This window comes from Alkalicoccobacillus porphyridii (assembly GCF_007293315.1).
GTDB lineage: Bacteria > Bacillota > Bacilli > Bacillales > Bacillaceae_D > Alkalicoccobacillus > Alkalicoccobacillus porphyridii.
This window is the reverse complement of record NZ_VLXZ01000005.1, coordinates 230,687-312,216: the sequence shown is the minus strand read 5'-3', so window position 1 is coordinate 312,216 and position 81,530 is coordinate 230,687. Positions and strand designations below refer to the sequence as shown.

The 81,530-nt window shown below is 40.6% G+C and carries 90 protein-coding genes, 1 riboswitch and 1 other annotated feature (1 of these 92 cut by a window edge); of the genes, 68 read left to right on the top strand and 22 right to left on the bottom strand.

Going from position 1 to position 81,530, the window contains the following annotated elements:
• Positions 1-326: 326 nt before the first annotated feature.
• The 10 genes from FN960_RS10795 to FN960_RS10750 all read left to right on the top strand — a co-directional run bounded on the left by FN960_RS10795 (position 327) and on the right by FN960_RS10750 (position 9,311).
• A complete protein-coding gene (locus FN960_RS10795) occupies positions 327-1,658 on the top strand; it encodes an L-cystine transporter (RefSeq protein ID WP_143848712.1) in 1,332 nt (443 codons plus the stop codon).
• Positions 1,659-2,239: 581 nt separating this feature from the next.
• Positions 2,240-2,761 carry a ribonuclease H-like YkuK family protein gene (locus tag FN960_RS10790; protein WP_143848711.1) on the top strand — a complete coding sequence of 174 codons (522 nt, stop codon included), beginning with the start codon at positions 2,240-2,242 and terminating at the stop codon, positions 2,759-2,761.
• A 112-nt stretch (positions 2,762-2,873) separates the two neighbouring features.
• Positions 2,874-4,085, top strand: a complete 1,212-nt coding sequence (locus FN960_RS10785; protein ID WP_143848710.1) for a multidrug effflux MFS transporter — start codon at positions 2,874-2,876, stop codon at positions 4,083-4,085.
• Positions 4,086-4,176: 91 nt separating this feature from the next.
• Positions 4,177-4,884 (top strand): histidine phosphatase family protein, encoded by a 708-nt coding sequence (locus tag FN960_RS10780; protein WP_143848709.1) that lies wholly within the window; start codon positions 4,177-4,179, stop codon positions 4,882-4,884.
• 93 nt (positions 4,885-4,977) lie between these two features.
• Positions 4,978-5,652 (top strand): O-methyltransferase, encoded by a 675-nt coding sequence (locus FN960_RS10775; RefSeq protein ID WP_143848708.1) that lies wholly within the window; start codon positions 4,978-4,980, stop codon positions 5,650-5,652.
• 196 nt (positions 5,653-5,848) lie between these two features.
• The gene (sigK, locus tag FN960_RS10770) at positions 5,849-6,556 is read left to right on the top strand and encodes an RNA polymerase sporulation sigma factor SigK (protein WP_143848707.1); all 708 of its coding nucleotides are present in this window, start codon (positions 5,849-5,851) and stop codon (positions 6,554-6,556) included.
• A gap of 253 nt (positions 6,557-6,809) precedes the next feature.
• Entirely contained in the window at positions 6,810-7,121 is a 312-nt protein-coding gene (locus tag FN960_RS10765) for a hypothetical protein (RefSeq protein ID WP_143848706.1), read from the top strand.
• The gene (locus tag FN960_RS10760) at positions 7,121-7,477 is read left to right on the top strand and encodes a YjcZ family sporulation protein (RefSeq protein ID WP_260681982.1); all 357 of its coding nucleotides are present in this window, start codon (positions 7,121-7,123) and stop codon (positions 7,475-7,477) included. The genes FN960_RS10765 and FN960_RS10760 overlap by 1 nt, the downstream gene beginning before the upstream one ends.
• 440 nt (positions 7,478-7,917) lie before the next feature.
• Entirely contained in the window at positions 7,918-8,175 is a 258-nt protein-coding gene (locus FN960_RS10755; protein WP_143848705.1) for a hypothetical protein, read from the top strand.
• Positions 8,176-8,552: 377 nt separating this feature from the next.
• Positions 8,553-9,311: an SGNH/GDSL hydrolase family protein gene (locus FN960_RS10750; RefSeq protein WP_260681986.1), complete on the top strand. Its 759-nt coding sequence runs from the start codon at positions 8,553-8,555 to the stop codon at positions 9,309-9,311.
• Positions 9,312-9,417: 106 nt separating this feature from the next.
• Here the strand turns inward: FN960_RS10750 and FN960_RS10745 are convergent, their stop codons facing one another.
• The 6 genes from FN960_RS10745 to pssA all read right to left on the bottom strand — a co-directional run bounded on the left by FN960_RS10745 (position 9,418) and on the right by pssA (position 13,711).
• On the bottom strand, positions 9,418-9,546 hold the full coding sequence (locus FN960_RS10745; protein WP_438799873.1) for a YjcZ family sporulation protein: 129 nt from the start codon (positions 9,544-9,546) through the stop codon (positions 9,418-9,420).
• A gap of 62 nt (positions 9,547-9,608) precedes the next feature.
• Complete coding sequence (gene tenA / locus FN960_RS10740) at positions 9,609-10,274, bottom strand: thiaminase II (RefSeq protein WP_143848702.1); 666 nt, start codon at positions 10,272-10,274, stop codon at positions 9,609-9,611.
• 21 nt (positions 10,275-10,295) lie between these two features.
• The gene (gene thiD / locus FN960_RS10735; protein ID WP_143848701.1) at positions 10,296-11,105 is read right to left on the bottom strand and encodes a bifunctional hydroxymethylpyrimidine kinase/phosphomethylpyrimidine kinase; all 810 of its coding nucleotides are present in this window, start codon (positions 11,103-11,105) and stop codon (positions 10,296-10,298) included.
• Between the two features lie 7 nt (positions 11,106-11,112).
• Positions 11,113-12,393: an acetylornithine deacetylase gene (locus tag FN960_RS10730; RefSeq protein WP_143848736.1), complete on the bottom strand. Its 1,281-nt coding sequence runs from the start codon at positions 12,391-12,393 to the stop codon at positions 11,113-11,115.
• A 90-nt stretch (positions 12,394-12,483) separates the two neighbouring features.
• A riboswitch (TPP riboswitch) is annotated at positions 12,484-12,583 on the bottom strand.
• Positions 12,584-12,645: 62 nt separating this feature from the next.
• The gene (locus tag FN960_RS10725) at positions 12,646-12,918 is read right to left on the bottom strand and encodes a non-specific DNA-binding protein Hbs (RefSeq protein ID WP_143848700.1); all 273 of its coding nucleotides are present in this window, start codon (positions 12,916-12,918) and stop codon (positions 12,646-12,648) included.
• Positions 12,919-13,171: 253 nt separating this feature from the next.
• Positions 13,172-13,711 carry a CDP-diacylglycerol--serine O-phosphatidyltransferase gene (pssA, locus tag FN960_RS10720; protein ID WP_143848699.1) on the bottom strand — a complete coding sequence of 180 codons (540 nt, stop codon included), beginning with the start codon at positions 13,709-13,711 and terminating at the stop codon, positions 13,172-13,174.
• Between the two features lie 130 nt (positions 13,712-13,841).
• On the opposite strand from pssA, the gene FN960_RS10715 reads away from it, so the two are divergent.
• On the top strand, positions 13,842-14,630 hold the full coding sequence (locus tag FN960_RS10715; protein ID WP_260681981.1) for a phosphatidylserine decarboxylase: 789 nt from the start codon (positions 13,842-13,844) through the stop codon (positions 14,628-14,630).
• Positions 14,631-15,413: 783 nt separating this feature from the next.
• Here the strand turns inward: FN960_RS10715 and mnhG are convergent.
• Genes mnhG through FN960_RS10680 form a run of 7 tightly spaced genes read right to left on the bottom strand, consistent with a single transcriptional unit; the run spans position 15,414 to position 21,161 of the window.
• Entirely contained in the window at positions 15,414-15,755 is a 342-nt protein-coding gene (gene mnhG, locus FN960_RS10710; protein ID WP_143848698.1) for a monovalent cation/H(+) antiporter subunit G, read from the bottom strand.
• Positions 15,742-16,017 carry a Na(+)/H(+) antiporter subunit F1 gene (locus FN960_RS10705; protein WP_143848697.1) on the bottom strand — a complete coding sequence of 92 codons (276 nt, stop codon included), beginning with the start codon at positions 16,015-16,017 and terminating at the stop codon, positions 15,742-15,744. Before FN960_RS10705 ends, mnhG begins: the two co-directional genes overlap by 14 nt.
• The gene (locus FN960_RS10700; RefSeq protein WP_143848696.1) at positions 16,017-16,493 is read right to left on the bottom strand and encodes a Na+/H+ antiporter subunit E; all 477 of its coding nucleotides are present in this window, start codon (positions 16,491-16,493) and stop codon (positions 16,017-16,019) included. Before FN960_RS10700 ends, FN960_RS10705 begins: the two co-directional genes overlap by 1 nt.
• Before the next feature lie 4 nt (positions 16,494-16,497).
• The gene (locus FN960_RS10695) at positions 16,498-17,979 is read right to left on the bottom strand and encodes a Na+/H+ antiporter subunit D (RefSeq protein ID WP_143848695.1); all 1,482 of its coding nucleotides are present in this window, start codon (positions 17,977-17,979) and stop codon (positions 16,498-16,500) included.
• Positions 17,972-18,310 (bottom strand): Na(+)/H(+) antiporter subunit C, encoded by a 339-nt coding sequence (locus FN960_RS10690; protein WP_143848694.1) that lies wholly within the window; start codon positions 18,308-18,310, stop codon positions 17,972-17,974. Before FN960_RS10690 ends, FN960_RS10695 begins: the two co-directional genes overlap by 8 nt.
• Entirely contained in the window at positions 18,310-18,750 is a 441-nt protein-coding gene (locus FN960_RS10685) for a Na(+)/H(+) antiporter subunit B (RefSeq protein WP_143848693.1), read from the bottom strand. The genes FN960_RS10690 and FN960_RS10685 overlap by 1 nt, the downstream gene beginning before the upstream one ends.
• Entirely contained in the window at positions 18,747-21,161 is a 2,415-nt protein-coding gene (locus FN960_RS10680) for a Na+/H+ antiporter subunit A (protein WP_143848692.1), read from the bottom strand. The genes FN960_RS10685 and FN960_RS10680 overlap by 4 nt, the downstream gene beginning before the upstream one ends.
• Before the next feature lie 225 nt (positions 21,162-21,386).
• Between FN960_RS10680 and FN960_RS10675 the strand changes: the two genes are divergently transcribed.
• Positions 21,387-21,602 (top strand): hypothetical protein, encoded by a 216-nt coding sequence (locus FN960_RS10675; RefSeq protein WP_143848691.1) that lies wholly within the window; start codon positions 21,387-21,389, stop codon positions 21,600-21,602.
• A gap of 28 nt (positions 21,603-21,630) precedes the next feature.
• Here FN960_RS10675 and FN960_RS10670 read toward each other — a convergent pair whose 3' ends face one another.
• The gene (locus FN960_RS10670; protein ID WP_143848690.1) at positions 21,631-21,771 is read right to left on the bottom strand and encodes a sporulation histidine kinase inhibitor Sda; all 141 of its coding nucleotides are present in this window, start codon (positions 21,769-21,771) and stop codon (positions 21,631-21,633) included.
• A gap of 403 nt (positions 21,772-22,174) precedes the next feature.
• On the opposite strand from FN960_RS10670, the gene FN960_RS10665 reads away from it, so the two are divergent.
• Genes FN960_RS10665 through FN960_RS10625 form a run of 9 tightly spaced genes read left to right on the top strand, consistent with a single transcriptional unit; the run spans position 22,175 to position 28,100 of the window.
• A complete protein-coding gene (locus tag FN960_RS10665) occupies positions 22,175-22,696 on the top strand; it encodes a YqeG family HAD IIIA-type phosphatase (protein ID WP_143848689.1) in 522 nt (173 codons plus the stop codon).
• Positions 22,678-23,802, top strand: coding sequence for a ribosome biogenesis GTPase YqeH (gene yqeH, locus FN960_RS10660; RefSeq protein ID WP_260681980.1), 1,125 nt, complete (start codon positions 22,678-22,680; stop codon positions 23,800-23,802). The genes FN960_RS10665 and yqeH overlap by 19 nt, the downstream gene beginning before the upstream one ends.
• Positions 23,803-23,812: 10 nt before the next feature.
• A complete protein-coding gene (gene aroE / locus FN960_RS10655) occupies positions 23,813-24,649 on the top strand; it encodes a shikimate dehydrogenase (RefSeq protein ID WP_143848687.1) in 837 nt (278 codons plus the stop codon).
• Positions 24,650-24,681: 32 nt separating this feature from the next.
• Positions 24,682-24,975 carry a ribosome assembly RNA-binding protein YhbY gene (gene yhbY / locus FN960_RS10650; RefSeq protein ID WP_143848686.1) on the top strand — a complete coding sequence of 98 codons (294 nt, stop codon included), beginning with the start codon at positions 24,682-24,684 and terminating at the stop codon, positions 24,973-24,975.
• Positions 24,976-24,996: 21 nt separating this feature from the next.
• Positions 24,997-25,599: a nicotinate-nucleotide adenylyltransferase gene (nadD, locus tag FN960_RS10645; protein WP_143848685.1), complete on the top strand. Its 603-nt coding sequence runs from the start codon at positions 24,997-24,999 to the stop codon at positions 25,597-25,599.
• The gene (yqeK, locus tag FN960_RS10640) at positions 25,568-26,140 is read left to right on the top strand and encodes a bis(5'-nucleosyl)-tetraphosphatase (symmetrical) YqeK (RefSeq protein ID WP_143848684.1); all 573 of its coding nucleotides are present in this window, start codon (positions 25,568-25,570) and stop codon (positions 26,138-26,140) included. Before nadD ends, yqeK begins: the two co-directional genes overlap by 32 nt.
• Before the next feature lie 6 nt (positions 26,141-26,146).
• A complete protein-coding gene (gene rsfS, locus FN960_RS10635) occupies positions 26,147-26,500 on the top strand; it encodes a ribosome silencing factor (RefSeq protein WP_143848683.1) in 354 nt (117 codons plus the stop codon).
• Positions 26,500-27,360, top strand: a complete 861-nt coding sequence (locus FN960_RS10630; RefSeq protein ID WP_143848682.1) for a CvfB family protein — start codon at positions 26,500-26,502, stop codon at positions 27,358-27,360. The genes rsfS and FN960_RS10630 overlap by 1 nt, the downstream gene beginning before the upstream one ends.
• Positions 27,357-28,100, top strand: a complete 744-nt coding sequence (locus tag FN960_RS10625; RefSeq protein WP_143848681.1) for a class I SAM-dependent DNA methyltransferase — start codon at positions 27,357-27,359, stop codon at positions 28,098-28,100. Before FN960_RS10630 ends, FN960_RS10625 begins: the two co-directional genes overlap by 4 nt.
• A gap of 48 nt (positions 28,101-28,148) precedes the next feature.
• Here the strand turns inward: FN960_RS10625 and comER are convergent, their stop codons facing one another.
• A complete protein-coding gene (gene comER, locus FN960_RS10620) occupies positions 28,149-28,988 on the bottom strand; it encodes a late competence protein ComER (RefSeq protein WP_143848680.1) in 840 nt (279 codons plus the stop codon).
• 107 nt (positions 28,989-29,095) lie between these two features.
• Here comER and FN960_RS10615 point away from each other — a divergent pair, with 107 nt between their 5' ends.
• The 3 genes from FN960_RS10615 to FN960_RS10605 all read left to right on the top strand — a co-directional run bounded on the left by FN960_RS10615 (position 29,096) and on the right by FN960_RS10605 (position 32,729).
• A complete protein-coding gene (locus tag FN960_RS10615) occupies positions 29,096-29,734 on the top strand; it encodes a helix-hairpin-helix domain-containing protein (RefSeq protein WP_143848679.1) in 639 nt (212 codons plus the stop codon).
• Positions 29,735-29,821: 87 nt separating this feature from the next.
• A complete protein-coding gene (locus tag FN960_RS10610; protein ID WP_143848678.1) occupies positions 29,822-30,388 on the top strand; it encodes a ComE operon protein 2 in 567 nt (188 codons plus the stop codon).
• Between the two features lie 43 nt (positions 30,389-30,431).
• Complete coding sequence (locus FN960_RS10605) at positions 30,432-32,729, top strand: DNA internalization-related competence protein ComEC/Rec2 (RefSeq protein ID WP_185971005.1); 2,298 nt, start codon at positions 30,432-30,434, stop codon at positions 32,727-32,729.
• Positions 32,730-32,817: 88 nt separating this feature from the next.
• On the opposite strand, the gene FN960_RS10600 is transcribed toward FN960_RS10605, so the two are convergent.
• Positions 32,818-32,955, bottom strand: a complete 138-nt coding sequence (locus FN960_RS10600) for a YqzM family protein (RefSeq protein ID WP_143848676.1) — start codon at positions 32,953-32,955, stop codon at positions 32,818-32,820.
• Positions 32,956-33,288: 333 nt separating this feature from the next.
• Between FN960_RS10600 and holA the strand changes: the two genes are divergently transcribed.
• Positions 33,289-34,332, top strand: a complete 1,044-nt coding sequence (gene holA, locus FN960_RS10595; protein WP_143848675.1) for a DNA polymerase III subunit delta — start codon at positions 33,289-33,291, stop codon at positions 34,330-34,332.
• 513 nt (positions 34,333-34,845) lie between these two features.
• Here holA and rpsT read toward each other — a convergent pair.
• The gene (gene rpsT / locus FN960_RS10590; protein WP_143848674.1) at positions 34,846-35,112 is read right to left on the bottom strand and encodes a 30S ribosomal protein S20; all 267 of its coding nucleotides are present in this window, start codon (positions 35,110-35,112) and stop codon (positions 34,846-34,848) included.
• 238 nt (positions 35,113-35,350) lie between these two features.
• Between rpsT and gpr the strand changes: the two genes are divergently transcribed.
• The 13 genes from gpr (at position 35,351) to deoC (ending at position 50,033) form a co-directional block, all read left to right on the top strand.
• A complete protein-coding gene (gpr, locus tag FN960_RS10585) occupies positions 35,351-36,451 on the top strand; it encodes a GPR endopeptidase (protein ID WP_143848673.1) in 1,101 nt (366 codons plus the stop codon).
• Between the two features lie 151 nt (positions 36,452-36,602).
• A complete protein-coding gene (locus FN960_RS10580) occupies positions 36,603-37,784 on the top strand; it encodes a stage II sporulation protein P (RefSeq protein ID WP_143848672.1) in 1,182 nt (393 codons plus the stop codon).
• A complete protein-coding gene (locus FN960_RS10575; protein WP_143848671.1) occupies positions 37,784-38,116 on the top strand; it encodes a hypothetical protein in 333 nt (110 codons plus the stop codon). The genes FN960_RS10580 and FN960_RS10575 overlap by 1 nt, the downstream gene beginning before the upstream one ends.
• 116 nt (positions 38,117-38,232) lie before the next feature.
• A complete protein-coding gene (gene lepA / locus FN960_RS10570; protein WP_143848670.1) occupies positions 38,233-40,053 on the top strand; it encodes a translation elongation factor 4 in 1,821 nt (606 codons plus the stop codon).
• A 63-nt stretch (positions 40,054-40,116) separates the two neighbouring features.
• Positions 40,117-41,283 carry a radical SAM family heme chaperone HemW gene (gene hemW / locus FN960_RS10565; protein WP_143848669.1) on the top strand — a complete coding sequence of 389 codons (1,167 nt, stop codon included), beginning with the start codon at positions 40,117-40,119 and terminating at the stop codon, positions 41,281-41,283.
• A gap of 107 nt (positions 41,284-41,390) precedes the next feature.
• Complete coding sequence (gene hrcA, locus FN960_RS10560) at positions 41,391-42,416, top strand: heat-inducible transcriptional repressor HrcA (RefSeq protein ID WP_143848668.1); 1,026 nt, start codon at positions 41,391-41,393, stop codon at positions 42,414-42,416.
• 88 nt (positions 42,417-42,504) lie between these two features.
• Entirely contained in the window at positions 42,505-43,086 is a 582-nt protein-coding gene (gene grpE / locus FN960_RS10555) for a nucleotide exchange factor GrpE (protein WP_143848667.1), read from the top strand.
• Positions 43,087-43,125: 39 nt separating this feature from the next.
• On the top strand, positions 43,126-44,973 hold the full coding sequence (gene dnaK, locus FN960_RS10550; RefSeq protein WP_143848666.1) for a molecular chaperone DnaK: 1,848 nt from the start codon (positions 43,126-43,128) through the stop codon (positions 44,971-44,973).
• Between the two features lie 156 nt (positions 44,974-45,129).
• A complete protein-coding gene (gene dnaJ, locus FN960_RS10545; RefSeq protein ID WP_143848665.1) occupies positions 45,130-46,248 on the top strand; it encodes a molecular chaperone DnaJ in 1,119 nt (372 codons plus the stop codon).
• Positions 46,249-46,281: 33 nt separating this feature from the next.
• On the top strand, positions 46,282-47,232 hold the full coding sequence (gene prmA / locus FN960_RS10540; RefSeq protein ID WP_143848664.1) for a 50S ribosomal protein L11 methyltransferase: 951 nt from the start codon (positions 46,282-46,284) through the stop codon (positions 47,230-47,232).
• Complete coding sequence (locus FN960_RS10535; protein WP_143848663.1) at positions 47,232-47,984, top strand: 16S rRNA (uracil(1498)-N(3))-methyltransferase; 753 nt, start codon at positions 47,232-47,234, stop codon at positions 47,982-47,984. The genes prmA and FN960_RS10535 overlap by 1 nt, the downstream gene beginning before the upstream one ends.
• Positions 47,985-47,989: 5 nt before the next feature.
• Positions 47,990-49,336 (top strand): tRNA (N(6)-L-threonylcarbamoyladenosine(37)-C(2))-methylthiotransferase MtaB, encoded by a 1,347-nt coding sequence (gene mtaB / locus FN960_RS10530; RefSeq protein WP_143848662.1) that lies wholly within the window; start codon positions 47,990-47,992, stop codon positions 49,334-49,336.
• A gap of 19 nt (positions 49,337-49,355) precedes the next feature.
• The gene (gene deoC, locus FN960_RS10525; RefSeq protein WP_143848661.1) at positions 49,356-50,033 is read left to right on the top strand and encodes a deoxyribose-phosphate aldolase; all 678 of its coding nucleotides are present in this window, start codon (positions 49,356-49,358) and stop codon (positions 50,031-50,033) included.
• Positions 50,034-50,161: 128 nt separating this feature from the next.
• Here deoC and FN960_RS10520 read toward each other — a convergent pair whose 3' ends face one another.
• A complete protein-coding gene (locus FN960_RS10520; RefSeq protein ID WP_143848660.1) occupies positions 50,162-51,100 on the bottom strand; it encodes a Na/Pi symporter in 939 nt (312 codons plus the stop codon).
• 203 nt (positions 51,101-51,303) lie between these two features.
• Here FN960_RS10520 and rpsU point away from each other — a divergent pair, with 203 nt between their 5' ends.
• The 26 genes from rpsU to FN960_RS10390 all read left to right on the top strand — a co-directional run bounded on the left by rpsU (position 51,304) and on the right by FN960_RS10390 (position 74,947).
• Positions 51,304-51,477 (top strand): 30S ribosomal protein S21, encoded by a 174-nt coding sequence (rpsU, locus tag FN960_RS10515; RefSeq protein WP_071312078.1) that lies wholly within the window; start codon positions 51,304-51,306, stop codon positions 51,475-51,477.
• A 26-nt stretch (positions 51,478-51,503) separates the two neighbouring features.
• Complete coding sequence (locus tag FN960_RS10510) at positions 51,504-51,947, top strand: GatB/YqeY domain-containing protein (protein WP_143848659.1); 444 nt, start codon at positions 51,504-51,506, stop codon at positions 51,945-51,947.
• 286 nt (positions 51,948-52,233) lie between these two features.
• The gene (locus FN960_RS10505) at positions 52,234-53,535 is read left to right on the top strand and encodes an NfeD family protein (protein ID WP_438799872.1); all 1,302 of its coding nucleotides are present in this window, start codon (positions 52,234-52,236) and stop codon (positions 53,533-53,535) included.
• Positions 53,536-53,538: 3 nt separating this feature from the next.
• Positions 53,539-54,540: a flotillin-like protein FloA gene (gene floA / locus FN960_RS10500; RefSeq protein ID WP_143848658.1), complete on the top strand. Its 1,002-nt coding sequence runs from the start codon at positions 53,539-53,541 to the stop codon at positions 54,538-54,540.
• A 32-nt stretch (positions 54,541-54,572) separates the two neighbouring features.
• The gene (locus FN960_RS10495) at positions 54,573-55,103 is read left to right on the top strand and encodes a YqfB family membrane protein (protein ID WP_143848657.1); all 531 of its coding nucleotides are present in this window, start codon (positions 54,573-54,575) and stop codon (positions 55,101-55,103) included.
• A 116-nt stretch (positions 55,104-55,219) separates the two neighbouring features.
• On the top strand, positions 55,220-55,501 hold the full coding sequence (yqfC, locus tag FN960_RS10490; RefSeq protein ID WP_143848656.1) for a sporulation protein YqfC: 282 nt from the start codon (positions 55,220-55,222) through the stop codon (positions 55,499-55,501).
• Positions 55,502-55,547: 46 nt separating this feature from the next.
• Positions 55,548-56,738, top strand: a complete 1,191-nt coding sequence (yqfD, locus tag FN960_RS10485; RefSeq protein ID WP_143848655.1) for a sporulation protein YqfD — start codon at positions 55,548-55,550, stop codon at positions 56,736-56,738.
• A gap of 6 nt (positions 56,739-56,744) precedes the next feature.
• Complete coding sequence (locus FN960_RS10480) at positions 56,745-57,707, top strand: PhoH family protein (RefSeq protein WP_143848654.1); 963 nt, start codon at positions 56,745-56,747, stop codon at positions 57,705-57,707.
• A 160-nt stretch (positions 57,708-57,867) separates the two neighbouring features.
• Positions 57,868-60,018, top strand: coding sequence for an HD family phosphohydrolase (locus tag FN960_RS10475; RefSeq protein WP_306461611.1), 2,151 nt, complete (start codon positions 57,868-57,870; stop codon positions 60,016-60,018).
• Positions 59,990-60,457 (top strand): rRNA maturation RNase YbeY, encoded by a 468-nt coding sequence (ybeY, locus tag FN960_RS10470; protein WP_143848653.1) that lies wholly within the window; start codon positions 59,990-59,992, stop codon positions 60,455-60,457. Before FN960_RS10475 ends, ybeY begins: the two co-directional genes overlap by 29 nt.
• On the top strand, positions 60,441-60,833 hold the full coding sequence (locus FN960_RS10465; protein WP_143848652.1) for a diacylglycerol kinase family protein: 393 nt from the start codon (positions 60,441-60,443) through the stop codon (positions 60,831-60,833). Before ybeY ends, FN960_RS10465 begins: the two co-directional genes overlap by 17 nt.
• A 15-nt stretch (positions 60,834-60,848) precedes the next feature.
• On the top strand, positions 60,849-61,247 hold the full coding sequence (locus tag FN960_RS10460) for a cytidine deaminase (RefSeq protein ID WP_143848651.1): 399 nt from the start codon (positions 60,849-60,851) through the stop codon (positions 61,245-61,247).
• A complete protein-coding gene (era, locus tag FN960_RS10455; RefSeq protein ID WP_143848650.1) occupies positions 61,240-62,157 on the top strand; it encodes a GTPase Era in 918 nt (305 codons plus the stop codon). Before FN960_RS10460 ends, era begins: the two co-directional genes overlap by 8 nt.
• Before the next feature lie 223 nt (positions 62,158-62,380).
• Complete coding sequence (locus tag FN960_RS10450; RefSeq protein WP_143848649.1) at positions 62,381-62,533, top strand: YqzL family protein; 153 nt, start codon at positions 62,381-62,383, stop codon at positions 62,531-62,533.
• Positions 62,534-62,554: 21 nt separating this feature from the next.
• Positions 62,555-63,319, top strand: coding sequence for a DNA repair protein RecO (recO, locus tag FN960_RS10445; RefSeq protein ID WP_143848648.1), 765 nt, complete (start codon positions 62,555-62,557; stop codon positions 63,317-63,319).
• A 29-nt stretch (positions 63,320-63,348) separates the two neighbouring features.
• Positions 63,349-63,525: a binding site (T-box leader), on the top strand.
• A 69-nt stretch (positions 63,526-63,594) separates the two neighbouring features.
• Positions 63,595-64,485 carry a glycine--tRNA ligase subunit alpha gene (gene glyQ / locus FN960_RS10440; protein ID WP_143848647.1) on the top strand — a complete coding sequence of 297 codons (891 nt, stop codon included), beginning with the start codon at positions 63,595-63,597 and terminating at the stop codon, positions 64,483-64,485.
• Positions 64,478-66,559, top strand: a complete 2,082-nt coding sequence (gene glyS, locus FN960_RS10435) for a glycine--tRNA ligase subunit beta (RefSeq protein ID WP_143848646.1) — start codon at positions 64,478-64,480, stop codon at positions 66,557-66,559. Before glyQ ends, glyS begins: the two co-directional genes overlap by 8 nt.
• Before the next feature lie 36 nt (positions 66,560-66,595).
• Positions 66,596-67,231: a transcriptional regulator CcpN gene (ccpN, locus tag FN960_RS10430; protein ID WP_143848645.1), complete on the top strand. Its 636-nt coding sequence runs from the start codon at positions 66,596-66,598 to the stop codon at positions 67,229-67,231.
• A 41-nt stretch (positions 67,232-67,272) separates the two neighbouring features.
• The gene (locus tag FN960_RS10425; RefSeq protein ID WP_143848644.1) at positions 67,273-68,088 is read left to right on the top strand and encodes a pyruvate, water dikinase regulatory protein; all 816 of its coding nucleotides are present in this window, start codon (positions 67,273-67,275) and stop codon (positions 68,086-68,088) included.
• Positions 68,089-68,409: 321 nt separating this feature from the next.
• The gene (locus FN960_RS10420; RefSeq protein ID WP_143848643.1) at positions 68,410-68,862 is read left to right on the top strand and encodes a YaiI/YqxD family protein; all 453 of its coding nucleotides are present in this window, start codon (positions 68,410-68,412) and stop codon (positions 68,860-68,862) included.
• 66 nt (positions 68,863-68,928) lie between these two features.
• Positions 68,929-70,734: a DNA primase gene (gene dnaG, locus FN960_RS10415; protein WP_143848642.1), complete on the top strand. Its 1,806-nt coding sequence runs from the start codon at positions 68,929-68,931 to the stop codon at positions 70,732-70,734.
• 48 nt (positions 70,735-70,782) lie between these two features.
• Positions 70,783-71,898, top strand: a complete 1,116-nt coding sequence (rpoD, locus tag FN960_RS10410; protein ID WP_143848641.1) for an RNA polymerase sigma factor RpoD — start codon at positions 70,783-70,785, stop codon at positions 71,896-71,898.
• 58 nt (positions 71,899-71,956) lie between these two features.
• A complete protein-coding gene (locus FN960_RS10405; RefSeq protein WP_143848640.1) occupies positions 71,957-72,481 on the top strand; it encodes a hypothetical protein in 525 nt (174 codons plus the stop codon).
• A gap of 128 nt (positions 72,482-72,609) precedes the next feature.
• Positions 72,610-72,987, top strand: a complete 378-nt coding sequence (locus tag FN960_RS10400; RefSeq protein ID WP_143848639.1) for a c-type cytochrome — start codon at positions 72,610-72,612, stop codon at positions 72,985-72,987.
• 132 nt (positions 72,988-73,119) lie between these two features.
• Positions 73,120-73,857: a tRNA (adenine(22)-N(1))-methyltransferase gene (locus FN960_RS10395; RefSeq protein WP_143848638.1), complete on the top strand. Its 738-nt coding sequence runs from the start codon at positions 73,120-73,122 to the stop codon at positions 73,855-73,857.
• Positions 73,826-74,947: a Nif3-like dinuclear metal center hexameric protein gene (locus FN960_RS10390; protein ID WP_143848637.1), complete on the top strand. Its 1,122-nt coding sequence runs from the start codon at positions 73,826-73,828 to the stop codon at positions 74,945-74,947. The genes FN960_RS10395 and FN960_RS10390 overlap by 32 nt, the downstream gene beginning before the upstream one ends.
• 70 nt (positions 74,948-75,017) lie before the next feature.
• Here the strand turns inward: FN960_RS10390 and FN960_RS10385 are convergent, their stop codons facing one another.
• The 3 genes from FN960_RS10385 to vrrA all read right to left on the bottom strand — a co-directional run bounded on the left by FN960_RS10385 (position 75,018) and on the right by vrrA (position 77,257).
• The gene (locus FN960_RS10385; protein WP_143848636.1) at positions 75,018-75,959 is read right to left on the bottom strand and encodes a 4-hydroxy-3-methylbut-2-enyl diphosphate reductase; all 942 of its coding nucleotides are present in this window, start codon (positions 75,957-75,959) and stop codon (positions 75,018-75,020) included.
• 104 nt (positions 75,960-76,063) lie between these two features.
• Positions 76,064-76,552, bottom strand: a complete 489-nt coding sequence (locus FN960_RS10380; RefSeq protein ID WP_143848635.1) for a CarD family transcriptional regulator — start codon at positions 76,550-76,552, stop codon at positions 76,064-76,066.
• A gap of 129 nt (positions 76,553-76,681) precedes the next feature.
• Complete coding sequence (gene vrrA / locus FN960_RS10375; protein ID WP_143848634.1) at positions 76,682-77,257, bottom strand: VrrA/YqfQ family protein; 576 nt, start codon at positions 77,255-77,257, stop codon at positions 76,682-76,684.
• Positions 77,258-77,422: 165 nt separating this feature from the next.
• Between vrrA and FN960_RS10370 the strand changes: the two genes are divergently transcribed.
• Positions 77,423-78,736 carry a DEAD/DEAH box helicase gene (locus tag FN960_RS10370; RefSeq protein WP_143848732.1) on the top strand — a complete coding sequence of 438 codons (1,314 nt, stop codon included), beginning with the start codon at positions 77,423-77,425 and terminating at the stop codon, positions 78,734-78,736.
• Between the two features lie 35 nt (positions 78,737-78,771).
• Positions 78,772-79,665 (top strand): deoxyribonuclease IV, encoded by an 894-nt coding sequence (locus FN960_RS10365; RefSeq protein WP_143848633.1) that lies wholly within the window; start codon positions 78,772-78,774, stop codon positions 79,663-79,665.
• 9 nt (positions 79,666-79,674) lie between these two features.
• Here the strand turns inward: FN960_RS10365 and FN960_RS10360 are convergent, their stop codons facing one another.
• Positions 79,675-79,941: a DUF2624 family protein gene (locus FN960_RS10360; RefSeq protein WP_143848632.1), complete on the bottom strand. Its 267-nt coding sequence runs from the start codon at positions 79,939-79,941 to the stop codon at positions 79,675-79,677.
• A 178-nt stretch (positions 79,942-80,119) separates the two neighbouring features.
• On the opposite strand from FN960_RS10360, the gene FN960_RS10355 reads away from it, so the two are divergent.
• Complete coding sequence (locus tag FN960_RS10355; RefSeq protein ID WP_260681979.1) at positions 80,120-81,256, top strand: two-component system sensor histidine kinase NtrB; 1,137 nt, start codon at positions 80,120-80,122, stop codon at positions 81,254-81,256.
• A gap of 170 nt (positions 81,257-81,426) precedes the next feature.
• Positions 81,427-81,530: the 5' end (the start) of a lytic transglycosylase domain-containing protein gene (locus tag FN960_RS10350; protein ID WP_143848631.1), read on the top strand. 589 nt of this gene lie beyond the right edge of the window; only the first 104 of its 693 coding nucleotides appear in the window; the start codon lies at positions 81,427-81,429; the stop codon falls past the right edge of the window.

The window sequence follows — 81,530 nt, the reverse complement described above, 5'->3', positions numbered from 1 at the left end:
AGCGAAGTTTTCTCCTGTAGCGGTGCATAAGCTCATTTCTTGATGACTTTTTCAGTAGCCTCTTTTTATCAGAAAGATATAGTTCTTTGTAGTTCTTAGTATGTTTATTGTTTATAAAGAAAGTAGATTGTTTGACTAAATCAAATAATAACTCATAAACTAAGCAAGTCTGAATAAAATCCATTATCCCTACTTGACAGATACGATTAACGGGATTAAGATAACAAAGCCTATTGAAATTATTTAAGGAGTGAACTGCACTGGATATTTTATTTGTACTTATTATTTTAGCTATCTTATTAGGATTTGTTGGACTTTTGTTCTACATGCAGAAGAAGCATATATCATTCTCAAAGCGTGTATTTACTGGTCTTGGATTAGGTATTCTTTTTGGACTTGCACTACAATTTCTTTTTGAACCAGATTCTTTTGTGATTGAAACAGCTACGGATTGGATGAGCATTATTGGTTCCGGTTATGTACGCTTTTTGCAAATGATTGTTATGCCCCTTGTATTTATTTCTATTTTGTCAGCTTTTACACGTTTGACGCTTACAAGCAATCTTGGAAAAGTTAGTGCACTTATTATTGGAACGTTAGTGGCTACTACAGCCATTGCAGCCATTATTGGCATAGCTTCAGCATCTGTTTTTAACTTAAATGCAGAGCAAATTATACAAGGAGACGCTGAGATAGCTCGAGGTACTTCACTTGAAGAAACATCTCAAGGAATTGAAGCAGACACATTGCCACAGCAAATTATTGCACTCATTCCTTCGAATCCTTTTCTTGATTTTACTGGTCAGCGTGCAACATCAACCATTGCTGTCGTAATCTTTGCTGCATTTTTAGGTTTAGCTTATCTTGGTATCAAAAGAAAGCAACCTGAACAAGCCGAGCATTTTGCCAAAATAACTGAAACGCTTCATGCGATTGTGATGAGAATTGTTACATTAATTCTTCGTTTAACTCCATTTGGAGTGCTAGCCATTATGACTCGTACGGTGGCAACTAGTGATTTAAATGCAATTGCCACGTTAGGAGAATTTGTGGCAGCCTCTTATGTAGCACTAATTATCATGTTTTTGGTTCACTTATTGATTTTGGTTGTGATTGGATTAAATCCACTTACCTATTTGAAAAAAGCATTCCCGGTTTTGGCATTTGCGTTTACCTCAAGAACAAGTGCCGGAGCATTGCCGATGAACATCCAAACACAAAAGCAATTAGGTGTACCTGAAGGGATCGCTAACTTTGCTGGTTCGTTTGGACTTTCTATCGGTCAAAATGGATGTGCAGGTATTTACCCTGCGATGCTTGCGGTTATGATCGCACCGACAGTTGGTATCAATCCATTAGCTCCAGATTTCTTATTCTTTTTAATTTTTGTTGTAGCCATTAGCTCATTTGGAGTTGCAGGTGTTGGTGGAGGAGCAACCTTTGCAGCAATCCTTGTATTGTCTGCTCTTGACCTTCCAATTGCTTTAGCAGGTGTGTTAATCTCTGTTGAGCCTCTTATTGATATGGGACGTACAGCAGTGAATGTTAGTGGTAGTATGGTATCAGGCTTGTTTACCAGTAAGGTTACAAAACAAATTGATACGTCAGTATACCAAGATCCAACAAAACGATTGGACACACAAGAGTTAGAAGCGTAAAAGATATAAAAGTACCAATGTTTTTAATGTGTTGATTAAAGAAAGCAATTAACAATTGTATAATGACATCTTCTGCTTCGGATGCAGAGTACTTTGCTTCTATGGTTACAGTCATAATGGAAAAGTTCCCGACGTAATTAAGAGACTGAGGCTAGAACAGAATTATTAAAATTGATAGAAAAGCTGAACAATCATTGTTCAGCTTTTTTTATTGTATGAAAAAAAACAAGGATAGATGTCGCTCCAGAAAAAGTACATGGAGGAATTGGAGGGAATCTAATATGAGTTCTTCGGCTGCCGCTCCCGAAAATGGGGGCACGCTTACCGCGGGAGTACCTGAGCTAACTCGACTACGTCGATTTATCTCAATGAACCTTTATATCCCGCAGGTGTTGGCCCCCATTTTCGTCCGCTTGATGTAGTGGCAGGCATCAAGTGTATAAGAGTGTTAGTAGGTTTAAAATAGCCTCAAGTTGTCTTCACTTTTTCTTAATTATTGATAAAACTCGTTTTGCGTCATGAATTCTTGAAAGTGCATATACTAACATATCATGGATTAGAGGATAAGGAGCGACAAGTGGATGGAGCTTAGACACTTCTATAACCTGCAGGAAAAAGGTATGTTATTTGAACAGGTATTTGACCATATCATAAGCTTTATGAACCAGCAGCCACAGGCGCAGTATAAATTAATGCTCGGAACAGACTCGCAGGTTCATCCGCGATTCACTCGTTTTATCTCTGGAATTGTTATACAAAGGCTGGGTTATGGGGTTTGGGCTTGCGCAAGTAAAACGGTTGTGAATCGTAAAATGAATAACTTGCATGAGCGAATATCCTATGAAACCACACTTACAGAGGAAGTGGCAGCTATGTTTACAGAGTCACATAAAACAGAATTAATAAATATTATCCTTCCTCACATTTATGAGGGAGCAACATTTACTATTGAAGGTCATATTGACATTGGTGCGGGAAAGAGGAATCGTACTCGCGAATTTGTCAGGGAGATGAGAGGCAGAATTGAGTCTTCAGGGCTTGAAGCAAAGATCAAACCCGACTCATTTGTTGCTAGCTGCTATGCAAATCGCTACACAAAATAAAGTGTCTGGCATCAAGCACTCTACTGGACAGCTACGCCTTCCTCACGTAGACTAACACTGATTTATAAAAAGAGAAAAAGAAAAGATTGTTGGTAGAGGGAGAGGTAGGTTCATGGTACACAACCCTAAAGGGAAAGAAAGGTTGGCACTAGCCTTTTTATTAAGCATGTTGGCTGTGCTCGGTCCGTTAAATATTGATATGTATTTGCCTAGTTTCCCAGAGATTGCATCAGATCTTGGAGCTAGAGAGTCACTCGTTCAATTAAGTCTAACAGCGTGCTTGTTTGGGTTAGCAGTTGGTCAGGTTTTTATTGGTCCTATCAGTGACTCAAAAGGAAGGCTTACCCCCTTATACATATCTGTAATATTGTTTGCCGTTGCTTCAATTATTTGTGCACTTGCTCCGAACATAAGTTGGTTTATAGCTGGGCGATTTATGCAGGGGTTCACGGCAGCGGGGGGCATAGTTATCTCTCGGGCAATTGTGAGAGACGTTTTTAGTGGTAAGCATTTAACAAAGTTTTTTGCATTATTAATGGTTATTAATGCCGTAGCACCACTCGTTGCACCAATCCTTGGTGGGGCGATTTTGTTATTACCTTACACGGGCTGGAGTGAGATTTTTTATTTTCTTTCACTAATAGGTATCATTATTGTTATCATGGTTTTTTGGAAACTCAAAGAAAGTCACCCCCCAGAAAAAAGAACACCAAGCTCGTTCAAATTTACGCTCAAATCATATGGTGAGTTATTTAGAGATCGTTCATTTATCGGCTATGCCTTAACCTTAGGATTTGCTCATGGGGGGAGTTTCGCATACGTATCAGGTACCCCATTTGTTTATCAAGGAATTTATGGAGTATCACCGCAAACCTTTAGTCTATTATTCGGCATTAATGGACTAGCTATCATTATGGGAACTTGGATGGTTGGCAGGTTTGCAGATGTTATTGAAGAGAGAGTCTTTTTAAGATTGGCTGTCATTATGGCGACTGTAGCAACTGCCTTTTTATTAATTATGACGCTGATAGAACCACCACTTGCGTTTATTGTTATTCCGATTTTTATTTACATGACCTGTATGGGCATGATTTTGACCACATCGTACACCCTAGGAATAAAGGAGCAAGGACACCGAGCGGGGACTGCAAGTGCACTGCTTGGACTATTTCCATTGCTGATAGGGGGGCTTGTAGCACCACTTGCGGGATTCTCCGTGGCTACCGCTATACCTATGGGACTCATTTTGTTTAGCACTTGTTTTATTGCACTAGGGTGCTTTTTCTTCCTTACGCAAAACAAAAGAGTGGGAGAACAAGTTTAAGAGACTTCTTTCTCATTTGCTGTTGGTGGACTTCGGGTGTATCATTTATTTAAGAAGAATTAAAAAGGTTTTATATTAGGAGGCACTTCTTATGGAAACAGAACATGATCTTACACTACACTTAATACGACATGGGCAAACCATTTTTAACTTTCAAGATAAGGTACAAGGCTGGAGCGATACCCCTTTAACAGAAGAAGGACGGACCGTTGCAGCACGTTTAGGTAAAGGCCTAAAAAGCCGTAGAATTGATGCCATTTATTCTAGTGATAGTGGACGAGCCATTGAGACAGCGACTCTAATACGTGAACATAGTGAGAAAACAGATCTAGAGCTTATCACATCAAAAGGGTTGCGTGAAATGTATTTTGGCACATTTGAGGGAGGACCTAACCCAATATTATGGAATAAGGTTCGTGAAGAATTAGGCCAGAAGGATAGAGAGGGCATTTCCAGAGCAGAAGCTGAAATCGATGAAATCTGTCAAACCGTATCTATCCTAGATCCGGAAGCAGAAGATTGGAAGGCCTATACAGAAAGGTTATTTGCCGCTCTGCAAGCCATTGTTGATGATGCCTTAGAGAAAGGACATCAAGATGTATATATTGTCTCACACGGACTAAGTATTCGTGTTATCCTTCATGTACTTAAATATAGAGAAGGGTATTTAAAGATTGAGAATACCAGTATCTCTGAATTGCTATATAAAGCAGGTACTTTTTCTTCCTTTGGCTCCATTAATAATACGGAATTATTGGTTGTAGACGAAGAGGCACAGCTGCAAGATACACAGAAATAAGAGTGAAGACGGACAGGTTGATTGTCCATTTTTTTCAAATTGGGATTCTTGTTTGTTCGGATAGTGTATAGAATATTTCGAGGAGGGATTCAAATGAATAGACGGACATGGTCAGAGGTAGATCATTATTTTCAGGAAAAGCTATTAACAAGCGATTCATTCTTGGATACGGTTCTCACTAGAAATCGACAGGCAGGATTACCAGAGATTGATGTGTCAGCTACACAAGGGAAGCTGCTGCACCTTCTTGTAAAGATGAGTAAGCCAAAACGTGTTTTAGAAATCGGTACGTTGGGTGGATACAGTACAATCTGGATGGGTCGTGGTTTGCCGGAAGATGGGAATATTGTGTCGTTAGAATTAAGTGAGCATCATGCTCAAACAGCTAGGCAAAACATTCAGGAGGCGGAGCTTGAGCACAAGGTAGAAATCCTTAATGGTCCGGCACTCGAAATACTTCCTACGTTAGAAGATAAGGGCTACGGTCCATTTGATTTTATTTTTATTGATGCTGACAAACCTAATAACCCGCACTATTTAAAATGGGCACTTAAACTAGCCGCAGATGGTGCTGTCATTATTGGAGATAACGTGGTCCGGAATGGAGAAGTGACAGACCACAGAAGTAACGATGAGCGAATTCATGGTGTTCGTCAATTTATAGACCTACTTAACGAATCAGAAGACATAGATTCCACAGCTATTCAAACTGTAGGAAGCAAAGGCTATGATGGCTTTACCTTAGGTGTTGTACAAAAGAAGAATTGATAGTGGAATTCGAATCCTCCTGTAATAAGGGGGTTTTTTTATGGCTTTTATATTTTTTAGTAAATGTACTGCGTCTGCGTGAAAAGCCTAGTTTAAAGCTCATGGTCATGACTCATCAATGTAATTTAATAAGTACAGACACGAGCAAGCCCACTTCTGCATATGAATAAGAGACAGATATGAGGGAGGTGGGCTGGTGTCAGGAATCTTAGCGGCAATCTCTTTTTTTGTTAAAGAAGTGGTTGTGTTTGTATCCTATGTAAAAAATAACGCGTTTCCCCAGCCGTTAAAAAAAGAGGATGAGCGTAAATACTTAGCCAGAATGGCAGAAGGGGATCCCGAGGCACGTAATTTACTTATTGAACACAACTTACGCTTAGTTGCACATATTGTCAAAAAATTTGAGAACACTCGAGAGGATACGGAAGACCTCATCTCAATTGGAACGATTGGTCTCATCAAAGCAATTGAAAGCTATTCGGACGGAAAGGGCACAAAGCTTGCCACATACGCGGCGCGGTGTATTGAAAATGAAATTCTGATGCATTTAAGAGCATTAAAAAAGGTGCGGAAAGATGTTTCCTTGCACGATCCAATTGGAACGGACAAAGAAGGAAACGAAATCACTCTTATCGATGTACTCCAAGAGGATGCCGATGATATCGTGGACGTTATCCAAACAAAAATGGAAAAAAAACAAATCTACGAATTCATTCATGTATTAGACGAACGGGAAAAAGAAGTGATCGTTGGGCGATTTGGTCTAAGTCTAGAGGAAGAGCGTACGCAACGTGAGATTGCGAAAGAGCTTGGGATTTCCAGAAGCTATGTGTCGCGAATTGAGAAAAGAGCATTAATGAAGTTATTTCATGAGTTTTATAAGCAGAGCAAGGGAAAAGGCTGAGACATGCAAATTGTATAGAGACATTAATCGTATCATCCGAACAGTGGCGGTTAGATCTAATCGCTATTGTTTGGATTTTTTCTTTGGCTGAAATAAATGGGTTTGTCCCCTTAGCATATCTAGTAAACTACTTTTAGAAAATGCATAAGAAAAACAAATGTGTTTTTAAATCAGAAAGTCCCCCCATGCATTAATTTTATTTGTTCATAGAATGTACAGTAACAAAAAATTAAAATGTAAAGGGGAATTTAGTATGAGCTGGGATAATGTTATGCATGGTAGAAGTGGGGAAGAGAGAGGGAAGCATGATAGAGATGATCACAAGAGAGATTGCAAACGTGATGATCATAAGAAAAAGAAACATGATAAAAAAGGGGTCGAATCAATTCTTGAGAAATTACTACCAGGATATTTTGTAGATTATCTCTTTTTGAAAAATGGAAATGTCTATGAGGATATCTGGTTTTCTAGTTATGACGAAGATAATGGTCTTGTTTATTTCACACAGGATGAAGGATATACGCTAATTCTTGAAGTTGATAGAATCGAAGGACTGCAACTATAATGAGTATGCTAAAGAAGTTCGAAAAGCGAGTAAAAAGAGATCCTCGTTTCCAAAAAAAAATAGATGAACTAAGGAGTCCTAGCGCACCTGCTGAAAATAATACTCCTGAATCAGAGAAGACCGAAGAGACTGAGGAGACTGAAGAAACAGAGACGACGGAGGATTCCCCAACAGAAGAAGTAGATACACCTATAATTGAAAACCCTGTGGAGGAGGCACCCGCGCCTGAGAAATCCTTAGATGATGTGCCATTAAATGATAACAAAGCTAGAAACAATTACACCTTAATTATCATTTTGTTCATCCTTTTAATTATTGTTGGAACAGGATTTTCATACTATAAGTATCAAGATTAGCAAAGGACAACATCAACTAAATTGAGTGACCTTACTGCACTGGATTAGTAGCAGTTATGATAATATTAGGCAAAAGCTACATGGTTAAACGTATCTTTTATTACTCAATTTAACGTATGCTAGCCTTTAATGAGTTGTGACAAATTAATCAAATATTTTTTATAATATTCAACTAAACCATATAAATAAATGTGTAGACAAGAGGTAAGAATTTGAGCCTCTTGTCTTTTTAATGTAAAAAACTATAAATAAAAACAACAGAATTATTATAGGTATATAGATTCATTAATTTAATAATCAAAAAGAACCTACACTATCTAAAGTTGTGTTTTATTTGTATGTCTTTTTTCCTATTTATTTTGTTATTTCTCTTGTATATTTTATGGATAATCGTTAAAATACATAATATAGAAATAAAATAGTCGAAAAGGAGTAGTCTAATGCAGTACAATGCAGAAGCGTATAAATATATACTAATAATTCATAAGGGCATCGTAAAAAACTACTCAATTCCACCACATGTACAAGAGTCATTACGGGCAATGGTGGCCTTTTGTAAGGATTCGGTTGATAGCGCTATGCATCGAAAAATGGTGCATGTAGCAGATATACATAGTGATGTATGTAAATTTAGAAAAGTAACAAAACAGAATGTTGTGTTTTTAGATAAATTCTCCAAAGAATTTATACGTTCATAAATGAACACTAAAAAGGGTTTACGCTTGGTTCAATTCGGTTATAACATAGTGAAGGCTAAAAGGGGCCATGTGTATGCTGGATAAAGTTGAAGTTCAAATTATGAAACGTGAATTGTCACGTTTGATAAAAGAGCGATCAAGTAATGCTTGCGTAAGAAGAGAACTAATAACACAAATTGAACTACTACGTTCAGTGTTACCTTCAAACGAACGTTAAAAAGTAGGTCGCTTAACGTTCATAGAAAAAGCCATAAGAGGGGAAGCCCGTTCTCTTATGGCTTTTTATTTGTTACGGTCATTATTTTTGAAAGGATTGATTCATTATTAAAGCTTCTAAACGTACAAAGATATGGTTTGGTTTAGGTATTGCAAGCTTGATGATTCTTCTACTTGTAACAGGGCTTTTGACAAGAGAGGATAATCAAAATACACAGAGTGATGAAGGGGCGATTCCTGATAGTAACCCTTTATTTAGTAAAGCGGATAGCGGAATGACTATTGAAGAGGAACTTATGGAGAGGGCTGGGGACGCGGGGGAGTTAGACATCGCAGTGACTGGAAGCAGTGTATCTGAAGGTCAAGGTGCGAGTGCTTATGAGTTCACTTGGCCGGCCCTTCTTGAAAAAGAATTAAATGCTTCAGGGGATTTGTCAAATGTAGAGGTCCATAATTATGGAGTAAGTGGATTTAAAGTAGCGGATTTGCTACAAGAGAACGTTGTTGCAGACGTAATTGATTTAGAACCAGAGGTCATAATCTTTGAAACAAGTGTGATTAATAGCTATTTCCATGAGGAACCGTTTGATGTGACAAAGCAATCCATAGAAGAGGTCGTTTCAATGGTCGAACAAGATCTACCTGATACGTTAGTTATTTGGGTTTCACCAAACCCTATTAGTGAGTCTACATTCTCATCGGTATTAAATAATAAAGAGTATGAGACGTATGTGGAGCAATCGCGAGAATTTATTATTGAGTCAGGCTGGAACTATTTTGATAGTTATAGTGCATGGGTGAATGAACTTGACGGTAGAGAAGAAAGCACTGACGATTTTTTAATTGATGGGGTTCATCCAAATGATGAAGGCTATAGGCTATGGTTTGAATTGATGAACGAACACGTTCTAAAAGCCTAACGCTAAACACAGAGGTCAATCATCACAAATAAAAAGCTTGTCGACAGTAAATGTCAACAAGCTAATAGAGTCTCAAAAAGAGACTCTTTTTTTTAATGGACTAGTACTAGTATACGTAACTTGCTCCAATAATTACAAGCAAGATGAACAATACAATGATAAACGCAAAGCCACCGCCGTAGCCGCCTTTTCCACCTTCGAACTCACCCATGTTGACACCACCTTTCACAAGCATAGGATAGCTTATGCAGGTAGGGCAAAAGGGGAACACATTTTCAGGAATACGAAAAGAAATAACTAGGTCCAGGATCTTTGCTGATAAGACATTTCCCAAAAGAGATATTCAAACTGACTGGAACGAATAAAGATTGCCTCAAGTTGCTCTTTTTCTTTTTCGTTAACAGATGCTGTTAGGGAGTCGAGTTGCTGCTTTAGCCAGTTAGCTATTTCCGCAAATTCCTCTGATTGATACATTTGAACCCATTCGCCATAATTAGGGTGGTCCATGGCTCCTGGAATGGTAGCTAATGTTTGACCAATCTCTGCATAGCTCCAGGCACATGGAAGAATTGCAGCAATCAAATGAGCGAGGGAGCCTTTTTGGGCTTCACTAATCATATAGCTGCTATAAGAGAGTGTTGTAGCGGCTGGCTCTTCATTTTCTAATTCTTCTTCAGAGATTCCTAATCGCTTCGCATAGGATCGGTGCAGGGCCATCTCTTCATTTAACGTTGATTGCAGGTAGTTGGAGAATATGGCCATTGTTTCTAAATCCGGTGCTTTCACAGCACCAAGAGCAAATACACGAGAGTACTCAATAAGGTATAGGTAGTCTTGTTTCATATAGTATTTGAAGGCCTCTATGTCTAATGTCCCAGATCCAATTTCTTGAACAAAAGGGTGCTTGTGATTAGCTTGCCAGATGGAATCTGCTTTTTCCCGAAGATATTGTGTAAATGACATGTGCTCACTCCTACTAGTAAATTATGATTTTGGTAATCCTTTTAAACGGTAGCCCCAATGGTTTGTTGGCCCGTTTCCTTTTCCAAGTTCTAACGTATAGGAGATTGCATCGCTGATAAATGATTTACCAGTGGAGACGGCTTGTTCAAGTGAATAACCTTTAGCGAGTTCAGCGGTTATTGCTGCTGAGAATGTACAGCCTGTACCGTGTAGATGAATCGTATTCGTCCGTTGTGCATGCAAGTGGGTAATCTGATTATTTGCATAAAGAACATCAGTAGAGTGCTCATGTAGATACCCAGCTTTCACAACGGCTGCTTTTGCTCCAAATTCGGTTACGATCATTTTTGCTGCACGCTCCATATCAGCAATAGATTGTATTGTCAGTCCAGTTAAATCCTGCGCTTCAGGAATGTTTGGCGTAACGATCGTTGCGTGAGGAATGAGTGTCCGTTGCATTGATTGACGTGAATGCTCATCCATTAATGGATCTCCGCTTTTGGCTATCATCACGGGATCACAAATATAGGGTACATTTAAATCTTTTACATAGTCTGCTAACAGTTCCATCATGGCAGGTGTTGCTATCATACCAGTCTTTACCGCTGACGGGGATATATCAGTTATAACGGCTTGAAGCTGGGCTTCAATGAGTTCAAGTGACATATGCTCAATCTTCTTGACACCGGTTGTATTTTGAGCGAGAACCGATGTAATCACGCTCATGCCAAAGACTTCTCTTTCTTGAAATGTTTTTAAATCGGCTTGGATTCCTGCACCGCCAGTTGGGTCGGTTCCAGCTATGGTTAGAGCTGTGTGAATAGTCATGATTTTCGCCTCACTTCTTCTCCCGTTTGGTGTTACACCAGGAGGTAATAAACGTTAAGATGGTTTTTGTGTACTGTACCAGTTCATCAATGGAAATGCGCTCATTCACGGCATGTGCATGTGCTAATTGTCCTGGACCATAGATGGCTGTCGGAATTCCAGCATCTCCAAGCCAACCACCATCATTTACAGATGGAGACATTGAAATAAGTGCTTCTGTCTTTAAGATGTGGTGATGGGCACGCTTTAACATGTTGATAGCTAAAGACTCTTCATCAATTGAAAGAGAGGGGAAAACCTCACCACGTTCTTCAATCATAGAGTTCCCGCCCCAAAGAAAAGTTGGCGGATGCTCTTTCATCCAAGGGTCTGCAGCGGCCGTTGCAAGCACATGCTCCTCGATTTCTTTAGCGACAGTATCATAGCTCTCATTAGGGTAAAAATGTACTGTGATCCAAAGAGAGCACTTATCGGCAATAAAGGCAGCATGACGGCCACCCTCAATGACTGCTGGGTTGATGGTGTTTGTTCCTGGTTGAAAGCCAGGGTAGTGCTTAGTGACCGCCCAGTGACGTTCTAACTCCTGAAGGCTACCAATTAGTTTAGCCATCTTTTCAATGGTACTTGCAGCTTGAAGCTGCCCGCCTGCATGAATCATTTGCCTTCTCTGCGCATCATGATGCGTAGTAGGGCTTTGCAGGGTAATCCAGCCAGTGATTACACCACCTTGACCTTGTATTTGCATTTGACTTGTATCAGCCACAATAGCAAAGTCAGCCGTGTAGCCTCGTTCACAGCATTGTTTCGTTCCTGCCTCACCAGCTTCTTCACCTACAACAGATTGAAGTATGAGATCCCCATTAAGCGGGTAATTGGATTCATGTAACAGCTTCAAAGCAAAGAGACACGCTGCAAGCCCGCCTTTCATATCCGCTGTTCCACGCCCGTAGATGTGTCTTTGATTAATGACTGCTTCAAATGGGGGAGTCTCCCAAGGTTCATCTTCTGAGATAGATGCAACATCCACATGACCATTTAGAATAAGGCTTTGGTAGTCATTACTCATTTGGCCTTTTCTGGTTGCGACAACATTAGGGTCACCAGGATACACGTCCCATTGATTGACGGTATATGAAAGCTTGGTTAAGTATTGAGCTATGTATGACTGAATAGAAGCTGAGTTTCTCGCAGGTGGGCTAACGGTCTGATAGGATACGAGCTTTTGTACTAAAGCCGTTAGTTCATCTTCTCTCTCGTCTACTTGACTAAGAAGATCAATTAAACTACTCATCATCAATTCCTCCCCAAAAAAACACCGCTTCTTTAGTAAGAAGCGGTGTGCACATTAGTTCAATAGCTGAACCATACTGTACTATGTATGGTGTATCAAGTGCCACTTTCCTACGCTAGTGCTAACTAGATCAGGTAATTAGGGTTAAGGCAAAGCCTCTCTCAGCAAACATGCACCCCTAGTGGTTTTCTATTTAATTGCTATTCTCATTAATAAGAAGGGAACCATTCACTTCCTGCTTCTAAGTAATGATTAGTTAACTGCGTCTTTAAGTTGTTTACCTGGCTTGAATGCAGGATTTTTTGTTGCTGGAATTTCGATTTCTTCTCCAGTTTGCGGGTTGCGGCCTTTACGTGCAGAACGCTCACGTACTTCAAAGCTACCAAATCCAACAAGTTGTACTTTTCCACCTTCAACTAGTGAAGTAGTAATACTTTCAAATACAGCGTCTACAGCTTTAGAAGCATCTTTCTTAGATAGATCAGCTTGCTCTGATACTGCGTTAATCAAATCAGTTTTGTTCATGAGAAAACTCCCTTTCATTCCTTAAGTTAGAAAAGATTATTAGCACAAAATCGTGATAACAATCTTGTTTCTGACAAGTTTTATTATAACCTGCACTTCAAATTTACTCATGAATCCTAGTGGTGTCAAGACATTTGGGTTAAATAAACGCTTAATAGAGACTTTTTTATCATTTTTTAGCAAAAATCATTGAATAAAGAGAAATGGACGCTTCATAAGCGTCCACCTGTTACAAACAATCTATGACATTAAGCTAGATTTTACGAACACGGAATGGACTGACCATTAGAAGAGAGAGACCAATCGTGACAAACATAAACACATAAAGTGGCATGTAATTGACGAATAGGGTTAGAAATGTCAGAATACAACCAGCGGCTGTTATCGGTAGACCGACATAATAGCCATGAGATTCAGTGATATTAAAGCGGGCAAGTCTCAACGCACCACACATAATATATATGATGGCAAAGATTGCACCGGTCACACCAAATTCATAAAGAACAGCTTGATACATTAACATCGCAGGTGCTACGCCAAATGATATAATATCACTAAGTGAATCGAGTTGCTTACCCAATTCAGAGGTCGTGTTAAACTTTCTTGCTGCGGCACCATCTAAACGGTCAAATACAGCAGCAATCGCGATAAGTAATAAACCAACACGCAATTGATCGTGAAATACATAAATTATAGCTAAAGCTCCAAAACCGAGATTAATTAGTGTTAAGGCGTTAGCAATTTGACCCTTAATCTTCCTGAAAGAAGAGTCAAGTCGTTGTAATAGGAACACCTTCGTTCACACTCCTTTATAAGTGCCATGAGCACTACACAGTTACAAAAAACTGTATTAATATATAATTATAGCATGAGATCAAGAGAATAGAAACAGAGTCTGATGAATCAGATCGATGGGGGCACGAATGATGAGGGGTTTTCGATGGTTTTTTTGCTCATGCGTAGAATTGAGCAATGGACCTTTTTTATCTAAAAGGCTAAAAAGCTTTGCGGAGTCAACATATAGCAAGCCGTTTGTACCTTTGTTTGTTAAAGCGTTTAAAATAGATCTAAAAGAAGCCAGTTTACCAATAAAACAATATAATAGTCTACACTCATTTTTTATTAGAGAGTTAAAAGAAGGGAAGAGAGAGGTAGATCAGGAAGGGCATAGTGTTGTCAGTCCGGTTGATGGTGTGTTAGCAGAGCAGGGGGAGTTACAAGCTGACAGCTGTTTTGAGGTTAAAGGGCAACGTTATACGATTGTTGATATGCTTGGTTCAGAGCAAGCTGCATCCTTTTACAAGGAAGGAACGTATATGGTCCTTTACCTAAGTCCGAGCCATTATCATCGTTTCCATGCACCTCTTTCAGGGACAGTTCTCGAACGCTGGAAACTGGGTAACACCTCTTATCCTGTAAATCACTTAGGAATGAAATATGGCAAAAAACCTTTATCAGGAAATTTCCGAATTATTTCCGAAATCAAGTCGAAATTCGGAACGATGGCCATGGTTAAGGTAGGAGCCATGAATATTAATACAATCGAATTAACGCATGATTCGGAGGTTCTAAAAAAAGGAGAAGAAGTTGGATACTTCTCTTTCGGTTCAACCATTGTCTTGCTCTTTACAAAGGATATGATCGCACTCACTCATCAACAAACACCCAAGGAAATAAAAATGGGAGAAAAAATAGGATCGGTTTCGCTATAAGAATAGCCTGCGACCTACATGTGTTCATCTCATAAAGACCCAAACGATGATGCTGATCAAACAAATCATCGTTTGGGTCTCTTTATTTTAGGAAGGTGAGATAGGCTACGCTTCGGAAATGCACTGCGCTGGTTAATACTCACATACCTTTATTCAGTTGGCATACTTAGTTTGTCATTTGGATTCAAGAGCACTGAGTTTGGATGAGTACTCTATATATATGTCAAAAAGAATATGTGGTAGGCACAAACTATATCTTATATACAAAAAGACGCATGAGTAATCTCTCATAAACTTGATGCCTGCCACTCATCAAGCGGACGGAAATGGAGGGCTGACACCTGCGGGATGTAGAGGAGGCCACTGAAAAAGTCATGAATGAGCTGAATGGCGCCGCTACAGGAGAACCCTACGCTTTCCGCGGGAACGGCCTCAGCCCTCTAAGTGGAAAACCACCACTTCGATGTCGGTCTGCCGCGTTCTGTTCCGCAGGAGTCTTCGGGTTCTCCTTTCGCTAACGATCTGCATTAAACAATTTAAGAACGTTCGCAGTCTTCTAAAGATCATTTTTCAGGTACCTCCCCGCGGTAAGCGTGCCCCCATTTTTGGGAGCGGCAGCCGAAGAACCATTACACAGATCCCCTCCAATTCTTCCATGTACTTATACAAGCAAGGTGTATTTTAGGAGCGACAATACAAAAAAGCTGAACAATTGAATGGATCTGACTCCAACATTGTTCAGCTTTTCTATTCGTTATAAAATTCTTCCTCAGACTCTTCCATTTATTTTTTATACGTTTTCTTTAAATCGTCGAATGCCTTTGGATCGTGTTGAGGAATCCCTACTCGATGTGCTGAGCGGGCAATCATAAGCGCTGCCATGGGAGCGGTAAGAAAAATAAAGAGCAACGTTAGCAGAATCTTTCCTACAAACATATCTTGCTCAAGCAAAAAATAAAAAAAGGCGCTAATTAGCAGAAGAATGGTCCCAAGCGTAGAACTCTTACCTGCTGCATGAAGCCGTGTGTACACGTCTTTAAATCGATTTATTCCTATTGCAGCAAGAAGGCAAAACAAGGAACCGCTCACCAAAAACAGTGAAAGAACCCATTCAGTGATGCTCAAATAGATCACCTCTCTCTAAGAATTTAGACATAGCGACCGAACCAACAAAGGCAAGGATACCAATAACGAGGATCACCTCAGAATATGCAAGTGAACTCTGACTAATCATAATCGTTCCAATAAAACCAACAAGGATTAATCCAAAGGTATCAAGAGCTGCAATGCGGTCAAAGGTAGTTGGACCTAGCAAGCCACGAACAAAACAAAGTAACATCGAAATAGCTAGTATAATTTGAACAAAGGCAACAACAACTGCAAACATTAGCGAGTCACCTCCATAATTGCTCGTTCAAACGTATCATGAAAACCTTTTATCATTTCCTCGCGGTTATCTATATCCAAAGCATGTACAAAAATCGTCTTGTTGTCCTCCGAAAAATCCATGGATAACGTGCCAGGAGTTAATGTAATTAAAACCGCTAATAGTGTTACCTCACCCTCCGTTTGTAATTGGGTAGGGACCGCAATAATACCTGATTGAACTTGAATCTTAGGAGAAAGAACAACTTTTAGAACGTCAATGTTTGCTTTTACTAGTTCCTTTGAAAACAGCACGAGGAGTTTGATAATCGCCCACACTCGGTGGAGATAGAGTCGAAATCCATAGAACCGCTGAAACAGTAAAAGGGTGGCAAGCCCTATGAGATAACCAATCGTGAAGTCAGAGAGGGAGAAGCTGTTTGTAAATAGCATCCAGCTAAAGGCGACTATGATATTAATAATTAGTTGTACACCCATTTGTTTACCCTCCTAATACTGCATTTATATAATCATCTGGTGAAAGTAATTGCTCGGCAACTTCAAGTGAATACGTAAAGATTGGTTCAGCTGCAAATCCAAGAATAATGCTGAGTGCAACTAGCGGCATAATTGGTAGCAAAAGTCGCCATGTTGAAATCTTAGCTTGCTCTTCCGTGTGCGTTTGTTTGCCCCAAAACACATAAATAAATATCTTTAACATGGAAAACAGAGTCAGTAAGCCTACTAATAAGGCAACACCACCAATAATGTAGTGCCCAGTTGTCATACTATCAAGAATTAAAGGCAATTTACTGAAGAATCCGCTTAATGGCGGAATGCCAGCAAGTGAAATAGCTGAAATAAAGAACATCCATGCAAGTAAAGGGTGAGTTTTTAATAGCCCTCCCATTTTTTTAAGATCCGTAGTTCCTGTGACATGTTGTGTTACACCGGCAAGCAAAAACAATGCAGCCTTCACGATAATGTGATGAGCAATATAATAAACCGCTCCAGCGATGGCTAGTTTTGTGTATAAACCAAGTCCCATCACCATATAACCTACCTGACTAATAATATGGTAGGCTAGAATTCGTTTGAAATCATATTGAGCGACCGCCCCAAGGACTCCAAAGAACATCGTTAATCCAGCAAGAATTAAAATCAGTGTATGAGTAAAGCTGACATCCTGATTAAAGATTAACGTAAACACACGAATAATGGCATAAATCCCTACCTTAGTAAGTAAGGCACCAAAGAGAGCCGCTACCGCAGCTGGTGGTCCATAATACGATCTGGGAAGCCAGAAATAGAGTGGGAATAAAGCCCCCTTCATTGCAAAAACAATGAGTAGAATGATGGCCCCAACCTGTAAGGCTCCAGTTTGTCCTATCTCAGCAGTACGCTGTGCCAAGTGGGCCATGTTAACCGTTCCAGTAACACCATAAATATACGCGACAGCAACAAGGAATAAGATAGAGCCGAATACATTAATGATGACATATTTGAACGACTCACGCAGTTGATAACCTGTTCCTCCAAATACTATTAAAATATAGGAGGCAATGAGCATGACCTCAAAGAAAACAAATAGGTTAAAAAGATCCCCCGTTAAAAACGCTCCATTTACTCCCGTAAGCAAGAATAGATAGAACGGGTAATAGAAGTAGGCTTCTCTTTTTTTAGAGAGGGTAGTAAAGCCATAGAATAAACAAATCGCTCCAATTAAAGAGGAGAGCACCACCATAAATGTTGCAAATAAATCGGCAACAAACACAATGCCAAATGGTGCTTGCCAATCCCCAAACTCTAAAGTAAGAATTCCACGTTGATAAACCAGTATAGCTAAGTAGACAGAAATGGCGAGTGTTAACAAGACGGTGATGGAACTAAGTATTCTTTGTACCATTGGTTTTTTTTGAAAAAGTATAAGTAATGCTCCCATGAAAACAGGGATTAACACAGGTAGTATCAGTATATTATTCATCGGCAGAACCTCTTAATTTTTCTAAGTCGTCTGTTTTGTGCACTTTATAGGTTCGATAAGCAAGTACTAAAAGAAATGCGGTGACTCCAAAGCTTATAACAATGGCTGTTAAGATCATCGCCTGTGGTAGTGGATCTGTAAATGCCGTTTCACCCATGTTTAATAATGGAGCCGCACCGGTATTTAGTCCTCTTGTTGTAAGCAGAAGCAAATGGGCACCATGTGAAAGCAAGACCAGAGACATGACCACTTTGAGCAGACTTTTAGAGAGCAGCAGATACGTACCAACCATAAACAGCACGCCCGCAACAATGGACATAAGTATTTCCATTAGTTATCATCCTCCGCAATCGTAAGAGTAATCGTCATGGCGATACCTACAACGATAAGGTAAATACCAAGATCAAAGGGTAGGGCACTGGTTAATTCAATCTCTCCAAAAAAAGGAATGGTAAAGTAATCAAAGTAATGAGTTAAATACGGGTCATCATTAAACAACATACTCCACATACCAGTTCCTAATGAAAGCATTAAACCTACCGCAATAAAGGAGGTAAACGCAAAGGGTATCGCCTTTTTTATCTTCTGTCGATCAAAGTTAAGATACAGAAGCAAGCCGGAACAGGCGGTCATCAGTCCGCCAATAAAGCCACCTCCTGGTTGATTATGACCTGCAAAAAACAAGTAAATAGAAAAGGCGAAGACAAATACCACAACCACACGAGTTAAAACGTGAAGTAGGGTGTCATTCGAGTCAGTCGGCTTCCTCATGTGTCTTCACCCTCCTTTAATCTAAGTTTAATCATTGCAACAACACTAAGAGCTGCAATCGCGAGGACCAATCCTTCAAGAATCGTATCTAATCCACGAAAGTCAACCAGGATGACATTGACCATGTTATAGCCCCCGCCAAGCTCCTTACTGTTTTCAATAAAATATTCAGAAACAGAGGCAAGACTAAGCTCTTGTCCCATCAAGAATGAACTGATGCCCATGGTCGCAACAATGAGACCAACAGCCCCAGATATTAAAAGGTTACGTATAACCAACCCTTGTTTGGCTGTCTCTTTAGGCAGCTCAGGCAAATGGTAAAAAGCAAGCATAAATAGTAAGATCGACACGGTCTCAATTAACAGCTGTGTCAATGCCAAATCCGGTGCGCGGAATATAACAAAAAACAGCGCCATTAGAAAACCAATCATGCCAACCATAATAATAAGAGTCATCCGCTTTCGGATAAACAGAATACTTAGTACAGCGCCTATAAAAATAATGGCAAGAACCCATACAAAATAAGGGATTTCTGCACTGTGGTTGACGCTGAATATAAATGCGCCACTTCTTAATGCCGTATATGTAACAAGTAGCACAATAAATACGGCCATATAGCTAAAATAATCACGAAGCCTTCCAGTCATTTGAAGACGTGTTGTGATCTGCGAACTAGAAATTAAGCCATCTAATCCATGATCATACAGATGGTTAATCGGATCACGCTCTTGTTGATAGAGCTTGAGCCCTTGCCAGTTTTTCATGAAATAGAGTAGCAAAAGAGCGAGTATAGCCACTCCAATGGTCATGGCTAGTTCAAGGTTAAATCCGTGAAACATGGAGAGCTTTACTTCAAATTCATTGTTTTCAGACAGGGCAGGCGTAATCGCAGTGACTGCTGGTTTAATTAGTCTGTCTGAAAGTAGGTTTGGGAAAAGTCCAAGCGTTACAACAAGTGAACCTAATAAAACAGGACTAATTAACATACCAATAGGTGCCTCGTGTGCTTTCTTTTCATGCTGCTCCGGTTTGTAAGAACCAAGAAAGGTTTTTACAAACATAATGGCACAATATAAGAAGGTGAAAATGCTAGCTATCCAAGCGAATACAGGGATGATCACTGCCCATGTTCCCACGTTAAAGCCTTCGAAACGAATAGCATGAAGCATTCCAGTAAAGAACATTTCTTTTGAGATAAATCCATTAAACGGAGGCAGACCTGCCATGGAGGCGAGACCTATCAGTGAGACGGTAAATGTAACAGGCATAATCGACATAAGCCCGCCTAGTTTACGAATATCTCGTGTACCAGTCTCATGATCAATGATACCAGCTACCATAAATAAGCTTCCTTTAAACGTTGCGTGATTAATTAAATGAAGGATCGCCGCTACGGTAGCCACTGAATAATAAGCCGCAGCTTGATCCGTATCAGTAGCATAGGCTGCTGATCCTAACCCCAGGAGTAGCATTATCATTCCAAGCTGACTCACGGTTGAGAACGCCAAGATGCCCTTCAAATCCTTTTGCCTTACTGCGGACAGAGAGCCCCATAAGAGGGTCATCAGACCAACTAAGGTTAAAATCCAAAACCATTCCGGAACTCCTGCAAACACAGGTGTTAATCGTGCGACTAAATAAAGTCCTGCCTTCACCATTGTGGCTGAGTGTAGGTATGCACTGACAGGAGTTGGTGCTTCCATCGCATCGGGCAGCCATATGTGAAAAGGAAATTGTGCCGATTTAGTAAAAGCACCAAGCAAAACGAGTAGCATTGCGGGCAGAAAAAGGTCGCTAGTACTAATAAGGTCAGCTTGTCCAATGATTTCACGAATGCTAAATGTGCCAGTTATACCGTAGAGAATACAAAATCCAGCTAACATAGCAAAGCCACCGAAGACAGTGATTAGCATTGATTTTTGTGCCCCATAAATGGATTTCTCTCGACCGTACCAATAACTAATTAATAGTGCAGAGGCTAGGCTCGTTAGTTCCCAAAAAATATAGAGGACAATTAAGTTGTCCGACAGAACAACACCAAGCATTGCACCCATAAACATTAATAAATATGTATAGAAATGCTGCAGTGACTCCTTACCTTTATCTAAATAATAAATAGAATACAGGACGACAAGTGCGCCTATCCCTGTAATAAGTAATGAGAACAAAAGACTTAAACCATCGACATAAGCAGTGAAGTTAATCCCCAATGAAGGAACCCACTGAATGGTATTTTGAATCGATTGATCACTTAAAGTCGTTGGAAGAAGCCCTATAAAGTAAAGAAATAGTGCAGTAGGTATAATTAAAACAGCCCAACCGCTATGTACTCTTTTTATATAAATAGAGAAGAATGGGATCAAGCATGCCCCAATAAATGGAGCAAGTATTGCCCAATGTAAGATTGTCATGAAACCCCCCCTGTATCATTAAAAAACAATTGAAAATGTGATGTCTTCTTCTTAGACTCTAGCAAAGTATACCCTAAAAGAAAAGGAAGATTATCTTGATGTAACAGGGGTTTTAACTTTCTATTAAATATGAAGAAACAGGTTAAACGGAAATGAAAAATTCACATGTATAGATTAAAGCATTTTGTCCAAAACTAGATTTATAAACAATCTAGGGTGTATGTAATGAAAACAAGAACAAAAGCAGCAGTTTGTGGATTAATCTTTCTAGTTATGCTGGCGTGCGGGTGGATATCAGATCATGCCATAATGGAAAAACGGAATGAGCAAAGAAGAGGATTGCAGATTCAGGGTGAGCTTGGTGGTTTCTACGAGGATGAGTTTGCACCAAGGGAATATATAAAAATTCGTCCAAAGTTAAACAAAAAGGAGCAGCCGTAATGGCGCTCCTTTTTTTGTGTTAGATATGTTAGGAAGAAAGTTTGATGTTTGCTTCTAATGAACGATTTGTTAACTCCAATTTAATTAACTCAATAAACTCCGTACTTAACTCCAATTCAATCGCTTTATAGTACGTTTCAATAAGAAGATCATCGGATAAATGTTTCATCTTGTCCTGCTATTGTGCACTAGCAGGGTCACCTCCCTTAAAAGATGGTATGTCTAAAATGGGTGAACCTCTCGATGAAATAATCTTTGTAGTTTTTTTAATCCTATCATGATATCCGCACGAGAACAATCGTTCGTTTGTCCACAGAAAACCGTGGATAACCTGTTATTTTCATGTGAATAAATATATAGATAGCTTGTCAGATGTGGTTTTTTATCGTGTATAAAGTTATCCACAAAAATGGAAATTGACGGAAAATGTCGAAAAAATTAATGCATATTCGTTGAATAAAGGTTTATTAGGACTGTTTTTCGTGGAAAACATTGATTTAAGGAGTGGTTGAAGGTATAGTTTTACATTGATAGAAAAAGCGATAATTAATATGATAATTGAGGTGTAGGCAGTGTTTAAAAAGCTTTTGCCAAATCAATATGTTCAGAGTATATATGAAATTGATTTAGATCAATTAAAGCAAAAAGGCATACGAGCTATTATTACGGATTTAGATAACACATTAGTGGAATGGGACCGACCAGAAGCCACACCAGAAGTACGGGAATGGGTCAAGCGAATTAAAGAACACGATATGGTGGTGACAATTGTTTCAAATAACACGGAGAAACGAGTGAAGGCTTTTGCTGATCCCGAAGAAATGGTTTTTATTCATAGTGCAAAGAAACCAATGAGACGTTCTTTCTTAAGGGCTTGCTTGCAGATGAATGTGAAACCCGAGGAGACTGTTGTTGTAGGAGATCAGATTTTTACCGATGTACTGGGTGGGAACCGCGCTGGTTTACAGACAATTCTTGTGGTACCCGTAGCTAAATCTGATGGAATCTTCACCCTCTTAAATCGAAGGGCAGAACGTTTCGTGTTAAGATGGATGAGAAAGAAAGGAATGATCCAGTGGGAGAATCAAGAGTAGACACACAGCCTATATATTGTAGCGGCTGTGGAATACAAATACAGACAGAAGATAAACAAAAGCTTGGTTATGCACCTGCGTCTGCCTTGCAAAGAGATGTAGTCATTTGCCAGCGGTGTTTTAAGCTAAAACATTATAATGAAGTACAGGACGTCTCTTTGACGGATGATGATTTCTATAAAATTTTAAATACAATTTCTGAAAAAGATGCACTCGTGGTGAAGATTGTCGATGTGTTTGACTTTAATGGAAGCTGGCTGACAGGGCTTAATCGGTTTGCCGGAAAAAACGATGTCTTTCTAGTCGGCAATAAGGTTGATCTTCTACCTAAACTTATTAATCGAAATAAGGTAACGAATTGGCTTAAATTTTCTGCTAAGCAGCTTGGATTAACTCCAAAATCAGTAGCTCTCATGAGCACGAAGACGGGCGAGGGCGTTCTAGATGTTGCAGCAGAGATTGATCGTCTAAGAGGGGGAAGAGACGTTTATATTGTTGGGTGTACAAACGTCGGGAAATCTTCTTTTATTAATCAGCTTATTAAGCAATTTGCAGGTGATACGGATCAGCTGATTACAACCTCACATTTTCCAGGTACAACGTTAGATGTGATAGATATTCCGTTAGATGATGGTCAAACCATGTTTGATACTCCAGGCATTATTAACCGCCACCAAATGGCACATTATGTCTCTGAAGCGGGTTTAAAAGTGATTACTCCAAAAAAAGAAGCAAAACCAAAAGTTTATCAACTAAATAGTGGACAAACGTTATTTTTGGGAGGGCTCGGAAGAATGGACTTCGTGCAAGGGGAACGTACATCTTTTGTATGCTATGTTTCCAACGAACTGTCCATTCATCGTACAAAATACGAAAAAGCCAATCAGCTTTATGAACAGCATGCTGGAACATTGCTTACGCCTCCTGATGAGCAACAAGGCGCACTGGAAATGGTCAAGCATGAGTTTAAAATTACTGATCAGGCCAGTGACATTGTTTATTCCGGGTTAGGTTGGATTACAGTCAAAGGATCTGGATTGAAAATTGAAGCATACGCTCCTAAAGGTGTAGGTGTATCCGTTCGACCATCTATCCTGTCAGGCTGAGGTGAATACAATGACGAAATTATTCGGTCTACTTGGACATCCAGTGGGGCATTCAATGTCACCGACAATGCACAAGGTAGCTTATGAACAGCTTGGGCTAGATGCTTCCTATACTGCCTACGATGTAACACCTGAGAAGCTAGAGGAAGCTGTTCGTTATATTCGCACAGCTAATATAAGTGGATGCAATGTGACGATCCCCCATAAGGTAGAAGTTATGAAGTACTTGGATGAAATTGATGAAGAAGCTGTGCAAATTGGAGCGGTTAATACAATCATCAATCAAAACGGTAAGCTAAAAGGGTATAATACAGATGGCAGAGGTTATATCCAATCTCTTCTTTCTACTATAGACACACTGACCGGGCATCGAGTTCTGGTTATTGGTGCTGGCGGAGCAGCAAGAGCTGTTGTTGCCGTTCTCCTAAGTCACCAACCAGAAAGTGTGGTTATTGCAAATCGTACTGAAAAAAAAGCTGAAGCATTGGTCCAATTGTTTACCAAAAGTGACATACATTTAGGTTCTTCCTCGGTAGCGGGAGCTGCTGCACGATTGGAGGAATTTTCAATTATTATTAATACGACGTCCGTAGGGATGAGCCCACATATAGAAGACATGCCCATCTCTCTTGAAAGAATGTCACCAAAGGCTGTTGTCAGTGATTTGATTTATAACCCGTTAGAGACTAGGCTTTTAAAAGAAGCTAAAAAAAGAGGCGCGAATACAGAGAATGGAATTGGCATGTTTGTACATCAAGGTGTGCTATCCATTCAACATTGGACAGGTCTTACTCCTAAAGAGGCACCTATGCGCAAATCAGTAATTGAACAATTGAAACATGAATAAATTATGACTGGCTACAAAAAAAGGAGTCGACTATGTTAACAGGAAAACAAAAACGCTTTTTACGTTCAAAGGCCCATCACTTGAATCCGATTTTTCAAGTGGGTAAGGGTGGCACGAATGATAATATGATCAAACAAATAGAAGAAGCTCTGGAGGCACGTGAATTGATAAAAGTGAGCGTTCTACAGAACTGTGAATATGATAAAGAAGAAATTGCTGAAACCATTGTACAAGGAACAAATGCAAAGCTTGTACAGGTTATTGGAAGTACCATTATCCTTTATAGAAAATCAAAAGAGAATGCCAGCTTAGTGCTGCCAAGATAGTTGTTGAAGAGAGTGAATGTTATGTCTGGAAAAAAAATCGGGTTGTTTGGTGGGACATTTGATCCACCTCATCTCGGGCATATGCTCATTGCACAGGAAGCGCTGACTGAGTGCCAATTAGATGAAATATGGTTTATACCTGTTTCGACTCCTCCACATAAGGAGCGGGAGGTCACCCCTGGTCAAGAGCGGTTTGAAATGCTTCAATGTGCAACAGCGGATGAACAACGATTTCAGGTGTCTGATGTAGAGCTTTCTCGTTCGGGGCGATCCTATACAGTGGATACAGTTAAGCATTTTACACAAATGTACCCGAATGATCAGTTTTACTTTATTATTGGTGGGGATATGGTGGAGTCATTAGAGGAGTGGAAGGACATTGAGACCATTTTCGACCTAGTTACATTTATAGGTGTTCAGCGTTCGGGTAGTAAGGAAGCGAGTCATGCCTATCAGAACCGTATTTGGCACCTAGATCTTGTTCAGGTTGATTTTTCTTCTTCTAATATAAGGAAACGTTTAATTGACTCAAAGCCCGTTCGCTATATGGTGCCTGATTCGGTTAATTCTTATATTCAAAAAGGAGGTCTATATGGAACAAAGTCAAGCGCTAAAGCTCGTTAAGCCTCACTTGACGGAGGGAAGATATAGACATACGGTTGGAGTAATGGAAACAGCCATGATACTTGCAGAGCGGTTTGGGGAAGATAGTAAGAAGGCGGAAACAGCGGCTATTTTCCATGATTATGCTAAATATCGTAATAAAGACGAAATGAGAGACCTTGTCAAAAACAAACTATCCCGTAAAGATATATTGGATTATGGCTCTGAATTACTTCATGCACCCTGTGGAGCCTATTATGTTGAGCACGAAATTGGGATAACTGACCAAAATGTTTTGAATGCTATCACTTATCACACAACGGGTAGACCTGAGATGTCTGGTCTTGAGAAAATCATTTTTCTGGCTGATTATATTGAGCCTAACAGAACATTTCCTGGCGTGGATGAAGTAAGGGAGCTTGCCACAAGGAATATGGACGAGGCCATTATTCTAATGCTTCAACAGACTATTGCTTTTTTAGTAAAAAGAAGACAGCTTTTATATCCACTAACGCTGGAAACGTTTAACGAAAGTATAAGAAAACAACGAGGGGAGAATTGATAACGAGTGAGTGAAAATCAATTATTAACATTAGCTATTAATGCAGTGGACGACAAGCGTGCAGAGAACATTGTTGCATTGGATATGAGAGGTATTTCTCCCATTGCAGACTATTTTGTAGTGTGTCATGGTAATTCAGAAAAACAAGTTCAAGCGATTGCGTTTGAATTAAAAAAAGTCGTGCAAGAGCGCGGAATAGAAATTCAGAGACTAGAGGGCTATGATCAAGCGCGTTGGGTCTTACTTGATTTAGGAGACGTAGTCATTCATGTATTTCACAAGGATGATCGCTTGTATTATAACCTTGAAAAGCTCTGGGGTGACGCGCCAACTATTGAAATTGAGAAGGTGCTTGGTTAATGGAACTAAAGCCAGGATTAACGGCTACTTTAACCGTGGCTAGAAAAGCGGACTTTGGTTATTTCCTTACAGATGGAAAAACAGACATCCTTCTGCACTCAAGAGAAACCAAAGGGGATCTTGAGATTGGATCAACCCTTGAAGTGTTTCTATATCTTGATCATCAAAATAGATTATCGGCTACGATGGAGACACCTATTGTCAAAAATGATGAATTTGCATGGCTTGAAGTCATTCAAGTTAAGAAAGGTCATGGGGTCTTTCTTTATAACGGGATTAAGCGCGACCTGTTTGTTTCAATGGATGAGTTGCCTGGCGATGAGATCTACTGGCCAATTCGCGGAGATAAGCTTCCAGTATCGCTTGATTGGGACAAAAAAGGCCGGTTAATGGGTGTTTTGGTTAGAGGGCTTCCAATAGAGCGCTTGGCCGAAAAGGCCGATCCGATCGTTTTAAACCAAGATATCTCAGGAACCATTTATCATTATGCAGATGAAGGAGCACTTATTTTTACGGATAAGAGCTACCTTGCTTTTTTGCATGATGATGAAATGATTGGGACCTATCGAATTGGGGAAAAAATTCGCGCTCGCGTTATTTACGTCCGCGAAGACGGAAGAATTAACGTCACCACAAAAGCATTAAGAAGCGAAAGACAAAAAGATGATGCAGCTAAATTGCTTGAGTATCTAGAAGCAAATAACGGCTCTATGCCGTTTGGTGACAAATCTTCACCCGAATCCATTAAAGCTGCATTTAACATAAGTAAGGCCTCATTCAAACGAGCATTAGGCAAGCTTATTAAAGAGGGTAAAATTGAACAGCGGCACGGATGGACGTATCTAAAGGGGCAGCAATGAATTATTCAGGATTTGCAGCGCTTTATGATCATCTGATGTCAGAGGCGCCATATGATTCATGGGTCGATTATATTAAGAGATCATGCGAACGCACTGATTTAACAGGTTTGCGTCTACTTGATGTAGGTTGTGGAACAGGTGAATTGCTCATGTCACTTCTGCAAGAGGAGATGAATGTCACTGGCGTGGATTTATCACCAGAGATGCTTGCCATGGCGCAGGATAAAGCATCAAAAAAAGGATGGAATCCATGGCTTGTAGAAGCGGACATGACAGATCTTGAGGTGCTTGGTGAGTATGATCTTGTCACGGTTTTCTGTGATTCCTTAAACTATTTGCCGGATTCAGTTTCGGTACAGCGTGCCTTTCATTCCTTTGCTAATCAATTAGTAACAGGCGGGCTTTTATTATTTGATGTTCATTCTCAACAAAAAATAAATAAAGGCTTTGTAGGTCAAACGTTTGCTGATGCAGACGATGATGTTTCATATATTTGGACATCCTACGCTGGAGAAGAAGCAGATAGTGTAGAACACGAACTGAGTTTTTTTGCAAAAATGGCCGATGACCGTTATGAGCGTTTTGATGAAATTCACTTTCAACGTACGTTCCCGGTCACGGATTATCTAGACTGGCTTAGTCAGGCGGGCTTTAAAGTCGAAGCCGTTACGGCTGATTTTTCTACTCGGCAGCCATGTGAAAACAGTGAGAGAATATTTTTCAAAGCGGTTAAAGTATAGCAGGAATATAGTTGATCACTGTCGAAAAGTACTAAGGAAGGCTATCATCTACGATAGCCTTCCTTGGTTATAAAATGATTCTTCAATATGCTTCTGCTCGTTGTTAAATTTTCTATGGGTGGCTAAGAATAAATGGTCAAACATCGCACCGGTTTCATTTCTAAGTACCTCAATGCCTTCTCCGGTAATCCCTCCTGGTACACATATTCTTTCTTGTAACGTAGTAAGTGTAAAGCGGTTCTGCTCAAATAATTTTCCTAGTCCAATTAACATATTTGTTGCAAGCTCTGTTGCTTCTGCCTCTGAAATGGCCGTTTGGCGAACGGCAGCATCAATAAAACATTGTGTCAGATAACTGAAAAAAGCAGGGCCGCAGCTAGCGATATCTGATGAAACCCTTGTGATTTCCTCTTTAATCTCAAGGGGTTGAGAGATAAAGCTTAATAGTGTAGTTAATTGTTCCTTGTCCTTTGGTGAGCAGCGCTCTCCTAAGCTTAGCAATGTTGGTCCAGAAAGAGTTTGGTTGATAAGGCTTGGTATGGCTCTGGCCACTTTACACGGGACTTGGTCTTCAATGCTCTCGATTTTTACAGGACTTGTAATCGATACTAGAAGTGTATCAGAATCCACATTCCCCTTAATCTCTTGGAGCAGATCTGGTATCTGAAAAGGTTTGACACAGACAAATACAATCTCTGTATGTTGGGCTAGTTCCTTCGCAGATAAGGCTGTTTTTATTCTTGGAAAAGCTTCTTTTAGTAAAAACACCTTTTCTTTGCTTCGATTAAATACGGTAAGTTGATGTTCTTCGACAGCATTTGATTCAATAAAAGCCTCCACCAACATCCTTCCCATACTTCCCGTTCCGATGATGCCGATTTGAGTCATATTCTACTCCTTTCTATTGCCATAATGCCGTAGCTTTTTCATTATCACTATACGTATGCTTCATATGGGATAACATGCTGAATAATTTATAGAAAGGTGATGAATGAATGATTCGTATCTTTCAAACCTACTGGATTCATCTCGCTGCAGGAGTAGCATCATTAACGGCTCTTATTCTTTTCTTATTGCTAGTGAATGATGGTAATCAAGTGAGTGGCGGTCATGCAGAATCGGAAATTTGGAATCTGGACGAACAGTCAGAAGCTCCCGAGCAAGAGTATGTCTCTTATACTCAGTTAGAGGAGATCGTAGTAGATGTGAAGGGGGCTGTGCAAATGCCTGGTGTGTACACGTTAGAGGTGGGAAGTCGGATAGATGATGCGATTCGCGCTGCTGGAGGACTTACAGAGAAAGCAGATTCTAATCAGATAAATTTTGCTATGCTTTTACACGACGAGATGTTGATCTATGCACCTGAAGAAGGAGATGAGTCTCATGCCTCAATAAATATGACAAATCAGCTTGATTCAGGTCTAGGATCTGCTCAACAGTCTTTAGTGAATATTAATACAGCGACAGAAAACGAGCTTACTACTTTAAATGGAATTGGGCCTTCTAAGGCAGCTTCCATAATTTCGTATCGAGAGGAAAATGGCAGTTTTCAAACAATTGAAGAGTTAACAAACGTCAGTGGAATTGGTGACAAATCCTTTGAGAAATTAAAGGATGAGATTACTGTCAAATAAAATGAGTGGAGGTTGACGGCAGCGGAGTTCCTTTTTAAACTAGATAAGCAAAGATAGGATGTTGAAATCGAAGGAGCGTAACTCATAATGGAACGAATTTCATGGGATCAATACTTTATGGCACAGAGCCATTTATTATCTATGCGCAGTACTTGTCCAAGGCTAATGGTAGGGGCAACGATTGTACGGGATAAACGAATTATTGCGGGTGGCTATAATGGCTCCGTTAGTGGGGAGGCACATTGTTTAGATGATGGCTGTATGGTAGTAGATAATCATTGTATACGCACCATTCATGCTGAAATTAATGCCTTATTACAGTGTGCTAAATTTGGAGTTCCAACAGAGGGGGCAGAGCTATATGTCACTCACTTTCCATGTGTACACTGTTCAAAATCAATTATTCAGGCTGGGATTCAACGTGTTTATTATGCAAAGGAATATAAAAATAACCCTTATGCAGAACAGATTTTTAAGGTGGCAGGTGTTGAGCTTATAGAAGTTGAATTGGATGAGGCTGTATTAGATCGTCATTATCAAGATAAATTAAATCTTACCGTCTTATTGTTAAAAGAATTAGAGAAGGCGGACCTTCCGGAAGAACGTATGCAGGAGTTACTTAAACAGACTCGATCCATTTATACTAAAGCTTAAAAGGAGGGGAGAGGCTTTCGTCCGTCAATTAGTGATTTGTGCTGTGGCTTCAATAGGAGGACTTTGGGGTCAAATAAAAGGCTATGATGTAGCCTTTTGGTTGATTGCGGTCATTCTACTTATTTCTTGTGCTTTTCAAAAACAAGATATGAAGCGAAGCATAACCCTTATGATGTTATGTTTCCTGCTTTTTTCACTGCGTGGTTGGTATGCAGAATATACGAATCATACGGGTTTGACAGAAGGAGCATTTGAAACGATCGGAGTAGTCACTGGTGTTCCGAGAATAGATGGTGGCGCACTCCGATTTCAAATGAGAGAGATGGAAAATAAAGAGCTTTTGCAGGTTACTTCATACTTTAAAGATGAATCTGATCAAACATTTTGGAGAGGGGTTAGACCGGGATTTACATGCAAATTTTCTGGTAAATTAGAAGCGCCTCGAATGGCTTCAAACTTTAATCAATTTGATTATCAAAAGTACCTTTATGAGCAATCAATCCATTGGGTATATCGCGTTCACTCAGACCAAGTTGAATGTGTAAATAGAGCGGGAACTTGGGTAGATCGATTTAATCATTGGCGAATGGATCGTATAGAACAAATAAGGATGAGGTATCATGAGAACACATCTGGATTAATTATTGCTCTGACATATGGAGATCGTTATTTTATTGATCAGGATGTTCTCATGGCATATCAAAGACTCGGTGTCATTCACTTGCTTGCCGTATCAGGGTTACATGTTGGTATGTTAAGTGCAGCCGCTTTATTCCTGTTGATTCGCTTAGGACTTACTCGTGAAAGAGCAATGGAAATCATTATGATTGCCTTACCGTTTTATGCAGTCATCGCAGGCGCTGCACCCCCAGTCATCAGAGCAGCTGCTATGAGCTTTGTTGTTTTATTTTGCCTCCGGTTAAAGCAAAGAATTCCGCCGCTTACTGGTATTATGACGATATTTTTATTGTTTTTAATGGTGAAGCCCTATGTATTGTTTCAACTTGGCTTTCAACTTTCATTTCTTGTATCTTTTTCTCTTATATTATCGGCTCAAGCTATTCGTACGGCGTGTACATCCTACCTCAGCAGAATGGTCGCTGTTACCTTAATAGCACAGCTGGTGACACTTCCACTTATTCTTTACCATTTTTTTGAATGGTCCTTCCTTAGTATTCCGTTAAACTTTGTTTACATCCCCTTTGTTACTCTGATCGTGCTCCCTGCTTCATTTTTAACAAGTTTGTTTGATCTCTTTTTCCCCGCTTTTTTAAATATTCCTTATTACGCTCTTCAATTCATTGTTCCACCCGTTCATAACGCCCTCCTTCAAATAAACCAGCCTGCACTTCTCACGTATACGCCAGGTAGACCAGCTATATGGATGATATGTGGTTTCTACCTCTGTATCGTTATCGTTCTCCTAATGTGGGAATCACAAATAAAATACTGGTGGCTACGTGCCATAGTAGTCTTATCAATTCCATTAGTGACAATGGACAAGGCGCCATATTTTCAAACGAGCGCTTCTGTTACCATGCTTGATGTAGGTCAGGGAGATAGCTTTGTCATCGAGCTTCCAAGAAGAGAAGCCGTGATCGTCATCGATACGGGTGGTGTGATGCGTTTTCAAGAGGAGCCATGGCAAAGAAGAAGAAATGAATTTGATACAGGTAAAGACATTGTTGTGCCACATTTAAAAGCGAAGGGTATTACTTCGATTGATTATCTTATCCTTTCACATGGGGATCATGATCATATTGGGGGAGCTTTCATGCTGGCAGAGTATATGAATGTAAATACGCTTCTTTATGGAAAGGGTCCCGTAGAAAAAGACAATGAAAAACAAGTGCTACAAGCATTTGAGCAAGTAGGAACAACGATCCACTTTGTGGGAAAAGGCGCAGGCTGGGCATATGGTACGAATACGTTTGAAGTCTTATCGCCAGATCCATCTATACAAGAGGATGACATAAATGAACGTTCAATTGTGCTTTTAGCTCATATTGAAGGAACTAGTTGGCTATTTACTGGGGATCTCGGGGAAAAGGGTGAAAATTATTTAATGGAAATGCATCCAAACTTAGAGGTGGACATACTTAAAGCTGGTCACCATGGAAGCTTAACATCTACATCGGAACCATTCCTTGATCAGCTAAACCCAAAAGCGGTTTTAATATCTGCCGGAAGAGATAATCGATATGGGCATCCGCATCCAGATATTCTGGAGCGATTTAAAAGCCGTCAGATAAGCTATTGGCGTTCGGATCAGCAAGGAGCTGTAGAGTTTAAATATCATAATGGAGAATGGAGGATTAAACAGGCTATTCAAAATCCTTAATACAACATAAAAAGCCTGTCGAAGGGTGATCCATCGACAAGCTAGGAACCCTACTATATAAGGGTCCGGTTAAGATGATCCAATCAACTTAGAATTGGCTGAATACATCTACCAGTGAAGCAATGATAAAGAGGGTGGCAAAGAAACCAAAGGACGCAACAAAACCAACACCTGAATCGATGGCGTCATTTCGTTTACTTTGAACGTCTTCTTCAAATTTATTCATTAAAAATCCTCCTCTCTCTCTATGGTTAATTATAAGCGAAAGCGTTCTATTTTACTATGCTTGTTTCTTTAAACATTTAAATCCTGGAGGCCATCTTTAGAAGACTGGTTCCATTGCTAAGAGTTGTCACCTATAAAGCCTGCATGCATAGGATACCTTATAAAAAGACCGGTCTTTCACCACGTAAAGAAGCGGATTTCCCGGGCCTCGTTTCCTTGCGTTTATTATAAATGGAGGCAGCTATATCAGCTCGCCTCCTCTTATCTTTAGCTTGTTATTTTTAGTGATGTTTCATACACTAGGCATAAGAACTGAGATAAACGAGGTTATTAGATGGACTACATAAAACAAATAAAAAATATTAAAAAAAATCAGGTAGACCCTGTATATTTCATTCATGGAACGCAGGCATTTATAATGGAGGAAGTTATAAACGAAATTCTTGGACAACTACTCACAAAAGAAGAGCAGGACATGAATGTTCAGCGGTTTCGTTTAGCAGATGTTCCTTTGCAGCAAATTATGGAAGAGGCTGCCACTCTTCCATTTTTCTCGGGAAAAAAAGTGGTCATTGTTCAGGATTTTTACCTGGCAACAAGTCAAAAAGCAGAATCTGGTGGCGTGGAGCATCAGCTTGAAAGCCTGGAAGCTTATTTAAAGCATCCTGTTCCAGAAACAACACTTATTTTGGTTGCCCCATATGAAAAGCTTGATGAACGTAAAAAGGTAACGAAACAATTAAAATCGTTAGCGACAGTTGTCTCAGCATCTGAATTAACGGAACAGGATACGGTCGCTTGGATTGGTGAACAGGCTACGGTTTTAGGAATAGATGTTTCAATTCCAGTAAGAAGAAGGCTAATTGAATTAGCAGGAACTCATTTAATGCAACTAAATTCAGAGCTGCAAAAATGTCAGCTTTATACCGGCGTTGGTGGAGAAGTCACATTGGAGGTTGTTGAACAGCTAGTGGCAAAAACACTTGAGCAATCTGTGTTTGATCTCATAGATCGAGCAATGAAAGCTGATATAAGCCAAGCTATCACCCTTTATAAGGAAATGATCAAACGTAAAGAGGAGCCATTAATGATTCTTGCTATGCTAACCAGGCAGCTACGAATTTATCTCCATGTAAAGGAGTTAAAACAGCGATCTTACTCGGAAAAACAAATGGCTGGTATACTAAAGCTACATCCATATGTAGTGAAGCTAGCCGCAAAGCAAGTGGCACGTTTGGACGAGAAGCGACTAAAAGCCAGCTTGATGGCGGCAGCAGATACAGACTATGCCATTAAGACAGGCAAACAGGATAAGGAATTTGCAGTCGAGATGTTTATCATTAAACTCGGTTCACTAGCCTCAGAGCGAAGTGCATAAGAGGCGTGTTAGCTGAGTAGTGTGGGACTGACAGTAAGAGGGATGAGGATTTTGCCAAGAAGCGAAGCACCGTACCAAGAGAGTTAGAACTGATAGCAAGAAGGATGAAGCCTTTACCAAGAAGCGAGGCACGGTACCAAGAGAACTGGACCTGTTAGCAAGAAGGATGGGGCCTTTACCAAGAACAGAGGCACGGTAGCAAGAGAGATGGATCTGTTAGCAAGAAGGGTGAGGCCTTTACCAAGAAGAGAAGCACGGTACCAAGAGAACAGGACCTGTTAGCAAGAAGGATAAGGCATTTACCAAGAAGAGAAGCACGATACCAAGAGAACAGGACCTGTTAGCAAGAAGGATACGGCATTTACCAAGAACAGAAGCACGGTACCAAGAGAACAGCACCCATCTGCAAGAAGATTTTACTCGTTACCAAGAAATGCTGTTCTACAAAATAAAAAAAGCTTGCCGGCAAACTGCCGACAAGCAAAAACGACTCATTATGAGTCGTTTCTTTTTTTATGCTGAAAGACCGTTAAGCTGTTTAGCTAGACGAGACTTTGTACGTGCAGCATTGTTTTTATGGATAAGTCCTTTGCTTGAAGCTTTGTCAATCTTCTTTGTAGCCTCAGCAAATGCAACCTGAGCTCCTTCTGTTTCTCCAGCTTCAACTTTCTTCTCGAAGTTTTTGATGGCAGTACGTAGAGCTGATTTGTAAGCAACGTTTTGAGCACGACGCTTGTCATTTGTTTTCACGCGTTTAATTGCAGATTTAATATTTGCCATGTGTTTCACCTCCTGAGCAAACAGCCAATTCTCAATTTATAACTAGTTTGGTCAAAGAAGAGCGTCCTTTTACTCACAGTTATCAGCAATTGAAATGCTGTTTTAGATTCACTTGTATAACAACAAGCATTTTATCAAAATCGCTACATAAAAGCAATAGCTCTCTTAGGATTAAGGGTGCATGAAATGTCTGACATGAGGAAGGATATAAGCAAAATAGGTAAAGAGGTGGTAGACAATGAAAAATTTAAATATGGAGCCTTTTGAGGTCCGCACGGATTTGGCAGTTGAGGCTCATGAGCTATATAAAGAGAAGCAGCCAGAATCTGAACCTGCTTCAGGCATTCAAGTTAAAAAAGATGAAATTGATGGCGTGATTGTGACAAGAGTAACAATTGATGAAGAAGCGGCTCCTAAACTAGGGAAAAAGGCTGGCAATTATTTAACCTTTGAATCACAGGGAATTCGAGTAAAGGACACGGATTTGCAGGCGAAGCTTGAGAAGGTATTTGCCTCTTCCTTTCACAGCTTTCTAAAAGAATCGGGTGTGAATGAACAGGACACTTGCCTTGTAATAGGGCTAGGAAACTGGAATGTGACGCCTGATGCACTGGGTCCCATTGCGATTGAAGAGATACTCGTCACTCGGCATTTGTTTGAATTGGCTCCCGAAGAGGTGCAGGATGGCTTTCGCTCGGTCAGTGCCTTAACTCCTGGAGTGATGGGTCTAACAGGTATTGAAACCAGCGATATCTTATTCGGTGTGATCGAAAAGGTCAAACCGGACTTCTTAATTGTGATTGATGCACTTGCTTCAAGATCGGTAGAGCGGGTAAATACGACAATTCAAATTACTGATACAGGTATCCACCCTGGGAGTGGCGTTGGAAACAAGCGTAAAGAGATCAGTAAGGATACATTAGGAATTCCGGTGATTGCGATTGGGATTCCCACGGTTGTAGATGCCGTTACAATCACGAGTGACACAATTGACTATGTATTAAAACACTTTGGAAGAGAGATGAAAACTGGCAATGCTCCTTCTAGAGCTTTAGCTCCTGCGGGCATGACATTTGGGGAGAAGCGGACATTAACCGAGGAAGATCTTCCGGATGAGAAAAAGCGCGAAACCGTTTTAGGTATTGTTGGTACGTTACCTGAACAGGAAAAGCGGCAGCTTATTTCCGAGGTCCTTTCACCGATAGGGCATAATCTTATGGTGACACCTAAAGAGATAGATGTCTTTATTGACGATATGGCCCATGTGTTGGCAGGAGGAATAAATGCCGCCCTGCACAATCAGGTTGATCAATCAAACCTAGGAGCTTACACACGATAAGCCGTATCTTGATTCATCTATTAAAAGAAAGCTCAGTAGCGATTTAATCGTTACTGAGCTTTTTTATGCAGAGACTATCTTAAAACAGTTCTAGCTTGTCTGCCTCGAGAATAGATATCAGTAGCTTGGTATTGGATGTGGGAGTGATAGGATGAGGTCAAGTCATTTTGGGGGAATGACCATTCGGGTCAATCGGACAAGTATTAAACAGCTATTGATCAAATCTGTCGTTGGTGTCATTAGTTTGTTTATTCTAGTGAGTATCTTAACTTCTGTTGGACAAGGTAGAGGGTTGTCCTCTCAGTATATTCATTCTTGGTCTACAGCATTGGCAGGCGAGCAGCTGCTGCAGGTTATGGGTATGGAAAACACACATTTTTCAGCTCCGCTTCCTGTTGAAAACCGTCAAATGAAGCTTGCGCCACTTGCTTTTCAATTAGTAACAAGCTTAAATCCAGAGGATCCGCGAAGCTTTTTGGGGCGCGAGCTACCTGGTTTTGCTTTTTTTGATTCCCAGATTTATATTGCCGGGGAGGGAACGGACTATACAACCCTCTCACACGAGTCAAGTCCACCGATGGATGTTCAATTAGCTGAACAAGAAGCAAAGCAAGAAAGTCTAGAAAAAGTCATTCAGCTTGAAAAAGAAGCGGAAGAGGCTAAACAGCAGCAGGGACAATCCGAACAGAACACTGGCGATAAAAAAGTAGTCTATCTCATTAATACTCATGATACAGAGTCCTTTCTTCCCGAGCTTAATTCAGAAGAAGCATTTAATAATAAAGTAAACATTACACAAACGAGTGAAAAGCTAAGGCAAGAGCTTGAAAGAAGAGGAATTGGTGCTTCACTGGAGGAACGGAGTGTACAGGAGCATTTAAAAAGCAAGGGCTGGAACTACAACAGATCATATGATGCAGCCAGAGATTTTCTTTTGGAAGCTGTAGAAGGGACAAATGACTTTGAATTATTTTTTGATCTGCACAGAGACTCATCAAGTCGTAATAAAACAACAGTTACTATTAATGGCGAGGACTATGCAAGAACGTTTTTTGTAGTCGGGGGGAATAATCCAAATGCCCAATCGAATACAAAGCTCGCTGAGGATTTAAATGAATTATTGGAAGAGCGTTATCCTGGCTTAAGCAGAGGAGTTCTTACCAAAGAGGGTTCAAAAACAAATGGGGTATTTAATCAGGACTTGGCTCCCCAATCCATGTTGATTGAAGTTGGAGGCGTTGAGAATACTTTAGAAGAGACGTATCGGTCCTCAGAGGCTTTAGCGGATGTGATTGCCGAGTATTATTGGTCGTTGCAAGAGGGGGATTCTTGATGGCTAAAAAATGGATGATTCAACTTGGTCTCTTTTTCATCGCTGTTTTGCTTGGTGCAATGTTTGGTATCCAATATATTAATGAACGCATGGACATATCACATCCAGCTCCTCTAGAGCAGACGGCTGCAGATCATATCGTCGCTCCTACACATCCTGAATCAACAAGGGTTGACTTAGTAGCGAAGCAGGAGCAGACAAATGAGGAGAATCATAACTTCTTCTCGGAAGCAGCAATAAGTAGCGCATCTGGCCTAGAGAATGTAAGCCGTGGGATGCTGAATCGATTAATTTATGCAATAGATGTGGGGCTAAATGGAAGAGAAGAATAATGACACCTGAAAAATGAGTGTCCACATTTATAGACTGCGTATTGAATGCTTTCCTACAGGTTGCTATAATAGAAAATAGTGTATTTGTGTACGTAAGCTGTAGGAGTGATTGTAGAATGAATAATGATCAACGGTTAGAAAGGCGATCGAGGATTCGTAACTTCTCGATTATTGCCCATATAGACCATGGGAAATCAACACTTGCTGATCGGATTTTAGAATTGACCGGTGCCCTAACTCATCGCGAAATGAAGGATCAGACACTTGATGCCATGGATTTAGAAAGAGAGCGCGGTATTACGATTAAGCTAAATGCTGTGCAGTTACAATACAAAGCAAAAGATGGGGAAGAGTACATCTTCCATTTAATTGATACACCGGGACATGTCGACTTCACCTATGAAGTGTCGCGTAGTCTTGCCGCCTGTGAAGGAGCTCTTTTGATTGTTGACGCCGCACAGGGGATTGAGGCACAAACGCTTGCAAATGTATATTTAGCCTTAGATAATGATTTAGAGATTCTACCAGTTATAAACAAGATTGATTTGCCAAGTGCTGAACCTGAACGAGTGAAGCAGGAAGTAGAAGATGTTATTGGTCTTGATACTTCCGAGGCTGTACATGCCTCCGCCAAAAATGGAATCGGTATAGAGGAAATTCTGGAGCAGGTTGTAGAAAAAGTACCAGCACCTACTGGTGATCCTGCTGCTCCGTTTAAAGCCCTTATTTTCGATTCACTTTATGATGCCTATCGTGGGGTCGTGGCTTACATTAGAGTGGTGGAAGGAACGATTAAAACCGGCGATCGCATAAAGATGATGGCTACAGGTAAAGAATTTGAAGTAAGTGAAATTGGCGTCTTTACCCCAAAAGTGACAAAGCGGGATGAATTAACGGTTGGAGACGTTGGCTTTTTAACAGCAGCTATCAAAAATGTCGGTGATACACGTGTGGGTGACACCATTACGAGTGCAGATCACCCAACGGACGAGGCGCTACCGGGCTACAGAAAGATGAATCCGATGGTGTATTGTGGTCTGTATCCAGTCGATACGAATGAATACAATGACCTTCGTGAAGCGTTAGAAAGACTTGAGCTTAACGATGCTTCTCTTCAATACGAGCCAGAGACATCACAGGCTCTAGGCTTTGGTTTCCGTTGTGGATTCCTTGGGCTTCTTCATATGGAAATTATCCAAGAGCGTATTGAAAGAGAATTTGGTATTACCCTAATTACAACGGCACCAAGTGTTATTTATAATGTTGAATTAACAAATGGTGAATCCATACAAATTGATAACCCGGCAAACATGCCAGATGCTCAAAAGGTTGAGCGGGTTGAAGAGCCGTATGTTAAAGCAAAAGTGATGGTACCAAATGATTATGTTGGTTCAGTTATGGAGCTTTGTCAGAAGAAGCGTGGTAACTTTATTGACATGCAATACTTAGATGCGAATCGTGTGCAAATTGTCTATGAGATTCCGCTCTCAGAAATTGTGTATGATTTCTTTGATCAGTTAAAATCAAACACAAAAGGCTATGCGTCGTTTGATTACGAATTGATTGGCTATAAAGCATCCAATCTTGTGAAAATGGATATTCTCTTGAATGGTGAAAAAGTAGACGCCCTATCCATTATTGTGCACCGTGAATTTGCATATGAACGTGGAAAGATTATCGTTGAAAAGCTAAAGGAGCTTATTCCTCGTCAGCAATTCGAAGTACCGATTCAGGCAAGTATTGGTCAAAAAATCATTGCGCGTTCAACTATAAAAGCAATGCGTAAGAACGTACTGGCAAAATGTTACGGGGGAGATATCTCTCGTAAGCGTAAATTGCTAGAGAAACAAAAAGAAGGTAAGAAACGCATGAAGGCTGTTGGGAATGTGGAAGTTCCCCAGGAGGCATTTATGGCAGTCTTACGGATGGATGAATAAAAGGAAAAGGCTGGCATATGCCGGCTTTTTACCATGTTAGGAGAAGAAAGGGGGATGGGCAACATGAGTGCAGATGCAATATATGTCCATATTCCTTTTTGTGAGCATATTTGTCATTATTGCGATTTTAATAAGGTGTATCTAAAAAATCAGCCAGTTCAGGCTTATTTAGATGTACTGCTTGATGAGATGAGACAAGAACAGGAGACCAACCCATCTCCGTCTATTCGTACGATTTATATTGGCGGTGGGACACCAACCGCATTAAGCGCAAGTCAGCTTTCTTATCTAGTAGAAGGAATGAAGCAAATCTTTCCGCTTGATCAGCTGGAAGAATGGACCGTTGAAGTGAATCCAGATAGTGCAGAAGCAGATAAACTGAGTGTACTTTTTAACGCTGGGGTCAACAGGCTGAGCATCGGAGTACAGACCTTTGATCATGAGCTTCTTGAAATGATTGGACGTACTCATCGACAGGACAGTGTGTTTGAAGCGATACACACAGCGCGAGAGGTTGGGTTTCAAAATCTATCCATTGATTTGATGTTTGGTTTACCTAAACAAACACCTGAGTCATTTGCTGAGACGCTCCGTCTCGCTTATGGTTTGAATATTGAGCATATCTCTGCGTATTCACTTAAAATTGAAGAAAAAACTGTTTTTTATAACAGGCAGCGCAAAGGCAACCTTCAGTTACCACCAGAAGAACACGAGATTACTATGTATCAGACGCTTCTATCAACCACTAAACAAGCGGGATTAACTCAATATGAAATTAGTAATTTTGCTAAGCTTGGCTATGAAAGCAAGCATAATTTGGTGTATTGGAATAATGAATCGTATTTTGGGTTTGGAGCTGGGGCATCAGGGTATGTAAATGGGGTTAGATATCAGAATATCGGACCAATCAACCGCTATATTCAAGCTGTAAAAGATAAAGAGCTGCCTAGAATTACATCTCATGTGGTCACAGCTAGTGAAAGACTTGAGGAAGCTATGTTTCTTGGATTACGTAAGCGCCAGGGGATAAACCCAGAAGAGTTTCAGGCAAAATATCACTATCGTTTTGAAGAGCTCTACGCTAACCAAATTCAAGATTTAATAACAAGGGGATTGCTGGAGTATCAAGGAACCTCACTGCGATTAACTGACAAAGGTCTGCTTTTAGGTAATGAAGTATTTGAAGCATTTTTAGCGGTGCTTGAGGATGACCAATTATCTCTTAAGTAAATTCTATTTTTCTGGGAGCTTTCATATTGACAAACTCTGACCTATTTGATAACTTATCAATAGAATTAGCACTCGTAATTAGAGAGTGCTAACAGGGGTGATTTGAAATGCTGACAGAGAGACAGTTGTCGATATTACATGCAATTGTTGATGAATATATTCGTTCTGCAGAGCCAATTGGGTCGCGCAGTATCTCAAAACGTCATGATATTTCTTTTAGCCCGGCTACGATTCGTAACGATATGTCTGATCTTGAAGAGCTGGGTTTTTTAGAGAAGCCACACAGTTCGGCTGGAAGAATTCCTTCTCAAAAGGGCTACCGGTTTTATGTAGACCATCTTCTTATGCCTCGACGTTTGACGATGAAAGAGAAAGAAAGTATTCAGTCCGTCTTCTCAACACAAGCTCAGGAGCTTGAGGAGATGTTCAAACAGTCTGCGCGTGTATTGTCGGAAATGACCAGCTACATTTCCATAGTACTTGGTCCTGAGATGGAAGATGCAAGACTTCGCAGCGTGCAAATTGTTCCGCTTTCTTCTGATAAAGCCATTCTCATTCTTGTTAGTTCTACCGGACATGTAGAGAATCAAATGCTGCATTTATCTGAGCATGTCCAGCCCGCTGATCTTGAACGAGTGGTTAATATGATGAACCAAAGATTAATGGGCATTCCTTTGTATAAGCTACAAACAGCTATTCAAACGGAACTGGCTCACCTTATGCGTCAGCATGTAACTGCTTATGATTCTCTATTGGAAAGTTTACAGATTTCACTTTCGATAGAGCGTTCTCATAAAGTTTTCTATAGTGGAAAAACAAATATCCTAAATCAACCTGAATTTAGAGATTTGGATAAAGTTCGACTACTGTATAACTTCTTGGAGGAAGATCAAACCATTCACAAGCTCCTTAGCACACAAAGTTCAGGGCTGCAGGTGAAGATTGGGCATGAGAACAAGCTGGAAGCCTTTGATGACTGCAGTATGATTACAGCTGATTATTCAGTTGGTGACCAGCATGTAGGAACCATCGGCATTATTGGTCCAACTCGAATGGAGTATCAGCGTGTAATTAATGTAGTTGACTATTTATCAAAGGATTTGACCAAGCTATTGACGAGTTTGTATCGTTAAGTTTCTTATTCGGAATTGTGACTAAAGTATTGTGCTTTTGCTTTAGTCAGCAATACATAGCATATTTCTTTTGGAGGTGAAAGTAACAATGAAAAAAGAGCAAGAGGAACATGTTGATCAAGAAGAAAAAGAAGCAGTAGAGCAGGAAGATCAGCAGGAACAAGAAATGGCAGATGTCATGGAAGGCCATGCGGTGGATAAGCAGGATGAAGCGGATGAACAATCGGAGGAAGCTGCACATAAGGCTGAAATTGCTGATTTAAATAATCGACTGTTACGTGTTCAAGCAGACTATGATAACTTCCGCAGAAGATCCCGTGAGGAAAAGGAATCAGCGGCCAAATATAGAGCTCAGGGCTTTGTAGAGGAGTTACTTCCTGCGCTTGATAATTTTGAGCGTGCCCTATCGGTGAAACCAGAGGGGGATGAAGCCAAATCATTGGCTCAAGGCCTGAATATGGTTTATAACCAGTTACAGGAGGCGCTTAAGAAAGAAGGCGTCACAGTAATTGAGACAGTTGGAGAGACCTTTGATCCGCATCTGCATCAAGCTGTGATGCAAGTGGAGGAAGAAGGGTTTGAATCCAATCAAATCGTGGAAGAATTGCAAAAAGGTTATAAGCTAAAGGATCGTGTCCTACGACCTTCAATGGTAAAAGTAAACGCATAAGACCACAAAAAAAGATGAAATTTAGGAGGCGGATTCCGTATGAGTAAAATTATTGGTATTGACTTAGGAACAACGAATTCATGTGTCGCAGTAATGGAGGGGGGAGAGGCTACTGTTATCCCTAACCCTGAGGGTAACCGTACAACTCCATCTGTTATTGCATTTAAAGATGGAGAAAGACTTGTTGGAGAAGTAGCAAAGCGTCAAGCTGTAACTAACCCAAATACGGTTATTTCTATTAAGCGTCATATGGGTACAGATTATAAAGAAACCATTGAAGGCACTGAGTTCACACCTCAAGAGCTTTCTGCGATTATCCTTCAGAAGCTTAAAGCTGATGCTGAAGCATACTTAGGTGAAACTGTTACAAATGCAGTGATCACAGTTCCAGCTTATTTCAATGACTCTCAGCGTCAAGCAACAAAGGATGCTGGTAAAATTGCTGGTCTTCAAGTAGATCGTATTGTAAATGAGCCTACTGCAGCTGCTCTTGCATACGGACTTGAAAAAGAAGAAGATCAAACAATCCTAGTTTATGACCTGGGCGGCGGTACATTTGACGTATCTATCCTTGAGCTTGGTGACGGATTCTTCGAGGTTAAAGCTACATCTGGAGACAACAAACTAGGTGGAGATGATTTTGATGAAGTCATCATCAAATATCTTGTTGAACAATTCAAGAAAGAAAATGGTATTGATCTTTCACAAGATAAAATGGCGATGCAACGTCTTAAAGACGCAGCTGAAAAAGCGAAAAAGGATTTGTCAGGTGTCACTCAATCTCAAATCTCTCTTCCTTTTATCACAGCTGATTCTACAGGACCAAAACACTTGGAAATTAGCTTAAGCCGCGCGAAATTTGAAGAGCTTTCTTCTGATCTTGTAGAGCGTACGCTTGGACCAACTCGTCGTGCAATGCAGGATGCAGGTCTATCTGCTGGTGAAATTGATAAAGTTGTATTAGTTGGTGGTTCTACACGTATTCCAGCTGTACAAGAAGAAATCAAAAAGCTAACTGGTAAAGACCCTCACAAAGGAGTTAACCCAGATGAAGTAGTAGCACTTGGTGCGGCGATTCAAGCAGGAGTATTAACTGGAGATGTTAAAGACGTTGTATTACTTGACGTAACTCCATTATCTCTTGGAATTGAAACAATGGGTGGAGTGTTCACGAAGCTAATTGATCGCAACACAACCATTCCAACTTCTAAATCACAAGTATTCTCTACAGCAGCTGATAACCAGCCATCTGTGGATATCCATGTGCTTCAGGGTGAGCGTGAAATGGCAGCTCACAACAAAACATTAGGTCGTTTCCAATTGTCTGATATTCCACCAGCACCACGTGGCGTTCCGCAAATCGAAGTATCGTTTGATATCGATGCGAACGGTATTGTTAACGTAAAAGCAAAAGACATGGGCACTAGTAAGGAGCAATCTATTACCATTACATCTTCATCAGGTCTTTCTGACGAAGAAGTAGAACAAATGGTGAAGGATGCTGAAGCGAACGCTGAAGAAGATAAAAAGCGTCGTGAAGAGGTTGAACTTCGTAACGAAGCAGATCAGCTTGTATTCTCAACAGACAAAACGCTTAAAGATTTAGGTGACAATGTTGAGCAAGAAGAAAAAGACAAAGCGGAAGCTGCAAAAGAGAAATTAAAAGCAGCTATTGAAGCTGATAATCTTGATGAGATTCGTACAGCTAAAGATGAGCTTCAAGAGATCGTTATGGCCCTTACAACAAAAATGTATGAGCAGGCAGCACAAGCGGCACAAGCCTCACAAGAGGGTGGCGCTGAGCAAGCTGAAGCGAATGACGATAATGTTGTTGATGCTGAGTATGAGGATGTAACAGATGAGGATCAGAACAAAAAAGACAACTAAGTAATACAAGAGAAAAGTCCGTACGAAAAAGTCAAAGTCAGAACAGATGACTTTGACTTTTTCTTTGAGTATGGGCATCTTGCGCCTTTTAGCATAGAAATGATATGATGAACGTTATGAGAAATAGCGTATTTTTTATGAGCGGGAGTGGATGACGTGAGTAAACGAGATTACTATGAAGTGCTCGGGGTTGACCAAAACGCATCTGTTGATGAGGTAAAAAAAGCTTACCGAAAACTGGCAAGAACCTATCACCCTGATGTAAATAAAGAGGCTGACGCAGAAGCCAAATTTAAGGAAGTAAAAGAAGCGTATGATGTATTAAGTGATCCTCAGAGAAAAGCTCAATATGATCAATTTGGCCACACGGATCCGAACCAAGGGTTTGGAGGCGGAGGTGCTGGAGGAGACTTTGGCGGCTTTAATGATATCTTTGATATGTTCTTTGGAGGCGGCGGTGGACGAAGAAATCCAAATGGCCCACGTCAGGGAGCCGATTTACAATATACAATGACATTAGAATTTAAAGAGGCTGTTTTTGGCAAGGATACGGAAATCGAAATTCCTCGTGAAGAAACATGTAACACCTGTTCTGGTTCTGGTGCAAAACCTGGTACGAAGCCAGAAACTTGCTCTCACTGTCAAGGGTCAGGTCAATTAAATGTGGAACAGAACACACCATTCGGTCGTGTTGTAAATCGTAGAGTATGTAATCATTGTGAAGGTACAGGTAAAATGATTAAAGAAAAATGCTCTACGTGCTCTGGAAAAGGGAAAGTCAGAAAGCGTAAAAAAATCAGTGTGAAAGTTCCAGCTGGTATCGACCATGGTCAACAAATGCGTGTGTCTGGTCAAGGGGAAGCTGGCGCTAACGGTGGCCCTGCTGGCGATCTGTACGTGGTTTTTAACGTAAAATCACATGAGTTCTTTGAACGTGATGGCGAGGATATTTATTGTGAAATGCCATTAACCTTCACCCAAGTGGCACTAGGAGATGAAATTGAGGTTCCTACATTAACTGGGAAAATCAAATTAAAAATTCCTGCTGGTACGCAAACAGGGACTAACTTCAGACTACGTGGAAAAGGTGTGCCTAATGTTCATGGTCGTGGTCAAGGGGATCAACATGTGAAAGTTCGTGTTGTTACACCGAAGAACTTAAGTGAGAAAGAGAAAGACATCATGCGAGAATTTGCCGAAACACATGGCGGCCATACAATTGAGGAGCAAGATTCGTTCTTCTCAAAAGTAAAGCGAGCATTTAAAGGCGAATAACGTTCGCAATAAATCTTCAGGAGTGATTGAAACTTGAAATGGGCGGAGTTTAGTATTCACACAACACAAGCTGCGGTTGAACCAGTATGCCATATTCTTCACCAATCAGGAGCAAGCGGCGTTGTTATTGAAGACCCTTCTGATTTAGTGAAGGAATGGAGTAAAGAATTTGGTACAGTTTATGAACTGTCTCCAGACGACTATCCAGAAGAAGGAGTTATTGTGAAGGCCTATTTTCCGGTCAATAGCTTCTTAAATGAAACAATTGAAGAAACAAAGGGCGAGATTAATGGGTTAACAGCTCATCACATCGACTTAGGCAGAAATCAGGTCAGTGTTTCAGAGGTGGATGAAGAGGACTGGGCAACAGCTTGGAAGAAATACTATCATCCTATTAAAGTTTCTAATCGACTTACGATCATTCCGACTTGGGAAGAGTATACACCTAATGAAGAAGAGATGATTATTGAATTGGATCCGGGAATGGCTTTTGGCACTGGAACGCATCCAACAACTATCCTTTCAATCCAAGCACTTGAGAAATCAATTAAATCAGAGGATCGTGTCCTAGATGTAGGCACGGGCTCTGGTGTGCTTGCGATTGCTGCAGCAAAGCTTGGAGCCTCATCAGTCGATGCATTTGATCTGGATGATGTGGCCGTAACAAGTGCCATTGGCAATGTGGAGCTGAATCAATCCGTTTCCATTATTAACGTTCGTCAAAATGACTTGGTTCAAGGTGTACAAGCTGATTCGTACCAAGTAGTTGTGGCGAATATTTTAGCAGAAGTTATTACCTCTTTTGCCCACGATGTATATCGTATCTTGCAACAAGGTGGAACATACATCACATCCGGCATTATTAAACGAAAGAAGCAGGATGTAAAGGATGCGTTAACAGAGGCGGGTTTTGTGCTTAAAGAAGTGACTGAAATGGATGATTGGGTGGCTATCATTGCGGAAAAACCGAGGTATGACGCCTAATGCAGCGCTATTTTGTTTCTAATCAGCAAATGACTGAGAACCAAGTAATCATTTTAGGTGAAGATGCTACACATATTAAGAAAGTGATGCGTATGCAAACGGGACATACTATTGTGTGCATTAATCAGAATCAACGTGCAGTACTATGCGTTCTTGATTCAATTGATAATACAGGGGTAAGGGCAACCGTAGTGGAAGAGCTGACTGAGAAGACAGAGCTTCCAATTGCGGTGACGATTGCACAAGGATTGCCAAAGTCAGATAAACTTGAATGGATTGTCCAAAAAGGTACGGAACTTGGAGCCACAGGTTTTTTGCCTTTTTCTGCGAGTCGTTCTGTAGTGAAATGGGATCAAAAGAAAAGCGAAAAAAAAAGAGAGCGATTGGAGAAAATTGCAAAAGAAGCTGCCGAGCAATCGTATCGCCTGAACATCCCTCAGATACATGATTCGGCCAATGAAAAAGCGGTGATTGACTTGATTGCTCACCATACGGCTAGTATAGTACTAGCTGAGGAGCAAGCAAAAAACGGAGAGACGTCTCAGTTCTCTAAGGTTCTTTCCTCTTTAACGGAGGGGGATTCATTGCTTGTCATTGTTGGTCCTGAGGGCGGTTTAAGTGAATCTGAAGTAGATCATTTCCAAGAAGCGGGAGCTATCCCATGCGGTCTTGGACCACGTATTTTACGTACTGAAACAGCCTCTCTTGCAACACTTGCGGCTATTTCATACCAATTTGAATTAATGAGGTGAAGAATATGGCAACCGTCGCGTTTCATACCTTAGGCTGTAAAGTAAACCACTATGAAACAGAGGCCATATGGCAATTATTTAAGAATGAAAATTATCAAAAAGTTGATTTTGAACAAACCTCTGATGTGTATGTGATAAACACATGTACCGTTACAAATACAGGTGACAAAAAAAGCAGGCAGGTTATTCGTAGAGCGATACGTAAGAATCCAGATGCTGTCATTTGCGTAACGGGGTGTTATGCACAAACATCACCAGCTGAAATCATGGCGATCCCAGGAGTAGATATCGTTGTTGGTACTCAGGATCGTTCAAAAATGCTTGGATATATTGAACAGTTTAAAAAAGAACGTGAGCCAATTAATGGTGTTGGAAACATCATGAAATCTCGTGTCTATGAAGAGCTGGATGTTCCAGCGTTCACAGATCGAACAAGAGCCTCCCTAAAAATTCAAGAGGGGTGTAATAACTTCTGTACCTTCTGTATCATTCCGTGGGCACGTGGGTTAATGCGGTCTAGACAGCCTGAAGATGTTATAAAACAAGCACATCAGCTAGTTGAAGCAGGGTATAAAGAAATCGTCTTAACAGGTATTCATACAGGTGGATACGGGGAGGATTTAAAAGATTATAGCTTAGCTCGCCTTCTGCTAGATTTAGAGCAGGTGGATGATCTAAAACGAATTCGAATTTCATCTATCGAAGCCAGTCAGCTGACAGATGAAGTCATTTCGGTAATTAATGATTCACAAAAAGTTGTTCGCCATCTTCATATTCCGCTTCAATCGGGCTCGGATACTGTACTCAAACGAATGAGACGCAAATATACGATGAGCTTTTTTGCTGAGCGATTAGAGCGCTTGAAAGAGGCATTACCAGGATTAGCTGTCACTTCTGATGTTATTGTTGGCTTCCCTGGTGAAACCGAAGAAGAATTTCAAGAAACCTATGATTTTATTGCCCATCATAAGTTTAGCGAGCTACATGTTTTTCCTTATTCAAAACGCACAGGAACACCAGCTGCAAGAATGGAAGATCAGGTCGATGAATCCATAAAAAATACTCGTGTTCATAAGCTAATTGAGCTATCTAATCAGTTGGCTAAGGAATATTCATCAAGATTCGATCATGAAGTACTTGAAATGATTCCAGAAGAAGTCGATCAAGAGAATCCTGACATGCTAGTTGGTTATACAGATAATTATCTACGTGTAAAAGCTCGTTTAAGTGAAGATTTAATTGGACAAATCGTAAAAGTAAAACTAACGAAGCCTGGTTATCCTTTGAATGAAGCCGATTTTGTCCGTGTAATGAATGAGGAAGTATTGGAGCAAGCAGCGGTAAACTATTAGAAGACATGGAGGACTACTTATGACGCAACAGAAAATAGCAGCAATGATAGATCATACAGCATTAAAAGCCAATACAACGGAAAAAGAAATTCGCACACTTTGTGAGGAAGCGTTAGAGCACTCATTTGCTTCTGTATGCGTGAATCCAACCTGGGTTCCTCTTGCAGCTAGTTTGCTTCAGAAATCAATACAGGTGAAGGTTTGCACGGTGATTGGTTTTCCATTAGGAGCTAATTCAACAGAAGTAAAGGCTTTTGAAACAACGGATGCTATTAATAACGGTGCAGATGAAATCGATATGGTTATTAATGTGGCTTTATTAAAGGCAGGCAATCATCAAGCATTTGAGCAGGACGTTAAAGCAGTTGTTGATGCTGCGAGTGGTAAAGCGTTAGTAAAGGTTATTATTGAAACCTGCTTATTAACTGATGAAGAGAAGCGAGTGGCCTGTGAGCTGGCTGTGAAAGCAGGAGCAGATTTTGTTAAAACGTCTACCGGCTTCTCAACAGGTGGAGCCACGGTCGAAGATATTCAATTAATGCGTGAAACAGTTGGTCCAAGCATTGGTGTGAAAGCCTCTGGTGGTGTGCGTAGTCTTGAGGATGCCGAGAAGATGATTAAAGCGGGAGCTACACGTATTGGTGCTAGCTCAGGAGTAGCAATCATGAAAGGCCTTCAAGGAGAAAGCAGCTATTAATATTATACTAAAAGAGTAATAAACTCGGCTGAGTTTATTACTCTTTTTTTTAGATAAGCGGAACTAAGCCAACAGTACGTAACATTTAGGAGGACACTAAAAATGAAGCTTTGAGAAGATCACTCTTTTTACTTTGCTACCATACGCCCATGCAACATCTCAATTAAGGCAATAAATGGTCTAACAAAGGGAAGTAATAAGACCGAACAAACAACGTTGAATATAACACTAGCATGTGCAAGCTGGGTCGCTGGATCAAAGGTTAGTAACCTTGAGATGAGCGCTAGTCCATCAATAAGTGGCAAAAACAACAAAGCGCCAAAGACATTTAGCCAAATATTCGCATAAGCCACTTGTTTAGCAGCGGAACTAGTTCCAATACTCGCTAGAAGCGCAGTTAAACAAGTTCCGATATTTGAGCCAATCATAATCGTAATCGCAGTAGGTAGACTAATGATGTGTTCTGATAAAAATCCCATAGCAAGTGCGATACAGGCTGTACTTGATTGAATAATAGCTGCAAGGATAGCTCCAATGCTCATGCCATAAATAGAATGAGACGAAGCCCACTTAATGATATCTTCCGAAGCAGTGAACGATGAAACAGGCTCAGCTAATGAGGATAACCCACTCATTGATAAGAATAAACATCCAAGTCCTACTCCTAAGCAACCGAGTGAATAACACGTTGCATTCTTAAAAAGCAGAAGAACGACACCAAGAAGGACAATCCATAGAGCATAGGAACCGATTTGAAACGTGATTAGTTCAGCTGTGACGGTTGTACCAATATTTGCGCCTAAAATGACTCCAATAGTGTGAGAGAATGGCATAAGTCGTGCAGCGACTAGTCCAACTAGCATCACCATTACTGCCGAGCTACTTTGCAAAAGGGCAGTAATAAGCATGCCAGCAAGCATTCCTTTCCAAGCTGAATCAGTTAACTGGGAAAGAAGCATTTGAAGTCTCTCTTGTGCCATTTGGAATAGTCCGTGCCTCATGACAATTAAACCAAACATAAATATCGCTAAAAATGCAGCGAATCGCGTGAATAAATCTGCAAACATGTTCTCACCTCTGTACCATATCTATGGACAAGAGGTTGGTTTCATGTATTATGATTTTAATTAGGATAAAAGCACATATTTACAAATAAGGGTTGCTGAAATATTGTTGACCGATTATAATCAAATATATTATAATAGCTAAAGACGTGTTTAATGCATTAAGCCGTCTTGAGCTTGGTTGTTTTCGGAGGGAGGGAAATATTATGGCAGAAACTCGTGTTCGCAAGAACGAATCGATTGATGCTGCACTTCGTCGCTTTAAGAAGTCTATCTCTAAAGAGGGAACGTTGGCTGAGGTTAAAAAGCGTAAGCACTACGAAAAGCCTAGTGTGAAACGTAAAAAGAAATCTGAAGCCGCTAGAAAACGTAAATTCTAATAGGTTTCTTGAAAGGGTGAACCCACCTGAGTCTTCTTGATCGGTTAAACCAGGATATGAAGCTGGCGATGAAAAACAAAAACAAAGTTGAACTTTCTGTGATTAGAATGGTTAAAGCATCTATTCAGAATGAGCAGATTAAAGCCGGGCGAGAATTATCAGATGAAGATCATCTAACGGTGCTGAATCGTGAGCTTAAACAGCGTAAGGATTCCCTCCATGAGTTTGAGCAGGCTGGTCGAGATGACCTGGTAGAGCGTCAGCGTGAAGAGATAGAGGTACTTCATACGTATATGCCCGAACAGCTCAGTGAAGAAGAAGTGCGCAAACTAGTTGCGGAAACAATTGATGAAACCGGTGCCCAAAAGAAATCGGATATGGGAAAGGTTATGTCTGCTATCATGCCTAAAGTAAAAGGTAAAGCAGATGGGTCAGTTGTAAATCGACTTGTTCAGGAACTTTTATCATAACTAGCGAATTCAAAGCCAGTCTCCTATAGGGGACTGGCTTTTTAACGTCAATAAGATGACACATGCCAATAGTGGAAACGGTTGCTCTTTTCGTGCTAGACTAAGAGGGGAGAAGGGTTCAGTGTATCTTTTGGCTTTTTAGTAGATGATTATCATTAAAAAGTGAAACTAATCTGACGCTTATACGTACATACTATTAAGATGATACGGAAGGGGGGAGAAGGTCATTCGCAGTAGTAAGGTTATTTTACACCTGTCACTTGCTGCTATTTTTCTAGGGTTTTTATTGATTCCTATCCAATTATTTATGGCTGCTGATGAGGACGATCAGCCAGTAGTCTATGTCGTCCCTGTTGAACAAACAGTTGAGCGAGGCTTAGAGAAATTTCTTGAGCGTTCCCTATCTGAAGCGGAGCAAGCCGGAGCCGATCATATTATTTTAGATATTGATACACCAGGTGGTGCGGTAGACGCTGCAGGTAACATTGCGCAAATTATTAATCAAACAGATGTTGAGATTACTGCTTATGTTAACCCAGATGCTATTTCAGCCGGTGCATACATTGCACTTAATGCTGATCGAATTATTATGCACCCTCAGGGGAGCATGGGTGCAGCTGGCGTCATTGATGGGGCAGGGAATGCAGCAGAAGATAAAGCCCAATCTTATTGGTTAAATCAAATGAAAAACGCAGCCGAGAAAAATGGACGTGAACCGGAATACGCGCTTGCTATGGCAAGTACAAACCATGACCTTCCAGAATATAACTCACCAGAGGGTACGTATCTTACTCTAGGTGCAGCTGATGCGGAAGAAGTTAACTATTCAGAAGGTACTGCTTCGTCTATTGAAGAGCTATTAGCTCTAGACGGTATAGAGCTTGAAGGAGCAACCATTGAATATTCAGAGGTAAGCTTTGCTGAGCAAATTTCCAGATTTGTTACACACCCAATTGTTATTCCGATCTTATTATCCGTGGGTAGTTTAGGTCTCATTCTTGAGCTCTATACGCCGGGATTTGGTATACCAGGAATGTTAGGGTTAACTGCTCTAGGACTATTTTTCTTTGGTCACTTATTTGCAGGATTTGCTGGCTGGGAGGCCATCATTCTATTTGCAGTTGGGGTCATATTAATTGTCATAGAGATATTTGTACCTGGCTTCGGGGTCTTTGGGGTGCTAGGAATAGCTGCTATTCTCGGTGGAATGTTTCTTGCATCCTTCTCGACTACTATTATGTTACTCTCCGTTGCCGTGGCCCTTGTTGTATCAATTATTGCCGCTGTCATTCTGTTTAAGTACTTTGGAAATCGTGGTCCTTGGAAGAAAATTGTCTTGAACGAGGCAACTACATCAGAAAAAGGATATATTTCTAATGAGACTAGGCAGGAGCTAACGACCTTGCAGGGTAGGGCCTTAACAGAATTACGGCCAGTGGGAGCTGCCCAATTTGGAGAGGAACGCCTTGACGTTGTTAGCGAGGGTGGATATATTGGACAAGGTAGCTTATTAAAAGTTGTCTACACTTCAGGTTCAAGAATCGTTGTTCGAGAAGTGAAGCCAGAAACCAATCACAAGGAGGAATAAAGGATGCAAATTGAAGATGGAACGATTTTTATTCTTATTGCTATAGCAGTTGTAATTATACTTCTTGCTGTACTCTTTACCTTTGTTCCTGTAGCACTGTGGATTTCAGCAGTAGCAGCAGGAGTAAAAATCAGCATCTTTGAATTAATTGGTATGAGACTTCGTCGGGTAGTACCTGCTCGAGTTGTTAATCCGTTAATCAAAGCTGTTAAAGCAGGGCTAGACTTAGATACCTCAAGACTTGAGGGTCACTATCTTGCTGGGGGTAACGTAGACCGGGTTGTTAACGCGTTGATCGCTGCACAACGCGCGAATATTGAACTTCCATTTGAGCGTGCAGCTGCAATTGATCTAGCTGGACGAGATGTGCTTGAAGCTGTACAAATGAGTGTAAATCCAAAAGTTATTGAAACGCCATTTATTGCTGGTGTGGCGATGGACGGGATTGAAATCAAAGCTAAATCGCGAATCACTGTTCGTGCAAACATCGATCGCCTAGTTGGGGGTGCTGGTGAAGATACAGTAATCGCCCGAGTTGGTGAAGGGATTGTCTCAACAATTGGTTCTCAGCAGGAGCACAAGAAAGTACTTGAGCATCCAGACATGATCTCACAAACAGTCCTTTCAAAAGGCTTAGACTCAGGGACAGCGTTTGAAATTCTATCCATTGATATAGCTGATATCGATATTGGCAAAAACATTGGTGCTGAATTACAGACGGACCAAGCTGAAGCAGATAAAAACATTGCACAAGCAAAAGCCGAAGAACGTCGTGCAATGGCAGTAGCACAAGAGCAAGAAATGAGAGCCCGCGTAGAAGAAATGCGTGCAAAAGTTGTGGAAGCAGAAGCAGAGATTCCACTTGCCTTATCCGAAGCTCTCCGTTCGGGTCACATGGGAGTAATGGATTATATGAATTATCAAAATGTCATGGCTGACACTGATATGAGAGATTCTATCAGCAAGTCAACCGAGAACAATGATTCATCAAACGAGAATAATTAACGTGTCTTTCCTTACAAAGGGAGGGAATGCCATTGTCACTATTTGAAATGATCTTTAATAATCCGTTGCTGATGATTGCCATTATTTTTGGTCTGGTTAGCCTTTTTGGGCGAATGTCCAAAGGGTCCCAGTCCCAAGATACTAATCGCGATCAGCAACGACAGCAACGACGTCCAACTACTGAGGGACAGGAAGAAGGTCAGGTTGACTGGAGAGAAATCTTTAGGCAGGAAGAACAGACACCTGAACCTGAACCGAAGCGCGAGCCGGTAGAATCGACTTCATATAGCCCAACTCCATCTCAAGCAACTCATGAGCGTGATGAGTTATATGATCGTTTAGATGAAATGAAGAGAAAGAAGCGAGAGGCTCAAGAAAAAGTAGCCGCTCAATTGATCTCACCAACACAAAAGAAAACTCAAACTATTGAAGCCGATGACCAGTACGATCTTACAAATGTAACTGGTAAGGAAGCAATGAGAGCTGTTGTATGGGCTGAAATTCTAGGCAATCCTAGATCTCGAAACCCTCACAAGGCATTTGCTTCTAATAGGCGAAGATAAAAAAGCAGGCAAAAGGTTCACTCCTTTTGCCTGCTTTTTTTGTTTGTAATTGAAACATGATGAGGTGATATCTACGTCCCCAATTACATAAGCATACAGGGAGGGGGAGATGCTGCATGGGAAAACTGACGGGACCTGTACGTAAGTGGATGATGCAACATATGCAGCTTCCCGCAGACGTCATGATGGACTTACCCAGAATTACGATGATTGGTCAACTTCACATTTATATCGAAAATCATAAAGGTGTTCTTAAATTCTCGCAAAATGAATTAAGGCTTCTATTAAAGCAAGGCCAAGTCTTAATCAAAGGGGAGCATTTTGTGATCAAAACGATTTTCCCTGAGGAATTGCTGCTTGAAGGCAGAATTGATCAAGTCATTTATATAAATGAATAACAAAATAGTTACGTTTATTTGATGCGTGGATACAGGAGGATAACCAATGAAAAACCAATGGATGACACATCTAAAAGGGTATGTTGAAGTAGAGATTTTAGGAAACTACCCGGAAAGGCTGATTAATGCTTGCCTGCAAAAGGGACTAGCTATATGGTCAATCCGTAGAGTGCGGGAGGATCAATTGCGGTTTTGTATGTCTCTTGAGCATGTACATGAATTTAAACCATTACTTAGGCAGTTTGAGTGTCGAGTCCGATTTACTGAGAAAAACGGGCTCCCCTTTGTCATGGCAGCAATGAAAAAACGAATAGGATTCACCATTGGATTTGTCTGTTTTTTACTTGTTATGTTGGTATGCTCACAGATGGTATGGGGCATACAGGTAAAAGGGGGTTCACCTAAAATAGCGAACGAAGTAGAACTAGCTGCTCATGAAATGGGTATAAAAAGGGGCATATTTCGACTTCAATTACCCTCTGTAGCTCAAATACAACAAGACATTCAGCAAAGAGTAGAAGGTGCTACATGGATTGGGGTTAGGCAGAAGGGCACAACATTTGAGTTTGAGATAGTGGAGCATCAATTGCCTGAAGAGGCAGAGCGCATAAGCCCACGGCATCTTGTTGCTAAGAAAAAAGCAGTCATTCACTCATTATTTGTTGAACATGGGCATGCTGAGGTGGCGGTTAATGATTTTGTTCGTCCGGGTGAGCTATTAGTATCTGGCTTTATAGGAGCGAATGAAAAAAATCAACAGACAGTCTCTGCAAAAGGACAAGTTTTAGGAGAAATATGGTACACTTCTAATGTAACGGTCCCTTTAGAAGCCACGTTCACTACTCTCACAGGATTACATTCTACGAGATATTATTTGTCGGTCCAAGATTTTGATATGCCTATATGGGGCTTTGGAAAGCCCGCGTATCAATCAGCAAGAGAGTTTGAAGAGGTTAAAACATTTGATGTGTTTGGCTGGCGTTTACCGGTTATTCTAAAGAAAAAAGAAATACATGAAACGAAGTCCTATGATCGCTCGTATACCGAGATAGAAGCAAAAGAGATTGGTATTAAGCAAGCGGAGTTAGAGCTTACAGAAAGACTACCAGAGAGTGCTCAGATCCTTAACGGAAAACTTTTGCACGAATCGGTAGACAATGGTAAAGTGAATTTAAAGATACATTATCAGGTCATTGAAGATATAGCGGAAGAAAAACCGATCATCCAAGGAGATTGAGGCGATTTGTCAGAAACGAAAGTGCTCTTTATAGAGCCTAAAAACACAAATGAAACACAATTATTATTTGGCCCAAATGATAGCCACATAAAACGGGCGGAAGAAGCTCTTGATGTTCAGATTGTGACTAGAGGTGAAGAGTTATCTGTAACAGGGGATGCGAAGAGCATTCAGCACACAGATGAGGTGTTTAAATCCTTGTTGCATCTAGTCAGGAAAGGGCTCACTGTCACCGAACGTGATGTTGTTTATGCAGCTGGCTTGGCTAAAAAAGGTCAGCTAGAAGAGCTTTATGACCTATACGATGAGAAGATTTCCACTTCAGTAAAAGGGAAAGCCATCCGTGCCAAGACACTTGGTCAACGCCATTACGTGACACAGATTCGAAAAAAGGACATTGTGTTTGGAATTGGACCTGCTGGAACGGGTAAGACCTATTTAGCTGTAGTGATGGCAGTAAATGCTCTTAAAGATGGTGCTGTTCAGCGAATTGTGTTAACTAGACCAGCCGTTGAAGCAGGGGAGAGTTTGGGTTTTTTACCGGGTGATTTAAAGGAGAAGGTGGACCCATACCTACGTCCATTATATGATGCTCTACATGACGTTCTTGGTGTCGAGCAAACAACTCGATTAATGGAACGGGGCACGATTGAAGTGGCTCCTTTAGCTTATATGAGAGGTAGAACATTGGATGATGCATTTGTTATCTTGGATGAGGCGCAAAATACCACGCAAGAGCAAATGAAAATGTTTATAACTAGGCTAGGCTTTGGCTCGAAAATGGTTGTAAATGGGGATTTATCACAGATTGACCTCCCAAAAGGAAAGCAATCTGGTCTTGAAACCGCAGCGAGAATATTGAAGAATGTCAAGGGAATCGGGATGATTTATTTACAACAATCTGATGTTGTTAGACATACATTGGTGCAGCAGATCATTCAAGCATACGATGCCTCCAACCCAAGCTAATTCAGTTGGAGGTAATTACATACTGTTTTAACAGCAAGCAGACCAAACTTTTGGTCTGCTTCTCTTACCCGCTGATTGTAAAAGGTAGAATGCAAAGTGAAAGCTGAGGTGAATACTGTTGGTAAACCGAGCGAAGCCTATCAAGCACTGGTGGAATAAGGTGAAGAACAATCCATACATAAAAGCAATGCTAGTAAGTCTAACTGCCATTTTTCTTTATTTTATCATGCTCGGAAACGTTATTCCTGAACAAATTGATGTTCACCTTTCAGACGTGGCGGATGAAGATATACGATCTCCAATAACGATTGAAAACAGACAAGCCACAGAGGAACTACGTCAGACGGCTGTTCAAGAAGTAGAACCAAACTATGTTCTTAAACAAGAATACGCAGAAAACCAAGTTGGAAGAGTAAACGATATCTTTGAACTGGTTGCCCAGGTCAAAAAAGAAAATGAGCCTGAAGATGATGCGAATGAGGATGAGGAAGAACAAGATGAAGAGGAACGAATTGAAGAGAAGCTTAATCTAGTAAATGATGCGCTTTCTTCAGCAACCAGTCAGCAGCTCTCAGACACCACCATTCGTACGTTACTTGAAACCTCTGATTCTCAGCTTATGTTAGCGAAAGAGGCTACGGCTAATACTGTATTTGAGCTTATGAGTGAGCGCATTGAAGCAAATGACCTTCAAGAAGCAAAAGACGAAGTAAATGATTTAATAAATATCTCAACCGTAAGTAATCGGCTAAGAGATGCTATGATTGAAGTCGCACAGTTTGCCATCATACCTAATTACGTGTTTGACCGTGATTCAACAGAACGTATGCGTCAAGAAGCGGCTGAGAGTATTGAGCCTGTCATGATTCGAGAAGGTCAGCTTCTTGTACAACAAGGTGATGTCATAAATGTAGAAACGTATGAACAGCTACGTCTTGTTGGGTTGTTAGAGGAAACATTAAATGTTTATCCGTATATAGGCTTGGGGTTGTTCATCTTAATTCTGATGGGTATGATGCTATACTTTATTCAGGAGTCGCAAACGACTATTCGTAATAATAATTCGCATTTTCTTTTGTATCTACTTGTTTTTGTGACAGTTGCCTGCCTAATGAAGGTTACAAGCTATACTGAATTACTAGGGATTTCGGGTATAGGGTATGCTGTTCCAGTAGCAACAGGAACCATGTTGTTGACACTTTTACTGAATACAAGAATAGCTCTTTTTACTAGTGTACTATTTGCTATCATAGGTACGGTTTTATACAGTGAGGATGGAGCCTCCTCCTTTAACGTTACATTCGGATTCTACTTATTGGTCAGTTCTTTAGCGGGAGCATTGTTTTTAAATACATCAAATCGAATTACTCGCTTATTACGTGCAGGCTTTCTTGTCTCATGTATTAACATCATTGCTGTTTTAACCTTGCTGTTCATGAAGGGATTACAAAACAACTTGTTTGAGATCGGTTTGCATGTTGGAAGCGCAGCTTTTTCGGGTGTAGCTGCCGCAGTGCTAACGATCGGATTGCTTCCATTTTTCGAGACGGGTTTTTCGATTCTGTCTGTATCAAAGCTAATTGAATTGTCGAACCCAAATCATCCGCTGTTACGCAAAGTACTCACAGAGGCTCCTGGTACGTACCATCATAGTGTTGTAGTAGGTAATCTTGCGGAAGCAGCCTGTGAAAAGCTTGGTGAAAATGGACTGTTGGCAAGGGTTGGTGCATATTATCATGATGTTGGTAAGACAAAAAGACCGCATTTCTTTATTGAAAATCAGCTTAAGCATGATAATCCGCATGACAAGATTTCACCACAATTAAGTACAACGATTATTATTTCTCATCCATATGATGGAGCTGACTTGCTAAGAGAGCATAAGATGCCTAAAGAGATTATTGAAATTGCCGAACAACATCATGGCACGAGTTTATTAAAGTACTTTTATCATAAGGCTAATCAGGAGGTCGAACAGCCCTTACCAGAGTCGCAATTCCGCTATCCTGGACCGAAGCCGCAAAATAAGGTAGCATGTATTGTTGCGATAGCTGACAGTGTTGAAGCAGCTGTGCGATCCATGCAAAAGCCAACGCCTGATAAAATTGAAGCATTAGTGAACAAAATTATTAAGGATAAACTTGAGGATGGCCAATTTGATGAGTCAGAAATCACATTACGTGAACTCAATGAGATAGCATTATCTATGCTAGAGACATTAAAAGGGACATTTCATCAGCGAATAGAGTACCCTGATGAAATAAAAAAAGGTGGGAAAGAACATGGCGATTCTCGTGGAAGTAAGCGATGAAACGAGTACTTTAACAGCCAAACAAATGGAGCAGGTTGAATCCGTTTTAAAGCATGCGGCAGCTCTTGAACAGTTAGAGGGTGAATATGAGGTATCTGTCAGCTTTGTTGATGAGGATGAAATTAGGCAGATCAATCACGGGCACAGAGGGATTGATCGAGGAACAGATGTGCTTTCATTTGCTTTAAACGAAGGAGTAGAGGAAGTAGCTCAGTCTATTGAAGGCATGCCAAACTTATTAGGTGATATCATTATATCAACAGAAAGAATTACACAGCAGGCAAAAGAATATGAGCACTCATTTGAACGAGAGCTTGGATTTTTAATTGTGCATGGATTTCTTCATCTCCTAGGGTATGATCATATGGATTCAGAAGAGGAAAAAGTTATGTTTAAACGCCAGGAGGAGATCCTAACAAGTTATGGGCTTGTCAGATAGAAACCAAAAAGGATTTAAGAGATTGCTCCGTTCCTTTGTTTTTGCAGGGTATGGCTTAAAACATGTTATTAAATATGAGCAAAACATGCAAATTCATCTTGTGTGTGCAGTGATTGCTCCTGCCATGGCTTGGTGGCTACGCATTCCACTAGAACACTGGCTTGTGTTACTGTTAGTGATAGGGGGCATGCTTTCATTAGAGATTATGAACACCGCAGTAGAACGTACGGTGGACCTCTATACGGAGGAGTTTCATCCTCTTGCTAAAAGAGCGAAGGATGTGGCAGCGGCTGCTGTGTTTGTTTATGGTGTATTTGCTGTAATTATTGGTCTGCTTATTTTTGGTCCGCCATTATTTACATTATTTTTTTCATAGAGGAGATTATTATTTATGAACCAAACACAGTTGATGGAGGAAGCACGAGAAGCCCGTAAGCAGGCCTATGTCCCTTACTCCAAGTTTCAAGTTGGGGCAGCGTTGCTTATGAAGGATGGTACGATTTATCGAGGAGCTAATATAGAGAACGCCTCGTTTGGTTTAACAAATTGTGCCGAGAGAACGGCATTGTTCAAAGCATATTCAGAAGGCAATAGGGAGGTTCAGGCTGTGGCAATTATTGCCGATACTACAGAACCTGTTTCCCCGTGCGGAGCTTGTAGACAAGTGATGATGGAGCTTTGTGGCCCTGAAGTACCGGTATACTTAGGAAACGTAAATGGGGAAATAGATATAACAACGGTAGCAGATCTTCTACCGGGAGCCTTTAAAGCGAGGGATATGAATGAGTAAGCAGCATGAAATAGAGCATAAATCCGGATTTGTCAGCTTAATTGGCAGACCTAACGTGGGCAAGTCCACATTATTAAACCGAGTCATTGGACAAAAGGTTGCGATTATGTCGGACAAGCCTCAGACAACAAGAAACAAAATTCAAGGTGTCTTTACAGATTCAGATGCGCAGGTTGTTTTTATTGATACACCGGGCATTCATAAACCGAAGCACAAGCTTGGGGACTTTATGATGAAGGTAGCAAAGGACACGTTAAAAGAAGTAGACATTATCTTATATCTTGTAGAGGCGAATGAAGCGTTTGGACCAGGGGAGCAATACATTATTAATCGTTTAAAAGAAACCTCTACTCCAGCCTTTCTAATCATCAATAAAATTGATCTGGTTCATCCTGAGGAATTGTTAGGTTTAATTGATTCATATCGGAGTAAGCATGACTTTCAAGAGATAATTCCAATTTCTGCATTAAGTGGAAATAATGTACCGGTGTTACTAGAGCAAATTAAAAGCCATCTTGAGGTCGGCCCACAATATTACCCAGCTGATCAAGTAACGGACCATCCCGAGCGTTTTATTGTAGCGGAGCTTATTCGTGAGAAAGTGTTACAGCTCACACGAGAGGAGATTCCCCACTCTATTGCTGTAGCCATCGAGACGATGAAGAAACGAGAGCATAAGGATATGGTCGATATACAAGCAACCATTATTGTTGAGAGATCATCGCAAAAGGGAATTGTCATAGGGAAGCAAGGAGCATTACTTAAAGAAGTAGGGCGTCTTGCACGTGCGGATATAGAAGCACTGCTTGGTTCAAAGGTATACCTGGAGCTTTGGGTAAAGGTAGAAAAAGACTGGCGTAATAAGCCTGCACAGTTGAGGGATTTTGGATTCCGAACGGATGAGTACTAATTAAATTTGTACAGCCTTTTTAACAATGGTTAGGTGTCTAACCATTGTTTTTTTATGTGGAAAGCCGTATCATAAAAAGAAAAGCCCGAGAAAATTTGGAAATTGTACAATATTGGTTTGTCAAGTTGGATGATTTAGTAATATTTCCTTATCATGTTCTGACTCAAAAAGGTGAAGCTAGAAACAAGCGGAACAATTTTTTGACAAAGGGGTGTGTTCTGAAATGCTTGATTTATCCTGGAAGGTATTTAGTCATACGGGAAATGTGGATACGTATTTATTAATAAAAGAGCTTGAGCGCGATTCAGAAGCGGGGAGCGAAGAGGCCCAAGAGGTAAGCGATACAGAGATGTCTATTGATTCATCCTCCAAGTAACAAGCAGCTAGGTGGTAAAAGATGCTCGAACGAGTTGAAGCGATTGTCATAAAAACCGTTGATTACGGAGAAACAAATAAGATCATTACGTTTTATACAAAAGAACGTGGCAAACTTGCGGTGATGGCGCGGGGAGCTAAGAAACCAAGAAGTCAGTTTGCTGCCGTATCACAGCCCTTTATATATGGGTCCTATGTGATTTATAAGGGGAGCGGCTTAGGTACTCTTAACCAAGGAGATCCAATTAAGTCCTTTCGAAAAATTAGAGAGGATCTTACGTATGCCTCATATGCCATGTACATGGCAGAATTAGTGGATAGACTAACAGAAGAGAATAAAAGGTATCTATGGTTATTTGATTGGCTTTACTTATGTTTGCTTCATATGGAGGAGGGCGCTGACCCGGAGGTGCTTTCACGTATTTTTGAAGTGAAAATGCTTGAAGTAGCTGGAATAAGTCCTCAGCTTGACCACTGTATATGCTGTGGTTCAAAGGAAATGCCTGTTGCCTTTTCGATTCGCTTTGCGGGTTTTGTATGCTCTCGATGCCTCCATAAGGATGAATACGCTTATCCGTGTTCTCCACAAACGGTGAGGCTGCTTAAATTATTTCACGACATGAATTTACACCGATTAGGAAATATATCATTAAAAAAAGAAACGAAACAACAGTTAAAACAAATTATTAGAGCATATTATGATGAGTATTCTGGCGTAACCTTAAAATCAAGACGTTTTCTGGATCAGTTAGATCGGATGACGGATGGACTGAATATTGACACGTAGCATATTTTTTTGTATGATTCTTTTATTATATAGGTGCGTTGAAGAAAAGGAGTATCTATCATTAGTTGAACAAAGCGACTCAGGGATGGTGCAAGCCTGAGATTCAACCGATAGAGAAGGGCGTTTCTGAGCACATTCGATGAAGGTGATTCATACTAGGTATGAATAAGTAGGGTGGAACCGCGGGAATAACTCCCGTCCCTATGCTGAATACAGCATAGGGACGGGAGTTTTTTTGTTCTTTATGCATTCACTTGAAATAAGGAGGAATTACGATGAATGTACAGCAAATGATCATGACACTTCAACGTTATTGGGCTGATCACAATTGTATTATTATGCAGGCTTATGATACGGAGAAAGGTGCAGGGACGATGAGCCCATTTACATTACTTAAAACGATTGGGCCCGAGCCATGGAATGTGGCTTATGTTGAGCCGTCTAGAAGACCGGCGGATGGACGATATGGGGAGAATCCAAATCGCCTATATCAGCACCATCAGTTTCAGGTGGTCATGAAGCCATCACCTTTAAACATTCAGGAGTTATATTTGGACAGTTTAAAGACCATTGGAATTAATCCATTGGAACATGACATTCGTTTTGTAGAAGATAACTGGGAAAATCCTACTTTAGGTTGCGCTGGCCTTGGTTGGGAAGTTTGGTTAGATGGTATGGAGATTACACAATTCACCTATTTCCAACAGGTAGGAGGATTAGAAGCAAATCCTGTTTCAGCGGAAATCACGTATGGTCTTGAGCGCCTAGCCTCCTATATTCAAGATAAAGAAAATGTTTTTGACCTTGAATGGGTGGATGGTTTTACATATGGCGACATCTTTAGTCAGGCTGAGTACGAGCATTCCAAATATACTTTTGAAGTTTCTGATACAAAGATGCTATTTACGTTGTTTTCAACCTATGAAAAAGAGGCGGCGCGTGCCCTTAATGAGCAGCTTGTACTACCGGCCTATGACTATATCTTAAAATGCTCCCATTCCTTTAACCTACTAGATGCACGTGGAGCTATCTCAGTAACTGAACGAACTGGATATATTGGCAGAGTTCGAACGCTTGCCAGAAATGCAGCTAGACTTTATTACGAAGAGCGAGAAAGATTAGGCTTTCCACTGTTAAAAGAAAAGGAGGCGACTTCAAATGACTAAACAGGATTTTTTACTTGAAATAGGTTTAGAGGAGCTTCCAGCACGCTTTGTTACAAGTTCTATGGAACAGCTAAAGCAGGCTGTAACTAAATGGTTAACGGAACAGAGACTCTCGTTTGAAGCGGTTGAGGCTTTTTCCACACCACGTCGCTTAGCTGTTATTGTAAAAGACCTTACCGCTGCGCAAGAGGATCTTGAAACAGAATCTAGAGGACCTGCTAAGAAAATTGCTATTGCTGATGATGGCAGTTGGACAAAAGCCGCTGAGGGCTTTGCGCGTGGGCAGGGCATCAGTCCTGATGACCTTGCAGTAAAAGAAGTTAAAGGAACAGAATATGTATTTGCCAAATCATTTCAAAAAGGAAAACCAACCCTGGAGCTTCTTCCTGAAATAAAAGAGGTGGTAACAGCCCTTCATTTTCCTAAAAATATGAGATGGCATGATTACTCATTGCGATTTGCCAGACCCATTCAGTGGTTGGTTGCGCTCTATGGAGAAACAGTTGTGCCTTTTACTATTACAACGATAGAATCAGGGAGATCCAGTCGAGGTCATCGTTTTTTAGGGGAGGAGCTGACAATAGAGGAACCAAGTCGGTATGTTGAGCTTCTGCAAGAGCAGTTTGTTCTCGCTGATCCTTTAGCAAGAAAAGAAACCATTCGCCAACAACTAGAAGAGCTAGCTGAAGCCTCAGGGTGGGTGATACCTGTAAATGAGGATCTATTAGAAGAAGTGAATAACTTAGTGGAGTGGCCAACTGCGTTAAGTGGTGGGTTTGAAGGGGAGTTTTTAACATTACCTCGTGAGGTACTACTTACCACAATGAAAGAACACCAGCGTTACTTCCCGGTAGAAAATTTGGAGGGGGAGCTACTTCCTCATTTTATTACGGTACGGAACGGTGATGCCCGTCATTTGGAAAATGTAGCACGAGGAAACGAAAAAGTGTTACGCGCACGTTTTTCTGACTCAGCCTTTTTCTTTAAGGAAGACCAGAAGTTGAATATTGATGCAGCTGTTAAGCAGCTGGATTCAATCGTTTATCATGAAGAAATTGGTTCTCTAGGTGATAAGGTGAAACGTATTCAGGCGATAGCAGGAAACCTTGCCAAACAACTTGGATTAGATTCAGCAAAAGAGCAAGAAAGAGTTCAACGTGCTGCAGGAATTAGTAAATTTGATTTAGTTTCGCAGATGGTGGGCGAATTCCCAGAATTACAGGGTCTTATGGGCGAAGTATATGCACTACACCTAGGCGAGGATAAGGAAGTTGCAAAAGCAGTGAAAGAGCATTATTACCCTCGATTTGCAGGGGACCACTTACCAAGTTCAATGACAGGATTTCTTGTCAGTATGGCTGACAAGCTTGATACAATTGTTTCGTGTTTTGCCATTGGATTAATTCCAAGTGGTTCACAGGATCCTTATGCCCTAAGAAGACAAGCATTGGGTCTTGTCCAAATGGCTGCTGAGAAAAATGTGGATATGACGTTACATGAATTGTTACAGCTTGCTACCGACACAATTGAGGCACACGGGTTACCAATTAAAGATAAAGAAAAACTTGTAATGGAACTACTTGAATTCTTCGCGCTTAGAGTAAAACATGCGTTGTCAGATAAAGGTATCGAATATGATGTAATTGATGCGATCCTTGAAGGAGAGGATGGGTCTGTACCATGGCTATTCCAGAAGGCAGCGCTAATATCCGATGCCAAGAAAAAAGATTCATTCAAAAAGGTTGTCGAAGCCTTAAGCCGTGTAACCAATATTGCTCGTAAGTCGGAAGTAGACACTGAAATTAACCCAGCTCTTTTTGAAAAAGAGGAAGAGCACACACTTTATGCGCGCTATAATGAGCTTAGCTCGCTTCTAAAAGAGTATAAGCAAAGAAGAGAGCCTGAGCAGGCCTTTCTAGCACTTGAAGAAACGGCACCGGCTGTTCATCATTATTTTGAACATATTATGGTTATGTCTGAGGATGAACATGTGAAAGCAAACCGCCTGCAGCTGATGAAGCAGTTGGCACACGAAATTGAAGCCTTTGCTAAGTTTCAAAAGATAGTCTATTAACAAATAGGTTTGTTATTGAAAAGGCGGTGAAGTGCCATCGAGCTATCGAGCAGACAAGAGCAGATTCTGACAATCGTTAAGGAAAATGGACCGATTACGGGAGAAAGCATTGCAGAAAGGCTCTCTTTAACAAGAGCAACGCTCAGACCAGATTTAGCGATATTAACGATGTCTGGTTACTTAGATGCCAGACCTAGAGTAGGCTATTTCTATACGGGTAAATCAAATGATCATATCCTTTCAGATAAGGTCAAAACAATTACAGTGGGTCATTATAAATCTCGACCAGTGGTAGTAACTGAATCCTCATCCGTCTATGAAGCGGTCACCACGATGTTTCTAGAAGATGTGGGCACGTTATTTGTAGTTGATAAGCTCTCCACACTGTCTGGTGTTGTATCTAGAAAAGACCTTTTACGAGCAAGCTTAGGACAGCAATCTCTAGAGAGCATTCCTGTTGGAGTAATTATGACAAGAATGCCAAACGTAACGGTTTGTGAGGATCAAGACTCGATCATTGAGGTAGCTAAAAAGCTAATAAATAAACAAATTGATGGGTTGCCGATCGTTAAAAAGGTTAGTCATGGCAGTGGATATGAAGTAACTGGACGAATTACAAAAACAAATATGACGAGTCTGCTTGTTGACCTGGCTAACAATGAAACGATTTAGGTTCTCGCACCTATTACTCATTTGTACAAGGAGAGGTTTACATGGAGGAAATTAATCATCGGCCCATTGTCTATGTAGTTTCAGACTCTGTAGGGGAAACGGCAGAGCTGGTCGTAAAGGCAGCTGTTAGTCAATTTAGTGATTCTGGAGTAGAGCTGCGCAGAATTCCGTATGTGGAAGACAAAGGGACGATTGAAGAAGTCATTTATTTAGCCTCTCAGGTTAAAGCCTTAATTGCATTTACACTTGTTGTCCCAGATATGAAAAACTATTTACTGACGAGAGCGGCTGAAGAGCAAGTAGAAACTGTAGATATCATCGGTCCTATGCTACAAAAGGTTTCTGAGCTAACAAATAAAAAGCCGAGATACGAGCCGGGAGTGATATACAGGCTAGACGAGGATTATTTTCGAAAGGTGGAAGCGATTGAATTTGCAGTTAAGTACGATGATGGTCGTGACCCGAGAGGGATTATTAGGGCAGATGTCGTATTAATTGGTGTATCTCGCACTTCAAAAACACCATTATCTCAGTACCTAGCTCATAAGCGCTTAAAAGTGGCAAATGTTCCATTAGTACCAGAAGTAGAACCACCAGCTGAACTTTTTAAGATTTCTCCTCAAAAATGTATAGGGTTAAAGATCAGCCCAGAGAAATTAAATAGCATTCGTACTGAAAGACTAAAGGCGTTAGGACTTAAGTCAGAGGCAAATTATGCCAATATCAATCGTATTAAAGAAGAACTTGAGTATTCTGAGAAAGTAATGAACAGAATTGGATGCCCAGTTGTGGATGTATCAAATAAGGCTGTTGAGGAAACAGCAAATTTAATCTCAAATATGTTTCAACGAAAATAGAAAAACCAAACCCCATATCACAAAGTAATAGTGGTATGGGGTTTGGTTTTCTGAATCAGGTCTAAAATAAAATTCTGTTCAAATGGACAATTATTACGTATAATAAAGAATTGTGATTTCAAATAAAAAATGGTCTAATTAACAGAGAGAACAAATAAATTTGAAAAGTCAAGACTTTTTCCAATTTTTTTGGCAATGATAGTAAGAGATACATTAAGATCGAGTCAGTTTCAGGTTATGTGTTGCAAATTTCGACGTATTTCAACTTTTTTTTAATTTAAAGAAGGATTTTTTAAAGGAGTGTGGAATTAATTTAGTACAATGGATGAAAAACAACACATCATTTTGTATGTAGATGCAGATTCCTGTCCTGTAAAGGAGGAGATACTGGCTTATCGTTTTCGAGCAGATTTAAAGATTGTGTTTGTGATGTCTTATGCGCACACGATGTTTTTACCTTCTGAGGTAGAACAAATCATGGTCGATTCTGATTCAGAGGCAGTGGACTTATACATTCTTAATAAGATTCGAGCAGGGGATCTGTGTGTGACTCAGGATCACGCTTTAGCCTCTTTGCTTCTCAGGAAACATGTAAGAGTGTTCTCTCCACGGGGAAATCAATATACAGAAGAAACAATAGAACAATTGCTTGACGTAAGGTATCAATCGGCTCAAAAGCGTAGAAGGGGAATAAGAACAAAAGGTCCAAAACCCTTCACAGAAGAAGATAGACAACGATTCTCGCTTCTTTTGGAGAAAACTTTGCAAAATTAGCAGGAAAAACGAAGAAAAGCTCGAATCTTATTGTTTTATGATGATTTTATATGAACGGTGATGTGAATGAGTACCCGAATTCCAGAGGAGAAGATCGAAGAAATTCGCAAGTCGAGTGATATTGTAGATGTGATCAGTCAATTTGTGCAGCTTAAGAAACAGGGGAAGCAATACACGGGCTTATGCCCATTTCATGGTGAGAAGTCCCCTTCGTTTTCAGTTTCCCCTGAAAAGCAGGTGTATCATTGCTTTGGCTGTGGAGCTGGGGGTAATGTATTTACATTTCTGAGAGATCATGAAGGATATTCCTTTACTGACTCAGTTAAGTACTTAGCAGATAAAGGCGGTATTGACCTCCCTGAAGCAATGCATCAGTCTTCAGAAAGTCGCTCATCGAATCATCAATTTGCAGAAATGCTTAGGGGACATGAGGAAGCGGCAACGTTTTATCAGCGCGTTTTTGCGTTCACAGAAGAAGGGAATGCCGGACGTGAGTATGCAAGTCAAAGGGGATTTACGAACGAGCAGCTTACACACTTTCAAATAGGTTTTGCCCCTAATGGATGGGAGAACCTGGCTACCTTCCTTACAAAAAAGAACTTTACGGAGGCAAGCCTTGTGCAGGCAGGTTTGGTAGCTGAACGTGATCAATCGGAAGGCGTATATGATCGTTTTCGAAATCGCTTGATGTTTCCAATATGGGATTCCCAGGGTAAAGTTGTAGGGTTTAGTGGTCGATTGGTTGGGGAAGGTAAGCCAAAGTACTTAAATAGTCCAGACACACCGATCTTTCATAAAAACAAGCTATTATATGGTCTACATCTGGCAAGAGCTTCTATCCGTAAAAAGAACATAGCGGTATTACTCGAGGGAGCAGCCGATGTTGTTGCAGCGTGGGGAGCAGGAGTCGATAATGGTGTTGCAACACTGGGTACAGCTTTAACGGAAGAGCACGCAAAGATATTAAGACGTAACGCCGAACATATATTAATATGTTATGATTCGGATTCCGCAGGGCAAAGTGCAGCCTTTCGATCGGCGAGTTTACTTGAAAAAGCAGGCTGTACAGTAAGTATAACAACTATGCCGGAGGGCTATGATCCCGATGACTACATCAAAGCTTTTGGAGCTGAACGATTTAATTCGGATGTAATAGGGTCAGGTCAAACGGTGATGGCTTTTAAGATGAAATACCTTCGTCAGGAGAAAAATCTCCGAGATGAAGGAGAACGAATGTCTTATATCGAAGAAGTACTAGAAGAGCTAGCTGCTTTGCCTCGTGCGATAGAAAGGGACTACTATTTAAGGCAGCTCGCTGACGAGTTTTCGCTATCTCTAGATGTGCTGAAGCAGGAGCAATACCGAATGTATCGGGAAACAAAAACCATCCATCCTGCAAAAGAGGCAACTCAGGTTAGCAATGTCAGTGAGCGAAGGCAGGTAAGACAAAAGCGTCTCTTACCTGCTTATCAGAACGCAGAACGTATTCTGCTTGTCTTAATGATGGAAAATGAGGATCTCGCTTGGCGAATTCAAGAACAGCTTGGATCCGCATTTAATGTGGATGAGCATCAGGCTCTGTTTGCTTATTTGTTGGCCTATTATGGAAAAGGAAATGAAGCAAACCCAAAAGAGTTCTTACAGAGCATAGAGGATGCATCCCTCGTTCGTCTCGCGTCAGAGCTTTCAACAATGACTGTTAATGTTGAATGCTCAGAAGAGGAGCTCGAGGATTATATTAAATTGATTCAAGATTATCCAAAGAGGGTAGAGATACAGCAAAAGCAAGCTGAATTGAAGCTTGAACATGACCCCATTACCCAAGCAAGATTATTAATTGAAATTCAGCACCTAAAGAGAGAGCTTTCTTAGAAAGCTAGCATAAATAGTTAGGTTTGAACATTGGAAGGAGGGGATCGCATGGCAGATAAACCATTACGTCCAGTTACGGAAGGTGAATTATCCATCGATCAAGTGAAAGAACAGTTAGTGGAGGTAGGTAAGAAACGCGGAGTTTTAAGCTACGCTGAAATTACAGAGAAGATGGCGAGCTTCGAGCAAGATTCCGAGCAGATGGATGAATTCTTTGAGTATCTAGGAGAACAGGGAATTGATCTTCAAAATGAATCGGACGATGGACCTTCTTCACCTGAGGTAGCAAAAGAAGAAGAGTTTGATTTAAACGATCTAAGTGTGCCACCTGGCATCAAAATAAATGATCCAGTCCGCATGTATCTTAAAGAGATTGGACGCGTACACCTACTATCTGCAGCTGAAGAAATTGAATTGGCCAAACGCATTGAGCAGGGAGATGAAGAAGCAAAACGCCGTCTGGCTGAAGCGAACCTTCGACTTGTCGTTTCGATTGCAAAGCGTTATGTTGGTCGTGGTATGTTATTCTTGGATCTTATTCAAGAAGGAAACATGGGACTAATTAAAGCTGTTGAGAAGTTCGATTTCCAAAAAGGGTTTAAGTTTAGTACGTACGCAACCTGGTGGATACGCCAAGCAATTACAAGAGCGATCGCTGATCAAGCGCGTACAATTAGAATACCTGTGCACATGGTGGAAACCATTAACAAGCTCATTCGTGTTCAACGTCAATTACTTCAAGATTTTGGACGAGAGCCAACACCTGAAGAGGTAGCTGAAGAAATGGAATTGACCCCTGAGAAAGTGCGTGAAATACTAAAAATTGCCCAAGAGCCAGTTTCTCTAGAAACACCAATTGGGGAAGAAGATGATTCACATCTAGGTGACTTTATTGAAGACCAAGAAGCCCTTGCTCCTTCAGATGCTGCTGCTTATGAATTATTAAAGGAACAGCTTGAAGATGTATTAGATACATTAACAGACAGGGAAGAGAATGTCTTACGTCTTCGTTTCGGACTTGATGATGGACGTACGAGAACACTTGAAGAGGTTGGAAAGGTATTTGGCGTTACACGTGAGCGTATCCGTCAAATCGAAGCCAAAGCCCTTCGTAAGCTTCGCCACCCTAGCAGAAGCAAAAGGCTAAAAGACTTTTTAGAATAGAATCATTCCTAAAAAGGTTTACTCCAATTGGGGTAAGCCTTTTTTTAAGGAGGCAGTGATGGAACGTCAGAGAAAAGATATCATTATAAATGAAATTCAATACTGGAAGGAATCCAAACTTCTTCCAGAGCAGCAATGTCACTATCTATTGGCTTTATATAGTGAGGGTGAAGAAACATTTGTAAAAAAGCGAAACCGATTTCATTTACCGTTCATGTGGGTCTTTCTGTCTCAATTGTGTTTCTGTCTTTCCGTCTTAATTCTATATTTTACTGATTTTGTATGGCCAATGCAAATTGCACTTAGCACAATTCTTATTTTTATAACGGGATTATTAGGGTATGCTAAAAGAAATAACCTTGCAGAATCTGCGCTTCACCTTATGATGTCTTCATTAATTTTATTTGTTACAAGCCTAAAACTAGCTCTATTCCTTTGGCAGGGAGCTTATTTATGGGTGCTCATTTCTTTATTTGTAATTGGTTGGATTATTGCGGGTTATCTATGGAGACAGAAAATCTTTTTTGTTCTAGCGACTTTTGTACTAATAATCCTGATCTTATTAGTTTTTTTTAATAGTTAGTCACAGAAAGTGAAAAGTTGTCCTTTTCAGATATTCGCTTTTCAAGTAAACTATATAAGACGCGTGTTTTTTGTCCATACATAGTTATTAACGTTGTTGTAAACGTCATCTTTGGGAGGGTACGTAATATGAAAGGCAGTCCATTAATACCATTTGCGCTTATTGCACTAATTGGAATTCTTCTGATGGCAGGATTATCTGCTTACGGTTTGTTTGAAAGAAATGCTGCTGAAGAAGGAGAGAATGGAGCAGAAGAGGAAGTAACTGAAATTGAAGATCCAATTGCTGCTGGAGAAGAAATGGCTCAAGCGTCCTGTATTAATTGCCACGGTGGTGATTTAGCTGGTGCTGCAGGTCCAGCTATTAATAATCTTGATGGCCAATATACGGTAGAGCAGATTTCCGAGATCATTCAAGTTGGTATTGGTTCCATGCCTCCACAGACTCAATATGACCCAGCAGAAGCAGATGCAATTGCTGAATACTTATTATCTATTTCGGAGTAAGTAAGAGGACTTCCTGTAGCACCTTAAACTGGGCGCTGCGGGAAGTTTTTTTGATGCAGGAGTGCGTCTTTTTTTTGTTTTAAATATGGTAAAATAAATGATGACAAATTGAGAAGATACAAAGGTGATAAAATGAACGAACAACAACTTTCAAAACGATTAGCATGCGTAGCAGCACATGTTAGTGATTTGAACATGGTGGCTGATATTGGATCAGACCATGCTTATTTACCAAGCTTCCTATGCCTAGAAAATCCACAAGTAAAAGCTATTGCTGGTGAGATTAATGAAGGGCCATTTCAGGCAGCAAAATCCCAAGTGTCTCAGCTGGGGCTAACTGACCGGATTGATGTTCGAAAAGGTTCAGGATTGGATATAATGGCTCCAGGTGAGGCAGAGGCAGTCACGATTGCTGGCATGGGTGGCGGACTCATTGCGGCCATTCTTGAAGATGGTAAAGAAAAGCTGCCTGGTGTCACTCGTTTAGTATTACAGCCGAACAATGCAGCACGAGCTGTTCGTGAGTGGTTGTTAGAGAATCAATGGATGCTACTGAAAGAAGATATCATTGATGAAAATAATAAAATTTATGAGGTGCTTATTGCTGAACCAGGTTTAGATCAGCATCGTTATCAAAAGGATACAGAAAAAAAGCTTTTGCTCGGACCACATCTAATGCTTGAACAAAATGAGGCATTTATACATAAGTGGACAGAGGAAGTAGAAAACTGGAAGCGAGTGTTAGTAGCGCTAGAACAGGGTAAAGAGCAAGAAGCGCTTCAAGCGCGAAAAGGGATGCTTATAAAGAAGATTGAAATGGTTCAGGAGGTATTATGTAATGACACAAACAACAGGCCAGGATGTAATTAGACTGTTTGAAGAATGGGCTCCTCAGACACTTGCCGTTGAGGGTGATCGTGTTGGTTTAATGGTTGGTACCTTGGAGCAACCGGTGAAACGTATCATGACGGCGTTAGATGTTACGGAAGAGGTAATAGATGAAGCAATTAATGAGGAAGTTGACCTAATCCTTGCTCATCATCCTTTGTTATTTCGTCCTCTTAAAGTCATTGATACGCACACTACCCAAGGAAGAATTATTCAGAAGGCCCTTTTCCACAATATTACGATCTATGCAGCTCATACAAATTTAGATATTGCTGAGGGCGGAGTGAATGATATGCTAGCTGACGCATTGTCACTACAGCATACGCGTGTGTTAGCTCCAACGGTTGAGACCCCGTTGGTGAAACTAGTTGTATTTGTACCAACCACCCATGCAGAGGCCGTTCGAAAGGCCATTGGAGATGCAGGTGCTGGTCATATTGGCGAATATAGTCATTGTTCGTATTCACTCGAAGGAACAGGAACGTTTAAGCCAAGTGAGGCGTCTAATCCCTTTATCGGAACGGTAGGGGAGCAAGAATATGTCGAGGAACAAAGAATAGAAACCATTGTTACAGAATCGAGGATCTCTGCTGTTATTAAAGCGATGCTTGACGCACACCCCTATGAAGAGGCAGCATATGATCTCTATCCACTTAAACAACAAGGAAAGAGCTATGGTCTTGGCAGGATTGGTGAGCTACAGGAAACGATTACACTAGATGCGTTAGCTGAAAAGGTAAAGCAGGCTTTTGAGGTGAGCACTCTCCGAATGATTGGTGATCGAAATAAGCGGATTAAAACAGTTGCGGTATTAGGTGGGGATGGAAATAAATATGTACAAAAAGCCATGCATGCTGGTGCGGATGTATTGATTACAGGAGATATCTACTATCACACAGCAATAGATGCCATAGAGGACGGCTTTGTTTTACTTGACCCTGGTCACAACATTGAAAAAATCATGAAAATGGGAACAGTGCAACACATGAGAGAAAGAATAGCAAAGGCTGGATATGATGAGGTAACAATTTTTGAATCTAACGTGAACACTGACCCTTATCAGTACAAATAGAAGTAGGCGAAGAGCTTATAAAAGAAAAACCCCCGTGTCACAGTTCATAGAAGGTGGCACGGGGGTATTATTATTTAATTTTTACTTTTGGAAGAAGCTTTTCAAGATTAACTGTACGATTAATTGGCCATGTTTGCGGATCCTCATGATCAAACTGAGTTAAATAGGCGATAACTTCTTTAGTAATCGGAGTTGGTGTGGAAGCGCCAGATGTAACACCGACAATATCAACCCCTTGAAGCCATTCAAGTTCGATTTCGGTAATATCCCCAATTCGATAGGCTTTTGTACCGGCAATTTGTTCAGATACTTGAGCCAGACGGTTAGAATTATTACTTTTAGGATCACCCACAACTACAACTAAATCACATTCCTTGGCTTGTTCAGCTACAGCCTCTTGACGTACTTGGGTAGCAAGACATATTTCATTATGAACTTCAGCATGTGGGTAAAGCTCCATTGCTTTTTTCATAATATCCGATACGTCCCACTGACTCATTGTCGTTTGGTTTGTAATAATAATCTTATCAGTTGTTAATCCAAGCTGGATAACATCCTCAACAGATTCTACAAGGTGAACGGCATCTGGTGCAACACCAATAGCGCCTTCTGGCTCAGGGTGTCCCTTTTTGCCAGCATAGATAAATTGGTAACCCTCTGCGTGTTTTTCGCGTATCAAATCATGGGTTCTTGTTACATCAGGGCAGGTAGCGTCAACAACCGTTAACTGCTTTTCTTTAGCTAGCTTACGAACCTCTGGAGACACACCATGTGCAGTAAATATCACTGTGCCCTTTTCAATTCCTTTTAATATTTCAAGTCGATTTGGTCCATCGAGAGAAATAATTCCATCTGTTTCAAAAGCATCTGTCACATGCTGATTATGAACAATTTGTCCAAGTATATAAATCGGGCGGGGTAAGTCAAGGTTTTGCGCAGCCTGTCTCGCTAAAACCATGGCATCCACTACGCCGTAGCAGTAACCCCGTGGTGAGATTTTTTTTACATTCATCTACTCGTCCTCCTATATGAGAGCTTCCGACTCAAATGATTAAAGGGGAAGCTTTCTTATATACCCATTGTAAAGGACGTGGAGGGTATTGACAATCGTTGTGCTTATGATAATTCAAGCAAATTACTGTCAATGAACTCATAAGCCTGTTCTTCAGACATATTGTTTACCAGAACCAGCTCGCTAGCAATCATTTGTTTTGCTTTTTGTAGGTGGTTCCGATCTTGAATATGAAGACCATTTGACCTACCTGCTTGCTTTTTAGAGAGAGAAGAGATAAGGTGTGCAGCGTCAAAAATACTGCCACTTTTTAGAAGGTTTTCTGTCTCTTTTGAGAAGTGACTTGTTGAAGGGGGAAGCTCTGGTCCGTTTTTCAATGCTTCAACTACATTATCTAGTTCATCTTGCTCAATTATTTTGCGCAAGCCTGAACCATCGATCTTTTTTTCAGGGAGCATTAATTTAACATCTACCAATGGAAAGTGAAGAACAAAATAGGAATGAGTTTCACCAAGAACATCCTTTTCTTCTATATCCCTTATTGTTCCAGCGCCATGGTATGGATAAACTACGTGATCACCGACTTTAAACATGAGCATTCCTCCATTCGAGTTGTCAGTATTTAGTATAACACAAATGAAGCAAAATTTGAAATTATACTATCCACTCAATAAGCTTGTCAACTATTAAATTACATTCACGGGAATATTCCCGTGAATGAGCTAAACATAGAGTTTAGGAGCAGGCATACCACCAACGGTAGAGGTAGGGGGAGTTGTAACCGTAGTAGCTGATTGGTTAGAATCTATAGGTGTTATAGTGGGAGATGCTTGAGTGATGGGGACGGGCTGTGAAACCAAAGTATTTACTTCAACATTGTCTGGAGTGGTATCAGGTTCAGGCTGACTTCTCATGATTCTCCATATAGCTGGGGCGTTTCTAATAATAGGTCCATATTGCTGAACCATGGGCACAACTTGTTGAGTTATGCCCATGATCCGCTGAGCATTTTGTAATAAAGAGCTAAAATTAATCCCGCTTAGAAAACCGCCGCCTGCTGTTGCATTTGCGACACCAGCTCCACTAAAAGCTGTGCCGGCTCCAGCGCCTCCACCAAATAACCTTGAGAGCAATCCCACTCTACCACCTGTGCCTTGCATAAAATTAGTGACTGTTTGCGGCCCAGGACCAAAAAAAGTAGGGGGCGTCATGCCGGGACCAGGACCAAACATGAACGGATTCCTCGGTAAGGGCTGCATAGGTGTAGGTCCTGAAGGCGGACCAAATAAACGCTGCATAGACGTTCTCCTCTCAATATATGTCCCTTTAGTTGTATATATGCAATATACAGAGTGGGAGTGTGCCTAATTTCATTTTGGTTGATGCAATCATCGTGTTTGCCTTCATTATGTGGTAATATAAACAAGTATAAATACCTAAAGTTTAGAGAGTAGGAAGTAATGATGATTTCAGATAATTTTAAACGGTTTGGACTTAAACCGTTTTTACTAGATGCACTTAATGAACAAGGTTTTTCTAAACCTACTGAAATACAAGAACGATTGATTCCAGCGATCATTAATGGAAAAGATGTCATTGGTCAATCTCAAACAGGAACAGGGAAAACCCTATCCTTTCTTTTGCCAATCCTTCATATGGTTAACACAGAGCGAAAAGAGCTTCAAGCCATAATTACTGCACCAACAAGAGAATTGGCTACTCAGCTTTTTGATGAGTTAAAGCTTCTGACAGATCAAGATCAAGCCGTCACTAGCCAGCTACTTGTTGGTGGGACTGATAAAAACCGAGCAATGGACAAGCTCAACCATCAGCAACCACAAATTGTTGTAGGAACGGCAGGAAGAATTTCTGACTTAGTAGCGGAAAGAGCATTACAAGCTCATACTGCTGGAATTTTAGTCGTGGATGAAGCAGATCAGATGCTTGATATGGGCTTTATTGATGATGTGGATCGAACAGCCTCTCAGATGGCTCCTAACTTGCAGATGCTCGTTTTTTCCGCGACGATACCAGAGAAGCTACAACCGTTTCTTAAGAAATATATGAACGATCCTAGACACGTAAAGGTAGAGCCTGAGCATGCAACTGCTCGTAAGATTGAGCACCAACTCCTGCCGCTTAAGCATCGTGATCGACTACAGGTGGTTGTTGATGTAGCGAAGGCTATTAACCCTTTCTTGGCCGTAATTTTTACGAACACAAAGGATGAGGCTGAAGAGGTTTCTCAAGCATTGCTTGATGCAGGATTAAACACAGAGCGTATACATGGCGGATTACAGCCTCGAGAGCGTAAACAAATTATGAAGCAAGTCAGAGACATGAAGATTCAATATTTAGTTGCTACAGATCTTGCTGCTAGAGGGATTGATATTAAAGGAATTACCCACGTTATCAACTATAACTTACCAAAGGATCTAGACTTCTATGTGCACCGAACAGGTCGTACAGCGAGAGCCGGCTTGAGTGGTATAGCAATTACTCTGTACGCGGGAGAAAACCAGCAAGCTGTAGAACGGTTAATTAAAAAAGGCATATCCTTTAGCTATGTTGAGTTAAAGCGTGGCGAATGGATCATTAGTGATAAACCACCAGTTGGACTAGGTCGATCTGAAGCACGAAAAAAGACCGTATCTGGAAAACAAGCAGCTGTGGCAAAACCTAAAAAAGTCAAGCCTGGCTATAAGAAAAAAGCTAGGTATAAGCAGGCAAAAGAAGATCAAAAGCTGCGCCGCGCCAAAAGACGTTCTAGTAAATAATGATTGTTCAAAGCAGATAATGAGGTGAAGTAATTATGACATTAAAGATAGGGTCCCATGTATCCATGAATGGAAAGAAGATGCTGCTCGGTGCAAGTGAGGAAGCAGCATCCTATGGCGCAAATACGTTTATGATTTATACTGGTGCTCCCCAAAACACAAGAAGAAAAGCGATTGAAGAGCTAAACATTGAAGAAGGCACTGAACATATGAAGCAGCATGGTATGGAGGATATTGTTGTTCATGCCCCTTATATTATCAATATTGGGAACACGGAAAAACCTGCTACCTTTCGACTCGGTGTTGATTTTTTACAATCTGAAATTGAAAGAACAGCCGCTTTGGGAGCAAAACAAATTGTTCTTCACCCTGGAGCTCATGTGGGAGCAGGAGCTGACAAGGGCATACAGCAAATAATTAAAGGATTAAATGAAGTATTAGAGGTAAAGCAGGATGTTCAAATAGCGCTAGAAACAATGGCAGGTAAAGGAACAGAATGCGGTCGCTCTTTTGAAGAGTTAGCAACTATTATTCATGGTGTGACTCACAACGAGAGACTTTCAATCTGCTTTGACACGTGCCATACTCACGATGCGGGCTATGATATAATGAACGATTTTGACGGTGTATTAAACACTTTTGATAAAGTTATTGGACTCGATCGTTTAAAGGTATTGCATATTAATGATAGTAAAAATACGGTCGGAGCCGGAAAAGACAGGCACGCGAATATTGGATTTGGACATATTGGATTTAAAGCACTACACTATATTGTGAAGCACGATCAGCTGGCATCGGTCCCAAAGATTCTCGAAACCCCTTATGTAGGAGAGGACAAAAAGGATAAAAGACCCCCTTATAAACATGAGATTTCTATGTTAAAAGAAGGTCAGTTTGATGAACAGCTTTTAGAAAATATCATGATATAATATAGAAGGTTATGGAAGCAGATGGCTGTATTGTTGGAGCAATTGTTGAATCGTCCCGGCAACATGGCTATCTGTTTCTGTTTGTAATTTCGCTAGAATTCGTTCAACTTGTTCTGCATTTCCAACATCTATTTTCTCCGTTTTAAGTATGCTAACTACCTTTTGAGCTTGTGACTCACTTAACTTGATTTGATTTTTTTCAGCCTGTTTAATTAATTCCACTGCGGTTATCGAATTTATTTTTTGATTGATAATCTGTTGCATAAACATGTTCATACTTGACCCTCCTCAGCATTTGGCACTCGATTATACCTATGGGCGAACTAAAGATTTTGTGCAGAAAAAAAGGAAATTCGTAGCTAATCACGAATACGTTAAGAAAAGTGAGTCGTCTGTAATAGTCTTTTTGATCGAATTCATTATTTCATTCGGGACTTTAAAAAAAGGAGGGGCTATGATGTGTGAAGAATATTCAAACGGCAAAGCAGCCTCTGAAAAAGGGAGCCGTAGGATGACGCAAAAATCCAATTCATCCATTCAATCAACTTTTCTTATGCCGGCTATACATAATACATCTGTGAAACCCCAAAATCCCTATATCGAGGATTTAGGGTTCCCATATTTAAAGCTCGATCATAGCTACAAAGTAATCGGTTGGAACCAATCGCTTTTAAAAACGTGTCAGCTTGATAAAACTGACATTGAGAATGCCTCCTTTGTTAATTTAGCCGAGCAGTTTGCTTTGTTTAGATTGGCAAATGAACTTATTTTACTTTCCTCACTAACAAATAAAGTGGAGGAACGATTGTATGAGGAGGAGGACACGCTTATTCGAGTATGCGTCTTTCCATTCTCATACTTTAATAGTCAATATATTATGTTTGAGGATCTCTCATACCAGAAAAAATTTGAGCACTTGCTAACATTTCATCATCAGATGGAGGCGGTATCGCATATCGCGGCCGGTGTGGCGCATGAATTAAGAAATCCTCTTTCTGTCATTAAAGGATTTTTGCAATTAGCGAAGCTCACAAATGATTTCCACAAATACTATGACACTATTCTTACTGAGTTAAATCGTATGAATGGAATTATTGAAGATTTTTTATCGGTATCAAGAAAGAAAATGACAAGAAGCTGGCAATCACCAAACACAATCATTGAATCCCTTGTTCAAATTCTGAAGTCCGAGTGCCTGCTCCATGATGTTGAGTTGAAGCTAGAACTGATGTCTTCGGATCAGCAGGTTAATGTAGATGTTAATGAGTCAATGATCAAGCAAGTCATTCTAAACCTATTACGTAATTCAATTGAAGCCTATGGAACATCTAACACTAGTCGATTATTTAGTGTACATACGGCTATAGAAAATCAGTCTTTTACTATTATGATTAAAGATAATGGTAAAGGTATGCCTCGCGAAATCTTAGATCAAATCGGTAAGCCCTTTTTCACTACGAAGGAGAAGGGAAATGGGATTGGCATTCCTTTATGTAAGAAGATCATTGAAGACCACGGAGGGACTTTTGTTATAACAAGTGAATACAACATTGGAACAGAAGTAAGAATTACCATTCCTTTAGTGAGTTGATTCCATTGTTGAATATATTGTATTTATTTGAATTTAATTAAAATGGAGGTAAGTATTTAGCGGTAGTTGTTGTAAGGGTAGAGTGGTACACTCATAGCGCATCGCGTTTAAATTAAATAATATAGGGTAACTACAAGTGGTGACCTAGAATGTTTAAGGAGTGAATACTTATGCTACAACGATTTGTCTATGCAAGCTTACTTGCATTAGTGATGCTGACAAGCTACTTTGCTTACAGCACGTATAGTTTAACGCAAGAGATTTCAAATAAAGA

What these genes read in the sequence shown, in the direction of transcription:
- FN960_RS10690 (WP_143848694.1), bottom strand. Translation starts at nt 18,310, where the DNA reads ATGGAAATACTTATGTCCATTGTTGCGGGCGTGCTGTTTATGGTTGGT.
- FN960_RS10785 (WP_143848710.1), top strand. Translation starts at nt 2,874, where the DNA reads ATGGTACACAACCCTAAAGGGAAAGAAAGGTTGGCACTAGCCTTTTTA.
- FN960_RS10385 (WP_143848636.1), bottom strand. Translation starts at nt 75,959, where the DNA reads ATGAATGTAAAAAAAATCTCACCACGGGGTTACTGCTACGGCGTAGTG.
- FN960_RS10600 (WP_143848676.1), bottom strand. Translation starts at nt 32,955, where the DNA reads ATGAATAAATTTGAAGAAGACGTTCAAAGTAAACGAAATGACGCCATC.
- FN960_RS10380 (WP_143848635.1), bottom strand. Translation starts at nt 76,552, where the DNA reads ATGTTTAAAGTCGGTGATCACGTAGTTTATCCATACCATGGCGCTGGA.
- FN960_RS10390 (WP_143848637.1), top strand. Translation starts at nt 73,826, where the DNA reads ATGACACAAACAACAGGCCAGGATGTAATTAGACTGTTTGAAGAATGG.
- FN960_RS10765 (WP_143848706.1), top strand. Translation starts at nt 6,810, where the DNA reads ATGAGCTGGGATAATGTTATGCATGGTAGAAGTGGGGAAGAGAGAGGG.
- lepA (WP_143848670.1), top strand. Translation starts at nt 38,233, where the DNA reads ATGAATAATGATCAACGGTTAGAAAGGCGATCGAGGATTCGTAACTTC.
- deoC (WP_143848661.1), top strand. Translation starts at nt 49,356, where the DNA reads ATGACGCAACAGAAAATAGCAGCAATGATAGATCATACAGCATTAAAA.
- mtaB (WP_143848662.1), top strand. Translation starts at nt 47,990, where the DNA reads ATGGCAACCGTCGCGTTTCATACCTTAGGCTGTAAAGTAAACCACTAT.
- grpE (WP_143848667.1), top strand. Translation starts at nt 42,505, where the DNA reads ATGAAAAAAGAGCAAGAGGAACATGTTGATCAAGAAGAAAAAGAAGCA.
- FN960_RS10400 (WP_143848639.1), top strand. Translation starts at nt 72,610, where the DNA reads ATGAAAGGCAGTCCATTAATACCATTTGCGCTTATTGCACTAATTGGA.
- FN960_RS10580 (WP_143848672.1), top strand. Translation starts at nt 36,603, where the DNA reads ATGAGGTCAAGTCATTTTGGGGGAATGACCATTCGGGTCAATCGGACA.
- FN960_RS10725 (WP_143848700.1), bottom strand. Translation starts at nt 12,918, where the DNA reads ATGAACAAAACTGATTTGATTAACGCAGTATCAGAGCAAGCTGATCTA.
- holA (WP_143848675.1), top strand. Translation starts at nt 33,289, where the DNA reads ATGGACTACATAAAACAAATAAAAAATATTAAAAAAAATCAGGTAGAC.
- FN960_RS10795 (WP_143848712.1), top strand. Translation starts at nt 327, where the DNA reads ATGCAGAAGAAGCATATATCATTCTCAAAGCGTGTATTTACTGGTCTT.
- FN960_RS10750 (WP_260681986.1), top strand. Translation starts at nt 8,553, where the DNA reads ATGATTCTTCTACTTGTAACAGGGCTTTTGACAAGAGAGGATAATCAA.
- FN960_RS10695 (WP_143848695.1), bottom strand. Translation starts at nt 17,979, where the DNA reads ATGAATAATATACTGATACTACCTGTGTTAATCCCTGTTTTCATGGGA.
- FN960_RS10355 (WP_260681979.1), top strand. Translation starts at nt 80,120, where the DNA reads ATGATGTGTGAAGAATATTCAAACGGCAAAGCAGCCTCTGAAAAAGGG.
- gpr (WP_143848673.1), top strand. Translation starts at nt 35,351, where the DNA reads ATGAAAAATTTAAATATGGAGCCTTTTGAGGTCCGCACGGATTTGGCA.
- FN960_RS10425 (WP_143848644.1), top strand. Translation starts at nt 67,273, where the DNA reads ATGGAGGAAATTAATCATCGGCCCATTGTCTATGTAGTTTCAGACTCT.
- FN960_RS10575 (WP_143848671.1), top strand. Translation starts at nt 37,784, where the DNA reads ATGGCTAAAAAATGGATGATTCAACTTGGTCTCTTTTTCATCGCTGTT.
- FN960_RS10420 (WP_143848643.1), top strand. Translation starts at nt 68,410, where the DNA reads ATGGATGAAAAACAACACATCATTTTGTATGTAGATGCAGATTCCTGT.
- FN960_RS10535 (WP_143848663.1), top strand. Translation starts at nt 47,232, where the DNA reads ATGCAGCGCTATTTTGTTTCTAATCAGCAAATGACTGAGAACCAAGTA.
- aroE (WP_143848687.1), top strand. Translation starts at nt 23,813, where the DNA reads ATGACGAAATTATTCGGTCTACTTGGACATCCAGTGGGGCATTCAATG.
- FN960_RS10680 (WP_143848692.1), bottom strand. Translation starts at nt 21,161, where the DNA reads ATGACAATCTTACATTGGGCAATACTTGCTCCATTTATTGGGGCATGC.
- FN960_RS10520 (WP_143848660.1), bottom strand. Translation starts at nt 51,100, where the DNA reads ATGTTTGCAGATTTATTCACGCGATTCGCTGCATTTTTAGCGATATTT.
- FN960_RS10775 (WP_143848708.1), top strand. Translation starts at nt 4,978, where the DNA reads ATGAATAGACGGACATGGTCAGAGGTAGATCATTATTTTCAGGAAAAG.
- hrcA (WP_143848668.1), top strand. Translation starts at nt 41,391, where the DNA reads ATGCTGACAGAGAGACAGTTGTCGATATTACATGCAATTGTTGATGAA.
- FN960_RS10625 (WP_143848681.1), top strand. Translation starts at nt 27,357, where the DNA reads ATGAATTATTCAGGATTTGCAGCGCTTTATGATCATCTGATGTCAGAG.
- FN960_RS10610 (WP_143848678.1), top strand. Translation starts at nt 29,822, where the DNA reads ATGGAACGAATTTCATGGGATCAATACTTTATGGCACAGAGCCATTTA.
- FN960_RS10630 (WP_143848682.1), top strand. Translation starts at nt 26,500, where the DNA reads ATGGAACTAAAGCCAGGATTAACGGCTACTTTAACCGTGGCTAGAAAA.
- FN960_RS10370 (WP_143848732.1), top strand. Translation starts at nt 77,423, where the DNA reads ATGATTTCAGATAATTTTAAACGGTTTGGACTTAAACCGTTTTTACTA.
- glyS (WP_143848646.1), top strand. Translation starts at nt 64,478, where the DNA reads ATGACTAAACAGGATTTTTTACTTGAAATAGGTTTAGAGGAGCTTCCA.
- FN960_RS10675 (WP_143848691.1), top strand. Translation starts at nt 21,387, where the DNA reads ATGAAAACAAGAACAAAAGCAGCAGTTTGTGGATTAATCTTTCTAGTT.
- hemW (WP_143848669.1), top strand. Translation starts at nt 40,117, where the DNA reads ATGAGTGCAGATGCAATATATGTCCATATTCCTTTTTGTGAGCATATT.
- FN960_RS10670 (WP_143848690.1), bottom strand. Translation starts at nt 21,771, where the DNA reads ATGAAACATTTATCCGATGATCTTCTTATTGAAACGTACTATAAAGCG.
- yqfD (WP_143848655.1), top strand. Translation starts at nt 55,548, where the DNA reads ATGAAAAACCAATGGATGACACATCTAAAAGGGTATGTTGAAGTAGAG.
- FN960_RS10615 (WP_143848679.1), top strand. Translation starts at nt 29,096, where the DNA reads ATGATTCGTATCTTTCAAACCTACTGGATTCATCTCGCTGCAGGAGTA.
- ybeY (WP_143848653.1), top strand. Translation starts at nt 59,990, where the DNA reads ATGGCGATTCTCGTGGAAGTAAGCGATGAAACGAGTACTTTAACAGCC.
- FN960_RS10405 (WP_143848640.1), top strand. Translation starts at nt 71,957, where the DNA reads ATGGAACGTCAGAGAAAAGATATCATTATAAATGAAATTCAATACTGG.
- floA (WP_143848658.1), top strand. Translation starts at nt 53,539, where the DNA reads ATGCAAATTGAAGATGGAACGATTTTTATTCTTATTGCTATAGCAGTT.
- FN960_RS10460 (WP_143848651.1), top strand. Translation starts at nt 60,849, where the DNA reads ATGAACCAAACACAGTTGATGGAGGAAGCACGAGAAGCCCGTAAGCAG.
- rpoD (WP_143848641.1), top strand. Translation starts at nt 70,783, where the DNA reads ATGGCAGATAAACCATTACGTCCAGTTACGGAAGGTGAATTATCCATC.
- rpsT (WP_143848674.1), bottom strand. Translation starts at nt 35,112, where the DNA reads ATGGCAAATATTAAATCTGCAATTAAACGCGTGAAAACAAATGACAAG.
- era (WP_143848650.1), top strand. Translation starts at nt 61,240, where the DNA reads ATGAGTAAGCAGCATGAAATAGAGCATAAATCCGGATTTGTCAGCTTA.
- FN960_RS10465 (WP_143848652.1), top strand. Translation starts at nt 60,441, where the DNA reads ATGGGCTTGTCAGATAGAAACCAAAAAGGATTTAAGAGATTGCTCCGT.
- comER (WP_143848680.1), bottom strand. Translation starts at nt 28,988, where the DNA reads ATGACTCAAATCGGCATCATCGGAACGGGAAGTATGGGAAGGATGTTG.
- FN960_RS10700 (WP_143848696.1), bottom strand. Translation starts at nt 16,493, where the DNA reads ATGGGTGTACAACTAATTATTAATATCATAGTCGCCTTTAGCTGGATG.
- FN960_RS10715 (WP_260681981.1), top strand. Translation starts at nt 13,842, where the DNA reads ATGATGAGGGGTTTTCGATGGTTTTTTTGCTCATGCGTAGAATTGAGC.
- FN960_RS10760 (WP_260681982.1), top strand. Translation starts at nt 7,121, where the DNA reads ATGAGTATGCTAAAGAAGTTCGAAAAGCGAGTAAAAAGAGATCCTCGT.
- FN960_RS10790 (WP_143848711.1), top strand. Translation starts at nt 2,240, where the DNA reads ATGGAGCTTAGACACTTCTATAACCTGCAGGAAAAAGGTATGTTATTT.
- vrrA (WP_143848634.1), bottom strand. Translation starts at nt 77,257, where the DNA reads ATGCAGCGTTTATTTGGTCCGCCTTCAGGACCTACACCTATGCAGCCC.
- FN960_RS10685 (WP_143848693.1), bottom strand. Translation starts at nt 18,750, where the DNA reads ATGAGGAAGCCGACTGACTCGAATGACACCCTACTTCACGTTTTAACT.
- dnaG (WP_143848642.1), top strand. Translation starts at nt 68,929, where the DNA reads ATGAGTACCCGAATTCCAGAGGAGAAGATCGAAGAAATTCGCAAGTCG.
- FN960_RS10780 (WP_143848709.1), top strand. Translation starts at nt 4,177, where the DNA reads ATGGAAACAGAACATGATCTTACACTACACTTAATACGACATGGGCAA.
- glyQ (WP_143848647.1), top strand. Translation starts at nt 63,595, where the DNA reads ATGAATGTACAGCAAATGATCATGACACTTCAACGTTATTGGGCTGAT.
- recO (WP_143848648.1), top strand. Translation starts at nt 62,555, where the DNA reads ATGCTCGAACGAGTTGAAGCGATTGTCATAAAAACCGTTGATTACGGA.
- FN960_RS10395 (WP_143848638.1), top strand. Translation starts at nt 73,120, where the DNA reads ATGAACGAACAACAACTTTCAAAACGATTAGCATGCGTAGCAGCACAT.
- nadD (WP_143848685.1), top strand. Translation starts at nt 24,997, where the DNA reads ATGTCTGGAAAAAAAATCGGGTTGTTTGGTGGGACATTTGATCCACCT.
- yqfC (WP_143848656.1), top strand. Translation starts at nt 55,220, where the DNA reads ATGGGAAAACTGACGGGACCTGTACGTAAGTGGATGATGCAACATATG.
- FN960_RS10705 (WP_143848697.1), bottom strand. Translation starts at nt 16,017, where the DNA reads ATGTTTGCAGTTGTTGTTGCCTTTGTTCAAATTATACTAGCTATTTCG.
- tenA (WP_143848702.1), bottom strand. Translation starts at nt 10,274, where the DNA reads ATGTCATTTACACAATATCTTCGGGAAAAAGCAGATTCCATCTGGCAA.
- rpsU (WP_071312078.1), top strand. Translation starts at nt 51,304, where the DNA reads ATGGCAGAAACTCGTGTTCGCAAGAACGAATCGATTGATGCTGCACTT.
- yhbY (WP_143848686.1), top strand. Translation starts at nt 24,682, where the DNA reads ATGTTAACAGGAAAACAAAAACGCTTTTTACGTTCAAAGGCCCATCAC.
- FN960_RS10745 (WP_438799873.1), bottom strand. Translation starts at nt 9,546, where the DNA reads ATGCTTGTGAAAGGTGGTGTCAACATGGGTGAGTTCGAAGGTGGAAAA.
- FN960_RS10755 (WP_143848705.1), top strand. Translation starts at nt 7,918, where the DNA reads ATGCAGTACAATGCAGAAGCGTATAAATATATACTAATAATTCATAAG.
- FN960_RS10450 (WP_143848649.1), top strand. Translation starts at nt 62,381, where the DNA reads ATGCTTGATTTATCCTGGAAGGTATTTAGTCATACGGGAAATGTGGAT.
- FN960_RS10360 (WP_143848632.1), bottom strand. Translation starts at nt 79,941, where the DNA reads ATGAACATGTTTATGCAACAGATTATCAATCAAAAAATAAATTCGATA.
- FN960_RS10730 (WP_143848736.1), bottom strand. Translation starts at nt 12,393, where the DNA reads ATGAGTAGTTTAATTGATCTTCTTAGTCAAGTAGACGAGAGAGAAGAT.
- dnaK (WP_143848666.1), top strand. Translation starts at nt 43,126, where the DNA reads ATGAGTAAAATTATTGGTATTGACTTAGGAACAACGAATTCATGTGTC.
- FN960_RS10365 (WP_143848633.1), top strand. Translation starts at nt 78,772, where the DNA reads ATGACATTAAAGATAGGGTCCCATGTATCCATGAATGGAAAGAAGATG.
- yqeK (WP_143848684.1), top strand. Translation starts at nt 25,568, where the DNA reads ATGGAACAAAGTCAAGCGCTAAAGCTCGTTAAGCCTCACTTGACGGAG.